General features: G+C 70.2%; 116 protein-coding genes, 1 tRNA gene and 1 pseudogene (2 of these 118 only partly in view). 66 read left to right on the top strand and 52 right to left on the bottom strand.

All coding sequences use genetic code 11. The features are described from left to right. Positions 1-229: the beginning of a homoserine dehydrogenase gene (locus tag FS769_RS08330; RefSeq protein WP_144832281.1), read on the bottom strand. Its footprint begins 827 nt before the window's first position; 229 of the gene's 1056 nt are visible here — the first part of the coding sequence; the start codon lies at positions 227-229; its stop codon lies off the left edge, out of view. 265 nt (positions 230-494) lie between these two features. Here FS769_RS08330 and FS769_RS08335 point away from each other — a divergent pair, with 265 nt between their 5' ends. Both FS769_RS08335 and FS769_RS08340 read left to right on the top strand, forming a co-directional pair. After that, positions 495-1988: an amino acid permease gene (locus FS769_RS08335; protein WP_144832284.1), complete on the top strand. Its 1494-nt coding sequence runs from the start codon at positions 495-497 to the stop codon at positions 1986-1988. Then, positions 1988-2746, top strand: coding sequence for an IclR family transcriptional regulator C-terminal domain-containing protein (locus FS769_RS08340; protein ID WP_144832288.1), 759 nt, complete (start codon positions 1988-1990; stop codon positions 2744-2746). Before FS769_RS08335 ends, FS769_RS08340 begins: the two co-directional genes overlap by 1 nt. Here the strand turns inward: FS769_RS08340 and FS769_RS08345 are convergent. Further along, on the bottom strand, positions 2743-3534 hold the full coding sequence (locus tag FS769_RS08345) for an IclR family transcriptional regulator (RefSeq protein ID WP_144832291.1): 792 nt from the start codon (positions 3532-3534) through the stop codon (positions 2743-2745). The genes FS769_RS08340 and FS769_RS08345 overlap by 4 nt on opposite strands. A gap of 112 nt (positions 3535-3646) precedes the next feature. Here FS769_RS08345 and FS769_RS08350 point away from each other — a divergent pair, with 112 nt between their 5' ends. Both FS769_RS08350 and FS769_RS08355 read left to right on the top strand, forming a co-directional pair. Then, positions 3647-5101, top strand: a complete 1455-nt coding sequence (locus FS769_RS08350) for an amino acid permease (RefSeq protein ID WP_144832294.1) — start codon at positions 3647-3649, stop codon at positions 5099-5101. A 108-nt stretch (positions 5102-5209) separates the two neighbouring features. Next, on the top strand, positions 5210-6535 hold the full coding sequence (locus tag FS769_RS08355) for an NAD(P)/FAD-dependent oxidoreductase (protein ID WP_144832297.1): 1326 nt from the start codon (positions 5210-5212) through the stop codon (positions 6533-6535). Between the two features lie 187 nt (positions 6536-6722). On the opposite strand, the gene FS769_RS08360 is transcribed toward FS769_RS08355, so the two are convergent. Next, positions 6723-7583, bottom strand: coding sequence for a sulfurtransferase (locus FS769_RS08360; RefSeq protein ID WP_144832300.1), 861 nt, complete (start codon positions 7581-7583; stop codon positions 6723-6725). A gap of 4 nt (positions 7584-7587) precedes the next feature. Next, complete coding sequence (locus FS769_RS08365; protein ID WP_144832303.1) at positions 7588-8088, bottom strand: DUF4188 domain-containing protein; 501 nt, start codon at positions 8086-8088, stop codon at positions 7588-7590. A 70-nt stretch (positions 8089-8158) separates the two neighbouring features. Between FS769_RS08365 and FS769_RS08370 the strand changes: the two genes are divergently transcribed. Then, the gene (locus tag FS769_RS08370; protein ID WP_144832306.1) at positions 8159-8770 is read left to right on the top strand and encodes a MerR family transcriptional regulator; all 612 of its coding nucleotides are present in this window, start codon (positions 8159-8161) and stop codon (positions 8768-8770) included. Here FS769_RS08370 and FS769_RS08375 read toward each other — a convergent pair. Further along, a complete protein-coding gene (locus FS769_RS08375) occupies positions 8767-9057 on the bottom strand; it encodes a DUF4287 domain-containing protein (protein WP_144832308.1) in 291 nt (96 codons plus the stop codon). The two genes, FS769_RS08370 and FS769_RS08375, sit on opposite strands and share 4 nt — an antisense overlap. Positions 9058-9151: 94 nt before the next feature. On the opposite strand from FS769_RS08375, the gene FS769_RS17175 reads away from it, so the two are divergent. Further along, positions 9152-10117 carry a GNAT family N-acetyltransferase gene (locus tag FS769_RS17175; protein ID WP_313959271.1) on the top strand — a complete coding sequence of 322 codons (966 nt, stop codon included), beginning with the start codon at positions 9152-9154 and terminating at the stop codon, positions 10115-10117. Then, positions 10114-11874, top strand: a complete 1761-nt coding sequence (locus FS769_RS08385) for a S16 family serine protease (protein WP_186325482.1) — start codon at positions 10114-10116, stop codon at positions 11872-11874. Before FS769_RS17175 ends, FS769_RS08385 begins: the two co-directional genes overlap by 4 nt. A 16-nt stretch (positions 11875-11890) precedes the next feature. Here the strand turns inward: FS769_RS08385 and FS769_RS08390 are convergent, their stop codons facing one another. Further along, positions 11891-12613 carry a siderophore-interacting protein gene (locus FS769_RS08390; protein WP_144832314.1) on the bottom strand — a complete coding sequence of 241 codons (723 nt, stop codon included), beginning with the start codon at positions 12611-12613 and terminating at the stop codon, positions 11891-11893. On the opposite strand from FS769_RS08390, the gene FS769_RS08395 reads away from it, so the two are divergent. The 4 genes from FS769_RS08395 to FS769_RS08410 all read left to right on the top strand — a co-directional run bounded on the left by FS769_RS08395 (position 12604) and on the right by FS769_RS08410 (position 16362). Then, complete coding sequence (locus FS769_RS08395; protein WP_144832317.1) at positions 12604-13572, top strand: siderophore ABC transporter substrate-binding protein; 969 nt, start codon at positions 12604-12606, stop codon at positions 13570-13572. The two genes, FS769_RS08390 and FS769_RS08395, sit on opposite strands and share 10 nt — an antisense overlap. A gap of 69 nt (positions 13573-13641) precedes the next feature. Continuing rightward, a complete protein-coding gene (locus FS769_RS08400) occupies positions 13642-14607 on the top strand; it encodes an ABC transporter permease (RefSeq protein ID WP_144832320.1) in 966 nt (321 codons plus the stop codon). Further along, entirely contained in the window at positions 14600-15607 is a 1008-nt protein-coding gene (locus FS769_RS08405) for an iron chelate uptake ABC transporter family permease subunit (protein WP_144832323.1), read from the top strand. Before FS769_RS08400 ends, FS769_RS08405 begins: the two co-directional genes overlap by 8 nt. Next, the gene (locus tag FS769_RS08410; protein WP_144832325.1) at positions 15604-16362 is read left to right on the top strand and encodes an ABC transporter ATP-binding protein; all 759 of its coding nucleotides are present in this window, start codon (positions 15604-15606) and stop codon (positions 16360-16362) included. Before FS769_RS08405 ends, FS769_RS08410 begins: the two co-directional genes overlap by 4 nt. A gap of 11 nt (positions 16363-16373) precedes the next feature. On the opposite strand, the gene FS769_RS08415 is transcribed toward FS769_RS08410, so the two are convergent. The 3 genes from FS769_RS08415 to FS769_RS08425 form a co-directional block, all read right to left on the bottom strand. Next, entirely contained in the window at positions 16374-16595 is a 222-nt protein-coding gene (locus tag FS769_RS08415) for a hypothetical protein (protein WP_144832328.1), read from the bottom strand. Positions 16596-16637: 42 nt separating this feature from the next. Next, on the bottom strand, positions 16638-17627 hold the full coding sequence (locus FS769_RS08420) for a DNA-3-methyladenine glycosylase (RefSeq protein ID WP_144832331.1): 990 nt from the start codon (positions 17625-17627) through the stop codon (positions 16638-16640). A gap of 74 nt (positions 17628-17701) precedes the next feature. Further along, on the bottom strand, positions 17702-18439 hold the full coding sequence (locus FS769_RS08425; protein WP_144832334.1) for a winged helix-turn-helix domain-containing protein: 738 nt from the start codon (positions 18437-18439) through the stop codon (positions 17702-17704). Positions 18440-18877: 438 nt separating this feature from the next. On the opposite strand from FS769_RS08425, the gene FS769_RS08430 reads away from it, so the two are divergent. From FS769_RS08430 to FS769_RS08460, 7 genes are all read left to right on the top strand, one after another. Then, entirely contained in the window at positions 18878-19177 is a 300-nt protein-coding gene (locus FS769_RS08430) for a GNAT family N-acetyltransferase (protein ID WP_144832336.1), read from the top strand. Positions 19178-19273: 96 nt separating this feature from the next. After that, positions 19274-19483, top strand: coding sequence for a hypothetical protein (locus FS769_RS08435; protein ID WP_144832339.1), 210 nt, complete (start codon positions 19274-19276; stop codon positions 19481-19483). Position 19484: 1 nt separating this feature from the next. Next, positions 19485-19802 (top strand): hypothetical protein, encoded by a 318-nt coding sequence (locus FS769_RS08440; RefSeq protein ID WP_144832342.1) that lies wholly within the window; start codon positions 19485-19487, stop codon positions 19800-19802. A 102-nt stretch (positions 19803-19904) separates the two neighbouring features. Then, positions 19905-21059: an exonuclease SbcCD subunit D gene (locus FS769_RS08445; protein ID WP_144832344.1), complete on the top strand. Its 1155-nt coding sequence runs from the start codon at positions 19905-19907 to the stop codon at positions 21057-21059. Further along, positions 21056-24088 (top strand): AAA family ATPase, encoded by a 3033-nt coding sequence (locus tag FS769_RS08450; RefSeq protein ID WP_144832347.1) that lies wholly within the window; start codon positions 21056-21058, stop codon positions 24086-24088. The genes FS769_RS08445 and FS769_RS08450 overlap by 4 nt, the downstream gene beginning before the upstream one ends. 34 nt (positions 24089-24122) lie before the next feature. Continuing rightward, complete coding sequence (locus FS769_RS08455) at positions 24123-24305, top strand: hypothetical protein (RefSeq protein WP_144832350.1); 183 nt, start codon at positions 24123-24125, stop codon at positions 24303-24305. Positions 24306-24408: 103 nt separating this feature from the next. After that, on the top strand, positions 24409-25923 hold the full coding sequence (locus tag FS769_RS08460) for an MFS transporter (protein ID WP_230705019.1): 1515 nt from the start codon (positions 24409-24411) through the stop codon (positions 25921-25923). On the opposite strand, the gene FS769_RS08465 is transcribed toward FS769_RS08460, so the two are convergent. The 4 genes from FS769_RS08465 to FS769_RS08475 all read right to left on the bottom strand — a co-directional run bounded on the left by FS769_RS08465 (position 25920) and on the right by FS769_RS08475 (position 27945). After that, entirely contained in the window at positions 25920-26477 is a 558-nt protein-coding gene (locus tag FS769_RS08465) for a nucleoside phosphorylase (protein ID WP_144832353.1), read from the bottom strand. The genes FS769_RS08460 and FS769_RS08465 overlap by 4 nt on opposite strands. 90 nt (positions 26478-26567) lie before the next feature. Then, positions 26568-27512 carry an aldo/keto reductase gene (locus tag FS769_RS08470; RefSeq protein ID WP_144832356.1) on the bottom strand — a complete coding sequence of 315 codons (945 nt, stop codon included), beginning with the start codon at positions 27510-27512 and terminating at the stop codon, positions 26568-26570. A 95-nt stretch (positions 27513-27607) separates the two neighbouring features. Beyond that, positions 27608-27748: a hypothetical protein gene (locus FS769_RS16825; protein ID WP_186325483.1), complete on the bottom strand. Its 141-nt coding sequence runs from the start codon at positions 27746-27748 to the stop codon at positions 27608-27610. Further along, positions 27745-27945, bottom strand: coding sequence for a hypothetical protein (locus tag FS769_RS08475; RefSeq protein WP_144832360.1), 201 nt, complete (start codon positions 27943-27945; stop codon positions 27745-27747). Before FS769_RS08475 ends, FS769_RS16825 begins: the two co-directional genes overlap by 4 nt. Positions 27946-28044: 99 nt before the next feature. Here FS769_RS08475 and FS769_RS08480 point away from each other — a divergent pair, with 99 nt between their 5' ends. Further along, positions 28045-28542: a DUF427 domain-containing protein gene (locus FS769_RS08480; protein ID WP_144832363.1), complete on the top strand. Its 498-nt coding sequence runs from the start codon at positions 28045-28047 to the stop codon at positions 28540-28542. Between the two features lie 42 nt (positions 28543-28584). Here FS769_RS08480 and FS769_RS08485 read toward each other — a convergent pair whose 3' ends face one another. Beyond that, on the bottom strand, positions 28585-30645 hold the full coding sequence (locus FS769_RS08485; RefSeq protein ID WP_144832366.1) for an NAD(+) synthase: 2061 nt from the start codon (positions 30643-30645) through the stop codon (positions 28585-28587). Between the two features lie 109 nt (positions 30646-30754). On the opposite strand from FS769_RS08485, the gene FS769_RS08490 reads away from it, so the two are divergent. Beyond that, on the top strand, positions 30755-34330 hold the full coding sequence (locus FS769_RS08490) for a bifunctional RecB family nuclease/DEAD/DEAH box helicase (RefSeq protein ID WP_144832369.1): 3576 nt from the start codon (positions 30755-30757) through the stop codon (positions 34328-34330). Between the two features lie 51 nt (positions 34331-34381). Here the strand turns inward: FS769_RS08490 and upp are convergent, their stop codons facing one another. Then, entirely contained in the window at positions 34382-35014 is a 633-nt protein-coding gene (gene upp, locus FS769_RS08495; RefSeq protein ID WP_076677423.1) for a uracil phosphoribosyltransferase, read from the bottom strand. An 86-nt stretch (positions 35015-35100) separates the two neighbouring features. Between upp and tadA the strand changes: the two genes are divergently transcribed. Then, the gene (gene tadA, locus FS769_RS08500; protein ID WP_144833104.1) at positions 35101-35562 is read left to right on the top strand and encodes a tRNA adenosine(34) deaminase TadA; all 462 of its coding nucleotides are present in this window, start codon (positions 35101-35103) and stop codon (positions 35560-35562) included. Here tadA and FS769_RS08505 read toward each other — a convergent pair. Both FS769_RS08505 and FS769_RS08510 read right to left on the bottom strand, forming a co-directional pair. After that, on the bottom strand, positions 35551-36480 hold the full coding sequence (locus FS769_RS08505; RefSeq protein WP_144832372.1) for an LLM class F420-dependent oxidoreductase: 930 nt from the start codon (positions 36478-36480) through the stop codon (positions 35551-35553). The two genes, tadA and FS769_RS08505, sit on opposite strands and share 12 nt — an antisense overlap. 42 nt (positions 36481-36522) lie before the next feature. Beyond that, on the bottom strand, positions 36523-37635 hold the full coding sequence (locus FS769_RS08510; RefSeq protein ID WP_144832375.1) for an alpha/beta fold hydrolase: 1113 nt from the start codon (positions 37633-37635) through the stop codon (positions 36523-36525). Positions 37636-37755: 120 nt separating this feature from the next. On the opposite strand from FS769_RS08510, the gene proC reads away from it, so the two are divergent. Both proC and FS769_RS08520 read left to right on the top strand, forming a co-directional pair. Then, positions 37756-38601: a pyrroline-5-carboxylate reductase gene (gene proC / locus FS769_RS08515; protein WP_144832378.1), complete on the top strand. Its 846-nt coding sequence runs from the start codon at positions 37756-37758 to the stop codon at positions 38599-38601. A gap of 2 nt (positions 38602-38603) precedes the next feature. Further along, positions 38604-38891: a DUF1905 domain-containing protein gene (locus FS769_RS08520; protein WP_144832381.1), complete on the top strand. Its 288-nt coding sequence runs from the start codon at positions 38604-38606 to the stop codon at positions 38889-38891. Between the two features lie 30 nt (positions 38892-38921). On the opposite strand, the gene FS769_RS08525 is transcribed toward FS769_RS08520, so the two are convergent. Continuing rightward, on the bottom strand, positions 38922-39593 hold the full coding sequence (locus FS769_RS08525) for a TrkA family potassium uptake protein (RefSeq protein ID WP_056224009.1): 672 nt from the start codon (positions 39591-39593) through the stop codon (positions 38922-38924). Then, on the bottom strand, positions 39586-40989 hold the full coding sequence (locus FS769_RS08530; protein WP_230705185.1) for a TrkH family potassium uptake protein: 1404 nt from the start codon (positions 40987-40989) through the stop codon (positions 39586-39588). Before FS769_RS08530 ends, FS769_RS08525 begins: the two co-directional genes overlap by 8 nt. A gap of 107 nt (positions 40990-41096) precedes the next feature. Between FS769_RS08530 and FS769_RS08535 the strand changes: the two genes are divergently transcribed. The 6 genes from FS769_RS08535 to FS769_RS08560 all read left to right on the top strand — a co-directional run bounded on the left by FS769_RS08535 (position 41097) and on the right by FS769_RS08560 (position 43009). Then, positions 41097-41492, top strand: a complete 396-nt coding sequence (locus tag FS769_RS08535) for a helix-turn-helix transcriptional regulator (protein ID WP_144832387.1) — start codon at positions 41097-41099, stop codon at positions 41490-41492. Positions 41493-41631: 139 nt separating this feature from the next. After that, the gene (locus FS769_RS08540; protein ID WP_144832390.1) at positions 41632-41823 is read left to right on the top strand and encodes a helix-turn-helix domain-containing protein; all 192 of its coding nucleotides are present in this window, start codon (positions 41632-41634) and stop codon (positions 41821-41823) included. A gap of 83 nt (positions 41824-41906) precedes the next feature. Next, positions 41907-42005 carry a 30S ribosomal protein bS22 gene (locus tag FS769_RS08545; protein ID WP_003792170.1) on the top strand — a complete coding sequence of 33 codons (99 nt, stop codon included), beginning with the start codon at positions 41907-41909 and terminating at the stop codon, positions 42003-42005. Positions 42006-42089: 84 nt separating this feature from the next. Continuing rightward, the gene (locus FS769_RS08550) at positions 42090-42383 is read left to right on the top strand and encodes a rhodanese-like domain-containing protein (RefSeq protein WP_144832394.1); all 294 of its coding nucleotides are present in this window, start codon (positions 42090-42092) and stop codon (positions 42381-42383) included. 48 nt (positions 42384-42431) lie between these two features. Continuing rightward, complete coding sequence (locus tag FS769_RS08555) at positions 42432-42710, top strand: glutaredoxin family protein (RefSeq protein WP_144832397.1); 279 nt, start codon at positions 42432-42434, stop codon at positions 42708-42710. Next, positions 42707-43009 carry a Dabb family protein gene (locus FS769_RS08560; protein WP_144832400.1) on the top strand — a complete coding sequence of 101 codons (303 nt, stop codon included), beginning with the start codon at positions 42707-42709 and terminating at the stop codon, positions 43007-43009. Before FS769_RS08555 ends, FS769_RS08560 begins: the two co-directional genes overlap by 4 nt. On the opposite strand, the gene FS769_RS08565 is transcribed toward FS769_RS08560, so the two are convergent. From FS769_RS08565 to FS769_RS08585, 5 genes are all read right to left on the bottom strand, one after another. Continuing rightward, positions 42997-44088 carry an ABC transporter ATP-binding protein gene (locus tag FS769_RS08565; protein ID WP_144832403.1) on the bottom strand — a complete coding sequence of 364 codons (1092 nt, stop codon included), beginning with the start codon at positions 44086-44088 and terminating at the stop codon, positions 42997-42999. The genes FS769_RS08560 and FS769_RS08565 overlap by 13 nt on opposite strands. A 73-nt stretch (positions 44089-44161) precedes the next feature. Then, positions 44162-45502 carry an aspartate--tRNA(Asn) ligase gene (aspS, locus tag FS769_RS08570; protein WP_144832406.1) on the bottom strand — a complete coding sequence of 447 codons (1341 nt, stop codon included), beginning with the start codon at positions 45500-45502 and terminating at the stop codon, positions 44162-44164. 53 nt (positions 45503-45555) lie between these two features. Continuing rightward, entirely contained in the window at positions 45556-46434 is an 879-nt protein-coding gene (locus FS769_RS08575) for a carbohydrate ABC transporter permease (RefSeq protein WP_144832409.1), read from the bottom strand. Beyond that, entirely contained in the window at positions 46431-47375 is a 945-nt protein-coding gene (locus FS769_RS08580; protein ID WP_144832412.1) for a carbohydrate ABC transporter permease, read from the bottom strand. Before FS769_RS08580 ends, FS769_RS08575 begins: the two co-directional genes overlap by 4 nt. Beyond that, positions 47372-48610: an extracellular solute-binding protein gene (locus tag FS769_RS08585; RefSeq protein ID WP_186325484.1), complete on the bottom strand. Its 1239-nt coding sequence runs from the start codon at positions 48608-48610 to the stop codon at positions 47372-47374. The genes FS769_RS08580 and FS769_RS08585 overlap by 4 nt, the downstream gene beginning before the upstream one ends. A gap of 179 nt (positions 48611-48789) precedes the next feature. Between FS769_RS08585 and FS769_RS08590 the strand changes: the two genes are divergently transcribed. Further along, complete coding sequence (locus FS769_RS08590) at positions 48790-49779, top strand: nucleoside hydrolase (RefSeq protein ID WP_144832419.1); 990 nt, start codon at positions 48790-48792, stop codon at positions 49777-49779. An 81-nt stretch (positions 49780-49860) separates the two neighbouring features. On the opposite strand, the gene FS769_RS08595 is transcribed toward FS769_RS08590, so the two are convergent. Genes FS769_RS08595 through FS769_RS16830 form a run of 3 tightly spaced genes read right to left on the bottom strand, consistent with a single transcriptional unit; the run spans position 49861 to position 53170 of the window. Beyond that, positions 49861-51156 carry an amidohydrolase family protein gene (locus tag FS769_RS08595; protein WP_144832421.1) on the bottom strand — a complete coding sequence of 432 codons (1296 nt, stop codon included), beginning with the start codon at positions 51154-51156 and terminating at the stop codon, positions 49861-49863. Continuing rightward, positions 51153-52409: an adenosylhomocysteinase gene (locus FS769_RS08600; protein ID WP_186325485.1), complete on the bottom strand. Its 1257-nt coding sequence runs from the start codon at positions 52407-52409 to the stop codon at positions 51153-51155. Before FS769_RS08600 ends, FS769_RS08595 begins: the two co-directional genes overlap by 4 nt. Continuing rightward, complete coding sequence (locus FS769_RS16830) at positions 52406-53170, bottom strand: hypothetical protein (protein ID WP_186325486.1); 765 nt, start codon at positions 53168-53170, stop codon at positions 52406-52408. The genes FS769_RS08600 and FS769_RS16830 overlap by 4 nt, the downstream gene beginning before the upstream one ends. Before the next feature lie 68 nt (positions 53171-53238). On the opposite strand from FS769_RS16830, the gene FS769_RS08605 reads away from it, so the two are divergent. From FS769_RS08605 to ccsB, 7 genes are all read left to right on the top strand, one after another. Beyond that, complete coding sequence (locus FS769_RS08605) at positions 53239-53628, top strand: DUF6264 family protein (RefSeq protein WP_144832427.1); 390 nt, start codon at positions 53239-53241, stop codon at positions 53626-53628. A 108-nt stretch (positions 53629-53736) separates the two neighbouring features. Further along, positions 53737-54417 carry a DedA family protein gene (locus FS769_RS08610; RefSeq protein WP_144833105.1) on the top strand — a complete coding sequence of 227 codons (681 nt, stop codon included), beginning with the start codon at positions 53737-53739 and terminating at the stop codon, positions 54415-54417. Between the two features lie 76 nt (positions 54418-54493). Further along, positions 54494-55138, top strand: a complete 645-nt coding sequence (locus FS769_RS08615) for a histidine phosphatase family protein (protein ID WP_144832430.1) — start codon at positions 54494-54496, stop codon at positions 55136-55138. Further along, positions 55138-55743, top strand: coding sequence for a TlpA disulfide reductase family protein (locus FS769_RS08620; RefSeq protein ID WP_144832433.1), 606 nt, complete (start codon positions 55138-55140; stop codon positions 55741-55743). Before FS769_RS08615 ends, FS769_RS08620 begins: the two co-directional genes overlap by 1 nt. Then, complete coding sequence (locus FS769_RS08625) at positions 55740-56489, top strand: cytochrome c biogenesis CcdA family protein (RefSeq protein ID WP_144832436.1); 750 nt, start codon at positions 55740-55742, stop codon at positions 56487-56489. Before FS769_RS08620 ends, FS769_RS08625 begins: the two co-directional genes overlap by 4 nt. A 13-nt stretch (positions 56490-56502) precedes the next feature. Continuing rightward, positions 56503-58173, top strand: coding sequence for a cytochrome c biogenesis protein ResB (locus tag FS769_RS08630; protein WP_144832439.1), 1671 nt, complete (start codon positions 56503-56505; stop codon positions 58171-58173). A gap of 4 nt (positions 58174-58177) precedes the next feature. After that, positions 58178-59188: a c-type cytochrome biogenesis protein CcsB gene (gene ccsB / locus FS769_RS08635; RefSeq protein ID WP_144832442.1), complete on the top strand. Its 1011-nt coding sequence runs from the start codon at positions 58178-58180 to the stop codon at positions 59186-59188. A gap of 503 nt (positions 59189-59691) precedes the next feature. On the opposite strand, the gene FS769_RS08640 is transcribed toward ccsB, so the two are convergent. Further along, positions 59692-61776: a YhgE/Pip domain-containing protein gene (locus FS769_RS08640; RefSeq protein WP_144832444.1), complete on the bottom strand. Its 2085-nt coding sequence runs from the start codon at positions 61774-61776 to the stop codon at positions 59692-59694. Then, on the bottom strand, positions 61773-64661 hold the full coding sequence (locus tag FS769_RS08645) for an MMPL family transporter (protein ID WP_144832448.1): 2889 nt from the start codon (positions 64659-64661) through the stop codon (positions 61773-61775). The genes FS769_RS08640 and FS769_RS08645 overlap by 4 nt, the downstream gene beginning before the upstream one ends. A gap of 118 nt (positions 64662-64779) precedes the next feature. On the opposite strand from FS769_RS08645, the gene FS769_RS08650 reads away from it, so the two are divergent. Beyond that, complete coding sequence (locus tag FS769_RS08650; protein WP_144832451.1) at positions 64780-65406, top strand: TetR/AcrR family transcriptional regulator; 627 nt, start codon at positions 64780-64782, stop codon at positions 65404-65406. On the opposite strand, the gene FS769_RS08655 is transcribed toward FS769_RS08650, so the two are convergent. Both FS769_RS08655 and FS769_RS08660 read right to left on the bottom strand, forming a co-directional pair. After that, a complete protein-coding gene (locus FS769_RS08655) occupies positions 65393-66394 on the bottom strand; it encodes an o-succinylbenzoate synthase (protein ID WP_144832454.1) in 1002 nt (333 codons plus the stop codon). The two genes, FS769_RS08650 and FS769_RS08655, sit on opposite strands and share 14 nt — an antisense overlap. Positions 66395-66410: 16 nt before the next feature. After that, a complete protein-coding gene (locus FS769_RS08660; protein ID WP_144832457.1) occupies positions 66411-66590 on the bottom strand; it encodes a hypothetical protein in 180 nt (59 codons plus the stop codon). A 93-nt stretch (positions 66591-66683) separates the two neighbouring features. On the opposite strand from FS769_RS08660, the gene FS769_RS08665 reads away from it, so the two are divergent. Continuing rightward, entirely contained in the window at positions 66684-67481 is a 798-nt protein-coding gene (locus FS769_RS08665) for an LLM class F420-dependent oxidoreductase (protein WP_144832461.1), read from the top strand. A gap of 40 nt (positions 67482-67521) precedes the next feature. Here the strand turns inward: FS769_RS08665 and FS769_RS08670 are convergent, their stop codons facing one another. Further along, entirely contained in the window at positions 67522-67701 is a 180-nt protein-coding gene (locus FS769_RS08670; protein ID WP_144832464.1) for a hypothetical protein, read from the bottom strand. A 73-nt stretch (positions 67702-67774) separates the two neighbouring features. Next, positions 67775-68896, bottom strand: a complete 1122-nt coding sequence (locus tag FS769_RS08675; RefSeq protein ID WP_144832467.1) for a Fic family protein — start codon at positions 68894-68896, stop codon at positions 67775-67777. Between the two features lie 189 nt (positions 68897-69085). Between FS769_RS08675 and FS769_RS08680 the strand changes: the two genes are divergently transcribed. The 3 genes from FS769_RS08680 to FS769_RS08690 are packed head-to-tail and all read left to right on the top strand — an operon-like array spanning position 69086 to position 72151. Next, positions 69086-69988: a 1,4-dihydroxy-2-naphthoyl-CoA synthase gene (locus tag FS769_RS08680; RefSeq protein ID WP_144832470.1), complete on the top strand. Its 903-nt coding sequence runs from the start codon at positions 69086-69088 to the stop codon at positions 69986-69988. Between the two features lie 16 nt (positions 69989-70004). Continuing rightward, a complete protein-coding gene (locus tag FS769_RS08685; RefSeq protein ID WP_144832473.1) occupies positions 70005-71165 on the top strand; it encodes an AMP-binding protein in 1161 nt (386 codons plus the stop codon). Between the two features lie 11 nt (positions 71166-71176). Beyond that, on the top strand, positions 71177-72151 hold the full coding sequence (locus FS769_RS08690; protein WP_144832476.1) for a 1,4-dihydroxy-2-naphthoate polyprenyltransferase: 975 nt from the start codon (positions 71177-71179) through the stop codon (positions 72149-72151). Positions 72152-72154: 3 nt separating this feature from the next. On the opposite strand, the gene FS769_RS08695 is transcribed toward FS769_RS08690, so the two are convergent. Next, the gene (locus tag FS769_RS08695; RefSeq protein ID WP_144832479.1) at positions 72155-72472 is read right to left on the bottom strand and encodes a DUF4229 domain-containing protein; all 318 of its coding nucleotides are present in this window, start codon (positions 72470-72472) and stop codon (positions 72155-72157) included. Positions 72473-72579: 107 nt separating this feature from the next. Here FS769_RS08695 and FS769_RS08700 point away from each other — a divergent pair, with 107 nt between their 5' ends. The 3 genes from FS769_RS08700 to FS769_RS08710 are packed head-to-tail and all read left to right on the top strand — an operon-like array spanning position 72580 to position 75735. Then, complete coding sequence (locus tag FS769_RS08700; protein WP_144832481.1) at positions 72580-73026, top strand: PLDc N-terminal domain-containing protein; 447 nt, start codon at positions 72580-72582, stop codon at positions 73024-73026. A 3-nt stretch (positions 73027-73029) separates the two neighbouring features. Next, positions 73030-74823 carry a 2-succinyl-5-enolpyruvyl-6-hydroxy-3-cyclohexene-1-carboxylic-acid synthase gene (gene menD, locus FS769_RS08705; protein ID WP_144832484.1) on the top strand — a complete coding sequence of 598 codons (1794 nt, stop codon included), beginning with the start codon at positions 73030-73032 and terminating at the stop codon, positions 74821-74823. Positions 74824-74877: 54 nt separating this feature from the next. After that, positions 74878-75735 (top strand): PPK2 family polyphosphate kinase, encoded by an 858-nt coding sequence (locus FS769_RS08710; RefSeq protein ID WP_144832487.1) that lies wholly within the window; start codon positions 74878-74880, stop codon positions 75733-75735. Position 75736: 1 nt separating this feature from the next. On the opposite strand, the gene FS769_RS08715 is transcribed toward FS769_RS08710, so the two are convergent. Further along, positions 75737-76951 carry an isochorismate synthase MenF gene (locus tag FS769_RS08715; RefSeq protein ID WP_144833107.1) on the bottom strand — a complete coding sequence of 405 codons (1215 nt, stop codon included), beginning with the start codon at positions 76949-76951 and terminating at the stop codon, positions 75737-75739. Between the two features lie 274 nt (positions 76952-77225). Here FS769_RS08715 and FS769_RS08720 point away from each other — a divergent pair, with 274 nt between their 5' ends. The 7 genes from FS769_RS08720 (at position 77226) to FS769_RS16835 (ending at position 84130) form a co-directional block, all read left to right on the top strand. Beyond that, entirely contained in the window at positions 77226-77789 is a 564-nt protein-coding gene (locus tag FS769_RS08720; RefSeq protein ID WP_144832490.1) for a DUF402 domain-containing protein, read from the top strand. 66 nt (positions 77790-77855) lie between these two features. Then, positions 77856-78518, top strand: a complete 663-nt coding sequence (locus FS769_RS08725) for a class I SAM-dependent methyltransferase (RefSeq protein WP_230705186.1) — start codon at positions 77856-77858, stop codon at positions 78516-78518. 64 nt (positions 78519-78582) lie between these two features. Next, a complete protein-coding gene (locus FS769_RS08730; RefSeq protein WP_396652415.1) occupies positions 78583-79644 on the top strand; it encodes a polyprenyl synthetase family protein in 1062 nt (353 codons plus the stop codon). Between the two features lie 38 nt (positions 79645-79682). Further along, positions 79683-81056 (top strand): FAD-dependent oxidoreductase, encoded by a 1374-nt coding sequence (locus tag FS769_RS08735; RefSeq protein WP_144832495.1) that lies wholly within the window; start codon positions 79683-79685, stop codon positions 81054-81056. Between the two features lie 199 nt (positions 81057-81255). Further along, on the top strand, positions 81256-82218 hold the full coding sequence (locus FS769_RS08740; RefSeq protein WP_144832499.1) for an alpha/beta hydrolase: 963 nt from the start codon (positions 81256-81258) through the stop codon (positions 82216-82218). A gap of 20 nt (positions 82219-82238) precedes the next feature. Next, entirely contained in the window at positions 82239-83942 is a 1704-nt protein-coding gene (locus FS769_RS08745; RefSeq protein WP_144832501.1) for an AMP-binding protein, read from the top strand. A 47-nt stretch (positions 83943-83989) separates the two neighbouring features. Then, the gene (locus FS769_RS16835) at positions 83990-84130 is read left to right on the top strand and encodes a hypothetical protein (protein ID WP_176786349.1); all 141 of its coding nucleotides are present in this window, start codon (positions 83990-83992) and stop codon (positions 84128-84130) included. Between the two features lie 14 nt (positions 84131-84144). Here the strand turns inward: FS769_RS16835 and FS769_RS16840 are convergent, their stop codons facing one another. The 4 genes from FS769_RS16840 to FS769_RS08760 all read right to left on the bottom strand — a co-directional run bounded on the left by FS769_RS16840 (position 84145) and on the right by FS769_RS08760 (position 86813). After that, entirely contained in the window at positions 84145-84300 is a 156-nt protein-coding gene (locus tag FS769_RS16840; RefSeq protein WP_186325512.1) for a hypothetical protein, read from the bottom strand. After that, positions 84297-84938 (bottom strand): dihydrofolate reductase family protein, encoded by a 642-nt coding sequence (locus FS769_RS08750; RefSeq protein WP_144832504.1) that lies wholly within the window; start codon positions 84936-84938, stop codon positions 84297-84299. The genes FS769_RS16840 and FS769_RS08750 overlap by 4 nt, the downstream gene beginning before the upstream one ends. Positions 84939-85008: 70 nt before the next feature. Continuing rightward, a complete protein-coding gene (locus FS769_RS08755; protein WP_222123916.1) occupies positions 85009-86130 on the bottom strand; it encodes a YihY/virulence factor BrkB family protein in 1122 nt (373 codons plus the stop codon). Between the two features lie 194 nt (positions 86131-86324). After that, the gene (locus FS769_RS08760) at positions 86325-86813 is read right to left on the bottom strand and encodes a YajQ family cyclic di-GMP-binding protein (protein ID WP_144832507.1); all 489 of its coding nucleotides are present in this window, start codon (positions 86811-86813) and stop codon (positions 86325-86327) included. 95 nt (positions 86814-86908) lie between these two features. Between FS769_RS08760 and FS769_RS08765 the strand changes: the two genes are divergently transcribed. From FS769_RS08765 to FS769_RS08775, 3 genes are all read left to right on the top strand, one after another. Then, positions 86909-87409, top strand: a complete 501-nt coding sequence (locus tag FS769_RS08765) for an FBP domain-containing protein (protein ID WP_144832510.1) — start codon at positions 86909-86911, stop codon at positions 87407-87409. Continuing rightward, positions 87406-88287 (top strand): PfkB family carbohydrate kinase, encoded by an 882-nt coding sequence (locus FS769_RS08770; protein ID WP_144832513.1) that lies wholly within the window; start codon positions 87406-87408, stop codon positions 88285-88287. The genes FS769_RS08765 and FS769_RS08770 overlap by 4 nt, the downstream gene beginning before the upstream one ends. 91 nt (positions 88288-88378) lie before the next feature. Continuing rightward, positions 88379-88463 (top strand) — tRNA-Tyr (locus FS769_RS08775). Between the two features lie 353 nt (positions 88464-88816). On the opposite strand, the gene FS769_RS08780 is transcribed toward FS769_RS08775, so the two are convergent. The 6 genes and pseudogenes from FS769_RS08780 to FS769_RS17240 form a co-directional block, all read right to left on the bottom strand. Next, positions 88817-89398, bottom strand: coding sequence for a hypothetical protein (locus FS769_RS08780; protein ID WP_144832516.1), 582 nt, complete (start codon positions 89396-89398; stop codon positions 88817-88819). A gap of 43 nt (positions 89399-89441) precedes the next feature. Then, positions 89442-90215 (bottom strand): ImmA/IrrE family metallo-endopeptidase, encoded by a 774-nt coding sequence (locus FS769_RS08785; RefSeq protein WP_144832519.1) that lies wholly within the window; start codon positions 90213-90215, stop codon positions 89442-89444. Beyond that, positions 90208-90561 carry a helix-turn-helix transcriptional regulator gene (locus FS769_RS08790; protein WP_144832522.1) on the bottom strand — a complete coding sequence of 118 codons (354 nt, stop codon included), beginning with the start codon at positions 90559-90561 and terminating at the stop codon, positions 90208-90210. The genes FS769_RS08785 and FS769_RS08790 overlap by 8 nt, the downstream gene beginning before the upstream one ends. 900 nt (positions 90562-91461) lie before the next feature. Beyond that, positions 91462-92376 carry a TIR domain-containing protein gene (locus tag FS769_RS08795; RefSeq protein WP_144832525.1) on the bottom strand — a complete coding sequence of 305 codons (915 nt, stop codon included), beginning with the start codon at positions 92374-92376 and terminating at the stop codon, positions 91462-91464. 106 nt (positions 92377-92482) lie between these two features. Beyond that, a complete protein-coding gene (locus FS769_RS17070; protein ID WP_260979725.1) occupies positions 92483-93454 on the bottom strand; it encodes a hypothetical protein in 972 nt (323 codons plus the stop codon). Between the two features lie 121 nt (positions 93455-93575). Beyond that, positions 93576-93872: pseudogene (locus FS769_RS17240) on the bottom strand (helix-turn-helix domain-containing protein); the annotation flags it as partial. Between the two features lie 29 nt (positions 93873-93901). On the opposite strand from FS769_RS17240, the gene FS769_RS08810 reads away from it, so the two are divergent. The 4 genes from FS769_RS08810 to FS769_RS08825 are packed head-to-tail and all read left to right on the top strand — an operon-like array spanning position 93902 to position 99152. After that, positions 93902-94963, top strand: coding sequence for a hypothetical protein (locus tag FS769_RS08810; RefSeq protein ID WP_144832535.1), 1062 nt, complete (start codon positions 93902-93904; stop codon positions 94961-94963). Further along, positions 94963-96399, top strand: coding sequence for a hypothetical protein (locus FS769_RS08815; RefSeq protein WP_144832538.1), 1437 nt, complete (start codon positions 94963-94965; stop codon positions 96397-96399). Before FS769_RS08810 ends, FS769_RS08815 begins: the two co-directional genes overlap by 1 nt. Next, positions 96396-98258, top strand: a complete 1863-nt coding sequence (locus FS769_RS08820) for a DEAD/DEAH box helicase (RefSeq protein WP_144832541.1) — start codon at positions 96396-96398, stop codon at positions 98256-98258. The genes FS769_RS08815 and FS769_RS08820 overlap by 4 nt, the downstream gene beginning before the upstream one ends. Before the next feature lie 3 nt (positions 98259-98261). Further along, the gene (locus FS769_RS08825) at positions 98262-99152 is read left to right on the top strand and encodes a DUF3883 domain-containing protein (RefSeq protein ID WP_144832544.1); all 891 of its coding nucleotides are present in this window, start codon (positions 98262-98264) and stop codon (positions 99150-99152) included. Here FS769_RS08825 and FS769_RS08830 read toward each other — a convergent pair. The 3 genes from FS769_RS08830 to FS769_RS08840 all read right to left on the bottom strand — a co-directional run bounded on the left by FS769_RS08830 (position 99109) and on the right by FS769_RS08840 (position 102516). Then, complete coding sequence (locus FS769_RS08830) at positions 99109-100965, bottom strand: hypothetical protein (protein WP_144832547.1); 1857 nt, start codon at positions 100963-100965, stop codon at positions 99109-99111. The genes FS769_RS08825 and FS769_RS08830 overlap by 44 nt on opposite strands. A gap of 265 nt (positions 100966-101230) precedes the next feature. Further along, positions 101231-101548 carry a hypothetical protein gene (locus FS769_RS08835; protein ID WP_144832551.1) on the bottom strand — a complete coding sequence of 106 codons (318 nt, stop codon included), beginning with the start codon at positions 101546-101548 and terminating at the stop codon, positions 101231-101233. 515 nt (positions 101549-102063) lie between these two features. Beyond that, positions 102064-102516, bottom strand: a complete 453-nt coding sequence (locus FS769_RS08840) for a VOC family protein (protein ID WP_144832554.1) — start codon at positions 102514-102516, stop codon at positions 102064-102066. 97 nt (positions 102517-102613) lie between these two features. On the opposite strand from FS769_RS08840, the gene FS769_RS08845 reads away from it, so the two are divergent. Next, complete coding sequence (locus tag FS769_RS08845; protein WP_144832557.1) at positions 102614-103600, top strand: YafY family protein; 987 nt, start codon at positions 102614-102616, stop codon at positions 103598-103600. Positions 103601-103606: 6 nt separating this feature from the next. Here the strand turns inward: FS769_RS08845 and FS769_RS08850 are convergent, their stop codons facing one another. Beyond that, on the bottom strand, positions 103607-103954 hold the full coding sequence (locus tag FS769_RS08850; protein ID WP_144832560.1) for a hypothetical protein: 348 nt from the start codon (positions 103952-103954) through the stop codon (positions 103607-103609). A 91-nt stretch (positions 103955-104045) separates the two neighbouring features. Continuing rightward, positions 104046-104414, bottom strand: a complete 369-nt coding sequence (locus FS769_RS08855) for a hypothetical protein (RefSeq protein ID WP_144832563.1) — start codon at positions 104412-104414, stop codon at positions 104046-104048. Between the two features lie 143 nt (positions 104415-104557). Here FS769_RS08855 and FS769_RS08860 point away from each other — a divergent pair, with 143 nt between their 5' ends. Further along, positions 104558-104986, top strand: a complete 429-nt coding sequence (locus FS769_RS08860) for a MarR family winged helix-turn-helix transcriptional regulator (protein WP_144832567.1) — start codon at positions 104558-104560, stop codon at positions 104984-104986. Here the strand turns inward: FS769_RS08860 and aztA are convergent. After that, positions 104958-105608: a zinc ABC transporter ATP-binding protein AztA gene (gene aztA / locus FS769_RS08865; protein ID WP_186325489.1), complete on the bottom strand. Its 651-nt coding sequence runs from the start codon at positions 105606-105608 to the stop codon at positions 104958-104960. The two genes, FS769_RS08860 and aztA, sit on opposite strands and share 29 nt — an antisense overlap. Before the next feature lie 56 nt (positions 105609-105664). Between aztA and aztB the strand changes: the two genes are divergently transcribed. From aztB to aztD, 4 genes are read left to right on the top strand one after another with little or no spacing between them, the layout of a single operon-like run. Beyond that, the gene (aztB, locus tag FS769_RS08870) at positions 105665-106519 is read left to right on the top strand and encodes a zinc ABC transporter permease AztB (protein WP_144832573.1); all 855 of its coding nucleotides are present in this window, start codon (positions 105665-105667) and stop codon (positions 106517-106519) included. A gap of 14 nt (positions 106520-106533) precedes the next feature. Then, on the top strand, positions 106534-107742 hold the full coding sequence (locus tag FS769_RS08875; protein ID WP_144832576.1) for an ABC transporter: 1209 nt from the start codon (positions 106534-106536) through the stop codon (positions 107740-107742). Position 107743: 1 nt separating this feature from the next. Next, complete coding sequence (aztC, locus tag FS769_RS08880; RefSeq protein ID WP_144832579.1) at positions 107744-108643, top strand: zinc ABC transporter substrate-binding protein AztC; 900 nt, start codon at positions 107744-107746, stop codon at positions 108641-108643. Positions 108644-108676: 33 nt separating this feature from the next. Next, positions 108677-109879: a zinc metallochaperone AztD gene (gene aztD, locus FS769_RS08885; RefSeq protein WP_144832583.1), complete on the top strand. Its 1203-nt coding sequence runs from the start codon at positions 108677-108679 to the stop codon at positions 109877-109879. Positions 109880-109887: 8 nt separating this feature from the next. Here the strand turns inward: aztD and FS769_RS08890 are convergent, their stop codons facing one another. After that, complete coding sequence (locus FS769_RS08890; protein WP_144832586.1) at positions 109888-110775, bottom strand: LysR family transcriptional regulator; 888 nt, start codon at positions 110773-110775, stop codon at positions 109888-109890. A gap of 99 nt (positions 110776-110874) precedes the next feature. On the opposite strand from FS769_RS08890, the gene FS769_RS08895 reads away from it, so the two are divergent. Then, positions 110875-112192, top strand: partial view of a bifunctional proline dehydrogenase/L-glutamate gamma-semialdehyde dehydrogenase gene (locus FS769_RS08895; protein ID WP_144832589.1) — the start only. The gene runs 2138 nt beyond the window's last position; only the first 1318 of its 3456 coding nucleotides appear in the window; the start codon lies at positions 110875-110877; its stop codon lies beyond the right edge, outside the window.

Here is a 112192-nt window from a genome sequence, read left to right on the forward strand (position 1 = left end):
CGCCCCCGGGCCACGCGGCGAAGGTGTCGTCGGCGCCGAGCGCGAACACCGCGTCGAGGTCGATGCCCTCGTCCTGCACGAGCGAGCCGAGGCGCAGGTCGGTGATCGCGACCACGCGCAGGGCGAAGCCGAGCTCTTCGGCCAGCTCGTCTCCGCGGGTGCGGATGAGGTCGGCCAGCGCGCGGTTGACGCCGCCGAAGCCGATGAGGGCGAGATCGTGACGGTTCATGGTGCTCCTCGAGAGGGGTACGGAAGGGACTGTGACGATCGTGCGACGACGTCACGGCACCGCGCCCCTGACGTTCGGGCGGTGACGGATGCCGTTTCGTCGGTGCCGCGGGCGGATCGTCCGTTCGTCGCGAATGCGTCGCCGGCTCTTGAGCGGGGGTGGGGTGCACGCTAGGGTCCGTGGAAACATGTGCGAAATGAACACGGTGCAGTGTTCATCCAGCACGAACTGCGATCCGCTCCCTCCTCTTCGAATGCGAGAAGCCATGACCAGATCCACCGACCCCGCCACCCTGCCCAACGCCCTGCCGCAGACGGTCGCCACGCAGGTGCCGCTGCGCCGCCTGCAGCGCTCCATGGATGCCCGCCACCTCGTGATGATCGCGCTGGGCGGCGTGATCGGGTCGGGGTTGTTCCTCAGTTCCGGCTACACGATCAACCAGGCCGGGCCCCTCGGCGCGGTGATCGCCTACCTGATCGGCGCCTTCGTGGTGTACCTGGTCATGGCGTGCCTGGGCGAGCTCGCCGTCGCCTACCCGGTGTCGGGGGCGTTCCACATCTACGCGGCGCGGGCCATCAACCCCGCGACCGGGTTCACGACGGCCTGGCTGTACTGGCTCTGCTGGGTCGTCGCCCTCGGGTCGGAGTTCACCGCGGCCGGGATCCTCATGCAGAGGTGGTTCCCCGGCGTCCCGGTGTGGGTGTGGTGCCTCGTGTTCGCGGGCGTGCTGTTCGGGATGAACGCGATCTCGGCGCGCGTGTTCGGCGAGACGGAGTTCTGGTTCTCGCTCATCAAGGTCGTCGCGATCGTCGCGCTCATCGTGCTCGGCACCGCCGCCATCTTCGGCTTCACCCCGCTGTCGAGCGAGCACCCCGGCGCCGTGCTCTTCAGCAACTTCGTCACCCCCGACGGGCTGTTCCCCACCGGCGTCGCGGGCGTGCTCATGACCTCGCTCGCGGTGTTCTACGCCTTCAGCGGCTCCGAGCTCATCGGCGTCGCGGCGGGTGAGACGAAGGATCCGGCGCGAAACATCCCGAAGGCGCTGCGCTCGACCGTGCTGCGTCTGCTGGTGCTGTTCGTCGGCTCGATCACCGTCATCTCCGCGATCCTGCCCTACGAGCAGGCGGGGTTGACCTCGAGCCCGTTCGTCGACGTCTTCCAGTACGCGGGCGTCCCCTTCGCCGGCGACATCATGAACTTCGTCATCATCACCGCGCTGCTCTCGGCCGGCAACAGCGGCCTGTTCTCGTGCGCCCGCATGCTCTTCTCCCTCGCCGAGGAGGGGCACGCCCCGCGCTCGTTCACGAAGCTCACCCGTCGCGGCATCCCGATCGTCGCCCTGAGCGTCAGCATGGCCATCGGCCTGGTGTCGTTGGTATCGAGCGTGATCGCGGCCGAGACCGTCTACCTCGTGCTCGTCTCGATCGCGGGCTTCGCCGTCGTGGCGGTGTGGATGTCGATCGTCGCGGCGCACTTCTTCCACCGACGGGCCTTCGTCCGCGGCGGCGGCGACGTGAAGACGCTCGCCTACCGCGCCCCGTTCTACCCGGTCGTGCCGATCCTCGCCTTCGTGCTGCTCCTGGCCTCGATCGTGGCGATCGCGTTCGACCCGAACCAGGTCGCCGCGCTGTACTTCGGCATCCCGTTCGTGGTGGCGTGCTACCTGTTCTTCTGGTGGCGGTACGGTCGTCGAGGAGCCACCCCCGTCGCCCTCGTCGACGAAGAGGCCACCGAGACGCCCTCGACCGAAAGACGCTGATGACCGCGCCCGCCTCGCTGACGCAGGGACTCTCGCTGCTCACCGCGGCCGTCGAACGCGAGCGCTCGGGTCGCCCGGGCCTCGCGCTCGCGCGGCTCGCGGAGGCGGCGGGCGTCGAACGCAGCAGGGCCTCGCGCGTGACGCAGGAGCTGCGGCGCCTCGACTTCGTCGAGCGCGACGCGGCCTCGGCTCTGCGCGCGGGCCCCGCGTTCCTTCGCGCGTCGGCCGCGCGGCACGAACCGTGGCTCCGCTCGGCCCGCGTGCACCTGCGTTCGATGGCCGCCCAGCTCGGAATGACCGCGCGCGTCGTCGCCGGCGACGGTCAGCGCGCCCTGCTGCTGCGCATCGAGGGGGCGGAGGCGAACGGCGAGGGGACCCTGCGTCCCTCCGCCGTCGCGCCGATCTGGTGCACCGGGGCGGGGCGCGCCCTGCTCTGGGATCACTCGCGCGACGACCTGGGCGCGCTTCTGGCCGACGCGCAGTTCGTGGGCGTGGGCGGCCCGGGAGCCGCGCGCTCCGTGGACGACGTCGACGCCCTGCTGCGGCGCGACCGCGAACGCGGGATCGTGACCGCCCACGAGGAGTACGTGGCCGGGGTCACCGATCACGCGCTGCCCGTGCGCGGGACAGAGGGGATCGTCGCGGCGGTGTCGGTGAGCGGCCCTCCCGCGGGCGCGGCGCAGGCGCGGCGCATCGCCGCCCTGCTCGCCGACAGCGCCGCACGCCTCAGCGCGCTCGCCGCAGGCGCGACCGACTAGCGGATGCCGCCGAGGCGCTCCGAGAGGGCGCGTGCGGCCGCGCTGCAGGCGTCGGCGATCTCGCCGGTGCGGGGCTCGAGGGCGGTGCGCACGCCGACGACCTGGACCGCGGCGACGACCTCTCCGCGGAAGTCCCACACCGGCGCGGCCACGGAGTACAAGCCCGCCTCGGCCTCCTCGTCGACGATGGCGTAGCCGCGCTCGCGCGCGGCGCGCAGCCGCTGCAGGAAGTCCTCGACGTCGCGCGGCGCCTTAGGGCCGGCGGCCTCGAAGCGCGTCGCGGCGAGCACGGCGCGCACCTCGTCGTCGTCGGCATCCCACAGCACCGCCTGCCCGGCGTCGCTGCAGAAGGCGGGGTAGGCGCGGCCGATCCACGTTCCGACCATGCGAGACGAGGCGGGAATGCTCTCGACCACGGTGACGGTGGTGTCTCCGCGCAGCACGCCGAGGAACACCGCTTCGCCCGTCGACAAGGCCAGTTCGTCGAGCACCTCGATGCCCTCCGCGCGCAGGCGGCGGTCGACGAGGTCTTCCGCGGCGGTGTACCACGCCCACGAGAGGCGGTACCGGCGCTGCTCGTCGCGCACGACCACGTCGTTCGCTGCGAGGGCGGTGAGGGTGCGCGAGACGTGCGAGCGATCGCGCCCCAGGTCACGGGCGACGTCGGTGACCGAGGCCCCGGGGCGCGTGCGGGTGAGGGCCGCGAGGCTCGCGACCACGTCGAAGGCCCGGCTCACGGTCGACGTCGCGTCGGCGTCGTCGTCGGAGGTGCCGTCGGCGAGCGTCATGACCCCAGCGTAGCGAGCGGCCGCGCGCCGATCCGCGTGCACATCGACTACTGTTTCTGCGTCGCCCGGACGCCTCGACGGCTCCGGGCTCGATCATGATTGCGAGCCCCCCATGAGTCGTCCCACCGATTCGTCCGCTCCCGAGACGGCGACCTCTCAGCCGCAGCGGAGTCTCCGCCGTGCCATGAACGCCCGCCACCTCGTCATGATCGCCCTGGGCGGCGTCATCGGGTCGGGCCTCTTCCTCAGCTCGGGATACACGATCGCCCAGGCCGGTCCCCTCGGGGCCGTGCTCGCGTACCTGCTCGGCGCGTTCGTCGTGTGGCTCGTCATGGTGTGCCTCGGCGAGCTGGCGGTGACCTACCCCGTCTCGGGCTCGATCCACATCTACGCCGCCCGCACGATGGGACCGGCGACGGGCTTCGCCACGGCGTGGCTGTACTGGCTGTGCTGGGTCGTCGCGCTCGGGTCGGAGTTCACGGCATCCGGGATCCTCATGCAGAGATGGTTCCCGAACGTCGACGTCTGGGTGTGGTGCGTGGTCTTCGCCGCGGTGCTGTTCACCCTCAACGCCATCTCGGCGCGCGTATTCGGCGAGACCGAGTTCTGGTTCGCCCTCATCAAGGTGCTCGCGATCGTCGCCCTCATCGTGCTGGGCGGCATGGCGATCTTCGGCTTCACCCCTCTGTCGTCCGAGCCGCACGAGGCGGTGCTGCTGAGCAACTTCGTCACGCCCGACGGGCTTCTGCCCGCGGGTCTCGGCGGGGTGCTCATCACCTCGCTCGCCGTCTTCTACGCCTTCAGCGGGGCGGAGATCGTCGGTGTCGCCGCCGGTGAGACGAAGGATCCCGCCCGCAACATCCCCCGCGCGCTGCGCTCGACGGTGCTGCGTCTGCTCGTGCTGTTCGTCGGCTCGATCGTCGTGATCGCCGCGCTCCTGCCGTACGACAAGGCCGGCGTCAGCGAGAGCCCCTTCGTCGAGGTCTTCGACATCGTCGGGGTGCCGTACGCCGCCGACATCATGAACTTCGTCGTCATCACCGCCCTGCTCTCGGTCGGTAACAGCGGCCTCTACTCCTGCGCGCGCATGCTCTTCTCCCTCGCCGAGGAGGGATACGCCCCCCGCGCCTTCACGAAGCTCACGCGCCGCGGCATCCCGATGGTGGCTCTGCTCGTCAGTCTCGCGATCGGCCTCGTCTCGCTCATCACCAGCGTCGTCGCCGCCGAGACGGTGTACATCGTGCTCGTGTCGATCGCCGGGTTCGCGGCGGTGGCGGTGTGGATGGCCATCGTGGCCGCGCAGTTCTTCCACCGGCGCCAGTTCCTGCGGGAGGGAGGCGACCTCTCCACCCTCGCCTACCGCACGCCGATGTATCCTCTCGTGCCGATCCTCGCCTTCGTGCTGCTGACGGCGTCGATCGTGGCGATCGCCTTCGACCCCAACCAGGTCGCGGCCCTGTGGTTCGGCATCCCGTTCGTGGGTCTCTGCTACCTGTACTTCTGGCTGCGTTACGGCCGCAAGGGGCGGGTTCCCGAGCGCCGCGACGAAGAGGCCCCCCTCGCCTGATCGCTGTACGCCGCGTCCAGTGCGTCGGCGCGTGCACGCCGGAATGGCGGATGCCGCGGGCGTGCCGTCCGCAGTAGCGTCGCGGAACCACGAGCACGCGGAGGACACATGGACCAGCTCGACACCCTCGTCGTCGGGGCCGGGATCTCCGGCCTCACGGCTGCCCGGCTGCTCGCGCAGGCCGGACACCGGGTCGTGGTGCTCGAGGCGCGCGACCGCGTCGGCGGCCGGGTCTTCACCGACCGCACCGGGGGCCACGTCACCGACCGCGGCGCCTCGTGGATCCACGGCATCACCGACAGCCCGGTCGCTGCGGCGGCTCGCGCCTTCGGCATGCCGATGGTCGAGTTCACCGTCGGCGGGTACCAGCCCGACTCCCGCCCCCTGACCTACTTCGACGCCGAGGGGCGCCGACTCGACCCCGCGGAGGTGCGGCAGTACGCCGACGACATCCGCGCCCTCAATGCGGCCCTCGTGGACGTCATCTCCGCGGCCGCCCCCGACGCGACGTACGGCGACGCGGTGGAGCAGGCGCTCGGGGAACGGGATTGGGACGCCGAGCGGAAGGAGCGCGTCCGCGAGTACAACGACCGCCGCGCGCAGGAGCAGTACGGCGTCGGCATGCACGGACTCGGAGCCCACGGCCTCGACGACGACACGGTCGACGGCGACGAGGTGGTCTTCCCCGAGGGCTACGACGAGCTGGCCCACCACCTCGCAGCGGGCCTCGAGGTGCGCTTCGAGCACATCGTCTCGCAGGTGCAATGGAACGAGGGCGGTGTCGAGGTCGAGACCGATAGAGGCACGTTCTCCGCGGCGCGGGCCGTCGTCACGGTTCCCGTCGGCGTCCTCCACGCGGGCGGGGTCGTGTTCGAACCCCCGCTTCCGGCCGGGCACCGGCGCGCGCTCGACCTTCTGCGCATGAACGCGTTCGAGAAGGTCGTCCTGCGTTTCGCCGAGCGATTCTGGGAGGACGGGGTCTACGGCATCCGTCAGCTCGGCGACGAGGGGGAGTGGTGGCACTCCTGGTACGACCTCGGCCGCCTGCACGACGAGCCCGCCCTGCTCACCTTCGCGGCCGGGCCCGCGGCGGTCTCCACCCGCGGGTGGAGCGACGACGAGATCGTCGCCTCGACCCTCGCTCAGCTGAGGCGCCTGTACGGCGACGCCGTGCCCGCGCCGACGAGCGCCCTCGTCACCCGCTGGCAGGACGACCCGTTCTCACGCGGGTCGTACGCCTACATGCTGCCCGGATCCATCGGCGCCGACCACGACGACCTCGCCGAGCCGCTCGCCGGCGGAGCGCTGCACCTCGCGGGCGAGGCGACGTGGGGAGACGATCCCGCGACCGTCCCCGGTGCGATGCTGTCGGGGCACCGCGCCGCGCAGAACGTGCTCGGTCGCGAGATCCTCATCAGCGAACTCTGGGCGTGACTGCCCAGAAGGTCCCCGAGCCTGTCGAAGGTCCCTGAGCGTTACCGAGGTCCCTGAGCCTCACCGAGGTCCCTGAGCCTCACCGAGGTCCCTGAGCCTGTCGAAGGGACCGGGGCCATCGCGGGTGCTCGTGGCTTCGACAGGCTCAGCCACCCGCGACGGCGCCTCAGCCACCAACGACGGAGCCTCAGCGCGGCTCCGGCCCCGTCGCGACGGGCAGCTCCGGGTGGTTCGACCACTGGCTCCACGACCCGGCGAAGACCCGCGGCTCGAAGCCCGCGAGCGTGAGGGCGACCGCCTGGTGCGCGGCCGTCACGCCCGACCCGCAGTAGACGCCGACGCTCATGCCGTCCTCGGCTCCCAGCATCCGGAATCGCGAACGCAGCTCGTCCGGCGCGCGGAAGCGTCCGTCGTCACCGACGTTCTCGGTGGTCGGGGCGCTCACGGCGCCGGGCACGTGGCCGGCGCGCGGATCGATGGGTTCGACCTCGCCGCGATAACGTTCCCCGGCCCGGGCATCCAGCAGCAGCCCGTCGTCGGCGAACGACGCGACCTGGTCGAGCGCGAGGGTGGGCATCGCGCCGTAGGCCAGTGAGATCGAGCCGGGCGCGGGGGCCGCGGCATCCCCCTCCTCGAGGGCGAACCCGGCCTCGACCCACGCGGTCAGTGCCCCGTCGAGCAGGCGCACGTCGGCGACCCCGGCCGCGCGCAGCAGCCACCAGGCCCGAGCGCTCGACATGTTCTTCAGGTCGTCGTAGACGACGACGGTGTCGCCCTCGTCGATTCCCCACCGGCGGGCGGTCTGCTGCAGCGCCTCGATCGGGGGGAGCGGATGCCGGCCCTCGGCCGGCGCGCCGTGGGCGGCGAGGTCGTGGTCGAGGTCGACGTACTGCGCGCCCGGGATGTGCCCGGCACGGTGGTCGGGCCGCCCGTCGGGGCGGTCCAGTCGCCAGCGCACGTCGAGCACGCGGACGGGCCCGCCGTCGGCGTATCGGCCGGCGGCCAGGGCGTCGTGCAGTTCTTCGGCGGTGGTGAGGATCGCAGCCATGCCCTCAGTCTGTCGTCTCTGGGCCACGTGTTCGGCCGTCGGCCACGCGCGCGCGGGCCCGGTCGTGTCGCGAGGCGATGGGCACGGTCTCGGTCGCGCGCGGCAGGCCCATCGGCGGGGTCGCGACGTAGATCGTCTCGGCGCGCTCGACCACGTGCGTCTCGTGCCAGATGCCGACCGCCCCGGGCACCGTGCGCGCCCGCTTGTTGAAGCGCGTCCACGCCGGGCGGTGCTCCTGGGTCGGCGCCGAGGCGTAGGTGTAGAGCTTGTCGAGCGACGACCAGTACTGCACGAGGTACGGACCGCGGGCGCCGAGCAGCATCGTGAAGCCCAGCAGTCCGGAGTCGGGGTCGGTGCTCAGTTCGCGCAGCATCTTGGGCATGTCGCTCATCAGTGGCATCCACTGATCGGGCCGCCACCATTTGTTGATCGTCATTCCGATGTGGAAGACGACGAGTTCGCCGTCCCAGCGGTGGGTCATTCGTCCCGGATTGATGGATGCCATGGCTCGTCCTCACTCGATAGTATCACTATCCAGTGTTAGATAGTAAAGCTATCGAGTCAAGGGGTGAGCGGTGCGGATCTCGGAATTGTCGGCGGAGAGCGGAGTGCCCGTCGCCACCATCAAGTACTACCTGCGCGAGAGGCTGCTGCCCGAGGGGGAGCGCACCTCGCCGACGCAGGCGAGCTACGGCATCCCGCACGTGCAGCGCCTCGGCGTCATCCGCGCGCTCGTCGACGCCGGCGTGGGGATCGCGGGGGTGCGCAAGGTGATCGGGGTGCTCGAAGAACCGCCCGAGAATCCCTATGACCTGCTCGGTGCCGCCAACGCCGCCGTGACCCCGGTGGTCGACGGCGACCTCGACCTGTCCGCGGCCACCGCCCTGCTGGAACGCATGGGCGGCTCACCCCTCGATTGCTTCCCCGACCAGCTCCGTGCCGTCGCGCATGCCCTCGCGACGCTCGATCGCGCGGGGTTCACGGTGCCCCCGTCAGTGATGGACGCCTACCTCGTCCATCTCGGCGCGATCGGCGACGCCGAGCTCGCCTCGACACCCGAGACGTCGATGGACGATGCCGTGCGTTACGTCGTGCTGGGGACGGCCCTGGTCGAGCCCCTCGTCCTCGCGCTGAGGCGGGTCGCCGAACAGATCGCCGCGTCGCGACGCTTCTCGCCGAGAGGTTAGGGGTTCGGGTTCGAGGCCGCCCCGTCGAGCCAGAGCGTGTCGCTCTTGTCGCCGTGCGACCCGCCGCGACCGACGTGCGTGTCGTCGATCTGCGGGCCCTTCGTGATCACGTGCACGAGGGCCATGCCGTGGCCGCGCCCGAGGTCGTAGTCGTCTTTCAACCACTCGAGGATCGGGGTCGCCTTGGTGCCCGGTCCGAAACCGCGCTCTTCGGCAAGGGCGATGAACTGCCGTGGGGTGAGACCCGTCTTGGTCTCGATGTTGTCGAGGTAGGACTGGAAGGACATGACCGGAGGCTAGCGGTCTGCTCCGACATCGGTCCACCGCGTCGCCCGTTGCCGGGCGGCAGGCCACCGGGCCGGGCCCGGGTACGGTCGAAGGATGGCCGTCACCGTGCACCGCGCGCCCGTCGCCGACATCGCCCCCCTCACGCTGTACCGCATCCTCTGGATGCGCGTCACCGTGTTCGTCGTCGAGCAGAATGCCGCGTACCCCGAGATCGACGGTCGCGACATCGAGCCGGGAGCCGAGCTCATGTGGGCGCAGGACGGCGACGACGTGCTCGCGACACTCCGCCTCCTGCGGGAGCCGGCGAACACCCGCATCGGTCGGGTCGCCACGGCCCCGCACGCCCGCGGCCGCGGGATCGCCGCCGACCTCATGCGCGCGGCCGTGGGGCAGCTCGAGGTCGAGGCGCCCGGGGTGCCCATCCTGCTCGACGCCCAGGCGCATCTCGCCGAGTGGTACGGCCGCTTCGGTTTCGTCGTGTCGGGGGCTCCGTTCGCCGAAGACGGCATCCCGCACGTCCCCATGCGCCGCACACGACTCGAGACGCCGAACCTGATCCTGCGGGAGTGGACGCGCTCCGACGACGACCGCGCGTTCCTGTACGACATGTACCGCCGGCCGGAGGTGCGTCGATTCCTCGGCGACGGTCGCGTCATGGCCGACCCGGGCGAGGTCGACGCGCTGCTCGATCGCTGGGCGGGGCTCGCCGAGGGCGTGCTCGGGGTCCGGGCCGTCACGACGCGCGAAGGTCGCCGCCTCGGCTCGGTGCTGCTCAAGCGCATCCCGTGGTCGCGCGACGCGGGCGACGGCCGCGAGAACGACGTCGAGATCGGGTGGCACTTCCACCCCGACGCGTGGGGTGCGGGCTCCGCCACAGAGGCGGCCGAAGCGGTGCTGACGCTCGCCCACCAGCGCGGCATCCGTCGTGTCGTCGCGGTGACGAACCCGGCGAACGAGGCGTCGAAGGCCGTCGCCGAGCGCATCGGGATGCGGCCGGTCGGCACGACCCGTGAGTACTACGACACCGAGTGCTCGTTGTTCGTCGCGGAGGGTCCGTGAGACGTCGCGCCGGGATCGCCCTCGTGCTGGTCGGCGTGCTTGCGCTCGCCGGTTGCGACCTGAAGTTCTCGCTCGGCTTCGGCACGGGTTCCGACGGCACCTTCGAGGGCTCGGAGGTGACGGTGCCCGTGCTCTACGCCAGCGGTTCCAAGGGCGGACTGACCTCGCAGCGCATCACCGCCGCGTCCGCCGACGGCGGCGACCTCAGCATCGACATCACCGAGAACGACGTCAGCGGCGTCGACCCGGTCACCCAGTCGGCGACGTGGACGGCCGTCACCGCCGCGACACTGCTCACCGGCGCCCGCCCCGACACCGCCTACACCTTCGGCTTCGACGCACGCCTCGCCACCCCGTCCGCGGGAGCCGTGACCGCGGTCGGCGTGCTCGCGCTGTACTACGGCACCGAGGTGCAGCCCGGCGTCGCTCTCGCGGGCGGGGTGACGCCGCTCGGCATCGTGAGTCCCGTCGCGGGGCTGCCGGAGCAGGTCTCGGCGGCGATCGAGGCGGGAGGGATCGACACGATCCTCGTCCCCGCGGGGCAACGTGTGGCGGCGGATGCCACGGGGGCGCCGGTCGACCTCGATCAGCTCGCAGCGACCGGGGGCATGACGATCACCGAGGTGGCCGACATCGCGGGCGCCTACGCCGTGATGACGGGGGAGGATCTGCCCGAGGCGGCCTTCCCCACCCCCGCCGCGTCACCCGACGCCCTCCCCTCACCGCGTGCGGACGCCGACGGGCTGACAGACGGGGCGTTGGACGGGCCCACCGACGACGCTCTGACGGCGGCCGCCGCCGCGGTGCAGGGGCTCGACGGCGACCTCGCGGATCGGGTGCGCGCGGGGGTGCAACGGGCGCGAGAGCTGAGCGCGGCGGGCGAGACCGCGGGCGCATTCGCGACGGCCCTCTCGGCCGCAGACGACGCCGCGGCCGCGCGCGGGTCCGCCCTCTCCGCGGTCGAGGCCTCCGCGCAGGCGTCCGCCGTCCTCGCGGACTCCGATGCCCTGCTCACCGCTCTGGCCGGCGAGACGCCGACGACGCTCGACGGCGCCGACGCCCTCCTGGCGACGACGGGCGCCGCCGCGGAGGCCTGGGCGCTCGCCTCGTTCGCCCGATCGATCTTCGCCGCCGACGCCGACGACGCGCAGCTCGAGGCGGGGCGGATCGCCGCGTCGCTGGCATCCGCGTCCCTCGCCCGCGCCCGGACGATCGACGACGTGCGCGCATCTCTGGGTGACGCCGGCCCCGTCGCCGCAGACGCCGACCTCGACGGTCTCGCCTCGCTGCTGCGCCGTGCCGCGATCGCCGCCGACGACGCGTACGACGGCGGCGCCGACGAGACGCCCGCGGCCGATGACCCCGCCGCTGTGCGGCTGCGGGCTCTCGAAGAGGCGCGCGAGACGCTCTCGTCGCGCGCCGACGAGAGCGGCGAGTGGTTCGCACTGGCGGTCGCCGCAACGAGCTACGACCGCAGCATCACTCCGCTCCTGGCGAGCCAGGCGGTGGCGGTTCCTCAGGGTGTCGACCCCGCCGACGCGATCGCCCAGCGCATCGCCGTGGGTGACGAATACGTCGTGCGGGCCGTCGATGCGCTCACCGGGACCGGCGCCGAGGTGCCCCTCGTACGGGCGGCGGCGGCGGATGCCGCGGCGCGGGCATCGGCGACGCTCGCGCCGGGGGCGTTCACGGCGTTCATCTCGCCGTTCCTCCGCGCTCGCGTGCTCGCCTTCGTGGGCGGCGTGCAGCGCGACTGACCCCACGGCCCGCGCCTCAGTGCGGGGCGTGATACTCGGCGGTGCCGCGCTTCCAATAGCCCTTCACGATCGTCGCCGCGGGGTCGCCGGTCCAGCGTTCGAGAAGGAGGGCGCGTCCGGCGCGCACGACCGACTGCTCCGCGGCGACGAAGCCGAACACGCATCCGTCGGGCCGCTCCTCGACGTCGAGGGCGTCGAGCCAGTCGGTCAGCTCGCTGCCGGCCTCGCGATTTCCGCGGTGCAGCTGCACCACCTCGACACCGGGGGGAGCGGCCACGGGAAGGTCGTGCGCGGCGTCGGGGACTTCGATCGCGATGCGCCCGACCGCATCGTCGTCCATCGCCGCGGCGAAGCGCCGGATCGCGGGCACGGCGGTCTCGTCGCCGGCCAGAAGCCAGGCGTCGGGACGGCCTTCGAGCACCATCGAGCCGCGCGGACCGCCGACGCCCACCGCGTCGCCGATCAGCGCGGTCTCGGCCCACCGGCTGCCGACGCCGTCGCGGTGCAGCGCGACGTCGATGTCGAGCCACCCGTCGACGGCATCCCACGACACGGGGGTGTACTCGCGGTTCGGCGCCGACCGGAGGTCATCGGTTCCCGCCGTCGGCTCCGACGGGAAGAACACCCGGATGTGATCGTCGGCGCCGGGGGAGTCGAACCCGCGCAGATCGTCGCCCTCCAGTCGGAGACGGACGAAGGCGGGTGTGAGGTAGGTGCGGAGAGATCCGCATGAGTTCACGCCTGTTCCGTCCCCTCGCCGTCGCTTCGCTCACGGCCGCTCTCGCCCTCGCCGGCTGCGCCTCTGCGGCATCCGCCCCCGCCGACCAGGCCGCAGGCGCGTCCACGGTGACCGTGGACGACAACCACGGATCGATCGAGGTTCCGGTCGCCCCCGAGCGGGTCGTCGCCCTCGACAACACGACGTTCCAGACGCTCAGCGACTGGGGAGTGACGCTCGTCGCCGCTCCGAAGCCCCTCATGTACGACCTCTGGCCCTCGCTCTCCGGTGGCGACGATGTGCTCGACGTGGGCCTGCATCGCGAGCCCGACATCGAGGCCGTCGTCGCGAGCGAGCCCGACCTGATCGTGGGCGGCTACCGCTTCCGCGAGATCTACGACCAGTTGAGGCAGATCCAGCCGGCGATCATCGAGACGAGCCCGCGCGACGGCGAAGACCACGCCGCCGAGCTGAAGCGGCAGACCGCGATCCTGGGTCAGGTCTTCGACAAGGAAGACGAGGCCGCGCAGCTCTCCTCCGATCTGGATGCCGCGATCTCCGACGCCCGTGAGGCCTACGACCCGTCGCAGACGGTGATGGGCCTCATCACCTCGGGCGGCAAGATCGCCTACGCGGCCCCCGGTGAGGGCCGCGGAGTCGGAACGCTCTTCCCGACGCTCGGACTCACACCCGCCCTCGAGCGCTCGGCCGAAGACGCGTCGCACGGTGACGACATCAGCGTCGAGGCGATCGCCGCTGCGAACCCCGAGTGGTTGTTCGTGCTCGACCGCGACGCGATGTTCGGCGAGGACGGGTACGTCTCGGCGAAGGAACTGGTCGAGAACGCCGAGGCGCTGAAGAACGTCCCCGCCGTGCAGAAAGACCAGATCGTCTACCTCGACGCGAGCTTCTACCTCGACGAGGGCATCCAGGCCTACACGAAGCTGTACCGCTCGGCCGCCGAGGCTTTCGCGTCCTGACCCGGCTGTACCCGCTCGTGTGGGGGTCGGATCCGCCGACCCTCACACGAGCGGCTCAGGACGGATGCCATGACCTCCTCACCTGTTCGCCTCCGCGCGCGCATCGCGTTGCCTCTCGCCCTGGCTGGGGTGGCCGCGCTCGTCGTGCTCTCGCTGTTCGTCGGCGCCTACGATCTCGCCGCCGACGACTTCGGCGGCGAGATGTTCTTCATCTCGCGCGTGCCTCGCACGGTCGCGCTCGTCCTCGCCGGCTGCGCCATGGCCGTGTCGGGCCTGATCATGCAGCTGCTCACCCAGAACCGCTTCGTCGAACCGTCGACGACGGGCACGACCGAGTGGGCGGCGCTCGGGCTGCTCGTCACGGTGTTGCTCGTGCCGGCGGCACCCCTGTGGGTGCGCATGGTCGCGGCCTCGATCGCCGCCTTCGTCGGCACCATGGTGTTCATCGGCATCCTGCAGCGGATCTCGCTCCGGTCCTCACTCGTCGTGCCCCTCATCGGCATCATGCTCGGCGCCGTCGTCTCGGCCTTCACCACGTACCTGGCCGTCTCGACCAACTCCCTGCAGATGCTCGGCACATGGTTCATGGGCAGTTTCACCTCGATCGTCCGCGGGCGGTACGAGGTGCTGTGGATCGTCGCGCTCGTGGTCCTCCTGGTGTTCCTCTACGCCGACCGCATCACCGTCGCCGGCCTCGGTCGCGACATCTCCACCTCGGTAGGCCTGGATCACACCCGCGTGCTGCTCATCGGCACCGGTCTCGTCGCGGTCGCCACGGGGGTGACCACCGTCGTGGTGGGGTTTCTGCCGTTCCTCGGTCTCGTCGTGCCGAACCTCGTATCGATGTGGCGCGGAGACAACGCCCGCACCAACCTTCCCTGGGTATGTCTGGGTGGAGTCGCGATCGTGGTGGTGTGCGACATCGTCGGACGGATCATCCGGATGCCGTTCGAGGTCCCCGTCTCGATGATCCTCGGCGTGGTCGGCGCCGCCGTGTTCATCACCTTGCTGCTGAGGATGCGCGCCCGTGCCTGACACCCTGGCGACGATCGCCCCCGCCCGCCCGCGCCGTCCACGGATCGCCTGGCGCTTCGGCATCCTGGCTCTCGTCGTCGTGATCGCAGCCGTCGGCGTCCTGATCTGGGATGTTCCGGGCGCCCCCGGTTCGCGGGGCTTCGGTATCGCGGTGAACCTCCGCGTCGTGAGCGTGGCGACCATCGCGCTGGTGGCCTGCTGCCAGGCGGTGGCGACCGTGCTGTTCCACACGGCCACGGCCAACCGCATTCTGACGCCGTCGATCATGGGCTTCGATGCGCTCTACGTCGTGATGCAGACCGCTCTCGTGTTCTTCTTCGGCAGCGCCGCCCTCTCGGCGACCGACGGCCTGCTCAAAGTCGTGGTGCAGAGCGTGCTGATGGTGGGGTTCGCCACCCTGTTGTACGGCTGGCTGTTCGCCGGTCGGCGCGGCAACCTGCACATCATGCTGCTGGTCGGCGTGGTGCTCGGCGTCGGCTTCGGCTCGCTCTCGACCGTCATGCAGCGACTACTGACGCCGAGCGACTTCGACATCCTCTCGGCTCGTCTGTTCGGCAACCTGTCGAACTCCGACCCCGACTACCTCCCCTGGGGTGCCCTGGTCGTCGCCGGTGTGCTCCTGCTCGTGTGGCGCGCGCGTCATCGGCTCGACGTGCTCGCCCTCGGTCGCGAGACCTCCCTCAACCTGGGCCTGGCCTACCGTCGCGAGGTGATCGGCGTGCTCGTGCTCGTCGCCGTGCTCATCTCGGTGTCCACGACGATGGTGGGTCCGATGACCTTCTTCGGCTTCATCGTCGCGACCCTCGCCTACCAACTCTCCGGATCGTCGCAGCATCGCGTGGTGCTCCCCTTCGCGGTGCTGCTCGGCATGGCGACCCTGCTGGTGGGGTACTTCGTGCTGCGCCACGTCTTCTACGCCGCGGGCATGCTCTCGATCATCATCGAGTTCGCCGGAGGCCTGTTCTTCCTCGTCTACCTCCTCCGGAAGGGGAGCCTGTGATCTCTCTCACCGACGTCACCATGACCTACGGCGATCTCACCGTGCTCGGCCCCGTCACGCTCGACATCCCGGCGGGCGGCGTCACGGCCCTCGTCGGGCCGAACGGGGCAGGCAAATCGACCCTTCTGACCATCGTCGGCCGACTCGCGACGGCGACGACCGGTCGCGTCACCGTCGCCGGTCACGACGTGACATCGACTCCCGGCCGCGAGCTCGCCCGAATCGTCTCGATCCTGCGCCAGGAGAACCACTTCGTCACCCGGCTCACGGTGCGCGACCTGGTCGGCTTCGGCCGCTTCCCGCACTCGCAGGGCAGGCTCACCGCCCTCGACCACGAGAAGGTCGACGAGGCCCTCGCGTTCCTCGACCTCACGCCGCTGGCGGGCCGCTACCTCGATCAGCTGTCGGGCGGTCAGCGTCAACGTGCGTACGTCGCGATGGTCCTCGCGCAGGACACCGACTACATCCTGCTCGACGAGCCGTTGAACAACCTCGACATGAAGCACGCGGTCGCCATGATGGGCCAGCTCCGCCGAGCAGCCGACGAACTGGGCAAGACCATCGTGATCGTCGTGCACGACATCAACTTCGCGGCCGCCTACGCCGACCGCATCATCGCGCTGTCGGAGGGCCGGGTCGTGCACATCGGAACGCCGGCCGATCTGATGACCCCCGCGGTCTTGGAGCAGGTGTTCGGCACCCCCGTCGAGGTGCGCCGTGACGGCGCGTACCCGCTCGCGGTGTACTACCGCTGAGACCTGACGTCTCAGAGCTGGATGCCGTTGTCGGGATCGTTCACGCCGACGCTGCGGCCCCGGCTCGACTCGTAGGCGATGAGCCATCCGACCGAGACGGCCGCGGCGATGATCAGGCCCAGCCAGATGTTCTGCCAGACGAGACCGAACACGGCGCCGAGCCCGAAGAGCACGACACTGCCCAGCACCCAGTAGGTGCGTCCGCGCGGCCAGCCGGTATCGGGTTGCGTCATGCGGTCAGCCTAGGGCGGGCCGCGGCCGATGTCGCGGGCGCCTCAGCGATCGCGGTGGTCCTCGGGGTGCAGGCGGGGTCCGCGGCGGGGCTCGAGGGCGGAGCCCGCGTAGATGAGACGGATCACGCGCTGCCGGTGCCCCGCGAAGGGTTCGAGAAGCTCGAGCATGCCGTCGTCATCGGTGCGGTGACCCGTCAACGCGAAGCCCACCTGGTGGGCGAGGTGGTAGTCGCCGACGCTCACGGCATCCGGATCACCGAACGCGCGGATCCGCGTCTCGGCACTCGTCCAGATGCCCACGCCCTTGAGGCTGATGAACACGCGATCGCGGGCTTCGCCGTCGACGGCCGCCTCCGCCGCGCGGACGACCGATGCGCCGCGACGGGCCGTCTCGACGATCGTGCGCGACTGCGGCGGTTCGAGGCCGGCGCGATGCCACGCCCACGACGGAACGTGCCGCCATCCCTCGATGTCGGGAGGGGCGAACATCGGTCGCGGAGTCGGACCGGGCGCCCGCTCGCCGAACCAGGTGACGATGCTGCGCCAGGCCGAGAAGGCCTGCATGCTGGTGACTTTCTGCTCCATGACGGCGCTCACGAGCGCGTCGAAGACGAGGTCGGTGCGACCGATGCGCAGATCGGGGTGACGGCGATGCCATTCGGCGACCGACGGATGCCGCGACGCGTCGAATCCGTCGAGGTCGTCGTCGCGTCCGCACAGGGCGGGCAGCTGGTCGAGTGCCCACTCGGCGCCCGGACCCCAGGCAGCCGCCGTGACCGTACCGCCGACGCGCAGGCGCAGGGCGAGGGTGGCGACGCCGAGAGGGGTGCGGCTCACGCGCCACACCACGCCCCCGGCCGACAACGGCTGCGAGGCGGAGTAGGTGGGATCGTTCGCGCCGTGGCGTTGCGCCGCGACGGCTCGGCCGATGTCGACCGGGCCCGCCGGGCGGTACTCCGACTCGATCGGGCGTCCCGCGGGGGCGGCGAGCTCGCGTGACGCGTGATGCGCGCGGACCCCGGTCGACCTCATGCCGACACCCTACGTCGGAGCACCGACATCGCGGCATCCGGCGTCGCGGAGAGGGTGAGGACCGGTCGGGAGGGTCAGAAGCGGTCGGGCGACGGCGTGCCGTGTCCGTAGCGGATCGACACGTCGGCGTGACGGTCGAAGCGGTAGCCGACCCCGCGCACCGTGCGCACGATGTCTTCGTAGACGCCGAGCTTCGCGCGCAGGCGACGCACGTGCACGTCGATCGTGCGCTCGCCGGGGGCGTCCTCGTCGGTCGAGCCCTCCCAGAGGGATGCCACGAGCTCGGTGCGCTCGATCGTGCGCCCCTCGCGCAGCACCAGGTACTGCAGCAGCTCGAACTCCTTGAACGTGAAGGCCGCCGACTCGCCGTCGATGAGCACGCGCTTGCGCGAGATGTCGACGACCACGCCGCCGGGCGCGCGATCCTCCTCGGCGGGCTCGTCCTTGGTGCGAGCGACCGCCGAGGGCTCGTGCAGGGCGAGGCGCACGACGTCGACGTCGCGGCCACCGGCACCCGCGGGGGCGAGGGCCACGGTGGCGTACGTCTCGGCTGCGGGGGCCAGCTCGCCGAGCGTGCGGCGGAGGGCCTCGACCAGGGTGCCGAGGCTCACGCCCGCGGCGGCGGCCTTGGCCTCGTCGATGCCCACGTAGAGGGCGAAGCCGCGGGGGGAGGTGGTCGCCGGGCCGGTCGGGCGGGCGGGGGCCGCGGCGGCCGGCGCCACGGGGGCGGCGGGGCCCGGAGCGGCGGGGCGAGCGGCGCGGGGCGAGACGGTGGTGGTCACGGGGCGGTCGAGAACAGCGGTAAGCGACATGAGGAGGAAGTCCTTGGGTGTGTGAACCCGGGCATCGTCACGGAGCGGGGTTCGACGGGAGGTGGGGGCCGAAGGGCCGGAGCGCGGCATGCGGATGCGCGTGATCGACGCGCGGATCCGTGGACCGGGGGACGACGTCGGCGTTCAGAAGCGCGAGGGTCGTCCGGGCGAGGGTCGCTGTTAGCGGCACATTCGACAACACATGACAACGCGGCCGGGCATCATCATGCCGGCAGTCCCGTTCGCCTCCCGGGCGGACAGAGAACGCGCGTTGACAGTCATGGGGGGATTATGACCCACCGAGTCCTCGTGCGTCAAATCGCGTCGACCGGGATCCCGGTGCGCATCATGCTCAGCCGGCGTGGCCTGAGCTCGGTGTGCACCGTGCACTTTGCGGCATCCGCCCGACGATGTTTCCGGGAGGCGTAGCCTTCCCGCATGTCAGATCTGCAGTTCGCCGACGACAAGACCGCCTCGCGGTACACCCTCCACCGGGGAGACGACCTGGTCTCGGTGCTCGACTACCGCGACGACGGGCGCACGGTCGCCCTGACGCGCGCGTTCACCATTCCCACTTTCCGCGGTCACGGCTACGCGGGTGTCATCACCGAGCGCGCCGTCGACGCGATCGAGGCGGCGGGCGACCGCGAGATCCTCCCCGTGTGCTGGTACGTGGGGGAGTGGTTCGAAGCGCACCCCGAGCGCGCGGGCCTGCTCCATCGACGTTCGGCCTCCTGAGCAGCTCCTGGCGCCTATGTCCGCCTCGGTGCGGTCGTCAACCCCTGCCCGATGCGGGCGGTCGTTCGCGAAGCTGAAGCTCTGGAAAGGGGTGTCATGAACAACGAACGCGACCTTCCCGAGGGAGTCATCGACGCGGACCCGCCCGGAGGGTGGGAGAGCGGTGCCGTCGCCGACGGCGAGACCGCGGAGCGCAACGACAGCGCGAAGGGATCGTCCCGTCTCAACGACGCCGCTCCCTCGGACCCCATCGAGGGCGATGCCGCCAGCCAGGGCATCGACCCCGACATGAGCTCGGAGGACTGACATGACCGATGCAACCCGGGCCCCCGAGCCCACGGACGCTTCCGACGGCGGTGCGGGCGCAGCCGACTCCGTCGGCGGTGCGGTGCACGCCGACCGCAAGATCGCCCGACCGGACGAGCAGTCCGAGCCGGCGATGGACACCCATCCCACCGACGACGAGGCACGCATCGCGGGCGTGGTCGTGCAGACCCGCGCCGATGTGGGCGACAAGAGCCAGGAGCGCATCGCCGACGTGCTGCGCCAGCGGTTCGCCGACGTCGGTCTCGACCTCGGTGACGACCGCATCCGCGCCCTCGCGGCGGAGGTCGCCGGCGCCTGACACGCTCGCTCGGATGCCCCGCACTCCCTCACGGAGGCGGGGCATCCGCATGTGCGGGGGTCGCTGCGAGCCGATGTCGGAGGTCCGACGTACCGTGTGAGCATGCGGATCCTCCACACTTCCGACTGGCACATCGGGCGCTCCTTCCACGGGTTCTCGACGCTCGACGCGTTGAGCGGGGTGCTCGAGGCGCTCGTCGCCCAGGTGCGCGAGAATCAGGTCGACGTGGTCATCGTCGCGGGCGACGTGTTCGACTCGGCCGCCCCCTCGGCGGCGTGCTATCCGCTGCTGTCGCAGACGCTGGCCGCTCTCGCCGACGAGGGCGCGCGCGTCGTGGTCACCAGCGGCAACCACGATTCGGCCGCACGACTCGGGTTCCAGTCCGCCCTGCTGCGCTCCGAGATCGCGGTGGTCACCGACCCCTTATCGGTGGGCACCCCCGTCTCGATCGACGACGAGCACGGACCGGTCCACTTCTACGGCATCCCCTACCTCGAGCCGGCCATCGTGCGTCATCTCTGGGAGGGGGTCGAGCTGCGCAGCCAGGCGCAGACCATGCAGCACGCGCTCGACCTCGTCCGCTCCGACCTCGCTCGGCGAGGGGGGCGCTCGGTGGTCGCGGCGCACTGCTTCGCCGCCGGTGTCGACGCCACCCCGGGGGTCGAGCGCGAGATCCGTCAGGGTGGACTCGACGTGGTCCCGCTCCCGGCGTTCGACGGACCCGACTATGTCGCGCTCGGGCACATCCACGGCCGCCAGCAGCTGTCCGAGCGCGTGCGGTACGCGGGGGCGCCCCTGCACTACAGCTTCTCCGAAGAGGGCAAGCCCCGGGGGTCGTGGCTCGTCGACCTCGACGCCACGGGGCTGGCGTCGGTGCGCTGGATCGACCTGCCCGTCCCGCGCCCTCTCGTCACCCTCCGCGGGTCGCTCGACGACCTGCTCGTCGATCCCCGTTTCGACGGACACGACGAGCACTGGGTGCGCGCCGAGTACACCGACGCGACACCCCAACCCGATCCCATGCGCCGTCTCCAGGCGCGCTTCCCCTGGTGCGCGACGGTGGTGCACCAGCCTGCCGGTGTCCGCGCCGATGACGGCGTCGCCTACAGCGCGCGCGTGCGCGCCGCCCGCGACGACGGCGAGATCATCGAGGCCTTCCTCGCGCACGTCAGAGAAGGAGAGGGAGCATCCGACGCCGAGCGCGAGCTGATCCGCGACGTCCTCGACTCCCGCTCGGTGGCGGAGGCCGCGAAATGAAGCTCCACCGGCTCGAACTCGAGGGCTTCGGCCCGTTCCTCGAGACACAGGAGGTCGACTTCGACGCGTTCGCGGCCGACGGCATCTTCCTGATCACGGGGCGTACCGGTGCCGGCAAGTCGAGCATCCTCGACGGCGTCTGTTACGCGCTCTACGGCGGCGTCCCCCGCTACGACGGCGGGGAGCGCCGGCTGCGCAGCGACCACTGCGAACCCGACGACCCCACGCGCGTGACGTTGGAGTTCAGCGCCGAAGGCGACCGCTGGCGTCTGACGCGATCGCCCGAGTTCGAGCGGCCGAAGCGCCGCGGCGGCGGCACCACCCGAGAACCCCACCGGGCGGTGCTCGAGGTACTGGCGTCCGAGGGATGGACGGGCGTCGCCGCGCGACCGGTCGACGTCGCCGCCCGCCTCGACGAGATCCTGGGGCTGACCCAGCAGCAGTTCCTGCAGGTCATCCTGCTCGCGCAGAACCGCTTCGCGCGCTTCCTGCTGGCGAAGAACGACGAACGCCTCAGCCTGTTGCGCACGCTCTTCGGCACGCGCACCTTCGAGCAGTACGCGGCCGAGGTCGACGACCGCCGCAAGCGGGCTGCCGAGCGCCTCGCGAACGAGGGGGTCGAGGTCGCCACTCTCCTCGATGAGGCCGAACGGCTCGCAGCGGACCTCGATGAGGCCGCGGTGACCGAGGGCGACTCCGCACCCACCGCTGTCGAGGGCCTCGCCGGTCTCGGCGTCACCGAGCGGCTCTCCCGCCTCGTCCGCGCCGTCGAGCGCGCCGACTACCGGGTCGACACCCTCGCCCGTGAGCGCGACGAGAGCGATCAGCGCCTCGACAGCGCGCTCACCGCGGAGCGCGCCGCGACGGCCCTGCACGATCGCCAGGTCGAGAGACTGCGGATGAGAGATCGTCTCGCCGCGCTCGACGAGGTCGCCGCCGCTGTCGATCGCGCCCGTCGGGAGGCGGCGGAGGCAGCCGAGGCCGAGGCCCTGGGCGCGCCGCTGGACGCCGCGGCGTCCGCGCAATCGACCGCCGAAGCCGCTCGGGTGCGAGCCGCCGCCGCGATCGAGGTCGTCCGCTCGATCGGCGAAGAGCCGGCGGACGACGACGATGACGCTCTCCGCGCCCGCGACGACGCGCTCACCGGTCTGCTCTCCCGCGCCGAAGAGGCCCGCGCGGCGGAGGTCGAGCTGGAACGGCTCGAGGCCGAACGCGCCGCGTCCGCGGCGCGCGTCGTCACCCTTGAAGCGGAGCATTCCACCCTGGTCGACGGCCGCGCCGAGGTGCCCGAGGTGCTTCGCGACCTCGACGAGCGACTCGGTCGGCTCGAGGGTGCGGCGGCGCGTCGAGAAGCCGCCCTCGCGACCCGCGACGACACCCGCCGGCGTCTCGAGGCGGCGCGGCAGGCCGACCGTCTGCTCAACGAACGCGAGCACGCCGACCTCACCTCGCTGGTCCGCGCCGATGAGCTGCAGCAGGCCGTCGAAGCGTGGACGACCCTGCTGCGCGCGCGCCTCGCCGGCGCGGCGGCGGAGCTCGCCCATGAGTTGGTCGACGGGCGACCCTGCGCGGTGTGCGGTTCGACCGAGCACCCCCGTCCCGCGGTCGGCGACGGCGAGCCCGTCACCGACGACCAGATCGCGGCGGCAGAAGACCGCAAGAACACCGCGGCGGCCGCCGATCGCCTCGCCGCCGACGCCGCGCGCATCGCGCGCGACGAGCACGCCCTGGCCTCAGCTCGCGCCGGGGGTGACGACGTGCAGACGCTTTCCGCGCGACTCGACGACGCAGAGGCGGCGCTGGCCGCAGCCGAGGCGGATGTCGTCGAGAGAGATGTCGTGCAGACCGAGCGCCGCCGCTGCGCCGACCTCGATCGCGAGATCGCGGCACGCATCGAGACCCTCGTGGCTGAGCTCGCAACGGTGCGTCAAGAGGCGGCCCTCCTCGCCCACCGCGTCGACGTCGTGAGCGCCGCCGTGGGCGAGGCCCGCGGAGAGTTCGCCTCGGTCTCCGCGCGTCGAGACGACCTGCGCGCGCGTCGCGCCGCCGTCCGCGAGCTCCGCGATGCCCGCGCTCAGCTCCGTGCGGCCGACGACGCGGCCCGCGTCGCAGACGAGGCCCTCGACCGACTCGTCGGCGCGAGCCCGTTCGCCGACGTCGACGCCGTCACCGCCGCCCGGCGCACCCCCGCCGAGCGACAGCGCCTCGACGCCACCGTCGCCGAGCACGATGCCGCGGTGACCGCCGCGAAGCAACGTCTGCTCGAGCTCGAGCTCGAACTGGTCGACGACGCAGACGAGCCGGTCGATCCGGCACCGTTCGCCGCCGCCGTGTCCGAGGCGCGGGCGCGCCTGCAGACCGCCGCAGCCGGTCACGCGACCGCGCAAGCGCTGGCTGATCGCCTGCGTGGGATCGCCCATCGAGCCGACGAGGCGCAGGGCCACATCGCGGCGCTCTCCGACGAGCACGCCGTGGTGGCGCGACTGGCGGACACCATGGCCGGTCGGGCGCCCAACACGCGCCGGATGACCCTCGAGACCTTCGTGCTCGCCGCCGAACTCGAAGAGATCGTGGCCGCGGCCAACCTGCGCCTCGAGCATATGTCGGCGGGCCGATACCGTCTGCAGCACACCGACGCCCTCGCGGCGCGCGGCGCGGCCAGCGGCCTCGGCATCGAGGTGATGGACGCCTTCACCGGCCAGTTCCGACCCCCGCAGTCGTTGTCGGGCGGCGAGACCTTCCTCACCTCCCTCGCCCTCGCTCTCGGCCTCGCCGAGGTCGTCACAGCCCGTGCGGGCGGCATCCGCCTCGACACGCTCTTCATCGACGAGGGCTTCGGCTCCCTCGACGACGACACGCTCGAGCTCGCGATGCGCACCCTCGACGAACTCCGCCAGGGCGGACGCACCGTGGGGATCATCAGCCACGTCGCGTCGATGAAAGATCAGCTCCCCGCCCAGCTGCACGTCGCCGCGACCCCGCGCGGGCAGAGCGTCATCCGGCAGGGGGCCGTGGCGCCGACCGGGTGAGCGAGGTGGTGACGCGGCCGACTACGCTGAAAACATGCGCAAGAGCACCATCTGGACCATCGTCGGCGTCGTCGTGGCCGTCATCATCGCGTGGGTCCTGGTGAACATCCTCTTCTCGCTCCTCGCCTTCGTGTTCCGGCTCGTGGCCGTGGCCGTCGTCGCGGTGATCGTGTTCTTCGTGCTGCGGGCGGTGTTCGCGCGTCGCGACGTCGACTGAGCGCGGGCGCCGGGGCCGGTCCCCTCGTGTCTCCCGGTAGCGGCGCTCGCGTCGGATGCAAGCCCGAACCCGGTGCGGGAGGTCGGGAGTAGCGTCGGCATCGATGTCTCAACCGCCTGCACCCACGGACTCCGCCCACCCCCCGACACGCGACATCGTCCTGTCGCCGCGGCATCGGTGGCGGGCGTACTGGGTGGCCGTGGCGGTGGCCGCTCTCACGATCCTCGACCTGACGAAGGTCAACGTCGCGCTGCCCTCCATCGAGGCGGCGCTGAACGCCGGGCCGACCGAGCTGCAGCTCGTCGTGTCGGGGTACATCCTGACGTTCGGCCTCGTGCTGGTCCCCGCCGGTCGGCTCGGCGACCTGCGCTCGCGCCGCATGCTCTTCCTGGTGGGGCTGTCGCTCTTCCTCGTCACGAGCCTCGCGTGCGCGCTGGCGCCGAATACGACGGTGCTGCTGGTCGCGCGCCTGTTGCAGGGGGTGGCGGCCGGCATTCAGATGCCGCAGGTGCTGGGGCTCGTGCAGCAGCTGTTCCAGGGCAAAGAGCGCGGTCGCGCCTTCGGCTTGTTCGGAGCCACGATCGGAATCGCCACCGCGTTCGGTCCCACCCTCGGCGGCCTGCTGATCGCCCTGGGCGGCGACACCGACGGCTGGCGCCTGATCTTCTGGATCAACATCCCCCTCGTGGCGATCGTGATCGCCCTCGCGGCGTGGCTGCTCCCCGACACCCGGACGAAGTCGCATCGTCGGCTCGATCTCGACCCGGTCGGGGTGGTGCTGTTCGCTCTGACGATCCTCGCCCTCATGTGGCCGTTCCTGTTCACCACCGGCAGCCCCGACGATGACCCGAACCGGTGGTGGTTCCTCGTGGCATCCGTCGTGTTCGCCGCGGCGTTCGTGTTCTGGGAGCGCCGGTACGCCGAGCGGGGCCACATGCCGCTCATGCCGTTCTCGATCTTCTCGCTGTCGTCGTACCGCAACGGCGTGCTGATCTCGACGGCCTACTTCTCCGCCGTGCCCGCGATGTTCCTGCTCGGCACCCTGTTCCTCCAGGGCGGACTCGGGCTCGCTCCGGTCTTCGCCGGAATGGTGACCATCGGTTTCGCGGTGGCCTCGGCCGGCAGCTCGTGGATCGGCGGCAATCTCGTCACCCGATTCGGACGCCCCCTGGTGGTCTGGGGCATCCTCGGCATGGTCGTCACCGCGGGCGCCCTCGTGCTTGTCGCGCTCTTCACGGCACCCGAGTGGACGCCGTGGGCGATGGCCGCGGTCATGGCCTTCGGCGGGTTCGCCGGCGGTCTCGTCATCTCGCCGAACCAGACGCTCACGCTGGCCGAGATCCCGGTCAAGAGCGGCGGCGTCGCGGGCTCGGTCGGACAGCTGGGGCAGCGCATCGGAACCGCGGTCGGAACCGCGATCGCCCTCGCGTTGTTCTACGCCACGGTCTACCGCGAGCAGGGGAGCGTCGACGATCAGGCCGTGCTGTACCACGACGCCTACGCGTCGGGGATGATCACGGTCGGCGTCTTCCTGGGCCTCGCACTCATCGTGGGCGTCGCCGATCTCGCCGGCCGCGCCCGCTCGGGTTCGCAGACGCCGTTCGGCAGCGACGACTAGACGCCGTAGCGGGTGCGGAACTCCGCGCGCAGCTCGTGGCTGCAGCGCTCGACGACGTCGTCCCACAGCTCGGTGGCGCCGTCCTGGGCACGGTCCGACACGGCGCGGAGAACCTGGACCGGCACCTCGAACTGCTGCGCGACCCAGATCAGGGCGTAGGTCTCCATGTCGACCAGGCTGGCGCCGAGACCGCGGATGAGGCGCACGGACTCCGCGTCGTCGACGAAGTGGTCACCGGTCGCGATGACCACGCCCTCGACCCCGGTGTCCACACGGGTGGGCAGCGAGACGTGCTCGCCGAACGTCCCGTCGAGGCCCTTCACATCGTGCTGGATCGCTCCCGCGATGTCGTAGATACCGCCCTCGACCTCGTCGTCGATGGCTCCGGCGGTGCCCACCACGATGATCTCGTCGTACTCCCCGGTCGTGAGAGCCCGCGTGAGGGCGTAGGCCGCCGGGATCTTGCCGACTCCCGTGAGCAGACGCTCGAAACCGGGGATGTCGTCTTCGAAGGCGACGAGTTCTGAGGCATGGGCGGCGACGAGAAGCTTCACCCTGCCATTGTCCCCGATCGGTGAAGCGCTCACCGACCTCCGGGACCGGAACCGGCCGAGCCCCTCGAGCGGGGCTCGGCCGGGTCGATGTCAGCCCTGAGCGGGCGCGGAAGCCTCCGACAGACGGGCCACCTCGTCGGCGGTCAACTCCAGGGACGTGCTCGCGAGAAGGTCGGCGACCTGCTCGACCTTCGAGGCGCTGGCGATGGGGGCGGCGACCGTGGGCTGCGCGCGCAGCCAGGCGAGTGCCGTCGAGGCGATCGAGGCGCCGTGCGCGTCACCGACCTCCTCGAGTGCGTCGATGAGGGCGAGACCCGCGGGGGTGGCGAGCTTCGCCGCCCCTTCGGCGCGCGGCGACGACCCGGCGGCATCCGACGACCGGTACTTGCCGGTCAGGAAGCCGCTCGCCAGGGCGTAGTAGGGCACGAGCGACATCCCGTACTGCTCGGCGACGGGCACGATCTCGCTCTCGACCTGCGTGCGGTGCACGAGGTTGTAGTGCGGCTGGATCGCCACGGGCAGATCGGCCCCGGCCGCCTCGGCCAGCGAGATCCACTCGCGGATGCGCTCGGCGGTGTAGTTCGACACGGCGACGTACCGCACGAGGCCGTCGGTGACGAGGTCGGCGAAGGCGGCCACCGTCTCTTCGAGCGGTGTCTCGGCGTCGTCGAAGTGGGCGTAGTAGAGGTCGATCGCGTCGACACCGAGGCGCTTCAGCGATGCCTCGGCCGCGGCGCGCACGTTCGATGCCGACAGGCCGCGGAACTCCGGGTGCTGGCTGACCTTGGTGGCCACGACGACGTTCTCGGGCTTGCGTGAGGCGAGCCACTCGCCGATGAGCGTCTCGCTCTCGCCTCCGGAGTTGCCGGGGACCCAGGCGCTGTACGCGTCGGCGGTGTCGATGAAATCGCCTCCGCCCGCGTGGAAGGCGTCGAGCACCGCGAACGAGGTGTCGCGATCGGCGGTCCAGCCGAAGACGTTGCCCCCGAGCGAGAGGGGGAGGATGTCGAGGTCGCTGCGTCCAATGCGGGTCATGATGCCCTTTCCGTCGAGGTTCGCTGACCCTGTGGTCAACGGTGACGCTCGGCGTGCATTCCCGCAACGCGCCGCGAGCGGCACAGAACGCGCGGTCAGTTGCCGCCCGAGAGGATACCGATGAGGCCGCTGATCAACAGCCACAGGCCCACGCCCGCGCCGGCGATCCAGATGACGACCGTTCCCGGGGGGTACTTCTTCTTGCCGTCGCCGCTGCCGCCGTCGGGGGCGCTCACGAGCGCACCATCATGATGATCGAGACGATGAGCACGGCGAGACCTCCGAGGACGGCGATGGTGGCGATGACGGGTCCGCCGCCGGCGAAGAACGCGGCGACGCCGAGAGCAACGAACAGCACGCCGAGCACGAGCCCGGCCACCTGGTACACGCGATAGCGCCGGCCTTCACCCGACGTCACCTTCTGTTCGCTCACGATTCCCCCTTCTGCTCAGGCTACCGAAAAGCGACTGTCCCCCCGATTCCGTCTCCGGGGAACGCCCCGCAACGGCCCCGCGCGGCGTAGCGTGGGCCTATGTCGCGCCCCGCTCCCGACCCCGTCCGCCCCGGCCAGGAATCCGTGTGGGACTACCCCCGCCCGCCCCGGGTGGAGCGGGTCGACAAACGCGTGCAGATCGACTTCGGCGGCACCCGCATCGTCGACACCGACGACGTGGTGCGCGTGCTCGAGACGAGTCACCCTCCGGTGTACTACCTGCCCATCTCGGCCTTCGGTGGTGCGCTCACGCTGGGCGAGGGAGCGTCGTTCTGCGAGTTCAAGGGCGGCGCGCGGTACTTCGACGTCCACGGCGGTGGGGGAGCGGTCGCTCCGCGTGCGGCCTGGAACTACCCGCACCCCATGCCGGGCTACGAGGCGCTCGAAGACCGCGTGGCACTGTACGCCGGCCCGATGGATCGCGTCGTGCTCGCGGGCGAGACGGTCGAGCCCCAGCCGGGCGGGTTCTACGGCGGGTGGGTGACCGCCGACCTCGCGGGTCCGTTCAAGGGCGTCCCGGGCTCCATGGGCTGGTGACCCCGCTCCCTCTTGGGGAGAAGGGACACCGGATGCCACGCCTCAGGCGCGGTCGAAAGCCCCCGGCACCGCCGCGTGCAACTCGGCGATCCACGCGCGGGCGTTGCCGTCCGACGGTGCGCGCCAGTCTCCGCGCGGTGACAGCGACCCGGCGGGGGAGACCTTCGGACCGTTGGGGATCGCCGAGCGCTTGAACTGCGCGAACCCGAAGAACCGCTGCAGGAACACCTCGAGCCACTTCGCCACGGTGTCGAGGTCGTACGACGGACGCTCGCCCTCGGGATAGCCGGCGGGCCAGGACCCGGCATCCGGATCGCCCCAGGCGTGCGCCGCGAGGAACGCGATCTTCGACGGCCGGAAGCCGTACCGCATGACGTGGTAGAGCGAGAAGTCGTGCAGGTTGTACGGGCCGATGCGGTCTTCGGTCGACTGCATGCGGCCGTCTTGGCCGGCCGGCACGAGCTCGGGGCTGATCTCGGTGTCGAGCACGTCTTGCAGCACGTCGACGGTCGCGTCGCTCAGCTCGCCGGCCGAGATGACCCACCGGATGACGTGCTGGATCAGCGTTTTGGGGACGCCGGGGTTGACCGAGTAGTGGCTCATCTGGTCGCCCACGCCGTAGGTGGACCAGCCGAGCGCGATCTCGGACAGGTCGCCCGTTCCGATGACGATCCCGCCCTTCATGTTGGCGAGGCGGAAGAGGTAGTCGGTGCGCAGACCCGCCTGCACGTTCTCGAACGTGACGTCGTGCACGGGCTCGCCGGCCGCGAACGGGTGCCCCATGCGCGAGAGCATCTCGGATGCCGCGGGGCGGATGTCGATCTCTTCGATCGTCGCGCCCACGGCCTCGGCGAGGGCGATCGCGTTGCCCTTGGTCTTCGCGCTCGTGGCGAAGCCGGGGAGCGTGTAGGCGAGGATGTCGCTGCGGGGGCGGCCCATGCGGTCCATGGCCCGCGCGATCACCAGCAGCGCATGCGTGGAGTCGAGCCCGCCGCTGACGCCGAGCACCGGCTTCGGCGAGCCGATCGCCTGCAGGCGCTGCACGAGGCCCGACACCTGGATGTTGAACGCCTCGTAGCAGTCCTGCGCCAACCGGGCGGGGTCGTCGGGGACGAACGGGAAGCGGTCGAGCGCGCGCCGCAGGCCGAGGTCACCCGCGGGCGGGGCGAGCTCGAACGTCACGGTCCGGAAGTGCGGGTCGACCGTGCGGCGATTGTCGTCGAAGGTGCCCTGACGCAGGCGGTCCTGCCGCAACCGATCGAGGTCGACATCGGCGACGCTGCGGCGCGGACCGTCGGGGAAGCGCTCGGTGGTGGCGAGCAGCCGCCCGCCCTCGTAGATCATCGTCTGCCCGTCCCACGAGACGTCGTTCGTCGACTCGCCCTGGCCGGCGGCGGCGTACACGTAGGCGGCGAGGCAGCGCATCGACTGGGACTGCGACAGGATCGACCGATCGTCGGCGCGACCGATCGTGATGGGGCTGCCCGAGAGGTTGGCGAGCACGGTGGCTCCGGCGAGGGCCGCGCTCGACGACGGGGGGATCGGCACCCACACGTCTTCGCACACCTCGGCGTGCACGGTCAGACCGGGGACGTCGGTGGCGGCGAAGAGCAGGTCGGGACCGAACGGGACCGTCTCGCCGGCGACGCGGATCTCGCCCCCCGCCTGGTCGTCGCCGCGGGCGTACCAGCGGTGCTCGTAGAACTCCCGGTACGTCGGCAGGTACGACTTGGGGGCGACGCCCAGCACGCGGCCCCGGTGCACGACCACGGCGCAGTTGAACAGGCGATTGCCGTGCCGCAGGGGAGCGCCGACCAGCAGGACGGGAAGCAGATCGGCGGATGCCGCGACGAGACGCTCCAGCGCCGTCTCGACCGCGTCGAGCAGGGGATCCTGCATGACGAGGTCATCGATCGCGTAGCCGCTCAGGCACAGCTCGGGGAACACCGCGACCGCGACGCCGTCCGCGTCGCACTCCCGCGCGGCGCTCAGCACGGCATCGGCGTTCGTCGCGGGGTCGGCGACGGCGACGGGGATCGTGCACGCCGCCACGCGCGCGAATCCGTGACGGTAGACGCTCTCGAACGGCAGATCGGTGATCACCGCTCCAGTCTGGCAGGAGCCTCCGACACCGTGGCCACCCTTGGCGATCGGACCCCGGCTGTGGACGGGCGACGACCGATGTCGGTGGTCCCGATTAGCGTTGACGACCATGCGGTACATCGAGCAAGACGCGCGGATCGTCTGGAGCGCCAGCGACCTCAAGGCGGCGGCGGAGTGCGAGTTCGCGTGGCTGCGCGCCATCGACGCGAAGATCGGCCGCATCGCCCCGGTCGACGACCCCGAAGACGCGACCCTCGAGCGCGCCGCGCGGCTCGGCACCGCGCACGAGCAGCGGGTGCTCGAGGAGTACCGCCGGCGTCTCGGCGACGCGGTGCGCGAGATCCCGGCGGCCCGCTCGTCCGATGCCGAGGCGCTCGCCGAGGCCGTCCGCCTCACCGACGCCGCGCTGGCGGACCCGAGCGCCGAGGTCGTCTACCAGGCGGCGTTCGCGACCGACGAGTTCGTGGGCTTCGCCGACTTCCTCGTGCGCGAGCCCGCCGACGGGTCCGGCGCGCCGCGCCGGTGGCTCGTGCAAGACACCAAGCTCGCCCGCCGGGCGCGGGTGACCGCGCTCATGCAGCTCGCGGCCTACGTCGATCAGCTCGACCGCCTGGGCGTCGCGCGCGCCGACGAGGTGCAGCTCCTGCTCGGCGACGGCACGACCAGCACGCACCGCGTCGACGACCTTCTGCCGGTGTTCGCGCTGAGGCGCGCGCGCCTGCACGCCCTCATCGCCGACCGTCGCGTCGAGCTCGGCCTCGCGGGCCCGGTCATCGCGTGGGGAGACCCGCGCGGAGACCTCGACGTCATCGCGTGTGGCCGCTGCGCCACCTGCGAGCTCGAGGTCGTCGCCCATCGCGACCTGCTCGTGGTCGCCGGCATGCGGCCGGTGCAGCGCGATCGCCTGCGCGCGGGCGGCATCCGCACCATCGACGACCTCGCCGCGGCCACCGAGCCGCCGACGGCGATGAGCGGCGACACGTTCGCCTCGTTGCGGACGCAGGCGCGACTGCAGCTCACCAGCCCCGCCGGCGTCCCCGGTGACCCCGCAGCGACGGACACCGCCGACAGCGCCCCCGCGGTGCCGACGTTCGAGGTGGTGGCGCCGAAGTCCCTCGGCGTGCTGCCGCGTCCCGACCACGGCGACCTGTTCTTCGATTTCGAGGGCGACCCGCTGTACACCGAGGGCGCGGGCGTGCAGTGGGGCATCGACTACCTGTTCGGGTGGGTCGACACACGAGAGGTCTACGGCGAGCTGTGGGCCCACACCTTCGACGAGGAGCGCCTCGCCCTCGAGCGGTTCCTCGACATGGTGGCCCTGCGTCGGCAGCAGTACCCCGACATGCACATCTACCACTACGCGCCCTACGAGCCCACGCACCTGCTGACCATGGCGGCGCGCTACGGCGTGCGCGAGGCCGATGTCGACCGGCTGCTGCGCGACGGCGTCTTCGTCGACCTCTACCCGGTCGTGCGGCGCGCCCTGCGCGTCGGATCGCGCTCGTATTCGATCAAGAAGCTCGAGCCGCTCTACATGGGCGACGAGGTGCGCACGAGCGACGTGCAGCGCGGCGACGACTCGATCGTGAAGTACGTCGAGGCGCGGGCCCTCGCGGCAGACGGCGACGCCGCCGGCGCGCAGCGCGTGCTCGACGACCTCGCCGACTACAACCGCTACGACTGCGTCTCGACGCGCCGCCTGCGCGACTGGCTGGTCGACCGGGCGCGCGAGGCGGGCGCCGTCCCCGCCCGGGGAGCAGAGCCCGACGAGCAGACGTACGAACCCTCTCCGCGGGCGACCGCTCTGCAGCGCTGGGCCGCGAGCGCGGCCGAGACCGACGAACACTCCGCCGACGCCCAGGCGCTCCGCCTCGCGGCGGCCGCGATCGACTACTACCCGCGTGAAGAGAAGACCTACTGGGCCACCCACTTCCTGCGTCTGCGCGAGCCGGTGTCGGTGTGGGAAGAGACGCGCGACGTGGTCGTGGTCGACGCGTCGCGCTCACGGGTCGTCGCCGACTGGCACTTCCCCGAGTCGGGGCGCGGATCGGAGCGCCGCCTCGTCGAGCTGCGCGGAGACGTCGCCCCGGGCACCCGCCTGAGCGTCGACTCCGACCCCTTCGCGGTCTACGACCTCCCGGCGCCGTTCCCCCTCGACACCCGCCCGCGGTGGATCCACGGTGCGCGGCGCGTGACGGTGCGCGAGGTGCTCGATGACGGGGCCATCGTCGAAGAGACCGCCGCAGACGGCGTGACGTGGGACGATCTCCCCCTCGCGCTGACGCCACCGGCGCCGCCGCGCGCGGGGAACCAGCAGAAGGCGATCGACGCGTGGGCCGACGAGGTGCTCGCCGCTCTCCCTCGCATCCCCGACGGTCCGGCGGCCGACATCCTCCGCCGCATTCCGCCGCGCACGCGGTCGGGCAGTCTCGCTCCCGTCACGGCCGTGGACGGCGGCGACGGAGACGATGAAGTCGCTGCCATCGCGCGGAGCGTCGCCGACCTCGACCACAGCTACCTCGCGGTGCAGGGCCCTCCCGGTACCGGCAAGACCTACGTGGGGTCGCACGTCATCGCCCGCCTCGTCGCGGAGCGCGGCTACCGCATCGGCGTCGTGGCGCAATCGCACGCGACCATCGAGCACATGCTCGACCAGGTGATCGTCGCCGGCGTCCCCGCGTCGCGCGTCGGGAAGGCCCCCAAAGACCCGACCGCGCCTCACGCGTTCACGGTGCTGCCGAAGAACGGGGTTTCGGCGTTCACCGCGGAGAACGCCGAAACCGGCTTCGTCGTCGGTGGCACCGCGTGGGACTTCAGCCACGAGACGCGCATCCCGCGCGGCAGCCTCGACCTGCTCGTCATCGACGAGGCGGGGCAGTTCTCGCTCGCCTCGACCATCGCGGTCTCTCTCGCCGCGCAGCGACTGCTTCTGCTCGGCGATCCCCAGCAGCTGCCGCAGGTGAGTCAGGGCACCCACCCCGAGCCGGTGGACACGTCCGCCCTCGGCTGGATCATCGACGGCGCCGAGGTCGTGCCCGCCGAGCTCGGCTACTTCCTCGCCCGCACCCGTCGCATGCACCCGGCCGTCGCCGGACCGGTCTCGCGCTTGTCGTACGAGGGTCGCCTCGAGGCGCACCCCTCGACAGCTCTTCGTCATCTCGAAGGTGTCGAGCCGGGCGTGCACGTCGTGCCCGTTCGCCATCGCGGAAACTCGACCTTCTCGTCCGAGGAGGCGGCCGAGGTCGCGCGCATCGTGGGCGGGCTCGTCGGCCGTGTCTGGACGGGCGCTGAAGGCGGACCCGGAGACACCGCGACGGTGCACGAGCCGCGTCCCCTGCGCACCGACGACATCATCGTGATCACGCCCTACAACGCCCAGCAGGTCGCGGTCGAAGAAGCCCTCCTGGCCGCGGGACTCGCCGACGTACCGGTCGGCACCGTCGACCGGTTCCAGGGCAAGGAGGCCGTCGTCGCCATCCTCACGTTGGCGGCGTCGTCGGGGCGCGAGGCCCCGCGCGGACTCGAGTTCCTGCTTCTGCGCAACCGCATCAACGTCGCGGTCTCGCGCGCGATGCAGGCGGCGTACGTCGTCTACTCGCCCGCGTTGCTCGACGATCTCCCGCGCACCCCCGAGGGCGTCGCGCGCCTCAGCGCGTTCGCGCGTCTCGTGGCCGAGGCCGACTGACCGGCGACGCCGCGATCAGGGCGCACCGGGCAGGCCCGGCGCGCCTGAACCTCAGGCGGTGCCGTAGAGGCGGTCGCCGGCGTCACCGAGACCGGGCACGATGTAGCCCTTCTCGTTGAGGCGCTCGTCGACGGCGCCCAGCACGAGGGTGACGTCGTGGCCCTCGACCTGCTTCTCGATCGCCGCGACACCCTCGGGAGCGCCGAGCAGGCAGATCGCGGTCACGTCCTGCGCGCCGCGTGCGAAGAGGAATTTGATGGCCGCGCCGAGCGAGCCGCCGGTGGCGAGCATCGGGTCGAGCACGAAGCACTGGCGGTCGCTGAGGTCGTCGGGCAGGCGCTCGGCGTACGTCGTCGGCTCGAAGGTCTCTTCGTCGCGCACCATGCCGAGGAATCCGACCTCGGCCGTGGGGAGCAGCTTGACCATGCCCTCGAGCATGCCGAGTCCGGCGCGCAGGATCGGGACGACGATCGGGCGGGGCTCGCTGATCTTCACGCCCATGGTCGTGGTGACAGGGGTCTGGATCTCGATCGGGTCGACGCGGACGTTGCGGGTGGCTTCGTACGCGAGGAGCGTCACGAGCTCTTCGGTGAGCTGACGGAACACCGGCGACGACGTCTGCACGTCACGCAGCACCGTCAGCTTGTGGGTGATGAGCGGGTGGTCGGCGACGTGGACACGCATAGGCTCAAGGCTAACCTCTTCACCCGCGCGGCTCAGCCCCCGTTCTTGGAGCTTCTGTGATCTCGACCGCCCGCGACCTCGACGCGATGCGTCGGGCTCTCGCGCTCGCCGACGCCGCCGCGAGCGACGACGACGTGCCGGTGGGGGCGGTGGTGCTGGATGCCGCGGGCGAGGTCATCGGCGAAGGGCGCAACCTCCGCGAGGCCACGCACGATCCCACGGCGCACGCCGAGGTGGTGGCGCTGCGGCAGGCGGCGACGCGCCTCGGATCGTGGCACCTTGCCGGCTGCACGCTCGTCGTCACCCTCGAGCCGTGCGTGATGTGCGCGGGCGCGATCCTGCAGGCGCGCGTCCCGCGCGTGGTGTTCGGGGCGTGGGATGCCAAGGCGGGAGCCGCCGGGTCGATGTACGACCTTCTGCGCGACCGGCGTCTGCCGCACCGCGTCGAGGTGGTCGGCGGTGTCCACGAGGAGCACGCCACCGCTCAGCTCCAGGCCTTCTTCCGCGGCCGTCGCGGCTCGGACGACGCGGCCTCGTCAGCGCGGTAGCAGCGGCAGCAGCTCCGCGCCCACGAGGTCGGCGTGCTCGACGTCGCGCAGGTCGAGCAGCTGGAAGTACACGCGCGACGCACCCAGAGCCCGCAGGCGCTCGACCTTCTCGGCGATCTGCGCGGGGGAGCCGATGAGGTTGGCACCGTTGTCGAACTGCGCGCGCGTCTGTCCGATCGCGGCGACGCGGCGCTCGATCTCGGTGTCGTCGGCGCCCACGATCGTGGGCAGGGCCACCGAGAGCTGGAGGGTCTCGGGGTCGCGCCCGATGCTCTCGCACGCCTGCCGCACCACGCGGAACTTCTCCGCCACCACGTCTTCGGCGACGAAGCCGATGTTGAACTCGGTCGCGTACCGCGCGGCCAACGCGGGGGTGCGCTTGGGGCCGCCGCCGCCGACGATGACCGGCACGCGCGACTGCACGGGCTTCGGCAACGCCGGCGCCCGGTCGAGCCGGTAGTGCTCGCCGTCGAAGCTGAAGGTCTCGGCATCCGGGGTCTGCCAGAGCCCCGTCACGACCTGCAGCTGTTCTTCGAGCAGATCGAAGCGCTTGGGCGGGAACGGGATGCCGTAGGCCTCGTGCTCGCGCTCGAACCATCCGGTACCGAGGCCCAGCTCGGCGCGACCGCCCGACATGGTGTCGACCTGTGCGACCTGGATCGCGAGGATCGAGGGAACCCGGTACGTCACCGACGACACGAGGGTGCCGAGGCGGATGCGCGAGGTCTCGCGGGCGAGGCCGGCGAGCGTCGTCCACGCGTCGGTGGGGCCGGGACGGGGGTCGCCCTCTCCCATGCGCAGGTAGTGGTCGGAGCGGAAGAACCCGTCGAGGCCGTGGCGCTCCGCGGACTGCGCGAAGGCCAGCTGGTCGTCGTACGAGAAGCCCTGCTGGGGCTCGGTGAACAGGCAGTATTCCACGGTCAGCTCCAGGGGGCGGTGTGGGGCGGGGCGGGGGAGAGGTCAGTCGGCGGAGCGCAGGATGATCGCCTCGGTCGGCGGTGCGGGGTCGGCGGGCCGGCCGACGTAGCCGATGTGCGTCAGCAGCGCGCGACGGAACTGCGCGGGACGCTCGAGGTGCACCGAATGACCGGCCCCCTCGATCTCGACCTCGGTGACCTCGCCGCCCTTCTCCTGATACGCCGCGAGCACGTCGCGCGTCTGCGAGACCATCGGCTGCGCCGGGGCGACCTCCGCCCCGGGCCAGCCCGGTACGACGCCGAGGGCGCCGAGGTGGTTGAGGTCGTAGAACGATTCGTCGGACACGATGGCATCCGCCGTCCCGTGGATCCACAGGATCGGGGGCTTGGGCGAGAGATCGACGATGCCCGAGACGTCGAAGTACTTCGGCACCAAGCTGTTGAGTACCCCGGTGGTCCCCGGGGCGAAGCCGGGCCACGTCGCGGTCGGGACCGAGTCGCCCGGGTAGTTGCCGCCCGCGGTCGAGGTGGTCAGCATCGACTCGACCCACACGTCTTCGTGCTCGCTCTCGTAGCCGGGCGCGACGTAGCCCGCCCGGAAGACCGACCGGGGCGAGGTGGGGGCGTCGGCGGTGGTGTCGTGGTCGATCAGACGCTGGATGAAGTCGGCGTTGGCCGCGCCCGCGCCGGTCCCGGCGTCTTCGTCGTTCAGGCGTGAGCCGTCACGACGGGTGCCGCCGAAGCCGTAGGGCGACACGGGGGCCTGCAGGGTCAGCGAGCGCACCGGGTGGTCGAGGGCGTACTGCATCACGACCCCGCCTCCCATCGACCAGCCGACGAGGTGCGCCTCGGGGATGTCGAGGGCCTGCAGCGTGGCGAACAGGTCGTCGCTGAAGTCGCGCACGCCGCGGGTGGCGTCGAGGGGCGTGTGTTCGGTGCGTCCGAACCCGCGCAGGTCGACGGCGAGCACGCGCAGGTCGCTCGGCAGGTCCTGCATGATCTCCTGCCAGAACAGCGACGACGAGACGTTGCCGTGGACGAACACGACCGTGTGATCGGGCGTCGTCGCCGGGTCGTCGCCCGTGCGCTCGAGCACGTTGACACCCAGCCGGTCGGTCTCGACCAGGCGCGCGCTGATGCCGTCGAAGAGAGTCATCCAGGGTCCTCCGTATCGCTCGCCGGTGCCGCGGTACACCGCTTCCCGACTCTAACGCGCGACCCCTGTGGTCGCACCCGGCGTGCCCCGCGTCGCGAGGGGTCTTCGTAGAATGGGCGCATGACGGATGCCACCCTCTCGCTGCCCCCGATCGCGATCCTCGGAGCCGGGTCCATGGGCGGGGCGATCCTGCACGGCCTCGTCGCGTCGGGACTTGCGGAGGGCGGCGTGACGGCCACCAATCGCTCGATCGCGAAGGCCGCAGAGCTCGCCGACCTCGAGGGCGTGACCAGCGTCGCCCTCGAAGCGCGTCCGACCGGCAACACCGAGGCCGCGGCATCCGCCGACATCGTCCTGGTCGGGGTGAAGCCCGCGATGGTGCCCGATCTGCTCGATGAGATCGCCCCGCACCTGCGGCCGGGCGCCGTCGTGGTGAGCCTGGCGGCCGGTGTGACACTCGACACGTTCGCGCGCCACCTCGGCACGGACGTCGCCGTCATCCGCTCGATGCCGAACACCCCGTCGCTCGTGGGCAAGGGCGTCACGGGCCTCGCGGCGGGAGCCTCGGCGTCGGCCGACGACGTCGCGGTCGTGCGGGCCCTGTTCGAGACCGTCGGAGCGGTCGTCGAGGTGCCCGAGTCGCAGATCGACGCGCTGTCCACCATCTCGGGGTCGGGCCCCGCCTACGTCTTCCTGCTCGCCGAGCAGTTCACCGCGTCGGCCGAACGGATGGGCTTCGACCACGACCAGGCCCGCCTGCTCGCGGAGCAGACCTTCATCGGCGCCGCCGCCCTCATGGCGGCCTCCGACGACGAGCCGGCCGAGCTGCGCCGTCGCGTCACGAGCCCGAAGGGCACGACCGAACGCGCCGTCGCGGTGCTGCAGGACGCCGACCTCGCCTCGACTTTCACCACCGCCGCCGAGGCCGCCCTGGCCCGCGCGAAGGAACTGGCCGCGGGGAGCTGACCGTGCGCCTGCGGTTCACCGGAACGATCTGGTATTGGCGCGGTCCGGCGCCGTACCACTTCGTCTCGGTGCCGCCGGCCGAGGCCGCGATGATCGCCGAAGTCGCGTCCCTCGTCACCTACGGCTGGGGCATGATCCCGGCATCCGTCACCATCGGCGGCACGACCGTGACCACCTCGCTCTGGCCGAAGGACGGCGGGTACGTCGTTCCGATCAAGAAGGCGCTGCAGGATGCCGAGGGGCTCGGCGTCGACGACGAGGTCGACCTCGCGCTCGACATCGACGCCTGAGCCCGAGGCGGCGGCGACGGGTGGGGACGCTCAGCGGTCGAGCGACGCGAAGCGCTCGATGTCGCTGTTCGTCCCCGACACGATGATGAGGTCGTGGTTGGTCACCACGGTGTTGGCCTCCGCGTAGCGGAACGGGCGGCCCGGGCTCTTCACTCCGACCACCGTGACGTTGTACTTCGAGCGGACGCCCGACTCGTTCAGGCCCACCCCGCGCACGAGTTTGGGCGGGTACATCTTGGCCAGCACGAAGTCGTCGTCGAAGCGGATGAAGTCGAGCATGCGGCCGCTGACGAGGTGCGCGACGCGCTCTCCGGCCTCGGCCTCGGGGTAGATCACGTGGTTCGCGCCGACGCGGGCGAGGATCTTGCCGTGCGACTGCGACACCGCCTTCGCCCAGATCTGCGGGACCTTGAGGTCGACGAGGTTGGCGGTGATCAGCACGGACGCCTCGATGAGCGAACCGACCGCGACCACGGCGACCTGGAAGTCCTGGGCGCCGATCTGGCGCAGGGCGTCGATGTTGCGCGCGTCGGCTTGGACGGCGTGGGTGACGCGCTCCGACCACTTCTGCACGAGCTCGAGGTTGCCGTCGACGGCGAGCACCTCGCGGTCGAGCCGGTCGAGTTCACCCGCGCACGCGGCGCCGAAGCGCCCGAGGCCGATCACGAGGACGGGGGCGTCACTGCGGATGCGTTCAACCAACGATGGGCCTTTCCACGGGGAGCGCGTACAGCTGCGACCGGGACGAAGCAGCCACGGCCGCGGCGAGTGTCACTGTACCAATGCGCCCCATGAACATCGTGGCCGCCATCACGTAGACCCCGGGGTCGGGGAGCTCGGCGGTGAGTCCCGTCGACAGGCCCACGGTGGCGAAGCCCGAGACGACGTCGAAGAGTACGTACTCGATGGGGGCGTCGGTGATGCGGCTGATGGTGACGGTCGAGACGGCGACGATCGTCGCCCCCCACGCGACGACCGACAGCGCCACGCGCTGGACGTCGCTGGGGATGCGGCGCCCGAACGCCTGCACCGAGGGGCGCCCCTTCGCCTCGGAGAAGACGGCGAGGGCCAGGACGGCGAGGGTGGTGACCTTGATGCCGCCGGCGGTGGACGCCGATCCGCCGCCCACGAACATGAGCATCGACCCGACGATCAGGGTGGCGCCGTTGAGGTCGCCGATGTTGATCACGCTGAATCCGCCCGAGCGCGTCATGGCCGAGAGGAAGAACGCCTGGAACGTCGTGTCCCACGCATCCATGCTGCCGAATGTGAGCGGGTTGTCGTATTCCAGCAGGAGTATGACGCCCGCTCCGGCGAAGAACAGGATGACCGTCGTGATGATCGTGAGCTTGGCGTGCAGAGACCACAGACGGAAGCGCCAGTAGTGCCGCCAGAGCGTGAAGATGACGGGGAAGCCGATCGAGCCGAGGAAGACGCCCGCCATCAGCACGGTGAGCAGGTAGTAGTCCTGCGCGAACGGCGTGAGCCCGTCGGCGTTGGGGATGAAGCCCGTATTCGTGAAGGCCATCGCCGCGTAATAGGGCGCTTCCCACAGCGCGACGAGGGGGTTGATGCCGCCGATGATCAGCGACGGGTAGATCAGCACCGTCAGCACGGCCTCGATCACCAGCGTCGACAGGGCGACGGTGCGCAGCAGTTGTCCGACCTCGCCGAGACGAACGGTCTGACCCTCGTTCACCGGTCCGCCGTGCGCGCGCAGAGGGTTGCTGTCGCCCGCGGCGATCAGTTTGGCGCGCAGTCCCAGTCGCTTCGAGATCACCAGGCCGAGGATCGACGCGAGGGTCAGCACGCCGAGCGCTCCGACGTTGACGCCGATGTAGGTGATGGCCCGACCGAGGGGGGAGAAGTCGGAGTACATGTTCAGCGTCGACAGGCCGGTGACGCAGATCGTCGACACCGCGGTGAACAGCGCGTCGGCGAACGCGATGCGCTGACCGGTGGCGGATGCCGCGGGAAGCGAGAACAGCGCGGTGAACAGAGCGATCAGTGTCACGAACACCAGGACCGCGAATCGCGCGGGGGATGCCGTCGTCAGATTGCGCAGACGATCCCATGCCTCGTAGGCGATGCGACGCATCCGCGTCGACAGTCGAACCTCGTTCGGCGTCGCCGCCATGCGCCGCTCCCTCCGGTGTCCGAACCCGAATCATGGTACTCCGGCCGGGGCGCCGCTAATCTGATGCCATGGCGGACATCTTCGACGTGATCGCTGACGGAACGCGTCGCGACATCCTTCAGTTGCTTCTCGACCGGGCGACCGGCGGTGAGCGGGGCACGAGCGTCTCGCAGATCGTGGCATCGCTGGGGGTCAGCCAGCCGACAGTCTCGAAGCACCTCAAGGTGCTGCGCGAGGCGGAGCTGGTGTCGGTGCGCGAAGAGGGCCAGCACCGCTATTACAGCCTGGCCGTCGCTCCACTCGATGAAGTGGACGACTGGCTCGTGCCCTTCTTCTCCATCGACGAAGAGAACGAACCGGCTCTTCCGGAGTCGGCGATGCACGCCGCCGAAGTGGTGGGCCGGGCCGCGGCGTCGGTCAAGCACTCGTTCTCGACGGCGCTGCGCAAACTCCCGGGCAGATGATCGCTCCGGATGCCGGCTCCCGGCGTCCCACGTTGCACTTTCGTCACAGCGTGCCCATAGGTTTACAGCCCTTGCACGCAGACCCTAGAGTGTGGGTCAGCATCAGGAGGGTGAGTTCACCCGGAATATGAGGTGAACGATGGCCGAGCTGCCCGACGTGCGGTTTCTGACGGTCGCTGAGGTGGCCGATCTCATGCGCGTGTCGAAGATGACGGTCTATCGCCTCGTCCACGCCGGAGAACTGCCCGCTGTGCGCTTCGGACGCAGCTATCGCGTGCCCGAGTCGGCGGTCGTGGAGGCTGTGCAACGACCGGTGTCCGACGTCGGCTAGACTGATCCGAGGCTTTTTTCCAAACGCCTAGTGTTCCCGGGCGCCGACATCGGCACCCAGACCCCGACTTAGTGAGGTTTTCCGTGGGTTCTGTCATCAAGAAGCGCCGTAAGCGCATGGCGAAGAAGAAGCACCGCAAGCTGCTTCGCAAGACTCGTCACCAGCGCCGCAACAAGAAGTAAGCGGCCACCACACCGAGCGCCTGTCCGAAGCGACGGGCGCTTCGTGTATCCGCCGTGCCCGTTCGTTCTCTTTCGGAGGAAGCCATGCAGTCCATCTCCGTCCACGATCTGCACGCGGGGCGCGAGCGTCCCCTCATCGACGTGCGCGAGGAGCACGAGTTCGCGGCGGGCCACGTGCCCGGTGCCGTGAACCTGCCGATGTCGACGATCGGCGAACACCTCGACGAACTGCCGGGCGAGCCGTTCGACGTGATCTGCCAGGCGGGCGGGCGCTCGGCGCGCGTCGTCGAGGCCCTCACGGCGCGCGGCCACGACGCCACCAACGTCGAGGGCGGCACGGGCGATTGGATCGCGGCGGGCTACGACGTCGAGTCCTGACGTCGTGGGCTCCGCCCCGGCCCGCATGCGCCTCATAGGATGGACGGCGTGACCACCCTCACGCTCATCGGCAAGCCCGACTGCCATCTCTGCGATGTCGCCGAGCAGATCGTCGAGTCCGTCGTCGACGACCTCCCCGTCGAGGTGGCCGACCGCATCACGATAGAGCAGGCCTCGATCGCCGATGACACCGAGCTGTTCTCGACGTGGTGGGAGAAGATCCCCGTCGTCCTCATCGACGGCGAGCTGCACGCGCACTGGCGCGTTTCGGCCGACCGTCTGCGTGCCGCCCTCCTGGCGGCCGACTCCGAAGGAGCCTCCGCGTGAGCATCCGTCACATCGTCCTCTGGAAGCTCGCGGCGGACGACGCCGACACGCGTGCCCTGCACGCCGAGCAGATCGCCGAGCGACTTCTTGCCCTGAAGGGCGTCGTGACCGAGATCGACCACATCGAGGTCGGCCGCAACGTCGCCTACCCGCAGTCCAACTGGGACGTCGCGCTCGTCAGCGAGTTCGCCGACGTCGAGGCTCTCGAGCGTTACCAGGTGCACCCCGCGCATCAGGAGGCCGCGGGATTCATCCGCTCCGTGGTCGCCGAGCGCTCCTCGGTCGACTACCCGGCCTGAGCCGGTCCGCTCGCGTCGAGCGGTTTCACCGTCGCGGGCACCGCGGCGAGGGCGATGCGCACCTCGTCGTGATCGTCGAGCCGTCGCTCGGGCGCATGTTCGACGACCACGCGGCTGCCGTCGGCGGTGAGCACCGTCGAGCGACGCACGCTGCCGAGGAACGTCGTCTCTTCGACGACCGCGTCGACGCCGGGGGCGTCCGGCCCCACGAGCACGACGTGCTCGGGGCGGACGACGACCTCGCAGTGCCCGTCGTGCGCGGCCGCGGCGAGCGGCAGGTGCTGGCCCCAGACCTCGACGACCACGCCCTCGACGATCCCGGGCACCGCGCTGACCGGACCGAGCACCTCGGCCACGGCGGCGTCGCCGACCCGCGCGAAGACCTCGTCGGGGCATCCGGATGCCACGACGCGCCCTTGCGCCATGACGACGAGATCGTCGGCCACGGCCGCCGCCTCCGTGGTGTCGCGCGTCACCCACAGCGTCGTGACGCCGCGTTCGCGCAGTTCGCGGGCGAGTCGATCGCGCAGCTCGGCCCGGGCGGTGGTGTGCAGCGCCGCGAGGGCATCGTCGAGCACGAGGGCGCGCGGTCGCGAGGCGAGGGCGCGCGCCACGGCCCACCGCTGACGATCACCGTGGCTCAGTCGGCTCACCGGCTTCGCGGTCGAGCTCAGACCCACGAGCGCGCACAGGCGATCGGCTTCGCGCTCGGCATCCGGAGCCCCCGCCTGGCGGGCCGCGCTCACGATGGCCGCACGAACGCGACCGAAACGGGCGACGGTCGTGCGATCGCGCACCTCGGCGACCCGGGGAGCAGCCGCCCCCGACCGTCCGTCGACGGTGACGGTGCCGGCATCCGGACGCTCGGCCCCCGTCACCAGGCGCAGCAGCGTAGACGCGCCGCAGCCCGACGCGCCGACGAGCGCCACGATCCGCCCCGGACCCACCTCGAGATCGACGTCGCTGAGGATGACCGAGCCCGCTCGCTCGCGGCGTACTCCGCTCAACGTGATGGTCCAGCCCGGCGCGGGCGCGGCATCCGCGGTCGACGAAGGATCCACGGGGATGACAGCGACCATGAACGCACGCTAGAAATCGCGGATGACAGCAGAACGCCCGGGGGGTGAACCCCGGGCGTCGCTCGCTCGAACCTTACGGGGCGAGACGCGTCGGTCCGCGGAAGAGGTACGTGACCTCGCGGATCGACGACTCGCCCAGCATGAGCATGAGCACGCGCGCGAGTCCCATGCCGAATCCGCCGTGCGGCGGGGCGCCGAAGCGGAAGAAGTCGAGGTAGAAGTCGAGGTGCTCGGGGTCGAGACCCTTCTCCTTGGCCTGCTCGATCAGCACCTCGACGCGGTGCTCGCGCTGGGCGCCCGTGGTGATCTCGACGCCGTTGAACAGCAGGTCGTACGACTTGGTGAGCCCGGTCTCCTCGTCGCGCATGTGGTAGAAAGCGCGGATCTCGGGGTGGTAGTCGGTGATGAAGACGAACTGGTGACCGAAGGTCTCGGCCACGTGCGCCGCGATCTGACGCTCGCCCTCGGGGTCGAGGTCGCCGTCGGTGCGGGGGATGTCGTAGCCGCGCGCGGCGACGATCTCGCGCGCCTCGGCGAGGGGGATACGCGGGAACGGGAGGGCGGGAACCTGCACCTCGATGCCGAAGAGCTCCTGGATCTCGGCGCCGTGCTTGTCGGCGACCGCCTGGAACGCGGTCGCGATGAGCTCCTCTTGCATACGCGCGACATCTTCGTGCGAGTCGATCCAGCTGATCTCGGCGTCGATCGAGGTGAACTCGGTGGCGTGGCGGCTCGTGAACGAGGGGTCGGCGCGGAACGCGGGGGCGATCTCGAAGATCTTGCCGAAGCCGGCGACCTGGGCCATCTGCTTGAAGAACTGCGGGCTCTGCGCGAGGTAGGCCGTCTTGTCTTCGAAGTAGGGGACCTCGAACAGCTCGGCGTTGGACTCGGAGGGCGAGGCCATCAGCTTGGGGGAGTGCACCTCGATGTAGTCGCGCTCGACCCAGTAGGTGCGCATGGCGTGCTCGAGCGTGGTCTGCACGCGGAAGATGAGGTTGTTGCGACGCTGACGCAGGTCGATGAAGCGCCAGTCCATGCGCTTGTCGGGGCTGCTGTCGGCCGCGATGGGGGTCTCGGGGTTCGCGGCGGCCGCGATCACGAGCTCGCCCACCTTGATCTCGACGCCGCCGAGCTTCACGCGCTCGTCGTGCTTGAGCTCGCCGCGCACGGTCAGGAACGTGCCCGTCGAGAGGGCGCCGATCGTCTCGGTGAGGGCGAGAGCGGCGGCATCCTGGTCGACGGCCTCCTCTGAGGGACGCGTCGCGGGGTTGACCAGCTGCACGGCGCCGGTCTCGTCACGCAGGACGACGAACTGCACCTTCTTCTGATCGCGCACGGTTTCGACCCATCCCGACACCTCGACGGGGCCGGCGGGCAGGGACTTCAACTGGTTGACCAGGACGCGTTCGCTCACGGTCGACCAGTCTACGTGCGGGCGCGGCCCGGGCTCACGACCCCGCCCACGCCTCAGCGCCCGGCGCCGGCGGTGAGGCCGGCCTTGACGTGCCGCTGCGCGGCGAGGATCACCACGAGCGCGGGCAGGCTCGCGATGAGCGAGGCCGCCATCGTGGCCGCCCACGTGTTCAGGTTGGAGTTCGACAGCGCGAGGATCAGCACCGACATCGGGTACATCTCGTTGCGATTGACCAGGGTCAGACCGAACAGCAGATCGCCCCAGCTGAAGAGGAACGCGAAGACGCCCGCTGTCACGATCGCGTTGCGCGAGAGGGGCACGACAATGCGCCAGAGCGTTCCGAACGGCCCGAGTCCGTCGACCGTCGCGGCCTCGAGCACCTCGGTGTCGAGGCGCAGCATGAACGCGCGCATGACGATGACGGCGAAGGGGACGCCCGCGGTCGAGTTCGCCAGGATCAGGCCGATGAAGGTGTTGAGCAGTCCCCACGAGTTGAACATCGCGTAGAACGAGGTGGCCAGCACGACGCTCGGGATCATCTGCGCCAGCAGCAGCAGGATGAGCGCGATGCTCACCGCCCGCGAGCGCAGCCGGCTGAGCGCGTAGGCCGCCGGGATCGACACCAGCAGGGTGACCAGCACCGAGCCGAGCGAAACGAGGGTGGTGACGCGGAGGCCGCCGATGCCCGCGTCGTCGAGCGCCTTCTCGTATCCCCCGAGGCCGGGCGCCGTGGGGAACCACTGCGTGTCCGCCGAGTTGGCGGAGGGCTGCAGCGAGGCGGAGACCATCCAGTACACGGGGAAGAGGTAGACCACCAGCACGGCGATGGTGACGAGGGTCCACATCCATCCGCGGCGCCGGCGACGTCGCGCGACGGGAGGGGCGGATGCCGGGGCGACCACGGCGGGCGCGGAGGGAAGGGTGGCGGTCATTCTTCGCGCTCCCGACGCATCGACATCACGGTGTAGACGATCGCGAACACCACGCTGATCCCCAGCAGGAGCATTCCGTACGCGCCGCCCAGACCGAACTGGAACTGCTGGAACGCCTGCCGGTAGGAGAGCAGGCCCAGGGTCACGGTGCTGTTGGCGGGGCCGCCCGCGGTGAGAACGAGCACGAGGTCGACGATCAGCAGGGTGTAGACCACGCTCATCACGACGAGAACGGAGACGACGGGCCAGATGGTCGGCAGCACGATCGCGGTCAGTCTCCGCCACGCGCCGGCGCCGTCGAGCTGGGCGGCTTCGAGCTGTTCGGCGGGGACCTGCTTGAGGGCGGCGCCGAGGATCGTCGCCCAGTAGGGGAGGCTCGCCCAGACGGCCACGACGATGACCGACGGCAGCGCGGTCGCCGGATTCGCGAGCCACGCCTGGACGGGCAGGCCGAGTGCACCGAGCACGTCGTTGATGGGGCCGTCACCGGCCAGCAGCGACTTCCACACCGTGGCGACGACCACGGCCGGCAGCAGCCACGGAAGAAGGATGAGCGTCGGCAGCCACCGGCTGCCCGGGAAGGTGCGGGCGAACAGCAGGGCGAGCAGCAGGCCGAGCACCAGCTCGACGGCGACCGAGACGAGCGTGATGGTGAGGGTGTTCGCGAGTGCGCGGAAGGTGATGGGCTCGGCCAGCACGGCCTCAAAGTTCGTCGTGCCCACGAAGGGCGCGCGCCCCGTGATGAAGGTGCCGGTGGTGAAGTTCGTCGTGCTCATGTAGACGCCGTACCCGAGCGGGAACAGGAAGAACACGACGAAGAAGACCAGCGCGGGGGTCAGGAACCCCCACAGCTCGCCCCGCCGGCGGGCGGCCAGAGAACGCCGGAACCGGCCGGGGGCGGGTGCCCCCGACCGGCCGGTCGAGATGGTGTGGGCCGTCACTTGCCGCTGGCCTGCTCCAGTGCGGCCTGGGCGGTCTGCCCGCCGACCGTCGCGCTCTGGATCGCGTCGACGTACTCCTGCTGCAGCGTGTTCCACTCGGTGCCCAGCTGTGCGGAGTTGTAGGCGCCGTCGACCGCGTCGACGAACGGGGCGGCCGCGGGGACCTTCTCGACGAAGGCGTCCTGCGCGCTCTTGAGCGCGGGGATGTAGCCGCCCTGAACGGCGGTGTCGATCTGGTTCTCCTCCGAGGCGCGGCACTTCACGAGGGCCGCGGCGGCGGCCTCCTTCTGCGCGTCGGCGTTGGCGGCGACGCCGTAGGCGTAGCCGAGCAGGTTCACCTTGGGCGACTCGCCGCTCTTCGCGGTCGGGAACGGGAAGGTGCCCCACTCGAAGGGGATCGAGGTGTCGACGAGGTTCCACGGACCCGAGACCGTCATCGCCGCGGCACCCGAGGTCCACTGGTCGATGGACTCCCAGCCCCAGTTGACGAACTCGGTTGACAGCGAGCCGTTGCCCACGAGGTTCTTGTAGAGGTCGACCGCCTCGACGGCGCCGGCGCCGGTCGGGTCGGCGGGGTCGCCGCCCGCGGAGAGCAGGAACGGCAGGAAGTAGACCGGCGTCGAGCCGTCGCCGCCAATGCCCGGCAGCACGATGCCCTTCTGCGAGCCGGTGGTGAGCGAACCCGCGAGCGACACCAGGTCGTCGAAGGTCTTCGGGGCGGTCTCGGGCACACCCGCCGCCGCGAACGCGGCCTTGTTGTAGAAGATCGCGTAGTCCTCGACCTGCACGGGCAGGCCGTACAGGGTGCCGTCGTAGCGGCCGAGGTCGGCGGCGCTGTCGGCGAGGCCGTCGGTGGTGACGTCGTACTGGCTGAGATCGGCGAGGACCCCCTGCGAGGCGAGCTGCGGCAGCTGCGTGTCGGTGGAGAGGATCGCGACGTCGGGCAACGCCTTGGCACCGGCCGCTTGCAGGAGCTTCGTGGTGTAGTCGCCCGACTGCGTCTGCACGTCGACCGTGATGCCGAGGTCGGCGGCGCACGACTCGAAGTAGCCCTTCTGCAGGCTCTGGTACGGCTCGAAGTCGATGTTGTTCCAGACCGTGAGCTGGACGCCCTTGAATCCGTCGCTGGACACGGGGGCGGCCTGGCCGCCCGCGCAGGCAGTGAGGGCGAGGGCGGCGGTCAGACCGACCGCGGGCAGCGCGAGACGTCGCAGCCGCTGAGACGAGGAAGCCATGGTGTGTCCGTTCCCGACGACGTTGGGGGCGTCGTTCGACCTGTGCTGAGGAGGGTGCGGGCCGGTGCCGCCCGCATCACCCCCCACTGTGGAGTGTTGACGTGACGAACAGGGAACAGACGTGTCACGCGATGTAACACCACGCCGTGTCGCCGCCGCCGACTTGGCAGGGTGAGTGCATGGCATCCGTCCCCTCCTCCGTCCGCCGCGTCGTCGTCGACACCGACACCGGCCTCGACGACGCCCACTCGCTCATGTACCTGCTGGCGCAGCCCGACGTCGAGATCGAGGCGATCACGACGATCTACGGCAACACGCCCGTCGAGGATTCGGCCCGCAACGTCCGCACGGTGCTGCGCCTGGCCGGCCGCGAGGACATTCCGCTGCACCTGGGCGAGGCCGCGCCGCTGGAGGGCGAGGCGTCGATCGCCGACTTCGTGCACGGCACCGACGGGCTGGGCGACCGCTTCGAGCGGGCGGAGCTGCGCGTCGAGGACGAGAGCGCGGTCGACGCCATCGTGCGCATCGCGGCGGAGAGCCCGGGCGAGGTCGACCTGCACCCGCTCGGTCCCCTGACCAACATCGCCCGCGCGCTCGAACGCGACCCCGATCTGTTCCTGAAGTACCGCTCGGTCGTCATCATGGGCGGGGCGGGTCCGTACCCCGCGCCGGGCGGCGCCACGCTGACCGACGCCAACACGGCGAACGATCGCCTCGCCGCCGAGATCGTCTTCGGGGCGCGCAATGCCGGCAACGTCGTCATGGTGGGCGTCAACGTCACGGCGACCGCGATCCTCGACGAGCACGTGCTCGCGGTGCTGCGCGGGAAGGGCACGCCCTGGGCGAGCTTCGCCGGCGAGGTGCTCGACGCCTACAACGACTTCTACCAGTACAAGTGGGGCCGGCGGATCTCGTCCGCCCACGACGGCCTGGCCACGGTCGTGCTGCACCGCCCCGAGATCGTCACGGGCTGGATCGAAGGGCCCGTCGACTACACGCCGTACGGCGGTTCGCTCGCGACCCGCATCGCGCTCACCGCCGACGGACTGCCGCTGGTGTGGGGGACGCCCGAGGGGTCGACCGTCCGCGCGGTGACCTCGTTCGATCGCACGGCGTTCCTGCGCCTGTTCGTCGACGCGCTCTCGAGCGGACCGGCTCCGCGCGCCTGACGCCGGCGACGCGGCATCCGGAACCTCCTGTCGGAGCAGATTCCGGATGCCGCGTCGACGGGCATCCTCCGGTCGCGGCGCTCACACCCGGGCGGTGGCCCGTTCGTGCGCGGCGAGGCCCGCCCAGTGGATCTCTCCGCCGACGACGGTCAGTGACGCCTCGCCCGGACCCGATTCGACGAGCTCGACGAGCGCGTCGCGGGGATCGGTGCTCGACACGTCGAAAACCGCCAGGTCGGCCCGCGCATCGGGACGCAGCACGCCGGTGTCGTCGAGACCCAGGGCGTGCGCGCCGCCCGCGGTGGCCGCGGCGAAGAGGCGCTCGTGCAGGTCGTCGTCGGCGTAGCCCTGGTCGCGGGCGATGTCGTGGAGCGCGGCGACGTCATGCCAGATCGACAGGCTCGGCGACGACGACAGCGAGTCGGTGCCGACGGCGATCGCGTTGCCCTCGCGGAGGTAGGCCGCCACGGGCGGCGCGTCGAGGCCGATCACGCGGTTCGAGCGCGGGCAGAGCGCGACGCTGACGCCGCGTGCGCGGAGCAGGGCGCGATCGTCGGCGGCGACGTAGATGCCGTGCGCGAGGTGGGTCGTCGGGCTCAACGCGCCCAGGCCGTCGAGGTAGCGGATGACCCCCGTGCCCACCCCGCCGCCCTGCAGCAGCGCGAACTCGCCGCGGCCGTTGGCGCGCCAGCGCTCGGCGAGGTCGCCGGTGCCCGAGCGCACGTACGCGTCCTCCCACGCCGACTCCGCGGCGTGGATGTGCTGGCGCACGCCGAGCTCGGCGGACAGGCGCGAGAGCTCGCGGATCACCCCGGTGTCGAGGGAGTAGACCGCGTGGGGCGACAGACCCGTCGCGGGCGGCGAGGGGAGCGCCGAGAGCTGGGCCCGTACGCGCTCCTCTCCTCCCTCCGCCCACGTGCGATCGGTGTAGCCGAGGACCTCCCAGAACGCCACGCCGTGCAGACCCGCGTCGTGCACGGCGCTTCCGGCCGCGGCATCCGTCACGATCTCGGCGACCGAGGTCGTCCCCGAACGCAGAGCGAGGGCCGCACCGGCGGCAGCCGAGGCGCTCCAGTCGCGGGGCAGGGGGTACAGCGCCATGAAGGCGCTCATCCACGACTCGAAGCCGGCGTGCTGGGCACTGCCGACCTCGGCCATGTCGGTGTACTGCAGGTGCGTGTGGGCGTTGACGAGCCCCGGGGTGAGGGCGCCGCGGTGCTCGTGGACGCTGGTCGCCGCCGAGTCGAGCGCGGCCAGCACCTCGTCGGCGGTGCCCACCGCGACGAGGCGGCCCCCGGCCACGGCCACCGCCCCGTCGACGAGAGCAGGGCGCCCGGCCGAGAGGACGACCGGCGCCCGGTGGACCTCGACGCTCACTCGTCGCCGTCCTCGGGGTGCCACGCCGCGAGGAACGCCGTCTGCGCCGCCGAGGGCACGTCGAGGGCGCCCCCGAAAGAGCCGAGCGCGATCGCCGCCACCTCGTCGTCGGCCGCGCGCGGCAGGTCGTGCACGCCCGGGGCGAGATCGGGGGTGACCAAAAGGTGCGCGACCGAGGCGAGCTGCACGCCGAACGACAGGTCCATGATCTCGACTGGATTGCCCTCGGCCGCGCTGACGTTGAGGCAGTTGCCGTCGTCGAGCACGCGCACCCGGGCGCCGCTCGGCATCCGCAGCACCGACACCGCGGCGTCGCGCGAGATCTCGACGGCCCCCGCGGCGCGAGCGGCGTCGAGCGCGATCTCCTGCCCCACGCCGCCGCCGACGGCGACGATCGCCCCGGTGGGCAGCGCGTCGAGATGGGCGACGTCGATCGTGTGCCGGATGCCGGTGGCCGAGATGACGATGTCGGCGCGGCGCACGGCGTCGGCGAGCGGGCGCACCTCGTACCCCGCGAACGCCGCCTGCAGGGCCGCCACCGCGTCGGTCTCGGTCACCACGACGCGCGCGCCGAGGGCGGCGCAGTGCTGCGCGATCCCCGTGCCGACGCGCCCGTAGCCGACCACGACGACCGTGGCCCCGCGCAGCGATCGGTCGGCCACGTCGGCGACGGCGAACACGACCGACTGGCCGGTCCCGTGCATGTTGTCGAACAGCGACTTCGAGCGGGCGTCGTTCGCGGCGACGACCGGGATGCGCAGCGCGCCGTCGGCCTGCATGCGGCGCAGCGGCCGGACCCCCGAGGTGGTCTGCTCGGTCGCTCCGCGCATCTCGGCGACCACGTCGGGACGCTCGAGGTGGGCGAGGCGGATGGTCGAGGCGCCGTCGTCGACGATCACCTGCGGCCGGTGATCGATCAGGGCGAGGGCGTTCGCCCGGTCATCGGCGCGCTCGGCGTCGGCCCGGGCGTACACGGGGAGACCCGCGTGCGCGAGGGCGGCGGCGACGGCGTCGTCGGTGTTGCGGCCCGCGGAGGTGACGGTCACCTCGGCACCGGCCTCGGCGAGGGCGAGCGCGACGGTGGCGGTCTTCGGCTCGAGCACGTCGGACACCCCGGTCCGGATGCCGGCGACCGTCCCCTCGCTCGCGAGACGCGCGGCGAGGGCCGAGGTGACGGGCATGTGCGCGCGCGCCCACTCGATGCGGTCGAGGCCCGCACGCCACAGCGAGGCGTCGGCGATGCGGCCGGTCACGGGGTCACCGCCCGGGCGTAGACGCCGCGGGGATCGTCGGGGCCGCCGTCGACGACCAGAGCCGCGATCAGCGCGTCGAGGATGCGCCGCTGCGCGCTCGTGGGCGCGGCGCCGTCGACGGGCAGGGGAGAGGGCATCTCGACGAGCGATCCTTTCGAGGTGGTGCGCACGAAGGGGCGCGGCGAGGGAGCGGGGGAGGCGTCGGCCGGCCGCGGTGAGGCGTCGGCCACGAGCCCCGCGACGTCGTCGATGCCGAGGGCGTCGTATCCGACGCCGGTGAGGATCGCGGAGGGGGTGGAGCCCGACGTCGCCGCCGCCACGTCCTCGACGCGCACGCCGTCGAGAGTCGCGGTCAGCCGCTCCACGGGGTCGTCCGTGGAGCGCACCACGCTCGCGCCGAGGCGGCGGAGAAGCGCCGTCAACGCGGTGGCGAGGGAGGAGTCGCCGACGATGCGGACCGTGCTGCCGGCGAGGGTGAGGTTCGTGCGGGCCGAGAGGGCCAGCACCACCTGCTCCGCGCGGAGACGGCTGTACACGACGTCGAACACGCGCGACGAGAGCGGATCGACCGCGTTCTCGTCGTACGCGACCTCGAGGCCCAGCTCATCGCGCAGGGCGGAGCGCCAGCCCGGGGAGAGCGCGGGAAGGCTGCCGCCGTACGAGAGGGGGCGGGCGGAGGGGGAGGGCGCCGCGAGCAGGCGGCGGGTGGCGGGCAGAGCGTCGGCGAGCCCGTGGGGTGGAGCGGGATGAGTGGACGACACGGCTCGAACGTAGGGCGCGAACCCGGTTCGGCGCGAATTCACGACGCCGCGTCCCTAAGATGTCGCTCGTGACGTACTCGCTCCCCCCGGAGTCGTTCCGCACGCTGAGCCCCGAACCGCGGCCCCGCGCGGGACGACCGTGGGATGTCGCCATCACGATCGCGCTGCTGGTGCTGCTGCCCCTGCTGGCGCTCGGTGCCTCCTACGCGGGGGTGCTGCTCGCCTTCGCTTCCGATGCCTGCAGCGGCGCCGCCTGCGACACCGACCTCATGAACGCCGGGTTCTGGATCGCTGTGGTCTCGCCGTGGGTCGTCCTCCTCATCGGCGTGATCGTCGCGATCATCCGCCTCGTGCGCCATCGCCTCGCCTTCTGGGTGCCGCTGGTGGCGGCCGTGGCCATGGTCGCCGTGTGGTTCGTCGCCGCCGCCCTCGTCGGCGCCGGGGTCTCGGCATCCTGAACCGCTCGGGGGCAACCCCCAGGAACGCGCGGTGACGGGCCCGTAGCCTTGCACTGGGCGCCCGCACGGGCGGCCGATCACCGAGCGCGAAGGCACCCGATGACCGACATGACCCTCACCCTGACCCCCGTCAGATCGACCTCCGGCTCGCCCGAGGGCCAGTCGTGGCTCACCTCGCTGGCCGACTGGACCGTCTCGCTGATGGAGGTCATCGGCCCGGTCGGTGCCGGCGTGGCGATCGCGCTCGAGAACCTCTTCCCCCCGCTGCCCAGCGAGGTCGTGCTCCCGATGGCGGGCCTGACGGCCAGCCGCGGATCGTTCACGCTCTTCGAGGCGCTGCTGTGGACCACTCTCGGCTCGGTCGTCGGCGCTTTCATGCTCTACGGTCTCGGTCGCTGGCTCGGCGCCGCGCGCCTGCGGGCGTTCGCGGCCAAGATGCCGCTGCTGCACCCCGAAGACGTCGACCGCACCGTCGCGTGGTTCGAGCGGCACGGCGGCAAGGCGGTCTTCTTCGGGCGCATGATCCCGATCTTCCGCAGCCTCATCTCGATCCCCGCGGGCGTGGCCAAGATGCCGATGTGGCGCTTCGGCCTGCTCACCGGCGCGGGCAGCCTGGTCTGGAACACGATCTTCGTGCTGGCGGGTTACCTGCTGGGCGAGAACTGGCACATCGTCGAGGAGTACGCCTCGATCCTGCAGTACGTCGTCATCGCCGCCGTCGGCATCGGCGTCGCGTGGTTCCTGTACTCGCGAGTGCGCTCGCTCCTGGCGGCCCGGAAAGACGCCTGAACGGGGTTATCTCCACGTCGAGGCAACCGGCATCCGGACTCAGTCAGACCACAGAACCCGCCCGTAGACTGGGCCCGTGCCCGCCGACCGCCTCCATCTCGTGCGCCACGGAGAGGTTCACAACCCCCGTCGCGTGCTCTACGGTCGGCTCCCCGGCTTCGGCCTGAGCGTCGACGGGCGCCGGATGGCCCGCCAGGCCGCGGAGTACGTGCACGGCCTCGAGCGGCCTGTGTCGGCTCTCGTCGTCTCGCCCCTGCAGCGCACCCGCGAGTCGGCGGAGCCCTTCGTCGAGCTGTTCGGCATCGAGCCGTTCATCGACGATCGGGTCATCGAGCCCACGAACGTGTTCGAGGGGCGGCGCATGAAGCAGGCGCTCGCGAACCCGCTCAACTGGCGGCACCTGAGCCGCCCCGCCGTGCCGAGCTGGGGTGAGCCCTACGAGAACATCGTGGCGCGCATGACCGCCGCCATGGCCGACGCGTGGGAGCGGGTCGACGGCGGTGACGTCGTCGTGGTCTCTCACCAGCTGCCCATCTGGGTCACGCACCTCGCCCTGTCCCACCAGCCCACCCGCCACGACCCTCGCAAGCGCCGCTGCGCGCTGTCGAGCGTGACGAGCTTCGAACGGCGAGACGGCGCCGACGGCTCGGCGCGCTGGGTCGAGGTGGCGTACGCCGAGCCGGCCGCAACGGCCGGAGCCGTCGACGTAGGAGCAGTTTGATGCGCCGAATCCGCACCGCCGCCGGAGCCCTCGCCGCCGCGGCGGCCCTGATCGTGGGGCTGTCCGCCTGCACCGCCGACCCGCTGGCCGACCAGTACCGCGCGGGCGACAACAAGGGCTACATCGCCGCCAACGGGTTCCAGACCACCGAGATCGCGCCCGAGAACCGCACCGACCCGATCTCGTTCGAGGGCACCCTCGACAACGGATCCGCGGTGTCGAGCTCCGACTTCGCCGGCAAGGTGCTCGTGGTCAACTTCTGGTACGCCACGTGCGGCCCGTGCATCATCGAGGCCCCGCGCCTCGAGCAGGCCTACAAGACGTTCCAGGGCCAGGACGTGTCGTTCCTCGGCATCAACACCTACGACCAGCCCGCCACCGCGCTGTCGTTCGCGCGCGATCACGGAGTGTCGTACTCGAGCGCCATGGCCGTCGGCGACGCCCAGCTCAAGCTCGCGTTCAACAAGGCGACCCCGCTGAACGCCACCCCCACGACCCTCGTGCTCGACAAGCAGGGCCGCGTCGCCGCGCGCATCGTCGGTGAACTTCCCGAGGCCTCGATCCTCGAGGCGATCGTGCGCACGCTGGTCGCGGAGAACGCGTGAACCCGGGCGCCCTCGTCTTCGACGGGGCCCTGTGGGTGGCCGTGCCCATCGCGCTCGCCGCGGGTCTCATCTCGTTCCTGTCCCCTTGCGTGCTGCCGCTCGTGCCGGGCTACCTCGGCTACATCGGCGGTGCCGTCGCGCCGCGCGGGTCTTCGGCATCCGCCCCCGGGCGCGGGCGGCTGCTCGGCGGAACCCTGCTGTTCATCGCCGGCTTCACCGTCGTCTTCATGGCCATCAACGTGCTGGGCGGCACGCTCGGACGCTTCTTCATCGAGTACGCCGACATCATCACGCGCGTGATGGGCGTCGTCATCATCCTCATGGGCCTCGTGTTCATCGGCCTGTTCGGCCTCGCGCAGAGGTCGGTGCGCATGCAGTCGCGCGCGAACCTCGGGCTGATCGGCGCCCCGCTGCTGGGCATCGCCCTCGGCATCGGGTGGACGCCCTGCATCGGCCCGACGCTGACCGCGATCCTGTCGGTGTCGTACAACCTCGGCGACCCCGGGCGCGCGGCGCTGCTCGGCCTCGCGTACTCGCTGGGTCTCGGCATCCCGTTCGTCCTCCTGGCCCTCGGCCTCGGGTGGGCGACGAAGTCGGTGTCGTTCGTGCGCAAACACATCCGCGTCGTCAACCTGATCGGCGGATCTCTGCTCATCGTGCTCGGTCTGCTGATGGTGACCGGCCTCTGGGGTCAGTGGATGTCCGTGTTGCAGGGGGTGATCGGCAGTGTCCAGCTCCCGCTCTGATCGAGGGAACACCATGACCGACCCGCTGCGTCCGTCCGACCACGCCGACGGCGACGGCGAGGAGATCACCCAGCCGCGCCTCGGTGCCGTCGGATGGCTGCGCTGGGGATGGCGCCAGCTGACCAGCATGCGCACCGCGCTGGTGCTGCTGCTCCTGCTCGCGATCGCCGCCGTCCCCGGCTCGCTCGTGCCGCAGCGCACCGCCGACCCGAACGGCGTCACGCAGTACTTCACCGACAACCCCGACCTCGCGCCGGTGCTCGACAAGCTCAGCCTGTTCGACGTGTACAGCTCGCCGTGGTTCTCGGCCATCTACCTGCTGCTGTTCATCTCGCTGATCGGCTGCGTGCTGCCGCGCACCAAGCACCACTGGAAGGCGCTGCGCTCGCAGCCCCCGCGCACGCCCGCCCGCCTGTCGCGCCTCGACGACCACCGCGAGCGTTCGTTCTCGGTGGAGGGAGATGCGGATGCCGCGGCGGCAGCCGCCGTCGAGAGCGCTGCCGCGCAGCTGCGCAAGAGCGGCTACCGCGTCGCGCGCTACGACGGTCGGGGCACCTTCTCGGTGTCGGCCGAGCGCGGATACCTGCGTGAGACCGGGAACCTCGTCTTCCACGCCGCCCTCGTGGGCGTGCTCGTGGCCGTCGGCGTCGGCGGCGGATTCACCTACACGGGCCAGCGCGTGCTCGTCGAGGGCCAGGCGTTCGCCAACAGCCTGCTCGACTACTCCTCGTTCAACCCGGGCCGCTTCGTCGGCGGCGACACCCTGACGCCCTACTCGATCACGCTCGACAAGTTCGACGTCAGCTACGTGCCGCCCGGCCAGCCCGGCTCGGGCCAGGCCGGCGACTTCATCGCCCACGTGACCACCCAGGCCCCCGGGCAAGACGCGCAGGACGGCGAGGTGCGCGTCAACCACCCGCTCGACGTGCAGGGCGACCGCGTCTACCTGCTCGGCAACGGCTACGCGCCGACCGTGACGATCCGCGACGCCGACGGCAAAGAGGTCTTCCACGACTCGATCGCCTTCCTGCCGCAGGACGCCAACATGACCTCGCTCGGCGTCATCAAGGTCGCCGACGGCCTGCCGCAACAGCTCGGTCTGCTCGGGTTCTTCTACCCGACGATGGACGTGCTCGACTCCGGAGCGCTGACCTCCACCTATGGCGGCCTCGAGTACCCGACGCTGACGCTGCGCGTCTACGAGGGCGACCTCGGCATCGACGACGGCACCCCGCGCTCGGTGTACACCCTCGACCCGTCGAAGATGACCCAGATCGCCGGCGGCGACAGCGGCACCCCGGCGCTGCAGCTCATGCCCGGCCAGACCGAAGACCTGCCCAACGGCCTCGGCACCATCACGTTCGAGAACGAGGCCCCCGCGGGCGCCACGGGCTACGAGCAGTCGGTCAAGCGCTTCGCCTCGCTGTCGATCCACCGCGACCTCGCCGGTCCCTGGGTGCTCGGCTTCGCGCTGCTCGCGCTGTTCGGACTGCTCGCGGCGCTGTTCGTGCCGCGCCGGCGCATGTGGGTCAAGGCGACCCCGAAGGGCGACACCGTGCTCGTCGAGTACGCCGGCCTCGCGCGCGGTGAAGACCCGACGCTGGCCTCCGCCGTCGACCAGCTCGCAGACAAGCACGGCGCCGTTGTTCCTTCGACCCACCCCGACACCGGAAAAGTAGACTGACACCATGACCGGAACCGACCCGCTTCTCCTCGATGAGATCTCCCTCCTCCTGGTGTGGACGGCGGTCACCATCTACGTGCTGGCGTTCATCGCCTACGCCATCGACCTCGCTCGGCGCAGCGACCTCGCGCTCAAGGCGAAAGACGAGGTCGTGGCCCGCGAGCTCGTGACCGCGGGCGGCGGGGGAGTCACCTCCGCATCGGCCGGGTCATCGGCATCCGCCCCCGCTCCGTCCAAGCCGCGGTACCTCTGGGCGCGACTGGGGACGGTGCTGACGGCGCTCGGCTTCGTGTTCCACCTGGTCGCGACCGTTCTGCGCGGCATCGCCGCCGAGCGCGTGCCGTGGTCGAACATGTACGAGTTCGCCATGACGGGCCTGCTGCTGATCATCGCGGTGTACCTGGCCGTGCTGACCCGCTACGACCTGCGCTTCCTCGGCTCGTTGATGACCGGCCTGGCCGTGCTGCTGCTCGGTGGAGCGACCCTGGCGTTCCACGTCGACGTCGTGCCCCTCGCCGACCCGCTGAAGTCGGTGTGGCTCGTCGTGCACGTGTTCGTCGCGAGCCTCGCGACCGCCCTGTTCGCCCTCGCGTTCGGGTTGTCGGTCGTGCAGCTCATCCAGACCCGTCGGGAGCGCAAGCTCGTCGACGCCCCGGTGGATGCCGAGCCGAAGCGCAGCTTCTTGCGCACCGTGCCGAACGCCGAGGCGCTCGAGTCGCTGGCCTACCGCTTCGCGATCGTCGGCTTCATCTTCTGGACCTTCACCCTCATCGCCGGATCCATCTGGGCCAACGACGCGTGGGGTCGCTTCTGGGGCTTCGACACCAAGGAAGTCTGGACCTTCGTCATCTGGGTGCTCTACGCCGGATACATCCACGCCCGCGCGACCCGCGGCTGGCGCGGCACCCGCTCGGCGTGGTTGTCGATCATCGGCTTCACCGCGGTGCTGTTCAACTTCACGATCGTCAACGTCTTCTTCAAGGGCCTGCACGCGTACAGCGGTCTGACGACCTGACGCGCGGCCTTCGTGCTCGAGGGCCCGTCCGGCATCGCGCCGGGCGGGCCCTCTCGCGTGTGCGGGGCGTCTCGCGTGTGCGGAGTGTTGCGCGTGTGCGGGGTGTTGCGCGGCGCGGGTCGAGCGCGGGTGCCGGGCTCACCACCTGTTGAGCGTCCTAAACACGCCGCATCTCGTCACACGTTGCGGCGTTTCCTGGACACTCAACGAGCGCTCCGCTGGAGCGCCGGGCTCCCCGACTGTTGAGTGTCCGAAACACGCCGCATCTCGTCGTGCGTCGGTGGCGACCCACAGCCGCCCGGCGAATCGGCGCCGTGTGGAGGAGCCGTCTGAGTCCCACAGACCCCCCACTGAGTGTCCAGGACATGCCGTGTCCACAAATCGCATGCGGCGTGTTTTGGACGCTCAACAGGCTTTTCGGCGCGGCATCCCTGCGCCGCACGCGCGACGCGAGGCGACTCGACGTGAGCGCGACGCGCCGGGCGGCCCGCGCCGCGCCGAGATCAGACCGGCTGGGCGGCGGCGCGGGTCGTCGTCGTGCGTCGGCGCACGACCACCAGCGTGGTCACCAGCAGCGACAGCACTGCCCACACCACGAATCCGGCCACGCCCGCGGCCACGCCGCCCGACGACGACAGGGCGCCGAGCATCGCGTCGTAGGCGGGGGCGGTGGGCAGCAGCGAGGCGGCGGCGGCCAGGGCCGGCGGCACGGTCGAGACGATGCTCGCCCCGAGCGCGAGGGCGCCGATGACGGCGGCGATCCAACGGCCCGCTCCGCCGAAGAGGGCGACGAGGGCCTGGTGCACAGCGGCGAACGCGATGCCTGCGGCGACGCAGACAAGGGCGAACAGCGCCCAGTCGCCCCAGTCGTACTTCGACGCGATCTGCACGACGCCGGCGACCAGCACGCCCTGCACCGCGCCGACGAGCGCGGCGGGCGCGAACCCGCGCAGGGCGACCAGCGCCGAGGGGCGACGGCTGGTCAGCGCGCGTGCCGACACGGCCTGGAACGCCACGAACGACGCCAGCCCGCCGAACCACAGCACGGCCATGGCCAGCAGCGGGACCGCGGCGAGGCCGAACAGCGAGTCGCTGGCCCCGGTCGCCGAGACGGGATCGGCCACGACGTCGGCGAGGTTCGTCGCTTGGGCGTCGGTGTAGGTCGGCAGCTGCGCGACGGCCTTGTCGAGACCGTCGGCGAGCGAGCCCGTTCCGGTCGCGACCTGGCTCACGCCGTCGGTGAGCTGGGCGGCTCCGGTCTCGGCGCCCGAGATCCCGGATGCCACCTGCGAGGCGCCCGAGCTGAGGGCGGCCGCTCCGGTGCCGAGCTGTCGCGTGCCGTCGGCGATCTTCGTCGCCCCGCCGGAGAGGCCGTCGATGCCGCCCGCGATGGTGGTGAGTCCGGATGCCGCTTCGCGCGCTCCTCCGGCGAGGCCGGTCGCGCCGTCGGCGAGCTGCTGGTTGGCGGCGGCGATCGCGCGGATGCCGGCGGGCAGCTGAGACGCTTGACCGGCGAGGTCGCCGATCTTCGTGACCGTCTCGGTGGCCTGGGGGAGCGCCTTCTTCGCCTCGGCGGCGGCGGTGCGCAGGGCCTGGCACTGCTCGGGTGTGCCGGTGCACTCCTCGGCGGCCTTCTGCAGCGCGGCGGCGGCGTCGACGAGCGCCTGGTTGACCTGCGGCGCGGCCTTCGACAGCGCGGCGGCGTCGTCGGCGAAGCCGGGTGGGATCTGGTCGGCGAGGCCGTTGATCTGCGTCGCGAGCTGCTGGTTGCCCGCGGCGACGCCGTCGGCTCCCCCCGCGAGCTTGTCGACTCCGGCGGCGGCGTCGCGCGTTCCGCCGGCGAGGGCGGTGGCTCCCGTGGCGAGCTGGCCGGCGCCGTCGGCGAGGGGCCCGGTGCCCGCGGCGAGCTGGCCGGCGCCGTCGGCGAGCTGCGAAGCTCCGCTCGAGAGCTGACCGAGGCCGTCGCGCAGGCTCCCGGCGCCGGTGGCGGCCTGCGAGGCGCCGTCGGCGAGCTGGTGGGCTCCGCTCGCCGCCGTGCCGAGCTGGTCGCTGAGGCTGGTGAAGCCGAGGAACACGTTCTTGAGGTACTGCGACGACAGCGTGCTGCCGAAGACGGAGGAGGCGGTGGATGCCAGCTGCGCGGTGATCGCGCCGTCGACCACGCGGGCGTCGGGCGCCGTCTGCACGCCGATGGTCGCCTTCTCGGGCGTCTCTCCGGGGCGGGTCGAGAGCGAGGCGGCGGTGAAGTTCTCGGGGATCGTGACGACGGCGGTGTAGGTGCCGTCGGCCAGGCCCGCGGCCGCGTCGTCGTCGTTCGAGATGACCCAGTCGATGTTGCTCGGCTGGTCGTCGGCGCCCTTGACCAGGCCGCCGGTGAGCTGGCGCCCGAGGGGGACCAGCTGCCCGTTCAGCTCGACGGCCTTGTCGTCGTTGACGATCGCGGCCGTGATGTTGTCGAGGCGGTCGGTGGGGTTGTAGAGGGCACCGACCAGGATGCCGCCGATCACCGCGGGCAGCAGGAGCACGCCGGTGAGGGTCAGCCAGGTGACGGGGCGGCGCGAGCGGGAGCGCTCGACGGGGAGAGTCATGCGAACACCTCGGAGAGATCGGCGAAGGTTTCGGGTTCGGGGCGGGGGCGGCGCGGCGTCGCGAGGGGGAGCGACGTCACGTCGGGCCGCTGGGCGGCGGACAGCAGGGCGAGGGCCCGCCGTTCGTCGCGGGCCGAGACGATGAGCGTGAACGGGGAGTCGTCGTCGCCGCTGCGCTCGCGCGCCTCGGTCGCGGCGAGGCGCAGCACCTCGGCGACGTCGTCACGGGTGTCGTCGTCGAGCCGGTCGACGTCGGAGATCACGACGATGCGGGTTCCGCGGGCGACGGCCTCGGCGACGTCGGAGCGCGCCCTGATCGGGTCGTCGAGCAGGGCGACGCCGACGCGGGCGCGCACGGCTCCCGCTCGCTCGGGCACGAGGAGCCCGTCGACGCGCAGGCGCCCCTCGATCTTCGACAGACGCCCGGCCAGGGTCAGCAGCAGCGTGCGGGTGGTGCGCGTCTCGCCGGTGACCAGCAGCGTGCCGCCGTACGGCAGTCGCACCGCGACGTCGCGGAACACCGGCTCCTCGGCATCCGTCGCCACGATCGTCTGCAGGTCTTCGGCCGCGATCGCGACCGGCGCGCCCGACGGCCAGTCGGCCAGGTGCACCTCGCGCTCGACGGCTTCGCCCTCGACGTCGAGCTTGGGCAGGATCCGGTCGAGCCAGCGCGGCATCCACCAGGCCTTCGCGCCGAGCAGGGCGAGGATCGCGGGCACGAGGGTCATGCGCACGAGGAACGCGTCGACCGCGACGCCGACGGCGAGGCCCAGCGCGATGGGCTTGAGGCTCGAGTCGCCCTCGGGCACGAACGCGACGAAGACCGCGAACATGATCACGGCGGCAGCCACGACCACGCGGGCCGAGCCCACGAAACCGCTGCGGACGGCACCGAGCGCGACCTCACGGGGGGTGCGACCCTCGCGCTTGGCGTGCACGTAGTCCTCGCGCATGCGCGAGACGAGGAACACCTGGTAGTCCATCGCGAGGCCGAACAGCACGCCCATCACGACGATGGGCATGAAGCTGATGATGGGTCCGACCTTGGCCACGTGCAGGGCATCGGCGAACCAGCCCCACTCGAACACCGCGGCGACGACGCCGAACGAGGCGGCGACCGACAGCAGGTATCCGCCGGCGGCGGTCAGCGGCACCCAGATCGAGCGGAACACGATCATCAGCAGCACGAGCGACAGCCCCACCACGAACAGCCCGAACGGCAGCAGGGCGGCGCCGAGCTGGTCGGAGATATCGATGGTGACGGCGGTGTAGCCGGTGACGAGCAGGTGCACGCCGAACTCGTCGTACAGGCGGGGCTCGGCCGCGCGCAGCTCGCGCACGAGGTCGGCGGTGCGCGGGTCGTCGGGCGCGGTCTCGGGCACGATCTGCACGATGCCGGTGTCGGCGGTGGCGTTCGGGGTGGCGAGGGCCACCTCGGCGACGCCCGGGATCTTGGCGATCTCGTCGCCGATGTCCTTCATCAGGGTGAGCGGGTCGTCGGAGGTGACGATCGTGCCGGTCATGATGAGCGGACCGTTGGCGCCGGGGCCGAAGTACTCGTCGGTCAGCTCGTAGGCGACGCGCGCCTCGTCGCCCTTCGGCAGCTGTCCGGCGTTGGGCAGCGTGAGGGCGAGCGAGGCCGCCGGGATGGCGGTGACGCCCAGCAGGCCGACGACGGCGACGGTGGTGATGACCGGATGCCGGGTGACAAGGCCGACCCAGCGCTTGGCGGGCCCGTTGCGCTGGGCGCGCACGGCCGCCGTGGAGGCGCGGCGCAGGCTCTCGGCGGCGGCCTCTTCCGCAGCCGCGGCGTCGTCTTCGGCGGAGGCCGTGCGGGAGCGCTTCTTCTGCTTCTTGTAGCCCCAGCCGACGACGCGGTGTCCGGCGAAGCCGAGGAACGCGGGGGTGAGGGTGAGGCCGACACACACGGCGATCGCGACGGCGACCGAGGCGGCGATGCCCATCGTGGTGAGGAAGGGGATGCCGGCGAAGCCCAGGCCGATGAGGGCGATGAGCACCGTGATGCCGGCGAAGACGACCGCGGAGCCGGCGGTGCCGACCGCGCGGGCGGTGGACTCCTCGGGGTCCATGCCGGCGCGCGTCTGATCCTGATGTCGAGAGACGATGAACAGCGCGTAGTCGATGCCGACCGCCAGGCCCAGCATCACCGCCAGCAGCGGAGTCGTCGACGACACCGTCGCGAAGCCGGTCGCGATGAAGATGAGCCCGATCGAGAGCGCCACACCCAGGATCGCGGTGGCCAGCGGCATCCCGGCCACGAGGAACGAGCGGAACGTCACCATGAGCACGAGGGCGGCGATGACCACGCCGAGCGCCTCGGTGATCGAGGCGCCGGGGATCTCGGTAGCGAACAGCTGCCCACCGAGCACGGCCTGCGAGCCGCTGGGCAGGGCGTCGCCGAGAGCGGTGGCGGCCTCGCGCAGTCCGTCTTCGGTCGCCGGGGGGACCGCCGTCGCCTCGCCCGAGAACTGGATGCGCACGATCGCGGCGCGGTCGTCGTCGGAGATGCCGCCCGAGATCTGGGAGTCATAGGGGTCGGTGACGGCCTCGACGAAGTCGAGGTCGGAGATGTCGCCCGTCGTCTTCTGGATGGCGCTCTGGTACTCGGGGTCGGTCACCTTCGCGCCGTCGGCCGAGACGACGATGATCTCGGCGCTCGCGCCGCTGACCTGGGGGAAGGTTCGTCCGAGCATCTCGAGGCCGGCCTGCGACTCGGTGCCGGGGATGGTGAAGGTGTTGTCGGTGCCCTTCGCGAGCAGGGCGACGCCGCCGCCGGCGAGCACGAGGATGAGCAACCAGGCGCTCAGCACGCGCCAGGGGTGACGGAACGACCAGCGACCCAGGGTGTACAGGAATGTCGACACGGCGGCTCCCACGATCGGTGAACGGGTCGATACATCACCGTATCGGATACATCAATGTATCGTAGTCGTCAGGGGAGGGCTCGAAGCTGAATCTCCCCCCAGAAACAGGAGGACGCGGATGACCGACACCGCCCCCGCACCGTCACGCCGTCGCGAGAACACGCGCACGCGCCTGATGGACGCCGCCGCCGAGATGTTCGCCGAGATCGGCATCGAGGCCGCATCGGTCGAGGCCATCTGCGAGCGCGCCGGATTCACGCGCGGAGCCTTCTACTCGAACTTCGGCTCGAAGGAGGAGCTGTTCCTCGCCCTCTGCGCCCGGTCGGCCGAGACCACCGTCGCCGCCGTGCGCGAGCGGGTCACCTCGATCGAGGATCGGGGGCTGGATGCCACGGGCGAGGTGCTGCAGCTCGTGCAGCAGGTGCTCGAGGTGACCGGCGACGACCGGCTCGACGTGCTGCTGGGCGCGGAGATCCGCGTGCAGGCACTGCGCAACCCCGAGTTCGCCGAGGCCTACCTCGCCCTCAACCGGGCCCTGGGCGAGAGCGTCACCCAATTGGTCACCGACATCGCGCAGGTGCGCGGGCTGTCGCTGCGGGTCTCGGCCGAGACGGCGACCGAGCTACTGCTGTCGGCGTGGGTGTCGACGGCCGAGACGGCGCTGATGACGCGTCAGACTCCCGCGGCCACGCGCGCCGCCCTCGGCGCCCGGCTCGAACAGCTCGTGCGCCTCATCCTCGAGTGACCTCGAGCAGCGCGTAGCAGCGACGCAGGCGCTCGATCCACCAGTCGCGGCGATCGTCGGCCGCGGCGACCCGGTCGAGCTCGGCGCCGGTCGGTCGCGGTCGCTCGAGCGACAGGAATCCGCCCGCGGCGCGCAGCGGAGACGCCACCACGTCGGCGGTGAAGAGCGAGGCGGTCGCGAGACCGCAGTCGTAGTCGAGCTCGGGCAGCGATGCCGCGAGCGCGACCCCCATCGACAGGCCGATCGAGGTGTCGAGGGCGCTCGAGACGACCACCGGAAGCCCCGCCTGCGCCACGATCTCGCGCGCGGCGTGCACTCCGCCCAGCGGCTGCGCCTTGACGACCAGCAGATCGGCTGCGCCCGAGCGCGCGACCCGCAGGGGGTCGGCCGCCTTGCGCACGCTCTCGTCGGCGGCGATCGGGATGTCGAGGTAGGCAATGCGCTCGCGCAGCTGCGCGAGCTCGTCGACCTCGGCGCAGGGCTGTTCCACGTACTCGAGGTCGAACTCCGCGAGCGCGTGCACCGCGCGCTCGGCCTCGTCGACGGTCCACGCCGCGTTCGCATCGACCCGCACGCGGCCCTCGGGGCCCAGCGCCTCGCGCACCGCACGCACCCGTTCGACGTCATCGGCGAGGTGCTGACCGGGCTCGGCGACCTTGACCTTGACCGTGCGGCATCCGTCGAACCTCGCGAGGATCCGCGCGACCTCGGATGCCGCGACGGCGGGCATCGTGGCGTTCACCCCGACCGCGTCGCGCACGGGTGCCGGCGACGCGCGCCATCCGTAGTCGATCGCCCCCGCCAGCCAGGTCGCGGCCTCGGCGTCGGCGTACTCGACGAAGGGCGAGAACTCCGTCCAGCCCTCGGGACCCTCGAAGACGAGGGCTTCGCGCGTCTCGACTCCGCGGAACCGCGCGGCCAGGGGGAGGGCGACGACCCGCGCCGTGGCGAGGACGTCGGCGAGAGGGGGGAGGGCGACGGTGCTCATGCCCTCATCCTGCCGCTCAGCGCGGTCCGCCGCCGCCGAACCCGCCGAACCAGAACGTCTGACGTTCAACCGTGTACGAGGACAGGTCGGGGGTCGACTCGAGCGACTCCTTCGCGGCCTCCGACTGCTCGTGCGTGCGTCGCGGGCCGAACACGTAATCGCGCACTCGCGCGAGCCTCGACATCTTCTTCGTCATGATGACTCCGATCGTCTGGCCTCTCCACGGTACGTGCCTCGGCGCGGGGAATCCACCCGCCCCGGTGTCGGAGGGCGGGCATAGGCTGACGCCATGCTCTTCGATACCCCCGTCCGGCTCGGTGTGCAGATCCAGCCGCAGCACGTGCAGTACTCCGACATCCGCGACGCCGTCTTCCGTCTCGAAGAGATGGGCGTCGACGTCCTGTTCAACTGGGACCATTTCTTCCCGCTCTACGGAGACCCCGACGGCGAGCACTTCGAGGCGTGGACGATGCTGTCGGCCTGGGCCGAGCAGACCGAGCGCGTCGAGTTCGGCGCCCTCGTCAACTGCAACAGCTATCGCAACGCCGACCTGCAGGCCGACATGGCCCGTACCGTCGACCACATCAGCAAGAAGGGCGGCGACACCGGCCGCTTCATCTTCGGCACGGGTTCGGGCTGGTTCCAGCGCGACTACGACGAGTACGGCTACGACTTCGGCACGGCCGGTTCCAGGCTGAACGCGCTCGCCGCCGACCTCGACCGCGTCGTCGACCGCTGGGGCAAGCTCAACCCCGCGCCCACCCGCAAGATCCCCGTGATGATCGGCGGCAAGGGCGAGCAGAAGACGCTGCGCATGGTCGCACGTCACGCCGACATTTGGCACAGCTTCGTCACGCCCGACGAGCTGCCGCACAAGTTCGAGGTCATCGAGCGCTGGGCCGAGACCGAGCAGCGCGACCTGTCGGGTCTGGTCGTCTCGAACGAGCTCAAGGACCGCGACGAAGACGTGGCCGACGCCCTCTTCGACGCCGGGACCCGCCTTTTCACGCTCGGCTTCTCGGGCCCCGAGTGGGACTACTCGCTCGTCGAGCGCTGGCTGCACTGGCGCGACGGCAAGAACGCGTGAGCGGTGCGGCGCCCCGATCCGTTCGGGGCGCCGCCTGCACTCACGGCTTGAACTGTGCGCCGCCGGACGTGCCCGTCCAGGTCTTCGCGGCTTCGCCGGCGTAGTACGCGGTCTCGCTCTGATGGTTCATCGAGCGCCGCGCGTCTTCGGACTGGTCATGCGAGGGCGCTCCGACGAAGTATTCGCGGATGCGGCCCAGGATCGACACCTTCTTCGTCATGCTGACTCCGATCGTCGGGGTCGTCCAGGTTACCGACGGCGGACGGACACGTCGAGCACAACGTGCCTCGGCGTCAGTCGTCGGCGAGCATTCGGGGGAGGTATCCCAATACATCGAGCCGACGGATGAGCCGAAGAGCGATGGGGCCTCGAGCCAAGGACAGTCTGTAGAAGCGCGGGCCCTCCTCCGCTTGCTGGAGAAAGTGTCGTTCCCGTAGTCCTCGTATGAACCGTGAGCGATATGAGGGAGAGCCCGGGACGACGTCTTCCAGATCACCCGACTTGATGACGCCCCGTTCCAGCGCGATGCGCAGCGCATCATGCTCCTGGCTCGATACCAACCCGTCCCGTCGGAGACCATCGAGAGCCGGGGCGACGACCTGATCGATGACGAACGCATGCTGTTGCAAGTCCACGAGCCTCGCGATGTCATCGCGGATGCCCGTGACGAAGTACTCCGCCCACGCGATCGTGCCGACGTCCGAGAGGTCGTCGGCGGCCTCGAGCGCCGAGATGTACGAGTCCCGGTCGTTCCCGAACACCGCGGTCGGATTGAGCGCGCTGTAACCCCGCGTCGCGAAGACGGTCTTGCGCAGCATCGCGTAGGTGAAGAGGCGTGAGACGCGCCCGTTCCCGTTGCGGAAAGGGTGAATCCACACGAAGCGGTGGTGGGCGATGGCGATCTGGAGCATCTGCTCGTGCAGCGGACGATCCTCGTTGGCGAAGTCGAGGAGGGCGCTCATCTCCGCGTGAACCGTGACCCAGCTGGGAGGCCTGTGGTCCGACTCGACGATCCCGACCTCGACATCGCGGTACGCGCCGGGAGTGGGGTCGCCCTCACGGACGAGATCAGCAACGACGCGCTGGTGGAGTTCCCGCACGAGGGCGTGGGTCAGTGGAGTGTGCGCGTCGAGCTCATCGATGAAGCGCACCGCCGCGGCGATGTTCGTGATCTCGCGCTGGGGATCCGACTGAGAGTCGGTCCGTTCAATGGCCTCGTAGACGGTGGTGTGATTACCCTCGATACGAGCCGACACCACGCTCATCACAAAATCGAAGAGGCGGTGCAGCTCGACGTACGTGTCGTAAGGCGTGTCGCCCGTTCCGATGTCCGCGCGCAGTCTCTCGATCTCGAACAGCGTCGCGACGAGATCGGAGCCGAAATCGAGTCTCGGGATGGTGTACTTGCCTGGCACGCTGCTCCTGTTTTGCGGTAGCGGAGAGAACTATTTGCATCTTGAAGACAAAATGGGCCGTATCTAGGTGAAATTCTCGCGTGTCTACCTTCGCACAATTTGCATGCGAGCTGTAAAGAACTTGCTCGGGACGCCGCGCTCGGGTTGCGTGCCGCCGGTGCGTGGAACGCCCGCGCGTAGGCTGAACGGGTGACCGTCTCCGAGCTCTTCGACCCCGCGGAATGGACCCTGGCGCCCGGCGCCGAGGACTACACCGACATCACCGCCCACGTCACGCACGACGGCCGGGTCGCGCGCATCGCCTTCGATCGACCCGAGGTGCGCAACGCCTTCCGCCCGCACACGGTCGACGAGCTGTACCGCGCCCTCGACATCGCGCGGCAGGACCACCGCATCGGCGTCGTGCTGCTCACCGGCAACGGCCCGAGTCCGAAAGACGGCGGCTGGGCGTTCTGCTCCGGCGGCGACCAGCGCATCCGCGGTCGCGACGGCTACAAGTACTCCACCGACGAGACCACGGTGCACGATCCGGGTCGCGCGGGTCGCCTGCACATCCTCGAGGTGCAGCGGTTGATCCGCTTCATGCCGAAGGTCGTCATCGCCGTCGTCCCGGGCTGGGCGGCCGGCGGCGGGCACTCGCTCAACGTCGTGTGCGACCTGTCGATCGCGAGCGCCGAGCACGGTCGTTTCAAGCAGACGGATGCCGATGTCGGCTCGTTCGACGCCGGCTACGGCTCGGCCTACTTCGCGCGGCAGATCGGCCAGAAGTTCGCCCGCGAGATCTTCTTCCTCGCCGAGGAGTACTCCGCCGAGCGCGCGTACGAGATGGGCGCGGTCAACCGCGTCGTGCCGCACGCCGAGCTCGAGCGCGAAGCCCTCTCGATGGCGCGCACGATCCTGACGAAGTCGCCCACCGCGATCCGCATGCTCAAGTACGCCTTCAATGCGGTCGACGACGGACTCGTGGGCCAGCAGCTGTTCGCCGGCGAAGCCACGCGCCTGGCGTACGGCACCGACGAAGCGGCCGAGGGGCGCGACTCGTTCCTCGAGAAGCGCGACCCCGACTGGTCCGACGTGCCGTGGCACTACTGAGCGCCGGGTCGCACGCGTGAGGCTCGAGCCGCCGGCATCCGGGGATCCCCGCGACGTGCTCCGCGCGCTGCGCTCAGCCGTGCTCGGCGCAGGTCCCGCCGTTGCCCTCGGGGGAGACGCGGCGCCGCGCGAAGCCCCCGCGGGCACGGCCGCGGTGGTGACCACGTCGGGTTCGACGGGCGTGCCGAAGTCGGTGGTGATCTCGCGCAACGCCCTGATCAGCAGCGCGTATGCCACGGCCGCGCGCCTCGGCGAGGGGGCCTGGCTGCTCGCGGTGCCGGCGACCTACGTCGCGGGGGTGCAGGTGATCGTGCGCGCGCTGCTCGCCGATCGCGAGCCCGCCGTGGTGGCGGGGCCCTTCCGCGCCGAGCCGTTCGCGGCGGCGGCCCTCGGCATGGCCTCGCACCTCGACGGTGCGCGGGTTCCGACCTACACCTCACTCGTCCCCGCCCAACTGCAGCGGTTGCTCGACGCCGCCGAGCATGACGACACGGTCGCCCAGGCGCTGCGGTCGTTCGAGGCGATCCTCATCGGTGGCCAGGCGCTCGCCCCCGCGGTGCGGGAGCGCGCCGCAGAGGTCGGGGCGCGGATCGTGCGCACCTACGGCTCGAGCGAGACCAGCGGCGGGTGCGTCTACGACGGCGTCCCGCTCGACGGCGTCGGCATGCGCATCGTCGCGGGCGAGGTGCAGTTGTCGGGCCCCACTCTCGCCGATGGCTATCTCGACGACCCGGCGCGCACGGCCTCCGTCTTCCCCGTCGAGGCCGACGGCACCCGCTGGTACCGCACCGGCGACGGGGGAGAGATCGTCGACGGGGTGCTGCAGGTGACGGGACGCCTCGACAACGTCATCGTCTCGGGCGGGGTCAACGTGTCGCTCGATCGCGTGGAGGCCGCGGTGCGCGGCATCCGGGGTCTCGAATCCGCCGTGGTGGTTCCGATCCCGGATGCCACCTGGGGCCAGGGATCCGCCGTGGTGATCCCCGGGCTCTCCGTCGTCGACGAGAGCGAGGTGCTCGAACGCGTGCGCCGGGCGGTCGGCGAGGCGGTGGGCGCGCCGGCTCGTCCGGCACGGGTCATCGCGGTCGACGAACTGCCGACTCTCACCTCCGGAAAGCCCGACCGTGCGGCCCTGCGGCGACTGGCCGAGACCGGCGCGACCGGCGCGCGGGATTAGGATGACCCTCCGTGGCAGCTCCCTCTCGTAAGCGTTCGAACACCGCCAAGAAGCGTCATCCCGGCGGCAATCCGCAGAAGCCGAAGAGCGGCGCTCCGCAGGCCGTCGCCAAAGCGACCGCGCGCGACTGGATCGCCGCCGCTCGCCTGCGCACGTTGCCGCTGGCCATCACCCCGGTGCTGATCGGGACGGGCGCTGCGACGCTGGTCGACGATCAGCTGCATTGGGTGATCGCCCTCGCGTGCCTCGCCGTCGCCTTCGCGCTGCAGATCGGCGTCAACTACGCCAACGACTACTCCGACGGCATCCGCGGCACCGACGACGTGCGCGTGGGCCCGGGACGCCTGACCGGGGGCAAGAAGGCGAAGCCGCGGACGGTGCTCGTCGTCGCGCTGGGGTTCTTCGCGCTCGCCGCGGTCATCGGTCTCGCCCTCGTGATCCGCACGGGTCAGTGGTGGCTCATCCTCGTCGGAGCGCTGTGCATCGTCGCGGCGTGGTTCTACACCGGCGGAAAGCGCCCCTACGGTTACAACGCGATGGGCGAGATCTTCGTCTTCGTCTTCTTCGGCCTGGTCGCCACCCTCGGCACGACCTGGCTGCAGGTGCTGTCGCTCCCGCAGGAGGCCTGGTTCGGGGCGGTGGCCGCGGGACTCCTCGCCTGCGCGGTGCTGCTCGCCAACAACCTGCGCGACATCGACCAGGACCGCCTCGCGGGAAAGCGCACGCTGTCGGTGCTCATCGGGCGCCGCGCGACGCAGGTGCTCTTCACGCTGTTCGTGCTGATCCCGTTCGGGATCGCGGTGTTTCTCGCCGTGTTCTACCCGGTCGCGTGGCTCACGCTCATCGCGCTGTTGGGCGGACTTGCGGCGATCCTCATCGTCTGGACCTACCGGACCCCGCGCGAGCTGATCACCGCGCTGCAGGTCACGAGCTTCACCTCGGTCGCGTACGGCGCTCTGCTGTTCTGGGCGTTCGTGGCGGGCTGAAGCTCAGCGGAGGTCGGCGCGAGGCTCGTCGTCGGGGCGGGCCGCGTCGACGACCGCGTCTTCGGCGTCGGCGTCGCTCTCGGCTCCGGAGCGGCGGCCCGTGGCGGTGCGCTGGGCGCGACGCTCAGCGAGACCCCCGGTGACCTTGTCGAGCGGGCGGCGCAGGAACAGCAGCGACAGGCTGAAGCCGATCAGGGCGGCGAAGATCGCCGCGAGCCACGGCAGTTCCTGGAACACCGGGAACAGCAGCAGGATGCCGAGGGGCACGAGGAATGCGAGGAGTCGCAGGACCGTGTAGACGAGGGCCGAACGAGCACGCATCCTTCGATTCTACGGCGGAGGGTCGGCGCCCGAGTCCGGGTGGTTCGACGGTGAAGTGGACCGCCGACTCCGGGCCGCTGTCCAGCCGACGCACGTAGACTCGGGTCATGGCACGGTTGCTTCTCATCTTGGCGCTCGTGGCGACCGTCTTCTGGGTCTACACGATCGTGGATTGCGCCGTGCAGAATCCGTCCCGCCACCGCGGTGTGAACAAGCCCGCGTGGCTGGCGATCGTCATCCTGCTCCCCGTCCTCGGCGGCATCCTCTGGTTCCTGATCGGCCGCGGACGTGCGACGAACACCGTGGTGCGACGTGCCCCCGACGACGACCCCGAGTTCCTCGGCCGCATGACCGCCTCGGCCCGTGCCGAGCAGGACGAGCGCATCCGCCGTCTCGAAGAGGAGCTGGCGCAGCTCGACTCCGAGGCCGACGACCCGGCTCCGCCCCAGAAGGCGACCGGTCAGGGCGAGACGCCCGAGAAGGGCTCCGGAGCCCCCGGCACCCCCGGAACCGGCGACGACGACACCCGCGGTCAGCGCGGCGCCGTCGGCTGAACCGTGGTCTCCGACACCGTGCGTTCCGCCGCGCCCGCCACCGATGCCGCGGCGGCCCTGCTCGCCGGTCTCGTCTCGCGTGGCGTGCGCCACGTCGTGGTCAGCCCGGGCTCGCGCTCGCAGGCCCTGGCCCTCGTCGCCGCCGACCTCGAGCGCGCCGGCCTGATCGAGCTGCACGTGCGCATCGACGAACGCGTCGCCGGCTTCACCGCCCTCGGCATCGGCCGTGAGACCGGGATCCCCGCCGCGGTCGTCTGCACCTCGGGCACCGCGGTGGCCAACCTGGTGCCCGCCGTGCTGGAGGCCCACCACGCGGGGGTGCCGCTCGTGCTGCTCACCGCCGATCGCCCGCCTGAGCTCCGCGGCGTCGGGGCCAACCAGACCACCCGTCAGCCCGGTCTCTTCCGGTCCGCCGTGCGCTTCGAGGCCGATCTGGCCGTGCCCGAGCTCGTCGACGACGACGGGTCGAGCGAGCAGAGCATCGCCCTCGACGCGGTCGCCGCCGACACGCTCGCGGCGGCCCTCGGCGAGGGCTCCCGCGCGGCCGGGCCCGTGCACCTGAACGTCCCCTTCCGCGAACCCCTCGCGGGGGCGTCTCCGTCATGGCTGGCGGAGCGGGCGGCATCCGGGATCATCGCCGAAGCCGTCGCGGCCGACGAGTCCGGCGAGGACGACGGATCCGGTGCCCTGTACCAGGGCGGCGGGGGCATCGGTGAAGCCGATGTCGCGCCCGACGCCGAAGGCCCGCACCCCGTCGAACTCGGGCTGCGCACGATCGTCGTCGCCGGCGCCGACGCCGGAGCGGCCGCCGAGCAGTTCGCCCACGACGGCGGCTTCCCGTTGGTCGCGGAGATCGTCAGCGGCGCGCGTTTCGGCCGCCAGATCGTGCACGGCTACCGCGCGCTGCTCGACGACCCCGAGCTCGGCGGACGCATCGAACGCGTCGTGGTGTTCGGTCGGCCCACCCTCAGCCGCCAGGTGACGCGTCTGCTCATGCGCGACGACGCCGAGGTGCTCGCCGTGCGCGGACCGGGTGAACCCATCAACCTCAACGGGTCGACGGTCGCGGTCGACGCGGTGCGCGTGGGCGACGGGGCCCCCGATCGCGAGTGGCTCGGGGCGTGGATGCGCGCCTCGCGCGCGCACCTGGTGGATCTGTCTCCGCCCGCCCCCGACGCCGACGGCCTCGCCTCGGCCGTGCCGCACGAGCGTCTGGGCGCCCTGAACGCCGAGGTCGAGGTGATGCGCGCCCCCATCGACCGCGCCGCTCTCGTCGATGCCCTCTGGCGCGCGAGCTGGCCGCACGACCGGCTCGTCTTCGGGTCGTCGCGCATCGTGCGCGTCGCCGACGAACTGCTGGGCGGCAAGAAGGTCGCCGTGCACTCCAACCGGGGGCTTGCGGGCATCGACGGCACCATCGCGACCGCGACCGGGATCGCCCTCGCGAGCCAGGTCGACGATCGGCCCGGCGTCACCCGTCTGCTGCTCGGCGATCTCGCCTTCCTCCACGACATGGGCGCGCTGATGCTTCCCCCCGGCGAGCACGAGCCGCGCCTGCAGGTCGTGGTCGGCAACGACGGCGGCGGCACGATCTTCGACGGACTCGAGGTCGCCTCGGTCGCAGGCGACGACGCCATGACGCGCGTGCAGTACACCCCGCACACCGCACGCCTCGAGCAGCTCGCCCTCGCGTTCGGCTGGGAGTACCACCGTTGCACCACGCGCGTCGCGCTCGACCAGGTGCTCACCGCCCCCACCGGTGGTCGGCAGCTGATCGAGGTCCCCCTTCCGCGCTGAGTCCGCTCCGTCAACGGGTGGCGATGATCCCGGATGCCGCGGCAGCATGACCCCATGAGCTCGAAGAACCGCTGGTCCACGCCCGCCGCCGCCGCCCTGAGCGTCGAGCCCGGGTTCCGCCTCGCCGACGTCGACCCCCGTTCGACCCCGGGATACGACGGCGACAAGGACGACGGGAAGGCGGACCTCGAGGCCGGTCGCGCCCCGCTCGAGGCTCTGCAGGAGCGCCTCTTCGCGCAGAGCGTCGCGGGCACGGCGACCGGATCGGTGCTGCTCGTGCTGCAGGCGATGGACACCGCGGGCAAGGGCGGCATCGTCCGTCACGTCGTGGGGGCCGTCGACCCGCAGGGGGTGGAGCTCGCCTCGTTCAAGAAGCCGACCGCCGAAGAGCTCGCGCACGACTTCCTCTGGCGCATCGAGAAGAGGCTCCCGGATGCCGGGCGTATCGGCGTTTTCGACCGCTCGCACTACGAGGACGTGCTCATCGGCCGGGTGCGCTCGCTCGCCCCCGCCGACGAGATCGAGCGGCGCTACGGCGCGATCGTGGCGTTCGAGGCGCAGGCCGCCGAGATGGGCATCCGCGTGGTCAAGGTCATGCTGCACATCTCGAAGGACGAGCAGCGCGAGCGCCTCGCCGAACGGCTCGACCGCCCCGACAAGCACTGGAAGTACAACCCGGGCGACGTCGACGAGCGCGAACTGTGGGACTCGTACATGGACGCCTACCAGGTGGCGATCGAGCGCACGTCGACGCCCCTGGCGCCCTGGCACGTGGTTCCCGCCGATCGCAAGTGGTACGCCCGCCTCGCGGTGCAGCGCCTGCTCATCGACGCCCTCGAGCAGATCAACCCGCAGTGGCCCGCGGCCGACTACGACGTCGAAGCGGAGAAGAAGCGGCTCGCAGAGTCCTGACTCAGGCGAGCGCCTCGACGATCGGGCGGAACTTCACCCGCGTCTCGAGCAGCTCCGACTCGGGCACGCTGTCGGCCACGATTCCGGCGCCGGCGTAGGCCGTGATCGGTGCGGTCGGCGAGGAGGGGGCGGACCGATCGATCTGCGCACAGCGCAACGCGATCGCCCACTCGCCGTCGCCCGAGGCGGCCGTCCACCCGACCGCGCCGGCGTAGCGGCCCCGGTCGAAGGGCTCGAGCCGGCGGATGACGTCCATCGCCGCGGGAGTCGGTGTCCCCGCCACCGCGGCCGTGGGGTGGAGCACCCCGAGCAGGTCGAGTGAAGAGGCGTCTTCGCTCAGCACGCCCTCGACGTCGGTGGCGAGATGCCACACGTTCGGCAGCTTCAGCGTGAACGGCTGATCCTCGGCCGCGAGCGACGAGGTGTGCGGACCGAGCGCCTTGAGCACGCTCTGCACGGCGAAGCGGTGCTCGTCCTGGTCTTTGGTGCTGCGGGTGAGGCCGATGGCCGCCGCCACGTCGGCGTCGGCGTCGCCGCCGCGCGCGACCGTCCCCGCGAGCACCCGCGCCGAGACCGTCCCGTTCGACACCGTCACCAGCGTCTCGGGGCTCGCCCCGATGAGTCCGTCGACCGCGAAGACCCAGCAGTCGGGATAGCCCTCGAGCAGCGACCGCACGAGCCGGCGCAGGTCGGAACCCGCCGGGATCGTGCCCGTGATGTCGCGGGCGAGCACGACCTTTCCCACCTCGCGCCGGCCGATCGCCTCGATTGCCTGGCGCACGGCATCCTGATACTTCTCCGCCGTCTGGCGGCCCGGGCCCAGCGTCGCCGACCAGTGCGGACCGAAGGGCGAGCGCGGAGGCAGCTCGGGCTCGGGCTCGTCGGGGGTGTCGTCGAAGGCGAGCCGCGTGACCCACGCCCGTCCGCTATGGCGGCCGACGATCATGCCGGGCACGCGCAGCACGTTCTCGCGCTCGGACTCGGGGTCGAAGACGAACGATCCGAACGCCACCAGACCCGAACCGGGCAGCTGCACCGGATCGTCGACCTCGGCGGCCGCGGCGATCGCGCGCCAGCGCTCCGAGATCGTGGCATCGCCCGGCTGCGCGCCCGTGTAGCGCAGGGTCAGCAGGTCGCCGAAGGCCGCGAGCGACTCCCCGCGACGGCTCCAGAACAGCGGGTCGTAAGGGGTGGTGTAGGCGAGCACGTCGTCCATGGGGGGCAGCTCGCGCGTGACCACGCGCAGGCGCGGCACGACGTCATCCGCGGGTTCCGGCACGCCTGCCAGCGTAGACCCGCACTCGCCGGCCCGGAGGTGCACGGCATCCGGATGCTACGGCGTCGAAGCGACGGGGCGTGCACGACGCAGGGGAATCGTCCCGGCGGGCGGTCCAGGCTGCTCCCGGGCGAGGAGAGCGCCTCGGAATTCCTGCGTTGTGTCGGGATGGGGATGCGCCGACCCCCGTCGGAGCGCGTTTTAGACTCCGAACATGAATCCTCGACCCGCACCCGGCACCCGGCTGATGTTCGAGTGGCGCAAATGGGACGGCTCCCCGCACTGGGTGCAGGACAGCGTGTACCTCGGCTCCGACGCCTGGGGCGAGTGGTTCGGCCAGCAGGTCGGGTGGCGCAGCGCCCGCCCGGGCGCGGAGTTCGTGTGCCGTCAGCCCAACGTGACCCTCGTGCCCGCGAGCGGCGACTGGGCGTTCACGCACAACGCCGACCCCCACCCGGTCGCGGTGTACATCGACCTGGCGTGGGACATCCGCTGGCACGACGACGGGGTGCCCCGCGGCATCGACATGGACCTCGACGTGGTGCGCCGTACCGACGAGCGGGGCACGTGGATCGACGACCGCGACGAGTGGGACGAGCACCGCGTGCGCTACGGCTACCCCAGCGACATCGTGCAGCACCTCGACGCCACCGCGAGCGACCTCGAGCGCCGCGTGCGCGAGCGCGAGGCGCCGTTCAACGACGAGGTCACCGGGCCGTGGCTGCACCGGCTCGCGGCTCTGGCAAGCCCCGGCGACGACGCGGTGGAGCCCGCCTAGACTCGACGGGTGAGCAGCGACCCCAACCGCGCCGACCTCGGTAAAGACCCGCAGCGCGTCAGCGGCATGTTCGACCAGGTGGCGGCAGCCTACGACCGCACCAATTCGGTGCTGAGCCTCGGCAACGACCGCTTCTGGCGCGTCGCGACCCTGCGCGCCGTCGCGCCGCAGCGGGGGGAGCGCATCCTCGACCTCGCCGCGGGCACCGGCACCTCGTCGATGGCGTTCGTGCCGAGCGGGGCGCACGTGGTCGCGGCCGACTTCTCCAAGGGCATGATCGCCGAGGGGCGACGCCGCCACGGCGACGTCCCGAACCTCGAGTTCGTGCAGGCGGATGCCACCGACCTGCCGTTCGCCGACGGCGAGTTCGACGCGGTGACGATGTCGTTCGGTCTGCGCAACGTCAACGACCCCCGTCGCGCGCTGCGGGAACTCCGCCGCGTCACCCGCCCCGGCGGGCGCATCGTCGTGTGCGAGTTCTCGCACCCGCAGTCGCGCGCCTTCAACAGCCTGTACCGCTTCTACAACGGCCGGGTGCTGCCCGTCGTGGCCAAGGCCGTGAGCTCGAACGCCGAGGCCTACGACTACCTCAACGAGTCGATCCGCGACTGGCCGAACCAGCCGACGCTCGCGCAGTGGATGCGCGACGCGGGATGGGACGAGGTGGCCTACCGCAACCTCACGTTCGGCATCGTGGCCCTGCACCGCGGGATCAACCCGGGCGTGTGAGCCCACTGTCAAGCCGTCGAGATACCCGCGACGGCCCGCGACCGCGCCAGGATAGGCTGAAACCGTGACCCCGAGACCGCACGCGGCAGGCTCGCGCCTGTCCGGCAAGATGGGCCTGAGCGACCGCATCTTCGCAGGCCTGCGTTCGCGCACCCTCCTCAGCACCGTCGAGGCGGGGCTCGCCCGGGTCGAGAGCGAGCTCGAGGGCGAGGTGCGCAGCGCCGACAAGCTCGCCGACGTCACCGCCCGCTACCTCTACGAGGCCGGCGGCAAGCGCGTGCGGCCCATGCTCGCGATCCTCACCGCGCAGCTCGGTCAGGGTACGACGAAAGAGGTCGTCGAGGTCGCCACGGCGCTCGAGCTCACGCACCTCGGTTCGCTCTACCACGACGACGTCATGGACGGCGCCGACAAGCGCCGCGGCGTCCCCAGCGCGCAGACGGTCTGGGGCAACAACATCGCCATCCTCACCGGCGACCTGCTCTTCGCCCGCGCGAGCCAGCTGATGGCCCGCCGCGGGGAGCGCGCGATCCAGCTGCAGGCCGACACGTTCGAGCGCCTCGTGCTCGGGCAGATGCACGAGACCGTGGGCCCGCAGGAGGGCGACGAGCCCGTCGACTTCTACCTCAAGGTGCTCGCCGACAAGACCGGTTCGCTGATCGCCGCGGCCGCGCAGTCGGGTGTCATCTACTCGGGGGCTCCCGAGGAGTTCGAAGAGCCGATGGTCGTCTTCGGCGAGAAGGCGGGTGTCGCCTTCCAGTTGCTCGACGACGTGATCGACCTCTCGCCCGACCCGTCCGAGACGGGCAAGGTACCCGGCACCGACCTGCGCGCGGGCGTGCCGACCATGCCCTACCTGCTTCTCGGTCACCGCTCCGACACGGCATCCGCCGATCTGCGCGCGCGCATCGACGAGGGGCAGGAGCGCATCGCCGCCGGCGCCGACCCGTCGATCCTCGACGCGCCGCTCGCCGAGCTGCGCGACCACGAGACCACGCACGAGACCCTGAGCCTCGCGCACCAGTGGTCGCAAGAGGCGATCGACGCCCTTGCGCCGCTTCCCGACGGCGCTGTGCGCGAGGCGCTGACGCGCTTCGCCCGCGCCGTGGCCGACCGCTCGGCCTGACCCTTTCCACCCCCCCCGATCGCGATCGAGAGGAACCCATGACGAAGCTGCGCCTCGCCATCGTCGGAGCCGGCCCCGCCGGTATCTACGCCGCCGACATCCTGCTGAAGTCCGAGCGTCAGTTCGACGTCTCCATCGACCTGTTCGAGCAGCTGCCCGCGCCCTACGGTCTCGTCCGCTACGGCGTCGCCCCCGACCACCCGCGCATCAAGGGTGTCGTCACGGCCCTGCGCGAGGTGCTCGACCGCGGCGACATCCGCATCTTCGGCAACGTGCGCTTCGGCGAGGACATCACCCTCGACGACCTCAAGAAGCACTACAACGCGGTCATCTTCTCGACCGGCGCCATCCGCGACGCCGACCTCGACATCCCCGGCATCGACGCGAAGGGCTCCTACGGCGCCGCCGACTTCGTCAGCTGGTTCGACGGCCACCCCGACGTGCCGCGCGAATGGCCGCTCCAGGCCGAGTCGGTCGCCGTGATCGGCAACGGCAACGTCGCCCTCGACGTGACCCGCATGCTGGCCAAGCACGCCGACGACCTGCTGCCCACCGAGGTGCCCGACAACGTGTACCAGGGGCTCAAGGCCTCGCCGGTCACCGACGTGCACGTCTTCGGTCGTCGCGGTCCCGCCCAGGTGAAGTTCACTCCGCTCGAGCTGCGCGAGCTCGGCGAGCTGCGCGACGTCGACATGGTCGTCTACGACGAGGACTTCGACTACGACGAGGCCTCGAAGACCGCGATCGAGACCAACAAGCAGGTCAAGGTCATCGACCGCGTGCTGCAGCAGTGGCGCACCCGCCCGGGCGTGAACAACGCCGGGGGCGAGGCGTCGCGTCGCCTGCACCTGCACTTCTGGGCGAAGCCGCTCGAGGTCGTCACCGACGACGAGGGCCGGGTCTCCGCCTTCCGGTACGAGCGCACGAAGCCCGACGCCGAGGGCGGGGTCGTCGGCACCGGCGAGATCCGCGAGGTCGCGATCCAGGCGATCTACCGCGCCGTCGGCTACTTCGGCTCTCCTCTGAAGGACATCCCCTTCGACGAGCGTCACGGCGTCATCCCCAACCACGAGGGCCAGGTGCTGTCGGCCGACTCGAACTCGCGGATGCCGGGTCTGTACGCGACCGGCTGGATCAAGCGCGGCCCCGTCGGTCTCATCGGCCACACCAAGTCAGATGCCATGGAGACGGTGCGCCACGTCATCAACGACCAGGCCGAATGGTGGCGCCCCGAGCACCCCGAGGAAGACGCCATTCCGGCTCTGCTCGAGGAGCGCGGCGTGCGCTGGACCGACCTCGACGGCTGGCACCGCCTCGACGAGCACGAGGTCGCCCTCGGTGCTCCGCACGAGCGTGCGCGCATCAAGGTCGTGCCCCGCGACGAGATGATCAAGATCTCGCGCGGCGAGTAATCCTCCCCGCTGAAGAGCCGCCCCGTCGTGTCGACGCGGGCGGCTCTTCTCGCGCGGGCGGCGGTACCGAACTCCGGAGATTCGGCCGGTGAACCCCCTTGAACCGGCTGCGCGGGCCCGTTCGACGCGAGATCTCCGGAGTTCGGCACGGGCAAGCCGGGCCGGTGCCTCAGGAAAACGCCCGTCGTAGGCTGGGGCGATGGGGGAGTGGCGACCGGACATTCTCGGCGACGGGTTCGAGCAGCAGACGCTGCCGCTGGGCAGCGATGCCGAGGGCGAGGTCGTCGCCACCCTCGTCCGCTCCCGTCCCCATGCCGGCGCCCGGCTGTTCGGCGCCCTGCGCGAGGTCGACGTGCTGTACGTGCACGGCTGGTCGGACTACTTCTTCCAAACCGACCTCGCGCGTTTCTTCACCGACCGCGGGGCGCGCTTTCACGCCCTCGACCTGCGCAAGTACGGCCGGAGTCTGCGGCCCGGCCAGGCGCCGGGCTACGTCGCCGCCCTCGACGTGTACGACGCCGATATCGCGGCTGCGCTCGAGGTCATGGGCACGTCCGCCGAGGGGCGACGCCTCGTGCTCCTCGGCCACAGCACGGGCGGCCTCACCCTCACACTCTGGGCCGCGCGGCATCCGGGCGTCGCCGACGCTCTCGTGCTGAACAGCCCGTGGCTCGAACTGCAGCTCGGCCCGCTCGCGCGCCAGGCCCTGGCGCCGATCGTGCAGGCGCGCGCCCGCTTCGACCCGCTCGGCACTCATCCGGTGGTCGACCTCGGCTTCTACACGCGCGCCCAGCGCGATCTCGGCACTCTCCCCGACAGCCCCGAGGGGTGGCGCCCGGCGCAGGGCTTCCCGACCCACCCCGGCTGGCTCGCCGCGATCATCGCGGGGCACGCGCGGGTGGCATCCGGAGTCGACGTCGGCTGCCCGGCGCTCGTGCTTCTCTCGGCGCGTTCGACCCCGGCCCTGTCGTGGAACGACGCGATGCGCGCGACCGACTCGGTGCTCGTCGTCGACGACATCGCCCGCGCCGCCACCCGCATCTCGAGCACCGTCACCATCACGCGCATCGACGGGGCCCTGCACGACGTCTTCCTGTCGGCTCCGGATGCCAGGGCTCGGGCCTTCGACGCGCTCGATGCCGGCATGAGAGGTCTAGCGTAGAACGCGTTCGAAGGAGCTCCATGACCCCCACCGCCGCGTCCGCGACCGAGCACTACCGCGCCGCTCGCGACCACCTCCTCGCCGTCCGCTCCAACCCCGCCGCCGCCGCGGACTTCTCGTGGCCGCAGTTCGAGGGGCCGTTCAACTGGGCGATCGATTGGTTCGACCCGATGGCCCGCGGCAACGGCGACACGGCGCTCATCGTCGTCGACGACGACGGCACGCACCACGAGCGCACGTTCGACGAGCTCGCGCGGCGCTCCGACCAGGTCGCCGCGTGGCTCGAGACGCGGGGCGTCCGCCGCGGCGAGACCGTGCTGCTCATGCTCGACAACCAGGTCGAGCTGTGGGAGGCGATGCTCGGCATCATGAAGCTCGGCGGCGTCATCGCCCCGACCACGACGGCGCTCGGCTCGGTCGACCTCGCCGACCGCATCGCGCGCGCCGAGATCCGCCATGTCGTCGTCGGAGCGACGGATGCCGAGAAGTTCGACGACCTGCCCGAGGGTCTCGGTCGCATCGTCGTGGGCGGTTCGCACGCGGGGTGGGCGACCTACTCGGACGCCTTCGCCATCGAGGCGGAGCCCGCTCGGCATCCGGGAACCACCGCCGACGAGCGCCTGCTGCTCTACTTCACCTCGGGAACCACCTCGAAGCCCAAGCTCGTCGAGCACACGCACTCGTCGTACCCGGTGGGCCACCTCACGACGATGTACTGGCTGGGGCTGCAGCCCGGCGACGTGCACCTCGCCATCAGTTCGCCCGGGTGGGCCAAGCACGCGTGGAGCCTGTTCTTCGCCCCGTGGATCGCCGGGGCGACGGTGCTCGCCCTCAACTACTCGCGTTTCTCGGCGGAGCGCCTGCTCACGGAGCTCGAGAACGACCGCGTCACCACCTTCTGCGCGCCGCCGACAGTGTGGCGCATGCTCATCCAGGCCGATCTGACCGGGCGTCGCGGGTCGCTGCGCGAGGTCGTGTCGGCGGGCGAGCCGCTCAATCCCGAGGTGATCGCCTCGGTGCAGCGCGCGTGGGGCCTCGACATCCGCGACGGGTACGGGCAGACCGAGATGACCGCGGTCGTCGCGAACACCCCCGGCGCCGACCTCGTGCCGGGCTCGATGGGGCGGCCGCTGCCCGGATGCCCGGTCGTGCTCGTCGACCCGGTGACGGGCGAGCGCACCGACGAGGGCGAGATCTGCATCGACCTCGCCGAGCGACCCGTCAACCTCATGACCGGGTACGTGGGCGACCCCGAGCGCAACGCCGAGGCGTTCGCCGACGGGCTCTTCCACACCGGCGACGTCGCGCGACGTGATGAGACGGGCAGCATCACCTACATCGGCCGCACCGACGACGTCTTCAAGGCGTCGGACTACAAGATCAGTCCGTTCGAGCTCGAGAGCGTGCTGATCGAGCACCCGGCGGTCATGGAGGCCGCGGTCGTTCCCGCACCCGACGAGCTGCGCCTCGCCGTGCCAAAGGCGTACATCGTGCTCGCCGGCGGTCACGAGGCGGGCGAGGAGGTCGCCCTCGACATCCTGCGCTTCGCGCGCGAGCGGCTCGCCCCGTTCCAGCGCGTGCGCCGCGTCGAGTTCTTCGAGCTGCCCAAGACGATCTCGGGCAAGATCCGCCGCGTCGAACTGCGTCAGCGCGAAGAGGCGGTGTTCCGCGGAGAGGTCGACTGCGTGGAGTGGACGGATGCCGCCCTGCGGGGCGATCGCTGACGCGCAAGCCCCTCGCGGTCGCCGTTTCCGCGTGTGAGCATCGATCCATGGAAAAGGATCAGAAGCAGCCGTTCGAGAACCCTTCCGTCGACGACGACAGCGACATGCCCTCGCTGATGGAGGAGCGCAACATCGGTCGCGAGACCGAGCGCGAGATCACCCAGATGATCAACGGCATCGAGGGCTGACAGGCCCCCGCGACTCACACCGGCTCGGTCGTGCGGATCAGTCCGCAGTTCACGCACGACCACGCGACGAGGAACCGCTCGTCATCGAGGATCTCGAACCGCAGGGGGTCGCCGCACGTCGGGCACGTGAGTGGGCTGAGGGGCTGCTCCATCGGGCTCTCCGCGCTCACCGCGCGAAGGTGACGTGCACGACGCCGCTCTCGGCGACCTCGGAGGTGACGGTGTAGTCCTCGTCGAGGTTGCGCAGGTCGTCCCAGAGGCGGCCGCCGCGCCCGAGGATCACGGGGCGGACGGCGACGTGCAGACGGTCGACGAGACCCGCAGCCAGCGCGGAGCGCACCGTCGAGAGGCCACCACCGACTCGCACGTCCGCGCCGTTCGCGAGGTCGGTCGCCCGGGCCACGGCATCCGTGATGCTCTCCGACGAGAACTCGAAGCGCGTGCCGTCGGCGAAAGAGAGGGGTGCGCGCTCGCGGTGCGTGAGCACGATCACCGGCACCTCAAAGGGCGGCTCGTCACCCCACCACCCGCGCCAGTCGGGGTCGTCGGGGAAGGAGTGCAGGCCGAACATGGCCGCGCCCATCACCTCGGCGCCGATGCCCTCGAAGTACCCGGCGGCGTAGCGGTCGTCGACGCCGGTCGTGCCCGCGCCGGAGGTGTCGCGGAAGACGCGCTCGCGGAACGTCCTCGTGGCCATGTAATCGGCGACGAGCCGGCCCCAGTCCTCACCCATCGGGTTCTCGGGGGTGGGGTCGGCGGGCATCGCCACCCCGTCGAGCGAGATGTTCAGATCGACGCGGACGGCCATGGCGTGCTCCAAAGGTGGTGGGGAGGCGCAACCGAGGTGCGCGTTCGGAGACGATGCTAGCCGCGCGCCCTCACTTGCGCCGCAGCTGCCACCAGCGTCGGCGACGTTGGGGCGCGGGGCGCGCGACGGCCGCGGGGGCCTCGTCGCGACCGGCGCCTCGACGGATGCGGCGGCCCTCGGCGATGTCAGCCTCTTCCTTCTTCTCCCGCTTGTCGCTCTGGCGGGTGTCGCGGGGCGGAAGCTGGATGTCCGCCTCCGCGGCCATTCCGGCCTGAAGCTGACGCCCCCGCTCGAGCTCCGCGTCGAACTCGGCGCCGAAGAGCAGTGCGAGATTGGCGATCCACAGCCACAGCAGGAAGACGATCACGCCGGCGAGCGAGCCGTAGGTGCGGTCGTAGTTCGAGAAGTTCGCGACGTAGAAGCCGAACCCGGCGGTGGCGGCGGCCAGCACCACGATGGCGATGATCGCGCCGAGACTGAGCCACCGGAACTTCGGCTGCTTGGCGTTCGGGGTGGCGTAGTAGAGCACCGCCACGAGGAAGACGATGACCAGGAGCATGACCGGCCATTTCGCGATGTCCCAGGCGACCTGCACGCCCTCGCCGAGTCCAAGTGCCTCACCGATCGCGGTCGTGACCGGGCCGCTGATCACGAGTCCGAGGGCGACGAGCACGAGGGCGACGACGGCGATCAGGGTCACGACCAGCTGCATCGGGCGCAGCTTCCAGAACGGCCGACCTTCGTCGATCTCGTAGATGCGGTTCATCGCGCGGCTGAAAGCTCCGACGTACCCGGAGGCGGACCACAGGGCGAGGACCGTTCCGCTGATGAGGGCGAACCCGGCGGCCGGCGAACCGGCGATCTGCTCGATGGGGCCGGCCAGCGTGTCGGCGGCGCTGGGCGCGACGTCGCGGACGATGCCGATGACGGCCTCCGCTGCGGCATCCCCTTGGCCGACGACGCCGAGGATCGAGAAGATCGCGAGCAGCGCCGGAAAGAGCGCGAGCACGGCGTAGTAGACGAGGCCGGCTGCGGCGTCGGTGCATTGGTCGGCGCTGAACTCGCGCAGCGTCTTGCGCAGCACGTATTTCCACGAGCGCTCGTGCAGGTCGGTGGGTGCATCTGGCTTGCGTCCGTCTTCGGGATCGTCGGCGTCAGTGCGGGTGTGCCGCTCCAGGGTGTGCTTGGCCATCTCGACTCCCGCGGGGATGCCCCGTGTCTCTGCGCTCCGCGTCGTTCGCGGCCGCTTCGGGAGTCTGGGGGCCGGATGCCGTTTCACGTCCGCCCCTTGCCGGGATGTGCCGCTCGGGGTAACGCAGACGGAAAAGGACCGTCGGGGGCGTGGTGCCCCGACGGTCCTTTTCGGCTCTGCGGCCGAGTTCCGCGTCAGCGGTAGTTGGTGAACTGCAAGTCGACGTCGAGGTCGGCGGCCTTGAGGATGCGCTGGACTTCCTGAAGGTCGTCGCGCGACTTCGACTGCACGCGCAGCTCGTCGCCCTGGATCTGCGACTTGACGCCCTTGGGGCCCTCGTCGCGGATGATCTTGTTCACCTTCTTGGCGTCTTCTTGCGAGATGCCCTCTTTGAGAGTCGAGGTGATGCGGTACTCCTTGCCGCTCGGCACGGGCTCGCCCGCATCGAGGCTCTTCAGCGAGATGCCGCGCTTGATGAGCTTGGTCTGGAACACGTCGAGCACGGCGTTCGCGCGCTCTTCCGAGTTCGCCTTGATGACGATCGAGTCGCCGCTCCAGGCGATGGAGGCGTCGGTGCCCTTGAAGTCGTAGCGCTGTTCGACCTCTTTGTGCGCCTGGTTGAGCGCGTTGTCGGCTTCCTGCCGGTCGATCTTGGAGACGATGTCGAACGAAGAATCAGCCATGGCTCGATTCTATTCGGGAGGTTCGCTCGTGCACCCCCTGGACATCGCGGTCGGGCCCGCCCCGGGTGGTCCGGGCGCTCGTAGACTCGGATGCCATGCGAGCACTCACCGAAGACGAGGTCCGCGACGCGTTCGTCAACGCCGCACCCGAGGAACTGCGGGTAATGAGCCTGCCCCACGACTTCGTCTTGACCGACTGGGATCACCTGGACTTCCTCGCGTGGCGCGACCCTCGCACCCGCGGACGCGGCTACATCGTCGCCGAGCACGAGGGTGAGCCCGCGGCGATCGTGCTGCGCGTGGCCGACGGACAGTCGCGGGCGCGCTCGGCGATGTGCAACCTCTGCCACACGATGCAGCCCGGTGACCAGGTCGCGCTGTTCACCGCGCGCAAGGCCGGCACCGCCGGCGAGCACGGCGACACCGTGGGCACGTACATCTGCGCCGACATGTCGTGCCACGAGACCGTGCGCCTCGCCGCCCCTCTCGCGCCCAGCGAGATCCGTGCGAGCGTCGACCGCAAGATCGACGGCGCCAAGCGCCGCACCGAGGAGTTCGTCGCCCGTGTGCTCGACGCCGCCGAGGTGTCGCGATGACCGGACGGGTGGTCGTCGTCGGTGACGCGCTCATCGACGAGATCCGCGACGACACCGGCGTGCGCGAGTTCGTCGGCGGGGCCGCACTCAACGTCGCCGTGGGGCTCTCGCGGCTCGGCGTTCCGGCCACGCTCCTCGCAATGGTCGGGGACGATGCGGCGGGAGAGCAGATCCGCTCCTTCCTCGCCGAGTACGACGTCGAACTGCTCGCGAGTCCCGCGCCGCACGGGTCGTCGCGCGCGGTGAGCACGCGTTCGCCCGAGGGCGAGCCCGTCTATGTCTTCAACGAGGCCGCCCAGAACCGCCGTGTGGCGTACGGCGAGGCCGAACGTGCAGCGATTGCCGCGGCTCCCATGGTCGTGGTCAGCTGCTTCCCCTTCGACGACGCGGACCAGACCGCGCTGCTGGTGGAGGCCACGGCATCCGCCTCCACCCCGCTCGCGATCGACCCCAACCCCCGCAGCGGCATGTTGCGGGATCGCGGCGAGTTCGTGCGCGGGTTCGAGAAGGCGGCATCCGGTGCCCTTCTCGTGAAGGTCGGCGAAGACGACGCGCAGCTGCTCTACGACGCGCCGCTCGACGACCTGCGGAAGAAGCTCGTCGGCCTGGGCGTCGAGGCCGTGCTCGCGACGTACGGCGCCGGTGGGGCCGCGATCGACGCGGGTGCGACGACCGTCTCGCGGGGCATCTCCGACCTGCCCGGACGCATCATCGACACGATGGGCGGGGGCGACGCCGTGCTCGCCACCACCGCCGCGCTCGTGCGCGACCGGCTGCCCGCGGATGCGGGTGAGTGGGATGCCGTGCTCTCGCGCGCCATGGACGTCGCGGCCGCGACCTGCCGCCACGAGGGTGCTCTGCTGCGCACGCCGGAGTGAGGTCGGCGATGGTTTCGAGCATCGCCCGCGGGATAGTAGAGTGGTCTATCGCGCCTCCGGTCGACTGAACAAGCCGGACGGGTGCGCACCTGGCGAGTTACCCAAGCGGCCAAAGGGATCTGACTGTAAATCAGACTGCATTGCATTCGGGGGTTCGAATCCCTCACTCGCCACCACGGGGTATCCCCTTATCTCAGGGATTTTGTCCCCGTATCTCAAATCTCCGTCCGGGCCAGGCCCGAAATCGGACCTGGCCGGAGGTGTTTTCTGGGCCTGGTGGCGCCTCGCGCGTTCTGCTGGAGCGAGTGAGTTGCGCTCGTTGGGTAAGCGGTCGGGTGGCGGATTCCGCTGGCGGGGGGACTGCCTTAAGCCTCTCGGAGGGGGCGTGAGGCTTGTGTGAGGTCGCGGCGTGAGTCGTCGAGCCGCTCCATTTTCATCTAGCTCATCCGCGAATGCTCGTCAGTGAGCTCGAATGCGACCCGAACGCCGCGGACGCACCAAGGTCGAGAATTCGACCGGACCGGCCGGCTTAGGTCAACCGGTCCGCCTGGCTGCCGTACAAAACTGTGTCGGCGAACAACCGGGACTGCACAATGGGATCGTCGATGGCGGGCAGGCCCTTGCTATGTCGGGAGATGTCCGCGTAGACGCTGGTCATGGTGGCCCTATCGGGCACCAGGCCGAGTAGTGCCGCTTTGCCGAGAACGGTAAGGGAGCTGATGAAGTCGAGGCCGTGCTGATTGGTCAGGCGTTGACCGCCGCCGTCGTCCACCACCACGACCACCCTTTCACCATGTTCTCTTAGTGCAGCGGCGTGGGCGACAGCCATTGTCTCGCCGAGGTCTTTGGCGCGGTGCGCCACCTCCGCGCGGGGGAATCCGAAGAGTTTTGATACCCACCTGTCGAGGACCTCGTCGTCCCCAACCTGGTGGGTGGCGATGGCGAGTCGGTTGCGCCGTGCGGCTCCCTGCAGGTTGGATGCAGCGCGCGTGTACGGCAGGATCTCCGTCGACTTGTAGCCCACCTCGTCGGCAACGTCTTGCGGAACGAGAACGGAAGCACTGACCGCCTGTAGGACACCCAGGAGCACATCTGTGTGACCCGTTCCCATGAAACGCAGGCATGGGCCTGTGTCCAAAATTGTGACATCCAACCTAGAGGTCATCGAGTGAGAGTTCCCCTCCGGTCACCGGGGGAACAATACCTTCAGCCTCAAACCGGCGTCGCAGTTGCTCCACCGGAGCGCCCTCCACGACCGCGACCGCTTCCAACGGCAGCTGGTGCAGCAGATAGGCGTCCGTGGCGTTGGCAAGCATCCGTGCTGGCGGGAGAGAAGTCAGGGATTCTTTGACCCGGATGTCGCGCGCGTCGGCCCAGCCGTATCGAAGAGCGAGCGATGACGCTTCCGCGCTCGACCATTCTGACGCGAGAGACTCTCCGATATATCCGAAGCGCCGGAGTTGGATGGCAGCGACCTGTCCGGAGACGCGGAAGTGCTCGACGATGTTCGAGAGCATCCGGAGGCCGCCACCGTCGTTGCCACCCCCCGTGAAGAACGCCTCGAGCTCATGGCGTGGCAGGAGGAGGTGCCGGGCGAAGGCATGCGCTTGCAGCTCGCTCGCGTCGTCCTTCTCGGGAGTGTGCAGATGCCCGAAGACGAGATGGCCAATCTCATGAGCGAGTGAGAAGCGCTGACGCTCGGGGTTGTCCGAGGTGGCGATGGCAATGAGAACCACCTCCGTCTCCGGGTCCCGTTTGGTGACGGCGTCGGCAACGGCCGGCATTTTCATGAAGGCGACGTCAGCATGGAAGACCCGACTGGCGATGGCAGGTAGGTCGAGCACCGGTGCGGTGATCTCGTATCGACTCTGAAACTCGCGTGCACGCGACTCCCCGAGATCGTCCTGCGAGAAGTCCATGTCACGCATGGGCGCCCACTTTCGTGTACCGCAAGTGCGCGTCCAACTCCATGAGGTAGTCGAGGCGGTCGTGGAGCGATCCCAGCTCTTGGTTCTCCGACTCGGACAGGTTGCGGCTCTTCAGCCGCGTGACCGACACGAGACGCTCGCGCACCGGGCCGCTGACCGATATCGACTCGACAGTTCGACCCAGCGCATTCGCCACGGCGCCCAGTTGACCCAGCGTGGGTTCTTTGCCGTCCTCGATACGCTGCCAGGTCGACTGGGAGATCCCCGCTCGCTTTGCGGCCTCCCGCTGATTTAGGCCGAGCGCGTTGCGTGCGTCACGCACTCGGGTCGCGAGGTTCTCGCTCATCGTTCCTCCAGAATCATCGAACTGACACTTGATTCAACCACGAGTGTCCGACATCGATTCCCACTCGGGGGCGCTGGCCGTGACCTCGTCGCGGGTGGACCTCTGGGGGCCGCAGGAGTCGGCCGCGGCTCTCGTGACGGGCCATCTCGCCACCCCGGTCGGCGCCGGCGGACTTGCGCCCCGGAGGGGAGCAGAGAGCCCGGTCAATGTCTCCTCTCGGCGCGCCCCCTACTCTGTGACTGTGACAGGCGACGAGCTGCAGCGACCGATGATGTTTCGTACACGGGGGCCGGTGATGCTGTCTGATCTGACGCTGGTAGACGTGAGACAACTGCGCGACTGGTGGGTCGACGACGTCAACAATGGCAACCGAGAGTTGCATCGGTGTCGGCGTTCGTGCGGACTCACGGAGGATGGACGCCACGCTCCCGACTGCCAGTACGTTCAGGGCGTTGACGTGGACGCGGCGATAAGGAGCGCGGTCTCCTACCTTCAACGTCCTCATCCTGCGCCGTCCGTACCCACTTTCGTCACCGCGGACACAATGGGGTTGGCCGAAGGATCACGGCAGACTGAGCTGACGCTCTCCTTCATCACAGATCCCATCGCCGTTGGCCACGACGGACGGTACTCGAACGGTCGTCATCGCATACGAACGATTCTCGGTGGCGGTGTCGTTGGGTATGTCCCCGTCGCGCAGGGGGGGCAACACTGGTGATGAGCTGAGGTGAAGCGACTGCGTTCGGCTTTCCCGCCAGCGCACCAGCCGGGGCTGCTGGACGGTGTCGACGTCTGCCGGGCGCTGGTCCTGCGGAACGGGCCATTCGCCCGCTGAGGCGGGTAGCGAGTCCTGTCACCGTGAGTCCGGCCCAGTCAGTTCGACGGTCGCGGTCCTCCGTGTTATCCCTCCGGGAACGTGCCTGCAGTGCGCCATCCCTCGTGGTTCTGGTGGACTGCGAGCTCGCAATTGATCAAACGCGTGATGAGCGCGCGACGGCTATCCACGTCGTTTCTCAGCCAGACGTAATTGAGACCATCTATGTCGCTGAGGGGACGCACGTCTCCAATGCGCACGAGCACGACCTTGTCCGGGCGGAGAGCCATCGCCCACCCCGCCTCGAAGATGACGTTCTGGCGCGCCTGGCCCGAGGGGGAAGCCTCCCGTGGATCATCCCTACCCGGCTGGAAGAAGTCGTGTTTGACGTATCCCAGGTCGTCGGGCGTCATCAGGACAACCACGGCGTCGGACATGTCAATGCCCGCCCGCACGATGTCGAGCGTGTGCGGGGTGCCGCCCCCCGCGTGCGTTGTCGCTTCGTCCCAGGTCACGACCCGCAGATCGAGTGAGGTGAGGAAAGCAACAAGTGATTTGTGTGCCGTGGTGTCGCGCCCGTGGACGACGAACACGTAACGACTTGTATGGGCCTCCGCGGCTTTTCGGGGTTCAGGAGCGGAAGTCCCCGGGCGAGCGAACTGCCGTCTCGGGGCATGTGCCGCGACGGGTGGCGTCGCGCCGGGCGAGGGGACGTGTCCATCCATCTGCTGCCAGAAGTCCTGAGATTCCGGGCTGCCCTTACCAAACTGCCGGCTCATTCCGGAGGCCGGCGTCGAAATGTACGAGATGAGCTGGTCGAGCTTCTCGCGCCTGTTGAGCTGACCGACCAGGTAGTTGGCCTTCTGCAGCTTGTTCATACTGCGGTCGGTGGGCACCCCAATCTCGTACCGCAGGTAAAGGCTGTCGAGCAAGGAGTGGGTTGCCTCGCGTTCGAGGAATTGCGCGAGGGATTGTTGTATCGCGCCGCTGAACTTCGTCATGCAGGCCTTTCAGGTGAGCTGTAACCCTATCCGGGGGTGTGCTCGCGTGCGCGGCGGGACGCCCGGCGCAGAAACAACAAGCGAGCGAGCAACGCGCCACCGGCGTTCAATAGCGGTCGAGGAGGCTGTCTTGCACACTGGCGACGACCTCCTTCGAGGCATTTTTCCATCCGAAGCGCTGGAAGAGTTGGCGGGCAAGCTCGGCTGCGACGGGCTTGTGCTGGCCCTCGTCAAAGTACGGCGGCAAAATCTCGGTTTGCGTCCAATTGTCGTCGGCCATCGCGTACTCGTGAAGGAATGGGCGTCCGAGCTTGCGTGCAGTGAGTTGCCAGCCCTGAGCGTCCACCAGCGATACCGACACGGAGAAGGGCTGGTCCGGCGCTACCCGTTGCTGCAGGCGCGCGGCGAAGTGCGCCACGTCTGTGATGAAGTGCACCGGAAGGGAAAGGGGCAGATAGTGAGTGCCACCCTCACCGGCGCCCACTCCGCCCGGATCGGGGCCGAATCTCGTGGGCAGGGGGCGAACGAGAAGGAATTGTCCAGATTGAAACAACGCCCAAGTCTGCAACGCTGGCCCGTGCGTGTTCCCGAACAGATACGTCGCGCCGCGCTCCACAGAGCGCAGGTCGGGGAGTGTCGCATCGGCCGACACGGCGGAACCGTTCAGGGTTGCCTGCAGCGACTCGTACTCGATTTGGTCAGGCCGATAGTGCACCGGGTGCACCCATGCCATCAAACGCGGGCAGTCGATATAGGCCTGCGAGTCGGCGCGCTGCAGGTAGGTGTCTCGTTCGGTCCCGAAGGGCGGAGGCGCGTCGAGCGCTGCGCCAAAACCGACATTGCGCGCGGTTTGCAGGTACGCCCGGACACCTTTCTCGACGGCGAGTTGCAGCAGTTCGCGCAACTCGTTCGGCGTTTGCTGCGGGCTGGTTTCCGCCTTTGCCATCGACCGGGTGTAGAGCCGGCCCACGTGGATGTTCTGCTGGTGGGCACGCTTGGAGAGGACCGGCACGAGATCGAATTCTTTGACTTCGACCACGACGACGGACCGACCGTCCGGCAGCGCGCGCTCTGCCACAGCGAGCTGCACTGGGGGGGGCTGCGTAGGCGTTGATCTTGCTCATGACGTTGTCGACGTCAGTCCACTGCGCGACGAGATGGCTGTCCATGCCGCTGTTGGGACCCAGCGGTTGTTTATCGTCCACACCCAGGACGACGTGCCCGCCGTCGCGCATATTGGCCATGGCTAAGCACGCGCGAGCGACCACTGCGAGATAGTCCTTGGTGTTCAGGTCCCCGGCGGCTTTGAACTCGACCCGCCGGGTCTCGCTGCCTGCTTCGACGAGCAAGCGCACGTCCTCATCTGTAAGCACTAGGCCAATGTAGGCGTTCACTCTCGGCGACTTTCGCGCGGAGCGATGAGACGGGCATCCCTGGGATGAGCACGTCGCCTGTCGGTACACTGCAAGAGCTGCGACGGCGTGGCAGCTTCGCACGGGGGGGTGCAATGCTCACAGAGGATGACGTGCGCGTGCTGCGCGCGTGCACCGGCAAATTGAACGCAAGCTCCGCTATCGCATGGGTCGCTGAAGGGCGGCGGCTCACCACAAACGACAGCCGGCAGCTTCTCGGTCCGTTACTCAAGGCGACTTCCTCGCAACTTCCTCTCGCGGATGAGGCGCTGTGGCGCGTGTCCCGTGACCTGTTGGCGAGTGACGTGGACAGCTCTGCGATGAGCGGTGAGGTCGCGCTGACCCCGACGCAGTGCGATGCCGCTCTCCGATTGCTCGCTGCCTTCCGCCCCTTGTCGGCCGTGCGTGGTGACGACCTCCAGCGCGCCTTCGCGCAGGATACGAACGTCATGGAGGTTTTTCTTCAGATCGCGGGTCTCACATGGAAGGACGCCCGGCGACTCTCGTCGGTGGAGTTGCCGGCCGAACCTTCGCCCTTTTTGACACCCCTGCAATTTGCCTCGATTGTGGCCCTTGTGCATTTCGCCCGCGTGACGCGCGGTCGTGCGCCCGTTGAAGTGATTACTTCGGACTTGCCCCCGGACGAGGTGCTCGACAGCTCGCACGCCAACGGCGTGTCCCTTGGGACGCTGCTCGCTCAACGCGCCGCCGGGGGCACCTGGCTCGCGCATCGGTCTCGGACGAGTGCGTCCGTGCGGATAGATGTCGTCTCCGACATCTGCGACGACCTGCAAGCCGCCGGCGTGCCTTTCCGCGCCAGCATCAAAGATCGTCCGTACACAAAATCTGCACGCTACCTCTCCGAGGAGGTGTGCGCGCCCGGCAAACGGATCGGCCAGCTCGCCATCGTTGTTCGGTCCTCGAACGGCACCCCGGCAGCGGCCGTTTGTGTAGCTGTGGCCCAGGACGGAGGAACCGCGCGGAAGACCGCGGCGACCCTTCTCCCGGTTCCATTGGCGCTCACTATCCCTGCGTACCTGCTGCTGGCCGGCCCGGGGTGGCAATCACGAACCGAGACGCTCGGGCTGTTCCATGCCTTCGAAGGGCGTGTCTTCACTGATCGCGGTCGCACCGATCTGGTCGCGGCCCTGCAACAGCAATACGAAGGAGCCTGATGACTCAGCCCATTACCGACGAAGCCCGCAGACAGGTCATCGCTGCGGCGCAAGAGGCGGCTAAGACCGCTGTTGCCGAAGGCTCCGCCGCGGCGGCTCAGCTCTTCTACAAGGGCCAGACCATCACCCTGCCGGTCGCTCGAGTGAATTTGGACTACGTCCTGCTGAATCCCGGCAGCCACCGTATCGGAGGCCAGGTTCAGTCGTTACCGCAAGATAAGCGCAAGCTCCTCGAAGAGGACCCTCTCGGCGCCCCCGCACAGAAGTTGATTTCTGACCTCCTTCGGGAGACTGCGGGGTACAAGCGCATCCTTGAGACGCTCCGCGTGCAAGACCAGCGCCACGAAGGCGTGATCACCGATGCCGGTGTGCTCATCAATGCCAACACCCGCGCCGTAGCTCTGCGCGAGCTCGGTCAGCAGTACATCAACGTCGTTATCCTGCCCTCGGACGCAGAAGACACCGAATTCAACGAGATCGAGTTGCGGCTGCAGATGGCCGTCAACATCCAACAGGACTACAGCTTCACCTCGCAGCTGCTGTTCATCGCTGATCTTGTAACGAGCGGTCGCACCATCGATGAGATCGGTCGACACCTCCGGCCCGATCTGACAAGCAACGCCTCCGACTTGAAGAAGGCGAAGAACGAAGTTGAGCAGGAATTGCGTCTGCTTGCCCTGGTGAAGGAGCTCGTCGCGCTCGGCGGAGGCAACCTCGTCTACACCGACTTGGACGACAGTCGCCAGGCTCTGATCGAGATCGACAATGACTATCAGACCAGCAAGAACAAGGATCGCGAGGCAGCAGACCGGGTGAAGTACGCCCAGCTCACGGCCATGTTGTCACGGGTCGACTACAGGAAGATCCGCGGTATCGACGGCGCCCTCATCGACGGCTACATCGTCGACGCGTTGGAAGAGGATGGCGTCCTCGCAGGCCGAGTTCAGGACCTCCTTTCCTCTAACGAGACCGATTCGGACGCACCCCTCGATGGGCTCGATTTCCTCGACGACGACGACGATGAGGATGACGGCCCGGGGACGCAGACACCGGCATCTTTCAAGCGGCTTCTCACCCTCATTGCCCGAGCTGACCCTGAAGGCGAAGTGTCGCTGCCCGGAGTGGGAGACCAGCCGGATACAACGGTATCGACGGTGACTATCCGTTCTGCAATCCAGAACGCGTTCGTCGTGGCGCTGAAAAGCCGCGACCAGAACGCAGCTGCGGGCGACACCCTGAGTGCTCCCACTCGGTTGTTGAAATCGGCGGCAAGAAGTATTGACGATGCCCTTGCCGCCTTTGAGGACGTTCGAACGGATCCGGGCTTCGACCGAGACGCCTTCGACCGCGCCGTGGAGAAGCTGGAGCGAGCATACGAGTCGCTCAGCGACACGCTCGATGAGCAGCTGCCCGAGGCAGAGGTCATCGCTTCGTGACGGCTCGTCTCAGTCTCGCGCTGCGCGGGACCACCGTACGCGCGACGCGCAACGACGTCCCCGACGCTTTCTGGTTCACCCTTCTTTCTGAATGGGGGACAGGGGGTGCCGATGTGAGTCGCCATCTCGACACGACCGTCGACCGGGTATTGCGGCGCACGGACTGGCTGAAAAGGGCGTGCGAGCAATTCGTTGTCAGCATCGACTGGGATGACGCTCTGTCGTCACTGATGCGCTCACTTCAGCAGGATCGGGTGCGCCTGCGAACCATCTTGGCCGAGGGTCCCGCATTGGACGCCGCGCAAGTGCAAGAGCGGCTGAGCGGCACCCGGTTCACCCGCACTCTCCGCCCCTTCCAAGTTCGTGACCTCGGGAAGCTGTTGGCCTTGGACAACGGTGCGAACTTCTCGGTACCGGGTGCAGGCAAGACCACGGTCGCGCTCGCGACTTACGAGGCCGAACGCATCGCCGGTCGCGTCGCGCAAATGCTTGTCGTCGCGCCGCTGTCCGCATTCGAAGCATGGAAAGACGGGATCAACGACTGCTTCGACGGAGCCAAACCTACAATCGCGAGCGTAACGGGGGACACCATCCCCAACGCCGAGATCGTGCTGGTGAACTATCACCGCTTGGATAACAGGTTCGACGCGCTTGCCGCCTGGGCGCGCGAGCGGCCGACGCTGCTGCTGCTCGATGAAGCGCACCGTATGAAGCGGGGGTGGGACGGTGCGTTCGGGACCGCGTGCTTGAACATGGCGCCGCTGGCCGCTCGACGAGATATCCTGACCGGCACCCCTGCGCCGCAGAGCCCCGGGGATCTCACTGCGCTCATCGATTTCCTGTGGCCGGGGCAGGCGCGCAGGATCCTTCCGCAGGACGCACTCAGTCTGCCCGCCGCTCCGGATGCGGGGCAGCGGGTCGCTGAAGCGATCAGACCGCTGTTCGTTCGCACCAAGAAGTCCGACTTGGAATTGCGCGACCCGCAACTGAGAGTTGTGACCGTCGACCCCAGCGAGTTGCAGTCGCAAATTTACGCTGCGCTACGAGACCGGTATAGCGGCGCGCTTGCCGTGTCTATGAACGACCGAGCGCGACTCGTTCGTATGGGTGCCGTAGTGATGTACCTGCTCGAGGCAGCGACCAACCCTAAGTTGCTGTCCGCGGGTTCGACGGCGGACGACGTTGACGAGTTCCGACACCCGCCTTTGGACGTGCCCCCGGATTCGACACTGTGGGAACTCATCCGGCGCTACAACCAGTACGAGACCCCGACGAAATTCGAGCAGCTCGCCCGCATCGTGCACGAGAACGCAGAACAGGGACGGAAAACGCTCGTTTGGACAAATTTTGTCCGAAACATCCACACCCTCAAGCGTCTGCTGTCCCGCTATGAACCGGCAACGATCTACGGGGCCATCCCTCCCGAGGCCAGCGCCTCCGAGTCCGATGTCACCCGAGAACAGGAGTTGGCGCGCTTTCGCGATAAGGACGGACCTTGCAAAGTGCTTCTTGCCAACCCCGCCGCGATGAGTGAGGGCGTCAGCCTGCACCACGACGCTCACGACGCCGTTTACCTTGACCGCACTTTCAACGCAGGTCAGTATCTGCAATCGCTGGACCGGATTCACCGCCTCGGCTTGAAACCGGACGACGAGACGCGCATCACCTTTCTCGTCACGCGTGGCACCGTCGACGAGGTCATCGACGCGCGAGTGAAAGCGAAGGCGACGCTGCTGGGAGAGATGTTGGACGACCCCGACATCGAAACAATGGCGTTGCCCTCCAATGATCAGTACGGCGATCCCGTAGATGTCCAGGACCTCGAAGCGTTGTTCCGGCATCTCCGGGGCGAGGGATAGCGCGTGAGTACGTCGCTGTACCTTCTGCAGGCAGCCGCTCTCGCGGCGTCCGTTCTCACCCCTTCCGGTACTCCGCAGCACACCGCCGATAAGAGCTACCGTTCGATGGTCACCGGCGGGCTCTACCGACACGACGCGCTCCGTGCAGGACAGGAAGTCCTAGAGCGGGCGAGCCTCGTGAAGATAGTCGACGATGTCATCTTCCCGGTCGAAGACCTGCAGGCGATGACGCGCATGCCTCAACAGGACGCGGTCGAGATGCTGTTTCGCGCGCTCGTTCTTCAGGAGCGACCCCTCTGGTTGTGGGGGCTCGTCGACGAACGCGGCCTGCACTTGGACAATGTCCCCGACGACGCGGCGTCAGTGCTCTCCAAGATGATGCGAACGGTGGAGGAGCGGGAGGCTTACCTCCTCAGCCTGGCGCGGACGGTGGATACTCAGCAGCTTAAAGAGCTGGGCCTTCGTGGCGAGGAGCTGGTCGTCGCCACGTGCCGGGCACACCTCAGCGACCGCGGACGCTCGGATCTTGCTGATCTTGTTTGCCGGGTGAGCGAGATCAGCGACGAGCTGGGATACGACATCACCTCCATCGACACTGGCGGTACTCGCCACCGTCTCGAAGTCAAAGCGACTCGTGTGGCTGTCAACAAATTCGAGTTCTACCTCTCGCGCAACGAGGCGGATTTCGCCGCCCGGGACCGGAATTGGTCCTTGGTAGCGGTCTGCCTCGACGGCGACGACCGTGTTCTCGGGTGGTGCAGGAGCGAGGCGCTCGCACCCCACCTTCCCGTGGATACGAGCGAGTTTGCTCGATGGGCCAGCGTCAAAGTGTCGATGCCATTGGCCGATCTCACGCCCGGCTTGCCGTTGGACGCAAGAACGGGTGCTCACTGAGCTCGGTTCGCATCTTTTCCGCCCACCCGTCGGGGAGCTCGCCGACCTGTCGGACGTACCCGGATACGAGGCTGAGGAAGCTCGCTTCGTCGCCGTCGTTTGCACCCGGGTAGTGCTGCAGCACGGGCCGGGACCCGCGCGGCACCAGATCAAGGATCAGGTCGAGTGTGCACGCGCGGACGTTACGCTTGGCCGCGTCCGACTCGTTCTCGCTATGGATGATCTCGGTCCCGGCGGTGCGATAGCCCGCGTTGTGCAACGCGCCCAACAGCTCAATCCACGCACGCGGATCGCGGTTTGCGAAGCTGAAAATGAGGTGCCCGTCGGCGCGGAGTGTCCGACGGCACTCGCGGAAGATGCGGGCGAGAAGGTCGGCCTGCGGCTCCTCACGCGCAATGCGTGGATTTACCGCGACATCCCCGAAGACGGCAGTCGTGGGCAGCCCCGCCCACGCGCGAAGAGGAAGTGAGAGCTCCTCGTACTGGACATCGTCGTGGTACGGCGGGTCCGTTAGGACGAGGTCGCAGGAACCGTCCGGTAGCGTCTGACGTTCGGAACTACCCCATGCCACCGTGACTGGCGATTCCCATGACCCCGTCGAGCTCGACTGGGTCACATCCTGAAACGCGGCCGAAATAGGCGTACCCACGCGCGAGGACCACCAATCGCTTGCGGACAACATCCTCGCAACGCGCCGCAGCACTGTCCCACGCCCGCTGGCTCGTGTACCCCACACGTTCGGTTCGGCCGCGAACGTTGTGAAGTTGAACCGATGGTTTGCCATCGACTCGAAGCTCTTCAGGTAGAACCGATCCCAGCGGGACAGTAAACCGGCCATCTCGGTCGTCCCAATGATGGCTAGCCGCAGCGCATCTCCTACACGGTCGTCGCTCGCAACATACTGAACCTCATCGAGCAACTGCTCAGTCAGTATCTGTTGCCGCCGAGGGTACAAGTCCTGCCAGCGGCGGAACCCGTGGCGCAGCAACACCGCGGTCTCCTGGCCGTCTGGGATCTCCCCGAGATCACGTACGGGCTTCCACCGGACGTCTTCGGCCTGCTGAACCTCAGCCGGGCGCGGCAGGTCGATCTCGCGTCGCCGGCCGCTACTACGTTCGACCAGCACGGGTTCCCACCGATAGCTGGACTGTTCGGCGCGCTCGCTCAGCCTGTCGTCCTTCCCGCACGACCAGCAACGGATGATGCGCCGTCCGGTGTAGTTTGCTGACGGCTCGACGGTGAGCTGACACTGCGGGCACCCCTGCGTTCCGTCGCGCAACCCGCGGAACAGATGACCTCGGGCGCAGGCTAGGAATGCGGCGCTTTCCCCGCGCTCGGCGCGCGCACACAGACTGACCAGAGCGTGCGGGAACATGCGACTGCGCACATCGCAGTGGGTGCAGGCTGCAACGGCGACGCGGAAGGTGTGCGAGATCTCACCTCGAGCGCCGTCCGAGAGGGTTGTCCCATACGCCGCCTCGGTCAGCGCCGTGATGCGCTGGGCCAGTGCGGCGAATCCCTCTTCGAGGTCGGCTCTGGCCGGCGAGCTCAGCATCGCCTTCAGCCCACGAGCAGCCCAGGGGTTGAGGTCCTGGGCGTAGACGCGGTGGCCACGAGCAACCGCAGCGAGGGGAATGACTCCGCCTCCAGCGAACGGATCGCTGATGAGCAGTGATTGGCCGCGGTCAAGCGCAGCGGCGTCGATGAGTGCCCCGTTGACCGCCTCAGTTCGCCGGGCCCACCATCGGTACGTGGTGACGGGAGGCAGCTGAATCTCTCGGTTACGGCTTTCGCTGCGGGCGCTAGCGCTCACGTGAGCCGTATCGAGGTGGCGCAACGGACTGCGAATGAGCCCCGGTGCGTCCGACCGTGGTGGGCTTTCGGGCCGCGTCTGCCCCGTTGCTCCGTATGCCATCTCGACTGCCCCCGGCTCGCTGGGCACGGTCTCCCTGCGCCCGCCCTCCATCCTGCCATGCGGGAGTCGGGGTTCTCGCGTGTACCCGGGGGCGAGATGCAAGTTGCTCATGAACTGACTATGCGCGGCAAAGCCACCGACGTGGTCACGGCCGCCTCGGCCCCTAGAGGCGGTCGATCCAGGTGTCGTGATCACGTTGGTCCCACGAGCTTCCAGTCGCGCTGCGTCCACCTGCAGCAACGCGGCTCTCCAGCCGGCCGATCAGGGTGACCGCTTGTCGGGCTGTGAGGTCTTGCACGCGGGAGATCCGGACCCCGATCAATTCGGCGACCACCTCGAACTGGGTGGGGGCGTCGACGATGCCGAGGGTGCGGAAGTGGCCGCCGATAACGACCCGTTGATCCGGAGTCATGGGATAGGTGGTCGGTTCGACCGGCTGCTCAGGCTCTTCGAAGTCAAACAATGATGGCTGATCGCTCACGCCCCCAAGCCTCCCACCGTTGACGCCTTACCCCGTCGCGCACACCCCCGCCCAGCGAGCCGCGACGCGGACTGTCTCTCAGGCCATGGCTGCGCAGTCGAGTTCCGAGCCCCCGGCGTAGCCGGACAGCATGCTCGCTGTGCGCGGAGCGTGCAGTGGGCTGAACCAAGTCACGGCGCGCTGATGCTCCTAGACAAGACAGACTCCCCATGGGCGAATCTGCTCGACGGGTGGGGCCAGGCGCGAGAACAACATTGGCGACGACGCGAAACAGGCTTGGGGTAATGCTGCCGGGGTGGCGGCCCCGACACGTGAGGTGCTGGGTCCTGGCCAGCTGGGGGCGGGCGGGACCCGTGTGGGAATAGCGATGGGAAGCGGTGAGAAACGACGCCGAAACCGTTCGCGCGATCCCTTGAGCCTCAAGGGAACGGGGAGATGCGGGGATACCCCACCACGAAGAAAAGGGCACCCAAATCGGGTGCCCTTTTCTCGTTCCCGCGGGATTCGTCTGGGGCTCAGGCGGAGACGCTGATGCTCCACGTCACGCCGAAGCGATCGGTGAGCATGCCGAACCCTGCGCTCCACGCCGAGGCGGCCAGCGGCTCGACCACGACGGCGCCGACGGCCAGGGCGTCCCAGTGGCCCTGCAGTTCTTCGAGGGTGTCCGCGCTGAGGGAGACGAACACCGCCTGGTCGGTGACGGTCGTGCCGTTCTCGCGACGGGTGGAGCCTCCGCCGACGATCGGTCCGTCGGTCAGGCCCGGGACGTCGTAGCCCATCACGCGGAAGCCGTTCTCGCCGGCGACGAGGCCGAAGACGACCTTGTCGGAGCCCGGGACCTCGGCCGGCATGCCGAAGTCGGCGTAGGTGTTGACGACGAGGTGCCCGCCGAAGACGCTCTGGTAGAACTCCAGCGCCGCACGGGCGTCGCCGCGGAAGTTGAGGTGCGTGGTCGTCTGAATGGTCATGATGCTCCTGTCCGAGTGGGCCCGGGTGGCCCGATACAGGAAGAGTCCCACCCGTATAGGCGCGTTTCTGTCCTAGACCCCGCGTAGCGTGAATCGCATGACCACCACCGCCCGACTGCTCGCCCTGCTGTCGCTGCTGCAGACCCGGCGCGACTGGCCTGGCTCGCTTCTGGCCGTGCGGCTCGGCACGAGCGATCGGACGGTGCGACGCGACATCGAGCGGCTGCGCGAGATGGGATACGCGATCCAGGCGACGATGGGCCCCGACGGGGGATATCGCCTCGGGCCCGGTGACGACCTGCCACCCCTGCTGTTCGACGATGATCAGACGGTGGCGGTGGCCCTCGCCCTACAGACCCTCCCCGCGATCGGCGCCGGCATCGAGGAAGCCGCGAGCAGAGCGCTGGGGACGATTCGGCAGGTGATGCCGGAGCGTCTGCGTCGCCGCCTCGACGCGCTGAAGGTCACGACGGTCCGGGGCGCGGGTGACGCAGCGCCCATGCCGCTCTCGCTCGACGTGCTCGTCACCCTGGCGCAGGCGACCCGCGCGCACGAGGTGCTGCGGTTCGACTATCCGCCCCGCGACGCGGTGGACGACGGCCCTGCCTTCGGGCCTGCGCGTCGCTGCGAGCCCGTGCGCGTCGTGGCCTCGAACGGTCGGTGGTACCTGCTCGGATGGGATCTCGATCGCGAGGACTGGCGTCTCTACAGCGTCGACCGCGTCCGGCCGCGCACGCCGAACGGACCACAATTCACCCCGCGCGCCGTGCCCGGTGGCGACGTCGAAGAATTCGTCTCCGCGCGCTTCAAGGGGTCGGACGTGAACGAGTGGCCCTGCCGCGGCACCGTGATCCTCGACCTCCCGGCGCACGAGGTGCTGCCGTTCGCGGGGGACGGAACCGTGACCGTGGTCGACGAGGGGCGCTGCGCCCTCGAGTCGGGATCGTGGTCGTGGGGGTCGTTGGCGGCATCGTTCGGTCGGTTCGAAACCGCGATGCAGGTGGTGGGCCCGCGCGAACTGGCGGCGGCCTTCGAGACGGTCGCCGAACGGTATCGGGCGACGACGGTGTCGTCGGCGCCGTGACCGCGCTCAGCTCGCCGCGAGCAGTGCCTTCGACTTCGTCTCGAGGAAGGAGACGAGGGCGCCGAGCACGTTGAGCTCGTTGCCGAGGTTGACCAGTTCGACGCAGCCGAGCTCGATGGTGGCCTCGCGGGCTTCCATCGTCGCCTTCCAGCTGCCGTCGCCGCCGGCGATCGGCTGGAGATAGGTAACCGTCTTCGCCTCGGTCAGGTCGACGACGATGAGTCCGGTGTCGGGGTCGGTCTCGTCGTCACGCTCGAGAACGCGGATGTCGCTGCCGGTGAGGTAGCCCATCGCCCGGAACTCCGCGAGCCACGCGTCGAGAAGGGCCATGTCGATCAGCGTGCGTACGGGCACGGGCGTCTCCGATCCAGGCGCGTGAGCGTCACGCGTCCGACCAGTATGAAGCCCGCTGCGCCTTTCGGGCGAGCGGGCGTCATTCGTGCTATCAGGCGGCGCGGACCGAGCGGCCGACGGGGCGCGCGGAGCGCACCGGAGTGCGGGTCGCTTCTTCGGCCGACTCCCACGTGCGGGTGTCGATGACCAGACCCGACGCGGCGTTGGCCTGGTCGGCGAGGCTGCGGAGGTAGTCGCCCACGAGCTGCTCCGGCTCGACCGAGTCGAAGACGAAGCGCAGGGGGATGGCCGGCTGCAGCCAGATGGTCGAGCGACCGGGCTCCTCGGCGGTGCCGGTCCACGTCAGCGTGAACGATTCTCCGCGACGGAGTTTCGTCGACGCGATGACCTTGATGTAACCCATCAGACGGTCGGGCAGGGCGATGGGAGCGGTGTCAGAACCGTAGTAAAGCTTTGCCATGACGATCTCCTTCAGTCGGGGTCGGTCGGGCTAATCACTAAGGTACCAGAAATTTAACCGGATTAATTAACTTCGCAAAATATTCGAGATCTTCACTAAGGTGGGGTTGTGGCCGGCCGGGCTACGCCGAGGAGGTGGTGACAGTGGCACACACCTCTGTGCTGATGCAGGCGCTGGACGAATACGTCGCGGTGCGCGACGAGAGCATTGCGAAAGCGCGGATCGACCTCGGCGTGAGCGAGCTCGAGGCCGAGGCCCTCCGGTGCATCGGCGAAGAACCCGGTATCCGCCCCTCGAATCTGCGCGGTCACCTCGGTGTGACGGCCGCGGGGGTCACGACCCTCGTCGATCGGCTCATCGGCCGCGGTCTCTTGCGCCGCGAACTCGACGCCGAAGATCGCCGCGTCAACCACATCTACCTGCAGATCGATCTCGAGGCCGAGCCGTGGTCCGCGTTGCGCAGCTTCCCCCGTCAGGTGGAACGCGCCGTGGCCGCGGAGCCGGTCGAGAGCGCGCGGGCGGCGGCTGAACTGCTGCGTCGCATCACCGAGCGGGTTCGTTCTCGCGCCTGAGTCGCCCTGCCTCGACGCGGATCACCTGATTCGCTGACGAGATCAGTCTGTCGTCATGGCTGACGCAAACCACGGCGACCCCGCGCTCGACCTCGTCGGCGATCGCCGTGTGGTTCAGAGCCGCGCTGGCGGCGTCGAGCCCCGTCGTCGGCTCGTCGAGCAGCAGGATGTCGGCGGTGCGCGCCAGGCCCTGGGCGAGCAGGGCGCGCTGGCGCTGGCCGCCCGACAGGCTCGAGAACGGGAGCCGAGCGAGATCCGCGATGTCGAGCCTGAGCATCGCGGCATCCACCGCCCGACGGTGCGCGCCGGTGACCCGTCCGAGCAGTCCGGCGCCGCCCCAGGCGCCCACGACGACCACGTCGCGCACGGTGAGGGGGAGGTCGTCGGCGATGGCCGCGCGCTGGGGGACGAAGGCTCGCGAGCGGGGTCCGGCGTCGACGATTCCGGATGCCGGCGGACGCGCTCCCGCGAGGATCTCGAGCAGCGTCGACTTGCCCGCTCCGTTGGGTCCGACGATCACGGTGAGGGCGGCCTCGGGAATCTCCACGTCGACCTCGGCGAGTGCGGCGATGCCGCCGTAGTCGGCGCGGAGGTCTGTGCCGATCAGGGCCTGGGGGGTCATGGCATCCATTATATGAGTTTGAGAATCGTTCTCACTTAACGCTACGGTCGAGCACCATGACCTCGCTCACCGATCCGTTCGCGCTGGAGTTCGTCCAGCGGGCGATGCTCGGCGGCACGCTCGTGGCGATCCTGTGCGCCGTCGCCGGCACCTGGGTGGTCGTGCGGGGGATGGCGTTCCTCGGCGAGGCGCTCGCCCACGGGATGCTGCCCGGCGTGGCTCTGGCCACCGTTCTCGGACTGCCCGTGCTGGTGGGCGCCGCGGCGAGCGCCGTCGCCATGAGCCTCGGCATCGGCGCGCTGCGCAGGCGCGCGAAGCTCTCGTACGACACGAGCATCGGCTTGCTGTTCGTCGGCATGCTCGCTCTCGGCGTCATCGTCATCTCGCACGCCGGGAGCTTCGCGACGGATGCCACGGCGATCCTCTTCGGCGACATCCTGGCGATCGGCGTCGACGACCTCGTCGTGCTCGCGATCGCGGTTGCGGTGGGCGTGGGATCGGCGACCCTGGCCCACCGGTCGCTGGTCGCGCTCGCCGTCGACGAACGCGTCGCACGCGTGCTGGGCCTCGCACCGCGACTCGCCCAGACCGTGCTGGTCGGCCTCGTCACCCTCGCCGTGGTCGCCTCGTACCAGGCGGTCGGGTCGCTGCTCGTGGTGGGACTGCTCGTCGCTCCCGCCGTTGCCGCGCGGCAGTGGACGACCCGCCTCGTATCGACCATGGTGCTCGCCGCGGCCATCGGCACGGCCGCCGTCGCCGTGGGCCTCGTCGTGTCGTGGCACGCGGCCACCGCCGCCGGCGCCACCATCGCCGCCACCGCGATCGTCGCCGCGGGGCTGTCGTGGGCCCTCCGCGGCGTCATCGTGGCAGTGCGCCGCCGCACGGCATCCCCTGTCCTTTCATCCGCCTGATCCGGAAAGCCCCCATGCCCCACCTCTTCTCCCGACGCCTCACCGCCGTCGGCCTCTTCGGCGCGGTCACCCTGACCGGCTGCGCGGCCCCCGTCGACGGCCCCGCCGCCGAACCGGTCGACACGCACGGAGCGATCGCCGGCGCGTCCGAACTCGCCGAGCCCGCTCTCGGTCTGACCACCATCGACCCCGACGGACACGTGTCGCACCTCGACCTGCTCGACGAGACCACCGCCGAGCTCGGACGGGTGCGTGCGCCGGAGACGGTGCACTCCGACGGCCGCTACCTGTTCGCCGCGGATGCCGAAGGGCTCTCGATCGTCGACAGCGGAGTGTGGACGTGGGATCACGTCGACCACTTCCACTACTACCGCGCGCCCGCTCGCGTGGTGGGCGAGGTCGCGGGGGAGGGGGTCGCCACGGTCGCGACCTCGAACTCCTCGACCACCGGCGGCACGGGTGTGTTCTTCCCCGGTTCCGGCGAGGCGGTGCTGCTCGACACCGAGGCGCTGTCGGCGGGTGAGATCGTCGAGCTGTTCCGTCTCGAGCGCGCGGCCGGAGCGGGCATGGTCGTGCCGGCCGGGTCGTTCGCCGCGGTCGCCGCGGGTGACGAGGTGACTTTGCACGCCGCCGACGGCACGGAGATCGGGGCGACCGCTCCGTGCGTCGAGCCGAGCGGCACGATCACCACCCGAGTCGGAGCGGTGATCGGATGCCGCGACGGGGCGCTGCTGGTGACGGTCGCCGATGCCGTCCCCGTCGTCGAACGCATCCCCTACCCCGCTGCCGCGACCGCGCCGCGCGCCAGCGCCTTCGCGAATCGCGAGGGCCGGCCGACGGTCGCCGCCGTCGCGGGCGAAGCGGGCGTGTGGATGCTCGACACCCGGGAGCGGTCGTGGACGCTCGTGCCGACCCCGGAGGCGGTCGTGCAGGCGACCGCGGTCGACGACAGGGCGCAGAACCTCCTCGCCCTCACCGCCGACGGGCGCGTGCTCGTGCTCGACGGTGCAACGGGGGAGCTGCGGGCGCAGACGCCGGCACTGGTGGGCGCGAGCCTCGCCGCGGGCGAGCCCGTGTCGCTCGTCGCCGACCAGCAGCGGGCCTACCTGAACGGACCCGCCGAGGGTCGCCTGTGGGAGATCGACTTCGCCGACGACGCACGCATCGCGCGGGAGTTCACGCCGTCGCGGACCCCGCTCTTCGTCGCCGAGACGGGGCGCTGAGGTGCGCCGCTTCGCCGTCGCGGCCCTCTCCGCCGTCGCCCTGATCCTCGCCGGATGCGCCGGGGGCACGGCATCCGACCGCCCTCTCGTCGTCGTGTCGACGAACATCCTCGGCGACGTCGTCTCGCAGCTGGTCGGCGACGACATCGAGGTGCTGACCCTGATGCGCCCCGGGAGCGACCCGCATTCGTTCGAGATCTCCGCGGCCGAAGCGGCGCGGATGCGCTCGGCCGACCTGCTCGTGACCAACGGGCTCGGGCTCGAGGAGGGACTGCAGCAGCACCTCGACGCCGCTGCGGCCGCCGGAGTCGAGACGGTCGTGGCCGGGGATGCCGTACGCGTGCTGCCGTATACGTCGACGGATGCCGAAGGAGCCGACGACCCGCATTTCTGGACCGACCCCGCGCAGATGATCGCCGTCGTCGACCGGCTCACCCCGGCCCTCGAGAAGCTGGGCGACCCGGCCGTCACCGCGCGGTCCGCCGACTACCGCGCGCAGCTGGAGGCCCTGGATGCCGACATGACTGCGACGTTCGCGACGATCCCGGCGGACAGACGCGCCCTCGTCACCAACCACCACGTGTTCGGCTACCTCGCCGAGCGCTTCGACTTCCGCCTCGTCGGAGCGGTGATCCCGGGAGGGACGACCCTCGCCGCGCCCAGCGCGAGCGACCTCGCCGACCTCGTGGCGGCGATCGACGAGGCGGGCGTGCCGACGGTGTTCGCCGAGAGCTCCTCGCCCGACCGCCTCATGCGGGCCCTCGCCGACGAGGCCGACCGCGACGTCGTCGTGACCGAGCTGTTCACCGAATCGCTGACCGACGCGAGCGGCGACGCCCCCGACTACCTGACCATGATGCGCGTCAACACGGAGCGCATCGCCACCGGGCTCTCACCCTGACGAGACCCACCCCACCTGAAGAAAGAGACACGAATGCGCAGCTTCTCCCTGCCCCGCGCGGGCCTGGTCGCCCTCGCGATCGGCGCGACCGTCACCCTGTCGGCGTGCGCCGGCGGAACCGGCCCCGGGTCGGCGGCCCCGGCGTCGAGCCCCGCGACCGACACCGCCACCCGCGTCGCCCTGTCGTACCCCGGCGGCATCCTGGTGCTCGACGGCGACACCCTCGAGACCGTCGCCGACCTCCCCTCGGAGGAATTCACCCGCCTGAACCCGGCCGGCGACGAACGGCACGTCATGGTCACCACGAGCGCGGGTTTCCAGGTGCTGGATGCCGGCACCTCGACGACCGCCCCCGAGCTGACCGACCTGGTGTTCGAGGCGGCGAAGCCCGGCCACGTCGTCACCCACGGCGGAAAGACGGTGCTGTACGCCGACGGCACGAGCGACTCGACCATCTTCGACACCGATGCGCTCTTGGCATCCACCGACTCCCTCCCCGAAGTCGAGACCATCCCGGGCATCGAGGCGCACCACGGAGTGTCGATCGTTCTGACCGACGGCACCTTCCTCACCACCGTGGGCAACGCCGACGGCCGCAACGGCGTGGTGGCGAAGGACGCCTCCGGTGCCCCCATCGCCGAGAGCAGCGACTGCCCCGGCGTGCACGGCGAGGGCACCGCGAAGGACGAGGTCGTTGTGTTCGGCTGCGAGAACGGCGCCCTCGTCTACGACGGCGGCACCTTCACGAAGCTCACCGCCCCCGACCAGCCCTACGGCCGCATGGGCAATGCGTACGTGAGCGAGAACAGTGCGCTCATCGTCGGCGACTACAAGGACGACCGCGACGCCGAGGGCTACCTGCTGCACCGCCTCGCGCTGATCGACACCGCGGCGAAGACCCAGCGCGTGGTCGACATGCCCGCGGGGGCGGAGTACACCTTCCGCGACGTGGCCCGGGGTCCCGGTGATCTCGCCTACGTCCTGGCATCCGACGGGGCGATCCACGTGCTCGACCCCGCGACGGGGGAGTTCACCGACGCGTTCCCCGTGATCGATCCGTGGGAGGGCCCGGTCGAATGGCAGGACGCCCACCCCGCGATCAAGGTCTCGGGTGACCTCGCCTACGTGACCGAGCCGGCGAAGAACGCCGTACACGCGGTCGACCTCACCACCGGCGAGATCGTGAAGAGCGCGACGCTCGAGCAGACGCCGAACGAGATCGCGCTGACGAAGTAACCGCGCCCCTACCGGCCGCCCCGGTCGTACGCCACCTGCAGTGCCGCGCGCACCGCGCGTACGCCGGGGCGGTCGGCGGTTCCGCGGCGCACGGCCGTGAACACCTCGCGCCGCGGCTGGCCGGGAAGACCCACGAGCCGCACGGGCGGGGCCTCGCCCGCGAAGACGAGGTCGGGGATCATCCCCACGGCATGACCGGATGCCACGAGCCGGGCGTGAGCGGTGAGGTCGGCCATCTCGAACCGCACGTCGGGCTCGAACCCGGCGGCCCGGCATTGCTGCGTGGCCCACTGTCGGGCGGCGGTTCCCACCGGTTCCATGACCCACGCGCGCTCGCGAAGGTCTTCGAGGTGCTGCGCGGGGTCGTCGTGCGCGACGGCGAGGCGGATGGCGTCGCGCCCCAGGAGTCCGCGTTCGAGGCCTTCGCGGTGCTCACGCGTGTGCCCGGGGTACTGCTCGGCGACGGCGAGGTCGAAGCCGCGCGCCGCGACCTCGAACAGGCCCTCCTCGGGGGCGAGCTCGGCGACCTCGACGCGCAGCTGCGGCTCGCTCTCGGCGAGGGCGTCGAGGGCCCGGGGGAGAAGGCCGTGCGCGGCGGACTGCATCACGGCCAGGCGCACCGGGGCGAGGGAGGGCCGCATGCGCTCGAGCTCGGCGCGCGCGGCCTCGTCGGCGGCGAGCATGCGCGCGGCGTGGGCGGCGAGGGCGGCGCCCTGCGCGGTGAGGCGCACGCGGCGCCCGTCGGGCTCGAGCAGGGGGACGCCAGCCTCTTTCTCGAGCAGTGCGAGCTGCTGCGAGATGGTCGACGGGCTGTAGGCGAGCGCCTCCGCGACGGCGGCGAGGGTGCCCCGCACCGACAGCTCGTGCAGCAGGCGCAGACGGCGCAGATCGAACATGGCATCCCTTCGACTTCATCGAACAGTATGCGTCAGGAATCATCGCTTTTCTCGAACGGACGCGAGCCCCATGCTGAGAGCATCCGAGGAAGGATCGCCATGTCGCTCACCGATGTCCCCGACACCACGTCCGGCACCACCCCCGCCGCGCTCGTCTCTCCGCACGAGCTCGCCGACGAGGCGATCGCCCTCGTGCGCCGCTGGCTCGCCGAGAGCCGCGACGAGCCCGTCGACGCCGCCGCCCAGCGACTCGCGGGAGTCCTCCGCGACCCGCACGGCCTCGACTTCACCGTCGGCTTCGTCGACGGCGTCGTGCGCCCCGAAGACGTGCGCGTCGCCGCGCGCAACCTCGCCGCGCTCACCCCGCTCATCCCGGGCTTCCTGCCGCTGCACCTCAAGGCCGCGATCCGCCTCGGCGCCTTCGCCGCCCCGATCCTGCCGCAGGTCGTCGTGCCCGCCGCCCGCACGGCGCTGCGCTCGATGGTGCGCCACCTCATCGTCGACGCCACCGACCGCAAGCTCGGCGAGGCCATCACCTCGATCCGGGGCCGGGGCGACGGCATCCGTCTCAACGTGAACCTGCTCGGCGAGGCGATCCTCGGCAAGAAAGAGGCCGCGCGCCGCCTGGCCGGCACCCGCAAGCTCCTCTCGCGCGACGACGTCGACTACGTCTCGATCAAGGTGTCGTCCACCGTCGCCCCGCACACGCCGTGGGCCTTCGACGCCGCCGTCGCCGACGCGGTCGCCGCTCTCCGCCCCCTGTACCGCGTGGCGAAGGAGACGGGGACCTTCCTCAACCTCGACATGGAGGAGTTCAAAGACCTCGACCTCACCCTCGCCGTCTTCGAGACGCTGCTGTCGGAGCCCGAGTTCCACGGCGTCGAGGCCGGCATCGTGCTGCAGGCCTACCTGCCCGACGCGCTCGCCGCGATGATCCGCCTGCAGGAGTGGACCGCCGCGCGCGTGGCATCCGGGGGAGCCCACATCAAGGTGCGCGTGGTCAAGGGCGCGAACCTGCCGATGGAGCGGGTGGATGCCGATGTGCACGACTGGCCGCTTGCCACCTGGCCCTCGAAGCAGGCCACCGACGCCTCGTACAAGGCCGTGCTCGACTACGCGCTGCGCCCCGAGCACACGAAGCACGTGCGCATCGGCGTCGCCGGGCACAACCTCTTCGACGTCGCCCTCGCCTGGCTACTCGCCGAGCGCCGCGGGGTGACCGGCGGCATCGACGTCGAGATGCTCCTCGGCATGGCGACCGCGCAGCAGGCCGTCGTGCGTCGCACGGTCGGCTCGATCCTGCTCTACACCCCCGTGGTGCACCCGCAGGAGTTCGACGTCGCGATCGCCTACCTGATCCGCCGCCTCGAAGAGGGCGCGTCGAGCGAGAACTTCATGTCGGCGGTGTTCGACCTCG

This window comes from Microbacterium sp. BH-3-3-3, from assembly GCF_007679045.1.
Lineage (GTDB): Bacteria > Actinomycetota > Actinomycetes > Actinomycetales > Microbacteriaceae > Microbacterium > Microbacterium algihabitans.

Coding starts and splice junctions, on each gene's coding strand:
- FS769_RS08335 (WP_144832284.1), top strand. CDS start 495: ATGACCAGATCCACCGACCCCGCCACCCTGCCCAACGCCCTGCCGCAG.
- FS769_RS08340 (WP_144832288.1), top strand. CDS start 1,988: ATGACCGCGCCCGCCTCGCTGACGCAGGGACTCTCGCTGCTCACCGCG.
- FS769_RS08345 (WP_144832291.1), bottom strand. CDS start 3,534: ATGACGCTCGCCGACGGCACCTCCGACGACGACGCCGACGCGACGTCG.
- FS769_RS08350 (WP_144832294.1), top strand. CDS start 3,647: ATGAGTCGTCCCACCGATTCGTCCGCTCCCGAGACGGCGACCTCTCAG.
- FS769_RS08355 (WP_144832297.1), top strand. CDS start 5,210: ATGGACCAGCTCGACACCCTCGTCGTCGGGGCCGGGATCTCCGGCCTC.
- FS769_RS08360 (WP_144832300.1), bottom strand. CDS start 7,583: ATGGCTGCGATCCTCACCACCGCCGAAGAACTGCACGACGCCCTGGCC.
- FS769_RS08365 (WP_144832303.1), bottom strand. CDS start 8,088: ATGGCATCCATCAATCCGGGACGAATGACCCACCGCTGGGACGGCGAA.
- FS769_RS08375 (WP_144832308.1), bottom strand. CDS start 9,057: ATGTCCTTCCAGTCCTACCTCGACAACATCGAGACCAAGACGGGTCTC.
- FS769_RS17175 (WP_313959271.1), top strand. CDS start 9,152: ATGGCCGTCACCGTGCACCGCGCGCCCGTCGCCGACATCGCCCCCCTC.
- FS769_RS08395 (WP_144832317.1), top strand. CDS start 12,604: ATGAGTTCACGCCTGTTCCGTCCCCTCGCCGTCGCTTCGCTCACGGCC.
- FS769_RS08400 (WP_144832320.1), top strand. CDS start 13,642: ATGACCTCCTCACCTGTTCGCCTCCGCGCGCGCATCGCGTTGCCTCTC.
- FS769_RS08415 (WP_144832328.1), bottom strand. CDS start 16,595: ATGACGCAACCCGATACCGGCTGGCCGCGCGGACGCACCTACTGGGTG.
- FS769_RS08420 (WP_144832331.1), bottom strand. CDS start 17,627: ATGAGGTCGACCGGGGTCCGCGCGCATCACGCGTCACGCGAGCTCGCC.
- FS769_RS08425 (WP_144832334.1), bottom strand. CDS start 18,439: ATGTCGCTTACCGCTGTTCTCGACCGCCCCGTGACCACCACCGTCTCG.
- FS769_RS08430 (WP_144832336.1), top strand. CDS start 18,878: ATGTCAGATCTGCAGTTCGCCGACGACAAGACCGCCTCGCGGTACACC.
- FS769_RS08435 (WP_144832339.1), top strand. CDS start 19,274: ATGAACAACGAACGCGACCTTCCCGAGGGAGTCATCGACGCGGACCCG.
- FS769_RS08440 (WP_144832342.1), top strand. CDS start 19,485: ATGACCGATGCAACCCGGGCCCCCGAGCCCACGGACGCTTCCGACGGC.
- FS769_RS08445 (WP_144832344.1), top strand. CDS start 19,905: ATGCGGATCCTCCACACTTCCGACTGGCACATCGGGCGCTCCTTCCAC.
- FS769_RS08450 (WP_144832347.1), top strand. CDS start 21,056: ATGAAGCTCCACCGGCTCGAACTCGAGGGCTTCGGCCCGTTCCTCGAG.
- FS769_RS08455 (WP_144832350.1), top strand. CDS start 24,123: ATGCGCAAGAGCACCATCTGGACCATCGTCGGCGTCGTCGTGGCCGTC.
- FS769_RS08460 (WP_230705019.1), top strand. CDS start 24,409: ATGTCTCAACCGCCTGCACCCACGGACTCCGCCCACCCCCCGACACGC.
- FS769_RS08470 (WP_144832356.1), bottom strand. CDS start 27,512: ATGACCCGCATTGGACGCAGCGACCTCGACATCCTCCCCCTCTCGCTC.
- FS769_RS08480 (WP_144832363.1), top strand. CDS start 28,045: ATGTCGCGCCCCGCTCCCGACCCCGTCCGCCCCGGCCAGGAATCCGTG.
- FS769_RS08490 (WP_144832369.1), top strand. CDS start 30,755: ATGCGGTACATCGAGCAAGACGCGCGGATCGTCTGGAGCGCCAGCGAC.
- upp (WP_076677423.1), bottom strand. CDS start 35,014: ATGCGTGTCCACGTCGCCGACCACCCGCTCATCACCCACAAGCTGACG.
- tadA (WP_144833104.1), top strand. CDS start 35,101: ATGCGTCGGGCTCTCGCGCTCGCCGACGCCGCCGCGAGCGACGACGAC.
- FS769_RS08510 (WP_144832375.1), bottom strand. CDS start 37,635: ATGACTCTCTTCGACGGCATCAGCGCGCGCCTGGTCGAGACCGACCGG.
- proC (WP_144832378.1), top strand. CDS start 37,756: ATGACGGATGCCACCCTCTCGCTGCCCCCGATCGCGATCCTCGGAGCC.
- FS769_RS08530 (WP_230705185.1), bottom strand. CDS start 40,989: ATGCGTCGCATCGCCTACGAGGCATGGGATCGTCTGCGCAATCTGACG.
- FS769_RS08535 (WP_144832387.1), top strand. CDS start 41,097: ATGGCGGACATCTTCGACGTGATCGCTGACGGAACGCGTCGCGACATC.
- FS769_RS08540 (WP_144832390.1), top strand. CDS start 41,632: ATGGCCGAGCTGCCCGACGTGCGGTTTCTGACGGTCGCTGAGGTGGCC.
- FS769_RS08550 (WP_144832394.1), top strand. CDS start 42,090: ATGCAGTCCATCTCCGTCCACGATCTGCACGCGGGGCGCGAGCGTCCC.
- FS769_RS08565 (WP_144832403.1), bottom strand. CDS start 44,088: ATGGTCGCTGTCATCCCCGTGGATCCTTCGTCGACCGCGGATGCCGCG.
- FS769_RS08575 (WP_144832409.1), bottom strand. CDS start 46,434: ATGACCGCCACCCTTCCCTCCGCGCCCGCCGTGGTCGCCCCGGCATCC.
- FS769_RS08585 (WP_186325484.1), bottom strand. CDS start 48,610: ATGGCTTCCTCGTCTCAGCGGCTGCGACGTCTCGCGCTGCCCGCGGTC.
- FS769_RS08590 (WP_144832419.1), top strand. CDS start 48,790: ATGGCATCCGTCCCCTCCTCCGTCCGCCGCGTCGTCGTCGACACCGAC.
- FS769_RS08610 (WP_144833105.1), top strand. CDS start 53,737: ATGACCCTCACCCTGACCCCCGTCAGATCGACCTCCGGCTCGCCCGAG.
- FS769_RS08620 (WP_144832433.1), top strand. CDS start 55,138: ATGCGCCGAATCCGCACCGCCGCCGGAGCCCTCGCCGCCGCGGCGGCC.
- FS769_RS08630 (WP_144832439.1), top strand. CDS start 56,503: ATGACCGACCCGCTGCGTCCGTCCGACCACGCCGACGGCGACGGCGAG.
- ccsB (WP_144832442.1), top strand. CDS start 58,178: ATGACCGGAACCGACCCGCTTCTCCTCGATGAGATCTCCCTCCTCCTG.
- FS769_RS08640 (WP_144832444.1), bottom strand. CDS start 61,776: ATGACTCTCCCCGTCGAGCGCTCCCGCTCGCGCCGCCCCGTCACCTGG.
- FS769_RS08650 (WP_144832451.1), top strand. CDS start 64,780: ATGACCGACACCGCCCCCGCACCGTCACGCCGTCGCGAGAACACGCGC.
- FS769_RS08655 (WP_144832454.1), bottom strand. CDS start 66,394: ATGAGCACCGTCGCCCTCCCCCCTCTCGCCGACGTCCTCGCCACGGCG.
- FS769_RS08660 (WP_144832457.1), bottom strand. CDS start 66,590: ATGACGAAGAAGATGTCGAGGCTCGCGCGAGTGCGCGATTACGTGTTC.
- FS769_RS08665 (WP_144832461.1), top strand. CDS start 66,684: ATGCTCTTCGATACCCCCGTCCGGCTCGGTGTGCAGATCCAGCCGCAG.
- FS769_RS08670 (WP_144832464.1), bottom strand. CDS start 67,701: ATGACGAAGAAGGTGTCGATCCTGGGCCGCATCCGCGAATACTTCGTC.
- FS769_RS08695 (WP_144832479.1), bottom strand. CDS start 72,472: ATGCGTGCTCGTTCGGCCCTCGTCTACACGGTCCTGCGACTCCTCGCA.
- FS769_RS08700 (WP_144832481.1), top strand. CDS start 72,580: ATGGCACGGTTGCTTCTCATCTTGGCGCTCGTGGCGACCGTCTTCTGG.
- FS769_RS08710 (WP_144832487.1), top strand. CDS start 74,878: ATGAGCTCGAAGAACCGCTGGTCCACGCCCGCCGCCGCCGCCCTGAGC.
- FS769_RS08715 (WP_144833107.1), bottom strand. CDS start 76,951: ATGGACGACGTGCTCGCCTACACCACCCCTTACGACCCGCTGTTCTGG.
- FS769_RS08720 (WP_144832490.1), top strand. CDS start 77,226: ATGAATCCTCGACCCGCACCCGGCACCCGGCTGATGTTCGAGTGGCGC.
- FS769_RS08725 (WP_230705186.1), top strand. CDS start 77,856: ATGTTCGACCAGGTGGCGGCAGCCTACGACCGCACCAATTCGGTGCTG.
- FS769_RS08735 (WP_144832495.1), top strand. CDS start 79,683: ATGACGAAGCTGCGCCTCGCCATCGTCGGAGCCGGCCCCGCCGGTATC.
- FS769_RS08740 (WP_144832499.1), top strand. CDS start 81,256: ATGGGGGAGTGGCGACCGGACATTCTCGGCGACGGGTTCGAGCAGCAG.
- FS769_RS08745 (WP_144832501.1), top strand. CDS start 82,239: ATGACCCCCACCGCCGCGTCCGCGACCGAGCACTACCGCGCCGCTCGC.
- FS769_RS16835 (WP_176786349.1), top strand. CDS start 83,990: ATGGAAAAGGATCAGAAGCAGCCGTTCGAGAACCCTTCCGTCGACGAC.
- FS769_RS08750 (WP_144832504.1), bottom strand. CDS start 84,938: ATGGCCGTCCGCGTCGATCTGAACATCTCGCTCGACGGGGTGGCGATG.
- FS769_RS08755 (WP_222123916.1), bottom strand. CDS start 86,130: ATGGCCAAGCACACCCTGGAGCGGCACACCCGCACTGACGCCGACGAT.
- FS769_RS08760 (WP_144832507.1), bottom strand. CDS start 86,813: ATGGCTGATTCTTCGTTCGACATCGTCTCCAAGATCGACCGGCAGGAA.
- FS769_RS08765 (WP_144832510.1), top strand. CDS start 86,909: ATGCGAGCACTCACCGAAGACGAGGTCCGCGACGCGTTCGTCAACGCC.
- FS769_RS08770 (WP_144832513.1), top strand. CDS start 87,406: ATGACCGGACGGGTGGTCGTCGTCGGTGACGCGCTCATCGACGAGATC.
- FS769_RS08780 (WP_144832516.1), bottom strand. CDS start 89,398: ATGGGAACGGGTCACACAGATGTGCTCCTGGGTGTCCTACAGGCGGTC.
- FS769_RS08785 (WP_144832519.1), bottom strand. CDS start 90,215: ATGCGTGACATGGACTTCTCGCAGGACGATCTCGGGGAGTCGCGTGCA.
- FS769_RS08790 (WP_144832522.1), bottom strand. CDS start 90,561: ATGAGCGAGAACCTCGCGACCCGAGTGCGTGACGCACGCAACGCGCTC.
- FS769_RS08795 (WP_144832525.1), bottom strand. CDS start 92,376: ATGACGAAGTTCAGCGGCGCGATACAACAATCCCTCGCGCAATTCCTC.
- FS769_RS08815 (WP_144832538.1), top strand. CDS start 94,963: ATGACTCAGCCCATTACCGACGAAGCCCGCAGACAGGTCATCGCTGCG.
- FS769_RS08840 (WP_144832554.1), bottom strand. CDS start 102,516: ATGACCATTCAGACGACCACGCACCTCAACTTCCGCGGCGACGCCCGT.
- FS769_RS08845 (WP_144832557.1), top strand. CDS start 102,614: ATGACCACCACCGCCCGACTGCTCGCCCTGCTGTCGCTGCTGCAGACC.
- FS769_RS08855 (WP_144832563.1), bottom strand. CDS start 104,414: ATGGCAAAGCTTTACTACGGTTCTGACACCGCTCCCATCGCCCTGCCC.
- aztA (WP_186325489.1), bottom strand. CDS start 105,608: ATGACCCCCCAGGCCCTGATCGGCACAGACCTCCGCGCCGACTACGGC.
- aztB (WP_144832573.1), top strand. CDS start 105,665: ATGACCTCGCTCACCGATCCGTTCGCGCTGGAGTTCGTCCAGCGGGCG.
- FS769_RS08875 (WP_144832576.1), top strand. CDS start 106,534: ATGCCCCACCTCTTCTCCCGACGCCTCACCGCCGTCGGCCTCTTCGGC.
- aztD (WP_144832583.1), top strand. CDS start 108,677: ATGCGCAGCTTCTCCCTGCCCCGCGCGGGCCTGGTCGCCCTCGCGATC.
- FS769_RS08890 (WP_144832586.1), bottom strand. CDS start 110,775: ATGTTCGATCTGCGCCGTCTGCGCCTGCTGCACGAGCTGTCGGTGCGG.